This is a genomic window from Streptomyces sp. NPDC088246 (genome assembly GCF_044741025.1).
Taxonomy (GTDB): Bacteria; Actinomycetota; Actinomycetes; order Streptomycetales; family Streptomycetaceae; genus Streptomyces.
Genome location: NZ_JBIURV010000019.1, coordinates 57,672 through 169,380, shown reverse-complemented (window position 1 = coordinate 169,380; position 111,709 = coordinate 57,672). Strand labels below are relative to the sequence as shown.

The following is a 111,709-nucleotide window of genomic DNA, read 5'->3' as shown; positions in this document are numbered from 1 at the left end:
CGCGATCCCACCCCGGACCACCCCACAGGTACGGTCGTCCGATTCCTGCGGATGGTGGGCAATCCGACATACGCCCGGTACAGTCCACTTCCATGACCGCACGGCTTGCCGATATCGCAACTCAGGCGGGGGTCAGCGAAGCGACGGTCAGCCGTGTACTGAACGGCAAGCCCGGTGTTGCAGCGGCCACCCGTGAATCCGTTCTCGCCGCGCTCGACGTTCTCGGCTACGAACGGCCCGTACGGCTGCGCAGGCGCAGCGCGGGACTGGTCGGGCTGATCACGCCCGAGCTGGAGAACCCCATCTTTCCGGCGCTGGCCCAGGTCATCGGCCAGGCTCTGACCCGGCAGGGCTACACCCCGGTGCTGGCGACCCAGACCCCCGGCGGCTCCACCGAGGACGAGCTGACCGAGATGCTGGTCGACCGCGGTGTCTCGGGCATCATCTTCGTCTCCGGGCTGCACGCCGACACCTCGGCCGATATGCAGCGCTACGAGCAACTGCGCGCCCAGGGCGTCCCGTTCGTCCTGGTCAACGGCTTCTCGCCCAAGGTGCAGGCGCCGTTCATCTCGCCGGACGACCGGGCCGCGATGCGGCTCGCGGTGACGCATCTCGTATCGCTGGGCCATCAGCGGATCGGCCTGGCGGTAGGACCCAAACGGTTCGTGCCGGTCCTGCGCAAGATCGAGGGTTTCCGTTCCACCGTGCAGGAGCAGTTGGGCCTCGCCCCTGACGAGGTGGAGGAGCTGATCCAGCACTCGCTGTTCACCCTGGAGGGCGGGCAGGCCGCCGCGTCGGCGCTGATGGAGCGGGGTTGCACGGCGGTGGTGTGCGCGAGCGACATGATGGCGCTCGGCGCGATCAGGGCCGCCCGCCGGCTGTCGCTGGAGGTGCCGCGCGATCTGTCGGTGGTCGGTTTCGACGACTCGCCGCTCATAGCGTTCACCGATCCGCCGTTGACCACGATCCGTCAGCCGGTCACGGCAATGGGACAGGCCGCCGTGCGCACCCTCCTGGAGGAGATCGGCGGCACACCGGCTCCGCACAGCGAGTTCGTCTTCATGCCCGAACTGGTCGTTCGCGGCTCAACGGCCGCAGGCCCCGGGCCCGCTCCGGCCTCCGCCTCCGGAGCTGTTCCAGGATCGCACGCCCGCTCCTAGGGGGGTGCAGTACCAGCAGTCAGATGTGCAGCCCCGAACCGATCGGAGGATGATCGGGCGGGGAAACATTTCTGGCAGACTCTGTGCCTATGGGTGAATTGAGCGTGACGTCACAGGAAGGCCGGCCGGAGGCCACCCCGTCACCCATCGTGGACGAGGCGGCCCTCACGACGAACGCCGGGCAGAACGCCTGGTGGCAGGGCGGCGGCCCGGCGGGACTGCGCTCCCTGCGATCCCCTCGCCGGCCGCGCATCTGGTTCGAAATCCTGCTGATTGCAGCCAGTTACTGGGTGTACTCGCTGGTGCGCAACGCCGTCCCCGAGCAGAAGGCCGAGGCCCTGCACAACGCCGACTGGATCTGGTCGGTCGAGACCTACCTGGGCATCGCCGTGGAGCAGACGGTCAACCATGCGGTGAATTCCGTGACATGGCTGATCGTGTCGATGAACTACTACTACGCGACACTGCACTTCATCGTCACCATCTGTGTGCTGGTGTGGCTGTTCCACCGTCACCCCGGCCGTTACGCGGCGGCCCGTCTGGCCCTGTTCGCGACCACGGCCGTGGCACTGCTCGGCTACTACTTGTATCCACTGGCACCGCCCCGCCTGATGAACGGCGGCCACTTCATCGACACCGTCCTGGTCCATCAGACCTGGGGATCGATGGCCTCGGGCAACTTCAAGAACATGTCGAACCAGTACGCGGCGATGCCCTCGATGCACATCGGCTGGTCGCTCTGGTGCGGCCTGACCATCTTCGCGCTGGCCTCCGCGCCCTGGGCGCGCATCCTGGGCCTGCTCTACCCGGCGGTCACCCTGCTGGTGATCGTGTCGACCGCCAACCACTTCTGGCTGGACGCGCTGGGGGGCATGACGTGTCTGGCCTTCGGTTACGCGATCTCGTACGCCTGGTACGGCTCGCTGCCGCACCACCTCCCGAAGCGGGTTCCGCTACCGCGGGGGAGGTCGCGGCCGGCCGGCCTGTCCGCGGGCACGCCGAACCGGACGCGACGCCCGGCGACGGACGCGGCAGCGGGCAATTCAAGCCCGTCCGGCGTTTGAGGACATCTTCCAGCCTGTCCGGCGATTGGGTACCGGGGTCCGGGGCGGAGCCGCATATCGATGCTGCCGGGAAGGGGCGGGCAGGGGAACAGGCCCGCCACAGGCGCCCACTCCCTCCACGCCGCCCCGCCCCTCACCCCCTGTGCACCACACGCCCCCCGCACACCGTGCCCCTCACCGGTGCCTCCCCCACCTCGTCCGCCGGGGCAAGCACCGGGTCCGCCCCGAGCGCCGTCAGATCGGCCCGGTTGTCCTCGATGAGGGCCCGGTCGACGGGCCGGCCGCCGAATGCGTTGTGGTCCAGGCCCTGGGCGATGACCCAGCCCTCGGCCCGTTCGGCCCCGGCGAGTGCGGCGCGCAGCTGGTCGAGGTCGCGGACGGCGGTGAGGTCCGTGCCGGTGGCCATCTCCAGGCCCCAGACGGGGTCGCTGTACGCATCGACCAGGCCGGGCGTGAGGGTGGCCCCGGCCAGGTCGACTCTCTCCGTGCCGGTCCCGTGCCACTCGCGCAGTTCGGCCTCGTCGCCGACGGCGGTGATCAACCCGTCCTTGACCGCCACGGCGGTGGCTTCGGGCCGGGCCGGGTCGGGCCGGGGATGCGGACACGGGCTCCGGTGAGGAGGAGACCGGCTGCGGGCACGGTGGGACTCCTCGGACGGTGGTGGTGGGTGTGGCGGGGCCGGGGACGGTCACGGCCCCGCGCCGCGGCGCGGGGCCGGATGGCGGCACCGTGGCGGGCGCCGGCGGCTCCCGCCACACCCCGCGCCGCAGCGGCCACCCCTCACGCCCCGTAGAACCGTTCCTCCACCACTGCCCGCGCCCGCCGCGTAATCCGCCGGTAGTCGTCCAGCATGTCCCCGACATGCCCCGGCTCGTACCCCAAGTACCGGCCCACCGCCGTGAGTTCACGCGGCCCCGACGGAAACGTGTCGCCCGGCCGCCCCCGCACCAGCATCACCGCATTGCGGACCCGCGTCGCCAGCACCCACGCCTCGTCCAGCGTCTGCGCGTCCTCGCCCGAGATCAGCTCCGCCGCGCACGCCGCGGCCAGCGCCTCGCGGGTACCGGTCGTCCGCAGCCCCGGTTCCACCCAGCCGTGCTGCATCTGCGTCAGCTGGACCGTCCACTCGACATCGCTCAGCCCGCCGCGCCCCAGCTTGGTGTGGAGGGTCGGGTCAGCTCCGCGCGGCAGCCGTTCGGACTCCATCCGGGCCTTCAGACGGCGGATCTCGCGGACCGCGTCCTCCCCGAGGCCCTCCATCGGGTAGCGCAGCGGATCGATCAACTCGATGAAGTCACGGCCGAGTTCCTCGTCACCGGCCATCAGCTCGGCGCGCAGCAACGCCTGGCTCTCCCAGACCAGCGACCACCGCCGGTAGTAGGCCTCGTACGACCTCAGCGTACGCACCAGCGGCCCGCTCTTGCCCTCCGGCCGCAGATCCGCGTCGATGATCAACGGCGGGTCGGCGGTGGGCAGTTGCAGCAGTCTCCGCATCTCGGACACCACCTGGTTCGCGGCCCGGCCCGCCTCCTGCTCGTCGACGCCCTCGCGCGGTGAGTGGACGAACAGCACATCGGCGTCGGAGCCGTATCCGAGCTCGTGTCCGCCGAACCGGCCCATGCCGATCACCGCGAACCGGGTAGGGAGGGTCTCCCCCCACTGCTCGCGTACGGCGGCGCGCAAGGCTCCCGCGATCGTGACGGCGTTGAGATCGGTGACAGCCTTGCCGACCCGGTCGACGAGAGCCCCGGGGTCCTCCTCGGCGGGGCTCTCCTCCGTACCGTACGAGCCGATGAGGTCCGCGGCCGTGGTCCGGAACAGCTCGCGCCGACGCACCCCGCGGACCACGGCGACGGCGGATTCGGCACCCTCCGCGCGCCCGACCGCGGCCAGCACCTCCTGCTCCAGATGCTCCCGGCTGCGCGGCTTCAGCCCCTGCGGATCGCCGAGGATCGCCACCGCCTCGGGCGCACGGAGCAGCAGGTCGGGGGCGAGCCGGCCGGCCGAGAGCACCCGGGCGAGGTTCTCCGCGGCCGCGCCCTCGTCCCTCAGCAGCCGCAGGTACCAGGGGGTCTTGCCGAGTGCGTCGGACACCTTGCGGAAGCCGAGCAGCCCGGCGTCCGGATCGGCGGAGTCCGCGAACCAGCCGAGCAGCACCGGCAGCAGGGTGCGCTGGATGGCGGCCTTGCGGGACACCCCGGACGACAGCGCCTCCAGGTGCCGCAGCGCGGCGGCCGGATCGGCGTATCCGAGCGCTTCGAGCCGGTGCTCGGCCGCCTTCGCACTGAGCCTGGACTCGCCGGGCGCGAGCTGGGCGACGGCGTCGAGCAGCGGCCGGTAGAACAGTTTCTCGTGCAGCCGCCGTACCACGGAGGCGTGCCGCTTCCACGCCTGGTTGAGCTCGGTGATCGGGTCCGTACGCATCCCGAGGGAGCGCCCGAGCCGCCGCAGATCCGCCTCGCCCTCCGGGACCAGATGGGTGCGGCGCAGCCGGTAGAGCTGGATCCGGTGCTCCATGGCACGCAGGAAGCGGTACGCGTCGTCCAGCTGCACGGCGTCCACCCGCCCCACATAACCGCCCGCGGCGAGCGCCCGAAGGGCCTCCAGGGTGGTGCCGCTGTGCAGGGTGGCGTCGCTGCGGCCGTGCACCAGCTGGAGCAGCTGTACGGCGAATTCGACGTCCCGCAGCCCGCCGGGACCGAGCTTGATCTCGCGGTCGACGCGGTCGGCGGGGATGTTGTCGACGACTCGGCGGCGCATCTTCTGTACGTCGGCGACGAAGTTCTCGCGGTCCGCGGCCTGCCATACGAGCGGCGAGACGGCCTCGACGTACTCCGCGCCCAGTTCGGGGTCGCCTGCCACCGGCCGGGCCTTGAGGAGCGCCTGGAACTCCCAGGTCTTGGCCCAGCGCTGGTAGTACGCGAGGTGTGAGGACAGCGTCCGTACGAGGGGCCCGTTGCGGCCCTCGGGACGGAGGTTGGCGTCGACGGGCCAGATGGTGCCCTCGACGGTCGTGTCGGAGCAGATCCGCATCATGTGCGCGGCCAGCCGGGTGGCGGCCTGCACGGCTGCGCTCTCCTCGTAGCCGTCGACCGGTTCCGCGACGAAGATGACGTCGACGTCGGAGACATAGTTCAGCTCGTGCCCACCGCACTTGCCCATCGCGATGACGGCGAGCCGGCACTGGGCGGCGTCGGAGGGTGCGGCCGTACGGGCGATGGCGAGTGCCGCCCGCAGGGTCGCCGTGGCCAGATCGGCCAGTTCGGCGGCAGCCTCGGCGACGTCCGTCGTACCGCACACGTCACGGGCCACTATGGCCAGCAGGCACCGGCGGTAGGCGACGCGCAGCGAGTCGGGGTCGTCGGCCCCGGCGAGCCCCTGCTCGAATTCGGCCACCCCGGGGTGCAGATCGGTGGCCTCGTAGGTGACGAGCGCATGCCAGTCGCGGGGATGGCGGGCGAGATGGTCACCGAGCGCCTCGGACGCCCCGAGCACCCCGAGCAGCCGGTCCCGCAGCGGTTTGGCGGTGACGAGCGTGTCCAGGAGGACCTGCCGCTCGTCCGGCTCCTCGGCCTCCACCAGCCGGACGACGCCGCGCAGTGCCAGATCGGGATCGGCGGTGGCCCCGAGGGCGTCGAGCAGCACCGGATCGGAGCGTACGGACGACAGCTCGGGCAGGTCGAGGAGCCGCTCGGCTGCGGAGGGGTCGGTGAAACCGTGCCGCAGCAGTCGGGTGAATGTACTGCTCCTGCGCCCCGGCACCGTCGTCATTCCGTGCTCTCCCGCTCGCCGTCCACACACATTCCAGCGTTCCGAGCCTAGCCCCGCACCGATGAATTGGTAGCGGGTGCGCCGTCCGCACGTCGGGGGCACGATCGCTTCAAGGACCCGACCGGGAGGCCCGCATGTCCGGATTCGAACCCTATGCCGAGCTGGATACCCGTTACAGCCACGAGAGCGCGACGGCCAGCACCTGGTCGGCGGCGAAGGAGCTTCTGACCAGGGCGGAGATGTACTGGCTGAGCACGGTCCGTCCGGACGGCCGCCCGCATGTCACCCCACTGATCGGGGTGTGGTCAAAGGGCGCGCTGTACTTCAGCACGGGCGCGTCGGAACGCAAGGGCCGGAATCTCGCCGCCAACCCGGAAGTGGTACTGACCACCGGTGACAACACCCTGTCGGAGGGGATCGACGTGGTGGTCGAGGGCCGGGCGGAGCGTGTGACGGACGGAGACCGGCTGAACCGGCTGGCCGCGGCCTGGGAGTCGAAGTACGGCCCCGAATGGCACTTCGACGTCCAGGACGGCACGTTCCGGCACGCGGGCCATGTGGCGTTGGTGTTCGAGGTGTCACCGCGTACGGTCTTCGGCTTCGGCAAGGGCACCACGTACAGCCAGACGCGGTGGCGGTTCAGCTGATCGGCGGGGCCTCGCGGCCCCGGCTCGCCGTACGGCAACGGGAACGGCGGCCCGGCGCCTGGCTTTGAGACGGGCATGGTGATGATGTCGAGCCTCTAGTGATGGCCGTGCTGGTGATGGTGCCGTTCCTGCTGGCCTCAGCCCGCTGCGCCGTCGTCCGTACTGGCCGGCCCGACTGGTTGCGACGTGTCCTCGCGGCCCGCACGCCTCGTCATGGGCTGGGCGTGGGGGCCTCGGTCGCCGATGAGCTGCACGCGTTCCTCAACTCGGCGAAGCGCGTGGAGATCGAGCACCGGGTGGAGGAACAGGTCCTGAAGGACGATGCGCTGGACGGCGCGCCGCCCCGCATGGGGGTGGACCTGGACGCCGGGACGGCGGTGGTCCGGCGGAAGCCGGAATCCTGAGCCGGACCGGACCGGGCCGCCTCTGCGCCCGTCCGCGCTCAGTTCCCGGACGGCTCCGGCCGGGTCGCGATGATGACGGTCGCGTACAGCTCGTCAGAGGTGACGACACGCGGGATCAGGCCGCTGCGGGCGACGGTCTCCTCGGCCCGTGCCGCCTGCCGTTCGCTCGTCTCGACCAGCAGATGCCCGCCCGGTGCCAGCCATCTCAGGGCCTCGGCGGTGACCCGCCGCAGGACGTCGAGGCCGTCCCGGCCGCCGTCGAGTGCGACGCGTGGCTCATGGATACGGGCCTCCGGGGGAAGTAGCTCGACGTCCTGCGTCGGTACGTACGGCACATTGGCGAGCAGAATCTCCACCCGGTCGCGCAATGAGCCGGGGAGCGGCTCGAAGAGGTCGCCCTCGTACACCCGGCCCGCGTCGCCGATGTTGCGGCGGGCGCACCGTACGGCTGCGGGTTCGACGTCGGCGGCGTGCAGTTCGATCCGGTCGAGCGTTGCGGCGAGCGCGGTGCCGAGGGCTCCCGAACCGCAGCAGAGGTCGACGACGACCGCTCCGGGCCCGGCGAGTGCGGCGGCCTGCCGGACCAGGAACTCGGTGCGGCGACGGGGTACGAAGACGCCGGGGTCCACGGCGATCCGAAGACCGCTGAACTCGGCCCAGCCGAGGACGTGTTCGAGGGGCAGTCCGGCGGCCCGCCGTTCGACCATGGCCGCGAGCTCGGCGTGGTCGGCGGCCGTGGAGACGATCAACTCCGCCTCGTCCTCGGCGAATACGCAGCCGGCGGCGCGGAGTGTGGTGACGATGGAGGAAACGGCGAGCGGTGAAGCGGAAACCGACATGAAGCGGAGCCTTTCGGGAAAGCCGATGGGCGCTCCGCGATCGATTATGTCGGGTCGACCACGCGATCGTGAGGGGTGAGCACCCAGCCTGATACAGCGGTAATGGGTCTCACCTCCTTGGTCGGTCCCCGTGTTGGGAGGGGTCACATTACCTCAGTCGCGGCCTCGGACGGCGTCCCCGGCCGGGGAGGCCACCTGACGGAGATGTCCCTGGAGGCGGCGGTACTGCCGGTCGCGTTCCGCCGCCGTGGCTCGGGTGAAGCACTGGCCGAGGAGGACCACGCCTGTCGCCACGCCGACCGCAAGGCTCCTCTCTACGCACACAAGTGGCACGCCCCGGGCGCTGCCGGCGATCCTCTCGATACGAACTTCAGGCGGAACGATTGCTGCAGTTCGCTTGGCCGGTCAGTCGGGTGTCTGAAGTTGGTGACGGGCCGCCCGGCAGCCTCGACATTGTCGAGTTCAATGAGTCCTGGGCTCGATGGGCCGAGGACGGCGGCCATGACGCGTGGGAGCCTTACCGTCTGTATCCGGCTCGGGGCGGGTTGCTGCAGTGGGCGAGCACCGAACAACGGACGTTGCTCTACTGGCTCACAGAGGGCTCTGCCCCTGACCGGTGGCCCACCGTCGTCACGGACGACGCCCGTACCAAATGGGACCGGTTCGACGGTTCGACCGCGGAGTTCATCTACCGCATGCTCACGGACCCGCTGCACCCCCACTCGACCGCTCGCCACTTCGACCGCCACTGGTTCATGAGCTACAAGAGCCCGAACCGGGAGGACTGTCAGTAGCGTTGCCCGGCACCGCTCGGCCGCCCGTACCTCGTTCGGGTGCGTATCTCGTGCAGGCTTCAGCCCTGATGTCCAGGATTGACCTCGCGATCTGTTTCCTCGTGAAGGTGAAAGAACATGCTGACGTACGTCGCATTGCTGAACTGGACCGATCAAGGGATCCAGGATTACAAGGACACCGCGCAACGTGCCGAGGCCTTCGGCGCGGAGGTACAGAAGCTCGGGGCGAAGCTGCTGAATATCTACTGGACCGTCGGTCCATACGACCTCGTGGCCGTCGTCGAGGCGCCCGACGACGAAACCGCTACCGCAGCACTCCTACAGCTCGGCGGGGCGGGCAACGTCCGTACGACGACTCTGCGGGCCTTCGATCGAGAAGAGATGGATCGCATCATCGGCAAAGCCGCTGGCTGACGACTTCCACTCACTGCAAGCGAAGACGTCTGGCGAGCCGGCCTTCTGCCGGTGAGCAGCGGGCGTTGCGGCAGGTGGAGGGACCATCGGCAGGTGATCAACGGGGTTTCGCACCGGGTGCGGACCGGTGTGCGGCGGCGTGAGCTGCCCGAGCGGTTCGGCCCGTGGAAGACCGTGTACAAGAGGCATCTGCAGTGGTCGGCCGACGGGACCTGGGAACGGCTTCTCCAGGAGGTCCAGGCCGTCGCGGACGCCGAGGGTGCCATCGACTGGGACGCCTCGGGCGCCTCCACCAGCGAGGGGCGCACCCGGAAGGCCGCGGACAGCATGTACGACGCCACCGCTTCCGCGCCTGACGGCCCACGGACGGCCCAGGGCGATTGAACGGACTCAGGGCCAGAGACACAACGCCTCTGGCCCGGATCGTCACTGCGTCGCCGCAATGCGGCTGACCTGCGGTTACAGCACCGGCAGCAGTGCCTTCAGCTCGAAGGCCGTGACCTCGCTGCGGTACTCCTCCCACTCCTGCTTCTTGTTGCGCAGGAAGAAGTCGAAGACGTGCTCGCCGAGCGTCTCGGCGACCAGTTCGCTCTTCTCCATCAGCGAGATCGCCTCGCCGAGGTTCTGTGGCAGGGGTTCGATACCCATCGCGCGGCGCTCGGCGTCGGACAGGGCCCAGACGTCGTCGTCGGCGCCGGCCGGGAGTTCGTAGCCCTCCTCTATGCCCTTGAGGCCCGCGGCGAGCAGCACCGCGTACGTCAGGTAGGGGTTGGCGCCGGAGTCGATGGAGCGGACCTCGACGCGGGCGGAGCCGGTCTTGCCGGGCTTGTACATCGGGACACGGATGAGCGCGGAGCGGTTGTTGTGGCCCCAGCAGATGTACGAGGGGGCCTCGCCGCCGGCGCCCGCGGCGCGGGAGGAGCCGCCCCAGATGCGCTTGTAGGAGTTGACCCACTGGTTCGTCACGGCGGAGATCTCCGCGGCGTGGGTGAGCAGACCGGCGATGAACGAGCGGCCGACCTTGGACAGCTGGTACTCGGCGCCCGACTCGTAGAAGGCGTTGCGGTCGCCCTCGAAGAGGGAGAGGTGGGTGTGCATGCCCGAGCCGGGGTACTCGGAGAACGGCTTCGGCATGAACGTCGCCTGCACGCCCTGCTCCAGCGCGACCTGCTTCATCACCAGGCGGAAGGTCATGATGTTGTCGGCGGTGGAGAGCGCGTCCGCGTACCGCAGGTCGATCTCCTGCTGGCCGGGGGCGCCCTCGTGGTGGCTGAACTCGACCGAGATGCCCATCGATTCGAGCATGGTGATCGCCTGGCGGCGGAAGTCCATGCCGACGTTCTGCGGGGTGTGGTCGAAGTATCCGGAGCTGTCGGCAGGGGTGGGGCGGCTGCCGTCGACCGGCTTGTCCTTCAGCAGGAAGAACTCGATCTCCGGATGCGTGTAGAAGGTGAAGCCCAGGTCGGAGGTCCTGGCGAGGATGCGCTTGAGGACATAGCGCGGGTCCGCGAAGGACGGCGAACCGTCGGGCATCAGGATGTCGCAGAACATCCGGGCCGTGCCGGGGGCCTCCGCGCGCCACGGCAGTATCTGGAACGTACCCGGGTCCGGCTTGGCGATCATGTCGGACTCGTACACCCGGGCGAAGCCCTCGATGGCCGAGCCGTCGAAGCCGATGCCCTCGTCAAACGCCTGTTCCAGCTCGGCGGGGGCCACGGCAACGGACTTGAGGTAGCCGAGCACATCGGTGAACCACAGCCGTACGAAGCGGATGTCGCGCTCCTCAAGCGTCCTGAGGACGAATTCCTGCTGCTTGTCCATAGCCACATCCTTGCAGTTCAGACGGTCCGTGCACCACCGCCCGGGATAGGGGGAAGTTCCAGTATCACGACCCGGGATTTCACCCAGATTACGCACACGACGTGAGATGGAGCACCCGGCCACCCACTACGATCGGCGCCCATGGTGCGCACGGGGCGGAGCGGCTTCGCAACTGCCCGGTACGCACCGGTTTTGCCGATCGCTTCTTGTCCCTCCCCGCCCCTTCGCAGAAGGACCTGACGACATGAGCTTCGACCGCAGGACCCGCATAGAGCAGATGCGCAACGCCGACCGTGTGCGGGAGCGCCGCAACCGTGTCCTGGCCATAAGCCTGAGCGTCCTCGTCGTCGTGGGCCTGGTCGGCTTCGGCTCGTACATGGTGCTGGACAAGTCCGAAGCGTCGGAGAAGAAGAAGGCCGTTCAGGCGGAGGACGCCAAGGCGTCCGCGGCGGAGCAGAAGAAGCCCGCCGCCGAGCCGATCGAGGGGCTGAAGACGTGGGACGCGAAGAAGCTGACCCGCAACCACGTCACCGAGACCGTCACGTACCCGATGAAGCCCCCGGTCGGCGGTGACCACAACCCCGTATGGATGAACTGCGACGGCGAGGTATACAGAAAGCCGATCCCCGACATGAACGCCGTGCACTCGCTGGAGCACGGTTCGGTGTGGGTGACGTACACGGACAAGGCCTCGGACGCCGATGTGGCGAAGCTGGCCGAGCGGGTCGGCAGGACGCCGTACTCGCTGATGAGCCCGTACGAGGGCCAGGCCGGGACGATCATGCTGAGCGCCTGGGGCAATCAGGTGACAGTGGACAGCGCCGATGACCGGCGGGTCGACCAGTTCTTCGCCAAGTTCGTCCAGGGGCCGCAGACGCCCGAGCCCGGTGCCGCGTGCACGGGCGGGCTGGGGGCCCGGTGACCGTGGTGAAACGCGACCGGCGCATCCAGTGGGTGGCGGGCTCCGCCGTCGGGCTCGCGCTGCTGTTCGCGGGGGTGGCGACGGTCGCCTCCGCGCGGGACGACGGCGCGGACCACGCCGCCGCGCCCGCCCCGCGCACGCCCGCGGTGGACTCGGCGGACGCCGGTTTCGCCCGCGACATGGCGGTTCACCATCAGCAGGCCGTCGAGATGTCCTTCATCGTGCGTGACCGTACGAAGGACGAGGAGGTACGCCGTCTCGCGTACGACATCGCCAATACGCAGGCCAACCAGCGGGGCATGATGCTCGGCTGGCTGGACCTGTGGGAGCTGCCGAAGGCGGCCGCCGGGCAGGAGCCGATGGCCTGGATGGCGGCGGGGCACGAGGGACACACGAGGGACGGCATGGAAGGAATGGACGGGATGGCGGGCACGGGGGCCGGTTACCGGGCCCATGACGGCTCCCTCATGCCCGGTATGGCCACCAGGACCGAGCTGGACCGGCTCCGCAGGGCGAACGGCAAGCAGGCCGAGATCCTGTACCTCCAGCTGATGACCGACCACCACAAGGGCGGCATCGACATGGCCCGCGGCTGCACCCGGCTGTGCACGGTGAATGTGGAGAAGCGGCTGGCCCGGGGAATGGTCGAGTCCCAGCAGTCCGAGCTGGACATGATGGCCCGGATGCTGGCGGCACGAGGTGCGAAGCCCCGGTCCTGAAAGATTCCCTCCGAGCCGCACATGCACCCGAACGGGTGATAGCGGTCGCGTACCCCGAACGGGCCCATGACGATGGGTTCGCTCGGGGTCGTACAGCATGCCCACCGGCACGCAGGAGGAATCCCTCATGACCACCGCCAAGGACATCATGCACACCGGGGCCACATGGATCCCCGCGCACGAGACACTCGACCGCGCCGCACAGCTGATGCGCGACCACAAAGTGGGCGCGCTGCCCATCTCGGCCGAAGGCGAACAGGACCGGATGATCGGCATACTCACGGACCGCGACATCGTGGTCGGCTGTGTGGCGATGGGGCACGATCCGTCGAAGATGACCGCGGGCGACCTCGCCCGGGGCACCCCTCGCTGGATCGACGCGGGGGCGGGTGTGGAAATGGTTCTGGAGGAGATGCAGACCCATCGGATCCGCCGGCTTCCCGTGGTCGAGAACAAGAAGCTGATCGGCATGATCAGCGAAGCCGATCTGGCGCATCACCTCTCCGACGAGCAGATCGCCCTCTGGGTGGAAAAGGTCTACGCCCCCGGCTGACCGGCTCGCGATCACCCAGCCCAATGGCCCGGTACCCCTTGCCCACGAGGGGTGCCGGGTCGCTGTGCGTCCTTGCCGCCGGGCCCTGTGTTGCTGCGGCGATACGTTTCCGCGCGCGATGCATACGGGGCGGGGGTAGGGTGCTCGACATGACCCTGAGCAGATGTGCGACATACGGACAGTTGTTGCTGTTCGTTGCGCTGCTCATCGGGATCGCTCACCTCCTCAGGGGCGTCGTGGCGCGGGTGTCGCCGGCCGCGGGGCCGGTTTCCCGGCCGGGCCGGACCCATCTCGCTTCGTTGTCGGTGCTGTGCATATAGGAGGGGTGTCTCCCCCTCCCCCAGCAGACCGAAATACCGACAACACCCCGAGGTGCTTCCGCCATGCGTACTCCACCCACCCGACGCGCCGTGCTCGGCGCCGCTGTCGCCACTGCCGGTACGGCGGTCCTGGCCGCCTGCTCCGTCGAATCCGACACGGCACGCAGCGGTACGAAGGCCGGCGGCGCGAACGCCGGCGGCACGAGCCACAGCGGTGCGAACCACGGGACCGCCCCCCACACGAAGCCCAGGGGCGAGTACGTCTCCCCCGACGGCGCGGAGGTCGCCGCGGCCGAGGCCAAGCGGGGCTCCGGCCCCGAACACAAGATCCACCTCACCGCCACCCCGTCCCGCCTCGATCTGGGCGGCGGGCTCGTCGTCAGCTCCTGGGCCTATGAAGGCCGGCTGCCCGGCAAGGAACTCCGGGTCGCGGTCGGCGACACCCTGGCGCTCACCCTCGCCAACCACCTTCCGGCGACGACCAGCCTGCACTGGCACGGGCTCAATGTGCGCAACAACATGGACGGCGTACCCGACCTGACCCAGCCGCCCATCAAGCAGGGCGCCGAGTACGCGTACCGCTTCAAGGTGCCGCACCCGGGAACGTACTGGTTCCATCCGCACACCGGCGTCCAGCAGGACCGCGGTCTGTACGCGCCACTGATCGTCGACGACCCCAAGGAGCCCCTCAAGTACGACAAGGAGTGGGTCGTCGTCCTCGACGACTGGGTCGACGGGGTGGACGGCTCCACGCCGGACGGGGTGCTCGACGAACTCAGCGGGGGCCGGGGCGGCATGGACCACGGGATGGGCCACGGGATGGGCCACGACGGCATGGGCGACAAGAGCGGCATGGATGACAAGAGCGATTCGGGCGGCGCCGGGCGCGGAGGTTCCCCCAAGTCCGCCAAGCGCCGCTCCGGCCCCTCTCGGATCATGAAGAACTCGTTCAGTGAACTGCTCGACAGCCACGGGGGCAATGTCGACTACCCGCACTACCTGATCAACGGGCGCATCCCGAAGGCCCCCACCTCCTTCGCCGCCAAGCCCGGCGACCGGATCCGGATTCGCATCATCAACGCGGGCGGCGACACCGCTTTCCGTGTCGCACTCGGCGGCCACCGGATGACGATCACCCACACCGACGGCTACCCGGTCCGGCACACCACGACGGACGCCCTGCTGCTGGGCATGGGTGAGCGGTACGACGTGGTGGTCACCGCCGGGGACGGGGTGTTCCCGCTGACCGCGCTCGCCGAAGGCAAGCGGGCGTCGGCGCTGGCCCTGCTCCGTACCGGACATGGCGCGGCGCCCACCGCCTCCGTACGGCCGAAGGAGCTGGACGGAAAACTGGTGGAGGCGGGCGAACTGTCGCCGGACGAATCCGTGGCGCTGTCCGTCCGCGAGCCCGACCGGACCCTCCGGTTCAAATTGACCGGCAACATGGCTGCCTACAACTGGGCCTTCAACCACAAGCCGTACAACCCCAGGCAGCGCCATCCGGTCAAGGCGGGCGAGCGGGTGAGGATGGAGTTCTACAACGTCACGGAGATGTGGCATCCCATCCATCTGCACGGACACTCGTTCGGGCTGGTGGGATCGGCGGGGCCGGAGCGCCGGGCCTCCCACCGGCGCGAGGCCGCATGGGCGCGCAAGGACACCGCGATCGTCCGGCCGCACACCTCGATCGCCGTGGAGTTCGACGCGGACAACCCGGGTCTCTGGATGCTCCACTGCCACAACATCTACCACTCGGACGTGGGCATGATGACGGTCCTCGGCTACCACCACTGAGCCGTTCCTGGCGGGTGGCTCCGCGATTGCGCGGCCCGCCAGGACATCGCGTCAGTCAGACGATTACACTGGGGCGCGTGCCTCAACTACGCCTCGCACTGAATCAGATCGACTCGACCGTCGGCGACCTCTCCGGCAACGCCGAGGCGATCGTCCACTGGACCCGGCACTCCGCCGAACAGGGCGCCCATCTGGTGGCGTTCCCCGAGATGATGCTGACCGGCTACCCCGTCGAGGATCTGGCCCTGCGGTCGTCCTTCGTCGAGGCCTCGCGTCAGGCGCTGCGCGCACTCGCCGCCCGTCTCGACGCGGAGGGCTTCGGGGAGCTGCCGGTCGTCCTCGGTTACCTCGACCGCTCCGAGACGGCCCAGCCGCGCTACGGGCAGCCCGCCGGCGCCCCGCAGAACGCCGCCGCGGTGCTGCACCGCGGGCAGGTCGCGCTGACCTTCGCCAAGCACCACCTCCCCAATTACGGTGTCTTCGACGAGTTCCGGTACTTCGTGCCGGGCGACTCGATGCCGGTCGTGCGGGTCCACGGCGTCGATGTGGCACTCGCGATCTGCGAGGACCTCTGGCAGGACGGCGGCCGGGTGCCGGCCGCGCGGGCCGCCGGCGCCGGGCTGCTGCTGTCGATCAACGCCTCGCCGTACGAGCGGGACAAGGACGACACCCGGCTGGAACTGGTCCGCAAGCGGGCCCAGGAGGCCGGCTGCACGACCGCGTATCTGGCGATGATCGGCGGCCAGGACGAGCTGGTCTTCGACGGCGACTCGATCGTCGTCGACCGGAACGGCGACGTGATCGCCCGCGCCCCGCAGTTCGCCGAGGGCAGCGTCGTCCTCGACCTGGACCTGCCGGCCGCCGCGGCCGAGGCGCCGTCCGGTGTCGTGAACGACGGGCTGCGGATCGATCGCGTGGTGCTCTCCGAGGAGCCCCTTCCGGCGTACGACACGGAGCTGACGGGCGGTTACGCGGAGCGGCTCGAGGACGACGAGGAGCTGTACTCGGCGCTGGTCGTGGGCCTGCGTGCGTACGCCGCCAAGAACGGCTTCAGCAGTGTGCTGATCGGGCTCTCCGGCGGGATCGACTCGGCGCTGGTCGCGGCCATCGCCTGCGACGCGCTGGGCGCACAGAACGTGTACGGCATCTCGATGCCGTCGAAGTACTCCTCGGACCACTCCAAGGGCGACGCGGCCGAGCTGGCCCGCCGTACCGGGCTGAACTTCCGCACCGTACCGATCGAGCCGATGTTCGACGCATACATGGGCTCGCTGGGGCTCACCGGCCTGGCCGAGGAGAACCTCCAGTCCCGGCTGCGCGGCACGATGCTGATGGCCGTCTCCAACCAGGAGGGCCAGATCGTCCTCGCGCCGGGCAACAAGTCCGAGCTGGCGGTCGGCTACTCGACGCTGTACGGCGACTCGGTCGGGGCGTACGGCCCGATCAAGGATGTCTACAAGACGTCGATCTTCCGCCTCGCGAAGTGGCGCAATCGTGCTGCCGAGGAGCGTGGGCAGACCCCTCCGATCCCGGAGGCGTCCATCACCAAGCCACCGAGCGCCGAGCTGCGCCCGGGCCAGGTCGACACGGACTCGCTGCCCGACTACGACGTACTGGACCGGATCCTGGAGCTGTACGTCGACCGGGACCAGGGCCTGGACGAAATCGTCGCGGCCGGGTTCGACAAGGCGCTGGTGGCGAAGACGCTGCGGATGGTGGACACGGCGGAGTACAAGCGGCGGCAGTACCCGCCGGGCACGAAGATCTCCCCGAAGGGCTTCGGCAAGGACCGGCGGCTGCCGATCACCAATCGGTGGCGCGAGTCGGGGTGACCGGGGCGGGGTGACCGGGGCGGGGTGACCGGGTCGGGGTGACCGGGGCCGGGTGACCGGGGCCGAGCACACGGAGCCGCCCGACCCCGCCGACGGACCTGCGCGTCGGCCGACTGCCTGCCCCGGTGAGCCGTGGTACGTCGCCGTGCCCGCGATGCTGGTGAGCTGCGGCCTCTCGCTGCCGGTCTTCAGCTGGCTGCGGCCGGCCTCCGGATCGGTGATACCGGCGGTGGTCTGCCATGCCTTCGTCAGCTCGGCCAGTGTGAGCATGGTCACGGAGTTCGCCGAACCGGACGCCCCGCTGGAGCCGCTGCACATGAGCCTCGCGGGCTGGCCCGGCTGGCCGGCCATGGCCCCCTTGGTTGTCGTCCTCGCCCGTACGGGCAGGCTCGCGCTTCCCGGCGCCCGGACCGACCGGAGGTGAGGCACTGAACGCCCCCGCGCCCGCTGGAACCGGACCGGCCGCCGGTCACAGCTCCACGCGCGCCGCGATCGGAAGGTGGTCGCTGTCCGTCGCCGGGAGTGTCCACGACGATGTCGGCTCGACTCCCTTCACCATGATCTGGTCGATCCGTGCCATCGGGAACGACGCCGGCCAGCTGAAGCCGAATCCGTCGCCGGCCGCGCCCTGGGTGGACCTCATCTGGGAGGTGACCTCGTTGAGCGAGCGGTCGTTCATCGTGCCGTTGAGGTCGCCGAGCAGGATCACCTTGTCCAGCCGTTCGTCGGCGATGGCCTCGCCCAGGGCGTCCGCGCTGCCGTCGCGCTGGTTGGCGGTGAATCCGGCGTGCAGCTTGACCCGTACGGACGGCATATGGGCCACGTAGACGGCGACCTCGCCCTTGGGCGTCGCCACCGTGGAACGCATCGCCCGGGTCCAGCCCATCTTGATGTCGACCGGCCGGGTCTCGCTCATCGGGTACTTGCTCCACAGGCCGACGGTCCCCTGCACCGAGTGGTACGGGAAGCGGTCGGCGAGCGCCGCCTCGTACGCCGACACCTTGCCGCTCGGCAGCTCCTCCAAGGCGATGAGGTCGGCGCCGGAGTCCGCGACCTGCCGGGCGGTGCCCGCGGGGTCGGGGTTGTCGGCGTTGACGTTGTGGGTGGCCACGGTGAGATCCCCGCCGCTGCCCGACTTGTCGGAGAGCATCAGCCCGCCGAAGAGATTGAGCCAGACCACGACCGGCAGCAGCAGGGCGATCAGCGCGGTCGCCGAGCGGCGCACGACGCCCAGGATCAGCAGCAGCGGGACGAAGACACCGATCCATGGCAGGAACGTCTCGGTGAGGCTGCCCAGGTTGCCGATGGTGTTCGGGATGTCGGCGTGGAAGACCATCACGAGGGCGAGGAGGACCGCACAGACGGCAAGGACGATTCCTCGCCGCCAGATGCCCTTGTCGCGGGTCCATCTGTCGCGCAGGTCCCGGAAACGGGATCCGGGCCCGGTGCGCCGCGGCTCCGCACGGTCGTTCCCGGTGTCCGCTCCGTACGCCTGCACCATCGCGCTGTCCTCACTGCCTTGCCGTGCTTGTCGCCGCGCCCTCGACCCTAGGCGATGGGCGGCATGTTTCCTGCCGTCCACGACGGCTGTACTGCCACGAGGACGAAAGACGGGGTCCGGCGGGTTCCGGCCAGGTGGGATCTGCGGGGGCTTGTGACAGAACGATCACACTCGGGCGGTCCGGGGGTGCCAGCCGTCGGCGGCGGGCCGGGGGGCGAGGCCCTCGGCCAGAACCCGGATGATGCTGTCGGCGAGATCCTCGGGCAGCGGCGCGTCGGGCCGGTGAATGGTGCGTACGAGCATGGGCCCCAGGAACAGGTCGTTCATCAGTTCCACGTCCAGGTCTCCGCGGAGCTCGCCGGCGTCGACCGCCCGCTGCACGGCGGCCAGCATGGCGGCGCGGCGCGGGGCTATGACGGTGCATTGGTATTCGGACCACAGCTTGGGGTGGCTCTTCATCTGCGCGAAGACGTTGTGGAGCAGAACGGAGGAGCGCTGGGCCAGGCCGCGTCTGCGCAGTGACTCCAGCAGCAGCCGCAGGTCGTCGAGTCCGGCGGTGCCGGAGACGGTGGGTTCCGGGGGCTCGATGTCTCGCAGGACATCGACGAAGAGCTCCTCCTTGCCGCTCCATCGCCGGTAGATGGTCGCCTTGCCGACCCCGGCGGTCCGGGCTATCCGCTCGATGGACAGGCCGGCGAGGGGCTCACCGGCCTCCAGCAGTTCGACGACGGCGTCCAGGATCGCCCGCTCGGCCGCCGCACTGCGCGGCCGGCCCCTTCGCGGTTCCGGATCCTCCCGCACCGGGCAGCCTTGGCCCTGTACCTGCGCCTCTGCCTGCACGTGAATCCACCTCTCGCCGCACCGTCCGCCGTTCCGATTCTCGCCGACGCCGGCGGTGCCTCGGTGAGCCGCCCCAGGGTTCCGGGGCCACCCGGAACCCTGGGGCGGCGATTTCAGCTCTCCGGGGCCGTGGCTGTCACCGGCCCGCCCCGGCATGCACCGACCGTTCGCCCTGTCCGGACTCCTGTCCGGCGGACGTCTTCCCCGGCAGGAACATCGCGACGACGAGAGCGCCCACCAGGGCAATGGTCGCCGAACCGATGGCGGTGACATGCATCGCCTTCAGGAACGCGTCGTTCGCCGCGGCGATCAGCGGGGCGCCCGCGGGGCCCAGCTTGTCCGCGATGCCGAGCGTCGCCTCGATCGACTCCCCCGCGGCCTCCCTGACACCGGCCGGGAGCGCACCGAGGTGCCCCTCGATGCCGCCGCGGTAGACGGTGGAGAGCACCGAGCCGAGCACTGCTATGCCGAGCGCCCCGCCGACCTGCCGGAACGTGTTGTTGACGGCCGATCCGGAACCGGCCTTCTCCCTGGGCAGTGCCTGCATCACCGAGACCGTGACCGGCGTCATCACATGCGCCATGCCCGTGCCCTGGACGAAGAAGAGCACGCACAGCACCCAGACCGGCGTGGTGGCGTCGAACAGTGCGAACGCCGCGAGGCCGAGCGCGACCAGCAGCATGCCGACGGTGCAGACCACGCGGGCGCCGAACCGGTCGACGACCAGCCGGGCCCGCGGCGCGAAGATCATCTGGGCGGCGGCCAGCGGCAGGATCAGCAGACCGGCCTGCAACGCGCTCCAGCCGCGCACGCTCTGCATGTAGAAGGCGGAGAAGAAGGTCACGCCCATCAGCGCGAAGAAGACGAGCGCTATGGCGGCGACGGCCGCGGAGAACGACGGCTCCTTGAAGTACGAGATGTCGATGGCCGGGTGACTGGTGCGCTTCTCGTGCCGGACGAATGCGGCCAGGACGACCAGACCGCCGATGACCGGGAGGAGCACGGTGGGGTCGGTGAAGTCGGCGAGCTGGCCGCCGCGGATGATGCCGTACACCAGCAGGATCAGACCGACGATGGACAGCACGACGCCGAGCGGGTCGGTCCGGCCCGGGTTCGGGTCCTTGGAGTCCGGCACCAGCACCGCCATCGCGATCAGCGCGACGATCACCACGGGCACATTGACCAGGAAGATCGAGCCCCACCAGAAGTGTTCGAGCAGCAGTCCGCCGGTGACCGGGCCGATGGCGATGGCGAGGCCGACGCTGCCGGCCCAGATGCCGATGGCCTTGGGCTGCTCGTCGCGTTCGAAGACGTTCATCAGGACGGCGAGCGTGGCCGGCATGACGAACGCCGCGCCGAAGCCCATCACGGCACGCCAGGTGATCAGTTCACCGGGCGAGCCGGACATGGCGGCGAGGGCGGAACCGACGCCGAAGAGAAGGATGCCGAAGAGCAGCACCTTCTTGCGGCCGATGCGGTCACCGAGCAGGCCCGCGGTGAAGAGGAGTCCGGCGAAGACGAGCGTGTAGGCGTTGATCGCCCACTCCAGCTCGCTCTGGGTGGCGCCGAGGCCGGTGGGTGCGGGGCTGGCGATGGTCTTGACCGCGACGTTCAGGATCGAGTTGTCCAGCACCACGATGAGCAGACTGAACATGAGAACGACGAGGATCGCCCAACGGCGGCGGTGGACCGCCTCGGGGACCTGGGGCAGGGCGGGGCGAGCGCCCGACGATATTGGCATGCCAGGAGCCTATATGATTTCGATACGATACCGTCTCGTATTGTAAAGTCTTTACCGGGTGGGCGCCTCCCGGGGGAGGTATGCGGGCCCACTTCCCGTGGACGGCCGCGGGATGCCACCATGGAACCGGTCCGGGGACGCCGTCAGGGCGCCTCGAGATGACGAAGGAGCCGTTGGCAATGTCGCTTCAGGCTGCGCAGAACAAGTCCGCCGCATCCCCCGCGGGTGCCCCCACCGACAGCAGCAAGGCGCTGTACGGGGGCAAGAGCACCCGCCGTATCTCCATCCATGACATCGCCGCCGCCACCGAGCGCGGTGAGAAGTGGCCCATGCTCACCGCCTACGACGCGATGACCGCGTCCGTCTTCGACGAGGCCGGTATCCCGGTCATGCTCGTCGGCGACTCCATGGGCAACTGCCATCTCGGTTACGAGACCACCGTGCCCGTCACGATGGACGAGATCGCCATCCTTTCCGCCGCTGTCGTACGGGGCACCAAGCGCGCCCTGATCGTCGCCGACCTGCCCTTCGGGGCGTACCAGGAAGGGCCCGTCCAGGCCCTGCGCAACGCAACCCGGCTGATCAAGGAGTCCGGTGTCGGTGCCGTCAAGCTGGAGGGCGGTGAGCGCAGCCACGAGCAGATCCGGCTGCTGGTCGACGCCGGTATCCCGGTCATGGCCCACATCGGTCTGACCCCGCAGTCCGTCAACGCGATGGGATACCGGGTGCAGGGCCGCGGCGAGGAGGCAGCCCAGCAGCTGCTGCGCGACGCCAAGGCCGTGCAGGACGCGGGCGCGTTCGCCGTCGTCCTGGAGCTCGTACCGGCCGAACTGGCCGCCGAGGTCACCCGCACCCTGCACATCCCGACCGTCGGCATCGGCGCCGGTCCCGACACGGACGCCCAGGTGCTGGTCTACACCGACATGGTCGGGCTGACCGGCGGCAAGGTGCCGCGCTTCACCAAGCAGTACGCGAACCTGCGCAAGGTGCTCGGTGACGCGGCGAAGGAGTTCGCCGAGGAGGTCGTGGGAGGCAGCTTCCCGGCCCCCGAGCACACCTTCCACTAGTTCCCCCCGGGCCTGACCAGCAGGAAAGCCCTTGGGCCGATCCTGCGGATCAGGCCCTGGGCAGAGCCACTGCCCGCACCACCGACAGCCCGCCGACATCCCCCATCGGCGGGCTGTCGGCCTGTTGTCGGTGGACTGTCGGTGGCGCCTGGTCCCATGGTGGACATGACGCGAATCGACAAGAACCCCAGGAGCGGCCCGAACGCCGTCGAGGTCCGGGGGCTGGTCAAGCACTACGGCTCGACCAAGGCTCTGGACGGCGTGGACCTCGATGTCCGCGAGGGCACCGTGCTCGGTGTGCTCGGCCCCAACGGTGCCGGTAAGACCACGCTCGTACGCTGCCTGTCCACCCTGATCATCCCCGATGCCGGACACGCCACCGTGGCGGGCTACGACGTGGTGAAGCAGCCCCGGCAGCTGCGCCGCACCATCGGTCTGACCGGGCAGTACGCCTCGGTCGACGAAAAGCTCTCCGGCTGGGAGAACCTCTACATGATCGGGCGGCTGCTCGACCTGCCGCGCAGGACCGCCCGGTCCCGGGCCGACGAGCTCCTGGAGCGGTTCTCCCTCACCGACGCGGCCAGGCGTGCCGCGATGGACTACTCCGGCGGCATGCGGCGCCGGCTCGACCTGGCCGCCTCGATGATCGGCAGCCCGGCAGTCCTCTATCTGGACGAGCCGACGACGGGGCTCGACCCCCGGACCCGTAACGAGGTCTGGGACGAAGTGCAGCGGATGGTCGCGGAGGGGGCGACCGTCCTGCTCACCACCCAGTACATGGAAGAGGCCGAGCAGCTCGCCAATGAGCTCACCGTCATCGACAAGGGCAAGATCATCGCCAGTGGCGGGGTGAACGAGCTGAAGGCGAAGGTCGGCGGCCGCACCCTGCAGATCCGGCCCTCGGACCCGGCGCAGCTGCCCGCGATGGCGCGCGCGCTCAGGGAAACCGGACTCGACGGGGTAGCGGGCGCGCAGGCCGTCCCGGACGAGGGACTGCTGTACGTACCGATCCTCAGCGACGAGCAGCTGACGGCCGTCATCGGCCTGCTCGGCACCCGGGGCTTCTCGCTGGCGCACGTCGCCACCGCCCTGCCCAGCCTGGACGAGGTCTTCCTGGCCATCACCGGCGAGAAGAGCTCCTCCGTCACCGACACGATCCCCGAGGAGGTCGCGGCATGAGTACGACGACTCTGAAGCCCGCCCCCGCCGCGCCCGCAGCGGTGAAGGCGCTCCACGACGAGGGCCGGATCGGGCTGCGCGGCAATCTGCGGCACATCGGGGCGCTGGCGCGGCGCAATCTGCTCCAGATCAAGAAGGATCCGGAGTCGATGTTCGACGTACTCCTGATGCCGGTCATCTTCATCCTGCTGTTCGTGTACGTGTTCGGCGGTTCGGTCGGCGGCAGCATGGGCGGCGGCCGACAGGAGTATCTGAACTATCTGGTCCCCGGGCTGATGGCGATGATGGGCATGAACATCGCCATGGCGGTCGGCACCGGTGTCAACGACGACTTCCGCAAGGGGGTCATGGACCGGTTCCGGACGATGCCGATCGCCCGCTCCTCGGTCCTCATCGCGAAGATCGTGGTCGAGCTCGGCCGGATGATGGTCGCCACCCTGATCCTGCTGGGCATGGGCTTCGCGCTCGGCATGGAGCTGCAGACCTCGGTGTTCGGACTGATCGAGGCGGTCGCGCTGTCGGCGGTGTTCGGCGCCGCCATCATGTGGATCTTCATCCTGCTCGGGCTGGCCATGAAGACGGCCCAGGCGGTTCAGGGAATGGGGGTGCTCGTGCTGATGCCGCTCCAGTTCGGCTCCTCGATCTTCGCCCCGACCAGGACGATGCCCGGCTGGCTCCAGACGTTCACCGACTACAACCCGCTGTCCAATCTGGCGGACGCGGCGCGCGGTCTGATGATGGGCGGACCGGTCGCCCACTCGGTGTGGGTGACGCTCGGCTGGGCCGCGGTGATCACCGCGGTGATGGCGCCGCTCGCCGTCGCCAGGTTCCGCAAGAAGTCCTGACCGGCGATCCGGCCGGGATCCGGCCGGCCTCAGTCCCGGTACGCGTCGACGAGGGCGGTGGCCTCCTCCAGGGAGAGGCCGCCGCCCTCGGCGTACGCGGCGTCGTAGGCGGCCCGGCCGAGGACGGCGACGGCCAGTTCCTCCGCCTTGGCGTAGTCGTGCCGCTCCATCGACGTCGGCACGTGGCCCTTGGACAGCAGCCCCTTGCCGGCCCCCAGCAGCCGGGCCGCGAGCGCGGCCCGGCGCTCGCCGCCGAGTCCGCCCAACGCCCGTGCGAGGGTGACGAGATGGATGACGGACATCTGGGGCGCCACCATCTGCGACAGCTGGTCCTGGGACCGCGTCAGCGCCTCCAGGCCCCGGGGCAGGGCCTGGGCGTACAGCCCGTCCTGGTTGTCCAGCCAGGCCATTGCGCCCAGCACGAACCCTTCGAAGATCGCCACCGTCTCGGAACGGAACTCCTCGCGCAGCGCCGCCAGTTGCTCGCGCGCCTCGCCCGTACGGCCGCTGCGGCCGAGCCACATGGCGAGATAGAGCCGGGCGGCGGGCATCGCCTCGTGACCCGCCTGACGCCCCTCGGCGAGCACCTGCCGCAGGATCGTCTCGCCCTCGTCACCGCGGCCCAGTTCGGTGAGCACGGACGCGTATCTGGCGCGCAGGATCGACACCTGGGACTGGGCGCCGAGCTTCTCCGCGAATCCGATGGCGGCCCGGAAGTCCTCGGCCGCGCGGGTGTACTCGCCCCGCTTCTCGTTGGCCTCGCCCCGGGAGGAGAGCGATTCGGCGGCGCCCCAGTCGTCGCCGAGCCGGGTGAAGATCTCCAGGCTCTCGTCGGCGTCCGCTTGTGCGTCGCCCGCCCACTCGAACCGGTTGGCCAGCATATTGGCCCGCATCTGGAGGGCCGCGGCCAGCTCCCACTCGTAGCCGAACTCCCGGCTTGCGCGCACCGTTTCGTCCAGCAGCTCGCGCAGATCGCGCATTTCCCCGGTGAGCAGGACCGCGAAGAACCAGAGCGATGCCGGAGTACGGCAGGTCTGCGGCTGGCCCACCCGGTAGGTACGCGCGATGACGCGCAGCCGGGCCATGCTCTTCTCGTCGGTCCACTCGTCCTTGGCGTGGTCCATGCTGACCAGCCGGATCAGGGCCACCTGGCGCCGGGCCTCCTGGAGCAGCTCGGGCCTCATGGGCGGCGGCGCGTCGGTGCAGCGTTCGTGGAGGGAGGGTGCGGGCTCGACGGGCGGGGCGAAGGGGTCGGGGCCCAGTGCGGCGGCCGCGGCGGCCCATTGCAGGGCGTCGGTGCGCAGATCGCGCATCTGCCAGTACCAGAACAGCGAGAGCACCATGCACAGCACCTCCTGCTCGTCGCGGGCGGCGACGGCGCGGCGCAGGGCGGTGCGGAGGTTCTCGTACTCGCGCTGGAGGAGGTCGATGACGGACCGCTGTCCGGCGCCGCGGAGTCCGGGCTCCGCGGCACGGGCCAGCTCCCGGAAGTACACCAGGTGGTGCCGTTCCACGGTGTCCCGCTCCCCGGCCCCGTCGAGCCGCTCGGCGGCGTACTCGCCGACGGTCTCCAGCAGCCGGTAGCGCATCTCGCCGTCGTCGGCGGGCGCGGCGACGACGAGGGACTTGTCGACGAGCGAGCCGAGCAGCCCGGCGACCTCGCGCGCGTCCTGCGGCCCGTCCGCGCAGACGACCTCGGCCGCGGCCAGGGTGCAGCCGCCGGCGAAGACCGACAGGCGGCGCAGGACGGCGCGTTCGGCGGCGTCGAGGAGGTCCCAGGACCAGTCGACGACGGCGCGCAGGGTCTGCTGACGGGGCAGTACGGTACGGGCCCCGCTGGTGAGCAGGCGGAACCGGTCGTCGAGCCGGTCGGCGATCTGGCGCGGGGTGAGCATCCGCAGCCGGGCCGCGGCGAGTTCGATGGCGAGCGGCAGTCCGTCGAGGCGGCGGCAGATCTCGGCGGCGGCAGCCGCGGTCTCCTCGTCCGCGTCGATCCGGAAGCCTGGCTTCGCGGCGGCGCCGCGGTCGGCGAGCAGCCGTAGCGCCATCGGGTCGGGCAGCGGGTCGACGGGTCGGACGAACTCGCCCGGTACCCCGAGGGGTTCACGGCTGGTCGCGAGCACGGTGACCTCCGGGCAGTGGGCGAGCAGATGGTCGGCGAGGGCGGCAGCGGCCCCGACGAGGTGCTCGCAGTTGTCCAGGAGCAGCAGCATGCGGCGCCGGGAGCAGTGCTCGGTGAGGCGTACGAGAGGGTCGCCCGCGTTCCCCTCGGCGACCCGGAGTTCCTCGGCGCCCGCTCCGCGCAGCACGGTCTCGCGGGCGCCGAGCGCGGTCAGCACGGCCTCCGGTACGGCCTCGGGGTCGTCGACGGGGGCGAGTTCGGCCAGCCAGACGCCGTCCGGCCAGGCGGGCCCGACGGATTCGGCGACCTCCTGGGAGAGCCGGGTCTTGCCCGCGCCACCGGGGCCCAGGAGGGTGACGAGCCGGGCGTGCGAGAGGTCCTCGCGCAGGGCCTCCATGTCGTCCTCGCGCCCGACGAAGCTGGTGAGTCTGGCCCGGAGGTTTCCCTGCGGGGCGGTGGGGGTCCGGGTACGGGAGGGCCGGTGCGGCTCGGCCGGCACTGCCGCCGCGACCGGTTGCACCGGGTCCTGGCGGAGCAACTCCGCGTGCAGAGAGCGCAGTTCGGCTCCGGGGTCGGCACCGAGGCGGTCGGCGAGTACGGTGCGCACCTCGTCGTACGCGGCCAGCGCCTGCGCCGTGCGCCCGGCATCGCGCAGGGCCCGCAGCCGCAGCGCCTGGAGGGGTTCGTCGATCGGGTGCTCGGCGCAGAGCGCGACCAGTTCGGGCAGGGCCTCGTCCGCGCGGCCGAGCGCGAGGGCCGCGGCGAGCCTGCTGCGGCGGGCGTCCAGACGCCGGGCCGCCCAGCGGGCCGCGACGGCGCCGCGGTCGGGCAGATCGGCCAGGGCAGGTCCGCGCCACAGGGCGAGCGCGTCGTCGAGCACGGCCTGGGCCTTCGCCGCGTCGCCCTCCTCCAGTGCCCGCGCCCCCTCCCCCGCGAGCCGCTCGAAGCGGTACAGGTCGACCGCGTCCGGCTCGGCGGCGAGCCGGTAGCCGCTCTCCGCGGAGGTGATCGCGGCATGGCCGAGGGCCCGCCGCAGCCGGCCGACGAGTGCCTGCAGGGCGCCCACCGCGTCGGCCGGCGGGTCGCCGTCCCACACCTCGTCGACGAGCACGGCGGCCGGAACGGTGCGGCCGGGACGCAGCGCGAGGACGGAGAGCAGGGCGCGCAGCCGCGCCCCGCCGATGGCGACGGCCGTGCCGTCGTCGCGGAGTGCCTGGGTCGTCCCGAGGATGCAGTAGCGCACGCGCCTATTCTCCGTGACCGGGACCGGGAAGTGGACACACGTACGACCGTGTCCGTGTTCGCTGTGTGCCGGGATCGCTCGTCATGCTCCCACCCTTCACGGAACCACCGCCCCGACGCGAGACGTTTGTGACGTGTCGCCTGTACGGTCGCTCTCGCCGACCGCCATCCCGCCCCCTTTCCGGCCAGCCACCAGGAGTTCGCCGATGACCACCGCAGCAGCCCGCAGCGACCGGCGGATCAGCCCGGTCTTCCTCGGGATCGTCGCCGTGATGGCGGTATCGGGCTGGGCGGTGTGGACGGACTTCGCGCAGCGGCCCGAATTCCCGCTCTTCCTCTTCGTGACGGCGGCCTGGGTGGTGTCGCTCTGTCTGCACGAGTACTCCCACGCCCGCACCGCACTGCACAGTGGCGACACGACAGTCACCGCCAAAGGCTATTTGACGCTCAATCCGTTCGCCTACACCCATGCACTGCTGAGCATCGTGCTGCCGGTGCTGTTCGTGATCATGGGCGGTATCGGCCTGCCCGGTGGTGCGGTCTTCATCGAGCGGGGCCGGATCAGCGGGCGCTGGAAGCACAGCCTCGTCTCGGCGGCCGGTCCGCTGACGAATGTGCTGTTCGCGTCTGTCTGCACGGCGCCGTTCTGGCTGCACGCGCTGGACGGCGTCCCGGTCGTCTTCCAGTACGCGCTGGGCTTCCTGGCACTGCTGCAGGTCACCGCGGCGATCCTCAACTTCGTCCCGGTCCCGGGGCTGGACGGTTACGGAGTGATCGAGCCCTGGCTCTCGTACCGGATCCGCCGGCAGGTCGAGCCGTTCGCCCCGTTCGGGCTGATCGCGGTCTTCGGCATCCTGTGGATCCCCGAGGTCAACCACGTGTTCTTCGACGCGATCCACGCCCTGCTGCGGGTACTGGGTATCAGTGAGTTCACGACGTACTGCGGTTTCGACGCCTACCGCTTCTGGCAAACGGCCGATCCGGTCTGCACGCTCAACCTCTGACCGGCGGTCTGTGCACGCTGCCGGCGCAGGTAGAACCACGCCATGTTGGACGAGAGCCCGGCCAGCAGCACCCAGACGATCCCGAGCCAGCTGCCCTGGACGAACGAGATCACGGCCGCGACGACGGCCAGGACGCAGACGGCGATGGCGTAGAGAGCGAGGCGGGGCATGGGGGGCGGCTCCTGTCCGGGGTGATGCACGGTCCCGTCCAGTGTCCCCCATGCCCCTTTCCGCTCGCCGCAGGGTGCGCCGGGAACGTGTCCGGCTCAGACGTCGGTGGTACGCAGACCCGCGTGCGCCTTGTAGCGGCGGTTGACCGAGATCAGGTTGGCGACCAGCGACTCGACCTGGTGGGCGTTGCGCAGCCGCCCGGCGAAGATGCCGCGCATGCCGGGAATCCGGCCCGCCAGCGCCTGTACCAGGTCGGTGTCGGCGCGGGCCTCGCCCAGTACCAGCACATCGGTGTCGACCTCCTCGATCGCCTCGTCCTGAAGAAGCACCGCCGAGAGGTGGTGGAAGGCGGCGGTGACCCGGGACTCCGGCAGCAGGGCGGCGGCCTGCTCGGCGGCGCTGCCCTCCTCGGGCTTCAGGGCGTAGGCGCCCTTCTTGTCGAAGCCGAGCGGGTTGACGCAGTCGATGACGAGCTTGCCCGCGAGCTCGTCGCGCAGCGTCTCCAGGGTCTTGGCGTGGCCGTCCCACGGCACGGCGACGATCACGATGTCGCTGCGCCGGGCGCACTCGGCGTTGTCCGCGCCCTCGACGCCGTGGCCCAGCTCGTCGGCGGCGGTCTGTGCGCGGTCGGCGGCACGGGAGCCGATGATCACTTTCTGCCCGGCGCGGGCGAACCGGTAGGCGAGCCCGCGACCCTGCGGTCCGGTGCCACCGAGCACGCCGACGGTCAGCCCGGACACATCGGGGAGGTCCCAGGGGTCCTTGGCGGGGGGCTTGGGCGCACTGCCATTGTCATTCGTAGTCATGGCTTCGACACTACTGCCCGCGTCGGAGGCGAACGCTCCGTCGTCGGCCGCGCGATCCGGATCGCTCCGCATGGCCCGTTCGGATGGTTCGGCCGTCGTTCACCGGTGGCGGGGCCAGGCCCTGGGGCATGATGCCGGGCCATGGATGCCGTACGCGTCGCCCTGCTGCGTGAAGTGCTCGCCGGGACCGAGTGGCCCGCGGCGGCCCGGCGGTTCGCCGGGGCGCTCAGGTCGTCCGTCGTCCCGCACCGCGGCGGGCTGCTGCTGGTGGGGACTGCGGTGTACGAGCCGTGGCATCTGGCGGCCCATCTGGTCGACGAGTCGACCTGGTCCGGGCTGCCCGAGCTGACACCCACCCTGGTACGCCACCGGGTGGAACCGGGCGATCCGGCGCATCTGGCCGTCGGTCTGTGCAGGATCGAGGCGGCCGGGCGGGGCGAGACGCTGCTCCTGGTGGCCCCGGAGCGGCCCGGCGCCGGGCTGCTGGAGCGGGTGCACGGAGCCCGCCGGGCCGGAGCGACGGTGCTCTCGCTGGACGACGGTGACCCGGAGGTGCGGGGGCTCGCCCACGAGACGCTCACGGTGACCGGCGGCGACGATGTCGATCTGGACACCGTGCAGCATCTGGTGAGCGCGGCGGCCGGGGAGAACAGCGCCCCCGCACCGCGCGGCCGCCGCTTCCGGGACCGGCTGTCCCGGCTCGCCGACCAGCTGACGGCGCCACCACCTGCCCGGTGGTGAGAGTCCGGGGTACCGCGGCGGGACCGGCCGGCCGCCCCGGCCGCCGCCAAAATCTGTTGCAGAGGGCACCTACGGCGCCGGACCATGAGCCCTCGTGACCTCAGCTCCCTCCCCGGCCGCCCGGCTCTCCGCTCTGCTGCCCGATCTCTCGCCCCTGCGCTCCTCGGCCGACTTCCGGCTGCTGTGGATCCAGGGCCTGGTGACCTACTTCGGCAGCTTCATGGCGCTGATCGCGCTGCCGCTCCAGATCAAGGAGCTGACGGGATCGCCGCTGGCCGTCGGTGCGATGGGGGCGGTCGAGCTGGTGCCGCTGGTCGTCTTCGGTCTGTACGGCGGAGCGCTCGCGGACTCCGCGGATCGCCGCAAGGTGATCCTGGGCACCGAGGCGGGGCTGGGGCTGCTCGCCCTCGTACTCCTGGTGAACGCCGCGCTGCCCGACCCGATGCTCTGGCCGCTCTATCTGGTCGCGGGCGGGGTCTCCGCGCTCGCCGGGCTCCAGCGGCCCGCGCTGGATTCGCTGATGGCCCGGATCGTGCCGCACGACCAGCTGACCGCGGCCGCCGCACTGAACTCGCTGCGCTGGCAGTTCGGCGAGATCACCGGCCCGGCGGTGGCAGGACTGGTGGTGGCCTACGCCGGGCACGCCACGGCATACACGGTCACGGTGGTCACGTTCGCCGTCTCCGTGCTGCTGTGTCTGCGGCTGGCGCCCGCGCCGGCCGCCCCGGGCAGCTTGAAGCCGTCGCTGCGCGGCATTGCCGAGGGGGCGAGGTATGCCTGGAGCCGCCCGGTGCTGCTGGGGACGTACGCGGTCGATCTGGCGGCGATGTTCTTCGCCTTCCCGAACACGATCTTCCCGTTCCTCGCGGACGAGCTGGATGCCGAGTGGTCGCTGGGCCTGATGTACGCGGCGGGGGCGGTCGGCTCGCTGGTCCTGGGCCTGACCAGCGGCTGGACGTCACGGGTACGGCGGCACGGGCTGTTCGTCGTGTTCGGGGCGGCGGCCTGGGGGCTGGCGATCGCGGCGGCCGGATGGTTCAGCGATGTGTGGCTGGTGCTGGTCTGCCTGGCGGTGGCGGGCGCGGGGGACATGCTCAGCGGTCTGGGCCGCTCCACGATCTGGAACCAGACCATCCCGGAGGAGCTGCGGGGCCGGCTGGCGGGCATCGAGGTGCTCTCGTACAGCGTCGGCCCGCAGCTGGGCCAGGTGCGGGCCGGCGCGATGGCGGGCTGGACGGGGACCCGCTCCGCGATCTGGAGCGGGGGTGTGGCGTGCGTCGCCTCGGTCGCGCTGCTCACCGCAGCGCTGCCGAAGCTGCTGACGTACGACTCCGGGACGGACGAGGACGCGGTACGCAGGCGCGCGGCCGGAGAGTCCAGCCCCTCCGGCGTCTGAGGAGCGGGGGTCCGGGGGCGGAGCCCCGGCCGGAGCCCCCGGTCACGCCTCCGGGTCGGGCGGCGTGGCCCGGTCGTGCCACTTGGGATCCGTCTCCCACTCAAGATTCCGCTCCTGCGCCGTCTGCATCGCGTGCTCCGCCTCCTCGCGGGAGCCATACGGCCCGAAACGGTCCTTGGCCGGGCACTCGGGGCCCTCCTCGACCTTCTGATGCTGCAGGCAGTAGTACCACTCGCCCGGCTTGCCGGCCGTGCGCTTCTTGAACAGGGCCATCATCGGCTCCTTCCCTCGGGGCCATGCTGCCCCAAGCACGCTGGTTAGACTCGCTGACATGTCTGGCCAGTCGCTGCTCGTACCCGGGGAGATCACTCCCATCCGTTCCGTACCCGGAAACATCCGGCGCCCCGAATACGTGGGCAAGCCGGCCCCTGCCCCGTACACCGGACCGGAGATCCAGGACGCCGACACCATCGAGCGCATGCGCATCGCGGGGCGGATCGCCGCGCAGGCGATGGCGGAGGCCGCGAAGCACATCGCTCCGGGCGTCACGACGGACGAACTCGACCGGGTCGCCCATGAGTTCATGTGCGACCACGGCGCGTATCCGTCGACGCTCGGCTACCGCGGATTTCCCAAGTCGCTCTGCTCCTCGCTCAACGAGGTGATCTGCCACGGCATCCCGGACTCCACGGTGCTGCGCGACGGCGACATCGTGAACCTCGACGTCACGGCGTACATCAACGGTGTGCACGGCGACAACAACGCCACATACCTCTGTGGCGACGTGGACGAGGAGTCGCGGCTGCTCGTGGAGCGCACCGAGGAGTCGCTGAACCGGGCCGTCAAGGCGGTCCGGCCGGGCCGGCAGGTCAATGTGATCGGGCGGGTCATCGAGTCGTACGCGAAGCGCTTCGGGTACGGGGTGGTGCGGGACTTCACCGGGCACGGGATCAATTCCTCGTTCCACTCCGGTCTGATCATTCCGCACTACGACAGCCCGCACGCGACCACCGTGATGCAGCCCGGGATGACGTTCACCATCGAGCCGATGCTGACGCTGGGCAGCCATGACTACGACATGTGGGACGACGGCTGGACCGTGGTGACGAAGGACCGCCAGCGCACCGCTCAGTTCGAGCACACGCTGGTGGTGACGGAGACGGGCGCCGAGATCCTGACGCTCCCGTAAACACGCAGACAGCTCCCTTTCGAAAGCGGCCGCCCCCGGGCGGCCGCTTTCGCGTGCTCCCCCGCTGCTCCCGCCGCGTCCGCTGCGCCCGCGCGGAAGCGGAGCCGGGCGTATCGTTTTTACCGACAGCCCGTCGGGAAGCTGTTGACTTAGGTAAGCCTAAGTAGCAAGATCGGAGATGTCGACAGCCGCTGCCCTACGCAGTCGCTGCCGATGTTTCTGTCTCTGTTCCTGCCCCTTTCCGGACTTCCCGTCCGCCCTCGGTCCCCGGAGGCCCGCCTTGGACGCAACCGCCGCCACGCCCTTCTCGACGCTCATCCGCACCGCGTCGCACGAGCAGCACACCGAGGCGGAGACCTCGGCCTTCATGAGCGACCTGCTGGGCGGACGCCTCGGAGTGGACGCGTACACGCGTTACACCGAGCAGCTGTGGTTCGTGTACCGGGCACTGGAAGAGGGGGCCCAGGTGCTGCGGAACGACCCGGTCGCCGGCCCGTTCATACAGCCCGAGCTGATGCGCACCACCGAGCTGGAGCGCGATCTGGCCCACCTGCGGGGTACCGGCTGGCGCGAGGGCCTGGCGCCGCTGCCCGCCACGGCCGCGTACGCCGCCCGGGTCGCCGAATGCGCCCGCACCTGGCCCGCCGGTTACATCGCGCACCACTACACCCGCTATCTCGGCGACCTCTCGGGCGGCCAGATCATCCGCGACAAGGCGGAGAAGACCTGGGGCTTCGCACGCAAGGGTGACGGGGTCCGGTTCTATGTCTTCGAGGAGATCTCCAACCCCGCCTCGTTCAAGCGGGGTTACCGCGAACTGCTGGACGCGGTGAACGCGGACGACCTGGAGAAGCAGCGCATCGTCGCCGAGTGCAAGCAGGCGTTCGCACTGAACACGGCGGTGTTCCGGGAGCTGGGCGAGGTGTTCCCGCTCAGCGCCTAGCGCGGTGGCGGTGCGGGAGGAGGGGGCGACGGGGGGCAGTCGGCCGGCCCGGTCCGCCGTGCCGCTCTGTCCTCAATCGCCGGAAGGGCTTGACTGAAACGCCAGCGTGACGCGGCCCCCGATCTCCACCGTGCCGTCCGGTGCGGGTGCGGTGAGGATCTGGGAGCCGCGTCCTTGTGCGATGTTGAGGGCACGGCCGAGCCGGTCGCTGAGCAGCAGGGCAGCCGCGCCCGTCGCCTCGTCCTCCACGATCCCATCGTCGCGCCGCGGGAACGCCCGCGCCCTGACCCGGCCCGCCGCCTCGTCCTCCCAGGCCCATACGTACAGCCAGCCCTCGCCCGGTGGCGGCCCGGTCAGCGCCTCGACCTCGGCGACGGATGCGTACCGCTCCAGCTTGCGCGGCGGCGCCCACTCGGGGCGGGCGCTGATCCAGGTGAACTCCCCGTCCTGACGGGCGAAGATCTCCCCGACCGGCAGCTCCAGGATCTCCAGATCGAGCAGCCATGCGGTGCCGACGAGCGGATGCCCAGCAAAGGGGAGGCGGAGTCCCGGGGTGTAGATGTCGACGTGCCCACGCTCGGGGTCGTCGACGAAAACGGTCTCGCTGAAGCCGAGCCGGCGGGCCAGTTCCTGCCGGGACGCCTCGTCGGGGTACGTACGCCCGTCGCGTACGACCCCGAGGGCGTTGCCGTGCCGGCCGTCGGGGCCGCAGAACACGCGCAGTACGTCGATGCCTGCGGGTACGTCGAAGTCGCTGTCGCTCACGTGGGCATTCAAACACCGCCCGGGTGACGGCCGTACAACTGGGCCGTCACCCGGGCGGTGTCGTCGGGCGGTCCGGACGGATCAGGCGTTACGGCGACGGCGGGCGGCGATCACTGCTCCGGCGCCGGTCGCCACGACGACCCCCGAGGCGGCGATCAGGGCGCCGGCCGGGACGTCGGAGCCGGTGGCGGCGAGGGAGCCCGAGCCGCCAACCGAGCCACCGACCGAGCCGCCGCCGGTGGCCGCGGAGCCTCCCGCCAGACCTGTGGAGCCGGTGCCGCCCGTGCCGCCCGGGAGAGCGGCGTCCCTGTCGAGGGCGACCGCGACGGTCAGCGCGTCGAGCTGCTCGCCCGTCCGGTACATGCCGCCGAAAGCCTTGGTTCCGTCGGCGGTGAGGGCCGCCGGGACGGCCGAGAGGGTCACCACGCCGTCCCTGGCCGCGAGTTCTCCCTTGGGCAGCTTCAGGTCGGCGACGGCCAGGCCGGTGTATGTGCTGACCTTCTTGGTCTCGCGGTCCTTGGTGGAGACGTCCGCGATCAGAGTGCCCTTCGTCCCGTTCACCTGGATCTCCATGCCGGTGAGGGAGAGGTCGAGGGTATAGGCGCCGTTCTCCTGGTGGCCCAGGAAGCGGACCTTGCCGTCGAAGTCCGCGTTGAGGGTCTGCTTGTCGGCGTCGAAGTGGCCGGTGGCGTCCGGGAATCGGTAGCCGTCGCCGGATGCGCCGGCGCCGGCCGTCGTCTCGACCTTGCCGTGGGCGATCGGGCCGGTGACGTACGTACGGAAGGACTTCTTGACGCCCCAGTCCAGGGTGCCGTCGACAATCGCGCCCTGCTCGGCGGCGGCCGGCTTGTCGGCGACCGTGGCCGAGGGGGACGGGGACGCGGTCGAGGTGGGCTTTCCGGTCGGCTCGGTGGTCGGCTTCCCGGTGGGCTTCGTGGTGGGCTTCCCGGTCGGCTCGGTGGTCGGCTTCCCGGTGGGCTCGGTGGTCGGGGCCGAGACCGCCTTCACCGAGAGCGTGGCCGGGTCCAGCGCGTCACCCTCCTTGTACTGGCCGTTGAACGCCTCGGAGCCCGCCTTCGTGAGCGTCGCCGGGATGTCCTTGAAGACCATCGCGCCGCCCGCACCCCGGCCCGGCTTCACCGCCGACAGGTCGAGAGCCGCGAACGCCACATCGTTCCGGGTGCCTTCCGGGGTCGCCACGTCGACGGTGATCGCGCCGCCGGTGCCGGTCGTGGCGAGCTTCACGTCCGAGAGCGTGATGTCGAGAACGCCCCCGTGGGCGTAGAAGTTGACGCCGCCCTCGAAGACGGTGTCGGTGCCGTGCGTGGCCGTGTCATAGGTGCCCTTGCCGTTGACGAAGGTGAACACACCGTTGTCGGGCGCCTGCGTGGCACCGTCCTTGACGGTGATCTTCCCGCCGGAGAACGACGAGGCGAGGTACTTGCGGAAGGACTCCTTGACGCCCCATTCCAGCGTGCCGTCCTTCAGCTCCAGCTTCGGCGCCGCGGCTGCCGCCCCGTCGGGGGCGGTGCTGTCGGCGGCGAGCGCCGGAAGGGCGAACACGGTCGCACCGAGGGCGGCTGCCGTGGCGACGGCGGCGGCGAGAGCTGTGGGACGGCGGGTTGCTGCCATGGTCGGTGGTCTCCTCAGGAATGAAACGGGGGGTTGGGGGTGGGCCAGGAGGGTGCTGAAGATCTCGGCCGGATCAGGGAGCGGCGTTCGGTGCGTGCAGCTGCAAGGCGCCGGAGCGTCCTCGAATGGGGCCTCCCCTGCTCGAACGAAGCTGAGAGCTCGGGGAAGGAGCCATCAGGGCGTTTCGGCAACGCCGCAGATGTGCGTGCCGAACGCCGCGAGCCCGGCCAGGATCTTCAGCACCTAGCTGTTGTTCTGCTGGGTGCTGCGGCGGCGGGCGAGGTACAGCGCGCCTGCCGCGGCGGCGAGCACGCCCGCGCCGCCGATGCCGAGATACAGCCCGGTGCGGGAACCGGCGCCGGAGTCGGACACCGATGCCGCGGTGATGGTCTTCTCCGCGGGCGGGTCGGACGGGTCAGGAGCACTGCCCAGGTCGGGCAGAGCGGGCAGTTCGGCCTTGGTGTCGACGGCGACGGCCAGCGAGAGCGGGTCCATTGCGGTGCCCGCCCTGTAGAGCGAGCCGAACGCCTCGGCGCCGTCGGCGGTGAGGGTGGCGGGGGCTTCGGTGAGGACGGCGAGACCGTCCTTCGCCGTGAAGTCCTTTGCGGTGAAGGTGACGAGCGGAACGGCCTTGCGCCGGTCGCCGTCGCTCAGGACGTCGGCCGAGAACGTGCCCTTGCCTGCCTTCACCCGGACCGCGACCGCCGACAGTTTCAGATCGAGTCCGTCGGCTCCCGTGAAGCGGACGCTGCCGGCGAAGTCGGCGTCCAGGGTCTGCTCCTTCGGGTCGTACGTGCCCTTGCCGCGCGGGAAGCGGAAGAGCGCCCCGCCGTCCTGGGCGCCGTCGGCGAGGGTCCACTTCCCCTTGCCGATGGAGCCCGTGACGTACTCGCGGAAGGTCCGGCGCACACCCCAGTCGACGGCGGCGTCCTCGAAGCGGCCCGCGGCCCGCTCGGTCTTCTTCGGCTCCGCCGGCTTCTCGGGGGACTTGGACATGGCCGGCTTCCCGGCCGGGGCGGAGGTGTCCACGGAGAGACTGACCGGGTCGAGCGGCGTGCCGGCCGTGTAGTAACCGGCGAACGCCTTCGCGCCCTGCGAAGTCAGTGTTGCCGGGATGTTGTTGAGGGCGATGGGGGTGGAACCGCCCTTCATGTCGATCCCGGACAGACCGAGTGCCGCGAGTGGCACCTGGGAGGCCGAGGTGACGCGTCCGCTCCCCCGGTCCTTGCTGACCATGTCGGCATGGACGGTGCCGGTGCCGCCCGTGATGCGGACGGTGGGGCGACTGATGGTGAGGTCCAGTTCGTAGCCGCCGTCGGACTTCTTGTGGCCGATGAAGCGGACGCCGCCCGAGAAGCCGGAGCCGAAGGCGCCGGTCGCCGGGTCGTAGGAACCGGCGGCGGAGTGGAAACGGAACTGACTGCCGCCGACCGTGGCGGCACCACCGGTCAGGCTCCAACTTCCGTTCGCGATGGGGCCCGTGACGTAGCTCTGGAAAGAGGACTTGATGCCCCAGTCCAGTCTGCCGCCCTGCACCGTGCGGCTCGCCGCTTGCGCGGCGGTTGCCGGGAGCAGAGCTCCCAGCAGCACCGCGAGAAGCGCGACGGTCAGTGCCTGTGCGGGTGCGCGGGCAGGTCTGGACGGCAGCATGAGGACCCCTCCGAGATCTAGAAAGTCAGGTAAGGCTAACCTAAGATATGTAGATCTTGTGGTGGTACCCCCCTTCCATCGCATTGCTCGCAAAACATTGCCAACTGCTCACCGCAGAACGACAGGACGGTGCCCCAGTGCGCTTCTCGCAGGACTTCGCCCCGTGGGGCCCGGGCGCCCGGCGGCCAGGGCGCGGGCCGGTCAGGACCCGTGGACCGCTGGGTGCACCGACCGCCGTCGTCGCCCTGGCCCTCGTTCTGACGGGCTGCGGCGGCGGTACGGATACGGGGACTCCTGCCGCCGGTTCCAGGAGCGCCGCGGCCGACCGCGTCGAGCCCCTGGCCACCGCTCCGAAGCCGCAGTTGCCGGTCACGGTGAAGTCGGCGGACGGCTCCGAGGTCACCGTCGCCTCGACGGACCGGATCGTTCCGCTGACCGGCAGCCTGAGCGAGATCGTCTTCACCCTCGGCCTCGGCAAGCAGGTCGTGGCCCGTGACATCACCGCCACCTTCGAACAGGCGGCGAGACTCCCGGTGGTGACCCGCGCCCATGACGTCTCGGCGGAGAGCGTGCTGTCGCTGAAGCCGACCGTCGTCCTCGCGGACACCACGACCGGCCCCGCCGAAGCCATCGGCCAGATCCGGGATGCCGGCATTCCGCTCGTCGTCGTCGAACCGGCCGAGGAACTCGCCGATGTCGGCCACCGGATCGACACCGTGGCGGCGGCCCTGGGCGTGCCGGACTCGGGCGCCGAACTGAAGTCGCGCACCCAGTCGCGTATCGACGCCGTACAGAAGTCCGCGCCCGCCCCGGCGGACGGGCAGAAGAAGCCTCGGGTCGCCTTCCTCTATCTGCGCGGCTCGGCCTCCGTATATCTGCTGGGCGGCCGGGAGTCCGGTGCCGGCTCGCTCCTCGAAGCGGCGGGAGCCGTCGACGCGGGCAAGGCGTCCGGGCTGAAGAAGGACTTCACCGCCATCACCAGCGAGGCCCTCGCCAAGGCCGCCCCCGACGCCATCCTGGTGATGAGCAAGGGACTCGAATCGGTGGGCGGCGTCGACGGTCTGGTGAAGATCCCGGGCGTCGCCGAGACCCCGGCCGGGATGGACCGGCGGATCATCTCCATCGACGACGGCGTGCTGCTGAACTACGGGCCGCGCACGGACCGGGCGCTGAGCGAACTCATCGCGCAGCTCCACCCGAAGGACGGGGCGGGCAAGTGACCACCTCGTACGAGGAACGCACCCGGCCGGGCGCTCCCATGGAACCGGAGCCTCAGCCGCCGACGGCATCCGAGCCCCGGCGCTCCGCCCCCTTCGCCCTGACCGCAGGGCTGCTCGCCGCTCTCGTGGTGTGCGCTCTGCTCTCCGCCGGGCTCGGCGCGTACAGCATTCCGCTCGGCGATGTCCTCGGCTCCGTCCAGCACCGGCTCGGGCTCGGCGGAGCCGCGCTGGACCGGGTCGGCGAGAGCGTGCTGTGGAACGTACGGCTGCCGAGGGTCGTCCTCGCCCTGCTCGTCGGGGCGTCGCTGGGCTGCGCGGGCGCCCTGATGCAGGGTGTGTTCGGCAATCCGCTCGCCGAGCCCGGGGTGATCGGGATCTCCTCCGGTGCGGCGGTGGGTGCGGTCGCCTCGATCGCGCTCGGGCTGAATTTCTTCGGCAACTGGACCATCACCGTCTGCGCGTTCGCCGCCGGGCTCGCGACCGTACTGCTGGTGTACGCACTGTCGCGGTCGGGCGGGCGGACCGAGGTCGTGACGCTCATCCTCACCGGGATCGCGGTCAACGCCTTCGCGGGTGCGCTGATCGGGCTGTTCGTCTTCTTGGCCGACAACGCGCAGATCTCGCAGATCACCTTCTGGCAGCTGGGTTCGCTGGCCCAGGCGACCTGGCCCAAGGTGCTCGCCGTGCTGCCTTGTGCGGTGCTCGGGCTGCTCGTCGCGCCGTTCTACGCCAGGAAGCTGGACCTCCTCGCGCTGGGCGAGCGGCCCGCCCGGCATCTGGGGGTCGATGTCGAGCGGCTCCGGATCACGCTCGTCCTCGTCGTGGCGCTGTTGACCGCGGCCGCGGTGGCGGTCGCCGGGATCATCTCGTTCGTGGGGCTGCTGGTTCCGCATCTGCTGCGGATGGCGAACGGTCCCGGGCACCGCTTTCTCGTCCCCGGCAGCGCGCTCGGCGGCGCCCTGGTGCTGGTGGCGGGCGATCTCGCGGCCCGTACCGTCGCCGATCCCGCCGAGTTGCCGCTCGGCGTGCTGACCGCGCTCTTCGGCAGCCCGTTCTTCTTCTGGCTGCTGCGCAGAACCCGTCGCAAGCAAGGTGGTTGGGCATGAGGGCCTTGAAGAACCCGTTCCGGGTACGGGGCCGTCAGCTGCCCGCTCCCGTCTCCCCCGGCTACCCCGTCGTCGAGGCGCGCGGGCTGCGGGTGCGGCTGGGGCAGCGGCCGGTACTCGACTCCATCGAACTGGCCGCGTACGCGGGCGAGGTGCTGGCGCTCGTCGGGCCCAACGGGGCCGGGAAATCGACCCTGCTGGCGGCGATGGCCGCCGATCTGCCCGCCGAGAGCGGTGAGATACGGATCGACGGACGCCCGGTCACCGACTGGTCGGCCCCCGAACTGGCCCTGCGCCGGGCGGTGCTGCCGCAGTCCGCCGCGCTGTCGTTCCCGTTCCCGGTGGAGGACGTCGTACGGATGGGGCGGGCACCGTGGGCCGGGACGGAGCGGGCGGACGAGGACGATCCGGCGGTCGCCGCGGCGATGGCGGCCACCGAGGTGACCGAGTTCGCCGGGCGCCCCTTCTCCGCGCTGTCCGGCGGTGAACGGGCCCGGGTCGCGCTGGCCAGGGTGCTGGCGCAGCGCGCCCCGCTGCTGCTGCTGGACGAGCCGACCGCCGCGCTCGATCTGCGTCACCAGGAACTGGTGCTGCGGATCTGCCGGGATCGGGCCGCCGCCGGTGACGCGGTCGTCGTCGTGCTGCACGATCTGGGGCTGGCCGCGGCGTACGCGGACCGGGCTGCCGTGCTGCACGACGGGCGGATCGCGGTGGCGGGCCCGCCCGCCGAGGTGTTCACGGGCGAACTGCTCGGCGAGGTCTACCGACAGCCGGTCGAGGTGTTCCCGCATCCGCGGACCGGGGCGCCCCTCGTCGTACCGACACGAGGGACTTGACTTCCGCTTGACCTTTCCGTGATGCCTTCATGAGGCAGTCGTGATCGACCCGTTCCCGTACCGCCGGGATGAGAGGTGAATCACTGCACGGGTGGGTACCGGCCAGGTAAGCCTCGGTTAAGTTAGGTCTGCCTCACCTATCTTTGTCCGACCGTCTTTGTCCAGTTCTCCTGCTTCTCCTTCATCTTCTGTGGAGCCCGTATGCGAGCCGTTCGTTTCTCCGTCGTCACCGCTGCCGCCACGGTGGCAGCCCTGACCGCCGTCACGGGCTGTGCGCAGAAGAGCGACGGCAAGGGCGAAGGGGCCCTGCAGGTCGTCGCGAAGGACGACTCCTGCGAGGTCTCGAAGAAGAAGCTGCCCGCCGGTCACGTCGAACTGGCCGTGCAGAACAAGGGCTCGAAGGTCACCGAGGTCTACGTCCTGTTCCCGGACGACCGCATCGTCGCCGAGCGCGAGAACATCGGGCCCGGCACCAAGGCCACCATCACGGCCGAGATCAAGGCCGGTTCGTACGAGATCGCCTGCAAGCCCGGCATGAAGGGCAACGGCATCCGACAGAAGATCGAGGTCACCGGCGGCAACGCGGCCAAGCGCAGCCCCGAGATGGACAAGGCCGTCGCCGAGTACCGCACCTACGTCCAGGCCCAGGCCGACGAGACGCTGCCGAAGGCCAAGAAGTTCACGGACGCCGTGGCGGCCGGGGACATCGAGGCCGCCAAGAAGATCTACGCGGACTCCCGGCTCGGCTGGGAGCGCACGGAGCCGGTCGCCGAGTCGTTCGGTGACATCGACCCGAAGGTCGACCTCCGCGAGGACGGCCTGGAGGCAGGCCAGAAGTGGACCGGCTGGCACCGTCTCGAAAAGGCGCTGTGGCACGACAAGAAGCTCGGCGCCGAGGAGAAGGCCCTCGCACCGCTCCTCTACAAGGACCTGCTCGACTGGCAGAAGCGGGTCGGCACGGCGGACATCACCCCGACGTCGATGGCCAACGGTGCCAAGGAACTCCTCGACGAGGTCGCGACCGGCAAGGTCACCGGCGAGGAGGAGCGCTACAGCCACACCGACCTGATCGACTTCAAGGGCAACGTCGAGGGCGCGCAGAAGTCCTACGAGCTGCTGAAGCCGGTCGCGTCGAAGAACGACCCGGCGCTGACGGCGTCCCTGGACAAGCAGTTCGCGGCGCTGAACACGCTGCTGGACAAGTACCGCAAGGACAAGAGCTCCTACGAGTTCACCTCGTACGAGAAGGTCGGCAAGGCCGACCGCAAGGAGCTGTCGGACGCCGTCAACGCCCTGGCCGAGCCGCTGTCCCGGCTCGCCGCCGCGGTGACGAAGTAACGGGCGGGGAGGAATTGGTCATGTCCGATCAGAAGCAGGACACCACCGGCCCCGCGGTGGCCTCCGGCGGCCCCGCCCCGTCCCGCCGGGCGCTGCTCGGCTGGGGTGGCGCCGGGCTGGCGCTCGGCGCCGTCGCGGCCGGAGGCGCTGTCGCCGCGGTGCGTCCGGAGAGCGACCCGGTGCCGGCCGCGGACAGCGGGGCGGCCGTGCCGTTCCACGGTGCGCACCAGGCCGGTATCGCCACCGCCGTACAGGACAGGCTGCACTTCGCCGCGTTCGACGTGACGACGAAGGACCGCGCCGAACTGATCTCGCTGCTCAAGGAGTGGACCCGGGCGGCCGAGCGGATGACGGCCGGTCACGCGGTCGGCGACGGCGCGTACGGCGGTCTCGCCGAGGCCCCGCCGGACGACACGGGCGAGGCGCTGGGGCTGAAGCCGTCGCGGCTCACGCTCACCATCGGCTTCGGCCCCTCGCTCTTCGCCAAGGGCCGCTTCGGCCTGGAGGACAAGCGGCCCGAGGCGCTCGTCGATCTGCCGAAGTTCCCCGGCGACAACCTCGACGCGGCCCGCAGCGGCGGCGACCTCTGCGTCCAGGCCTGCGCGGACGACCCGCAGGTCGCGGTGCACGCCATCCGCAACCTGGCCAGGATCGGCATGGGCCGCACCGCGATCCGCTGGTCCCAGCTGGGCTTCGGCAAGACGTCCTCGACGACGCCCGACGCCCAGACCCCGCGCAACATGTTCGGCTTCAAGGACGGCACCCGGAACATCTCCGGCACCGACACCGCCGCCCTGGACAAGCACGTGTGGGTGGGCGAGAAGGAGGACGCGGGCTGGATGACCGGGGGTTCGTACCTGGTGGCCCGGCGCATCCGGATGCACATCGAGACCTGGGACCGCACATCGCTCCAGGAGCAGGAGGACGTCTTCGGCCGCGACAAGGGCGAGGGAGCCGCGGTCGGCAAGTCCAAGGAGCACGACGAGCCGTTCCTGAAGGCGATGCTGCCGACCGCGCATGTGCGGCTCGCCCACCCGGACAGCAACGGCGGCGCGACGATCCTGCGCCGCGGTTACTCCTTCACCGACGGCACGGACGGCCTCGGCCGGCTCGACGCCGGGCTGTTCTTCCTCGCCTACCAGCGCGATTCCCGCAGGGCCTTCATCCCGTTGCAGCGGAGTCTCGCGGCGCACGACGCGCTCAACCAATACATCCAGCACGTGGGTTCGGCGCACTTCGCCGTCCCGCCGGGCGTCCGCGACAAGGACGACTGGTGGGGCCGGGCGCTGTTCTCGTAACGGGCCGAAGCAGAAAAGGAGAACCGAAACGTGTTCAGCAACTTCCTGATCGGCCTGCGCGAAGGCCTTGAGGCCAGCCTGGTCGTCTGCATCCTCATCGCCTATCTGGTGAAGACCGGCAACAAGAACAAACTGGTGCCGATCTGGATCGGCGTCGGTATCGCGATCGTCGTCAGCCTGGCGTTCGGTGCCGGCCTCGAATTCGGTTCGCAGGAGATGACGTTCAAGGCCCAGGAGGCGCTCGGCGGTTCGCTGTCGATCGTCTCGGTCGGTCTGGTCACCTGGATGGTCTTCTGGATGCGGCGCACCGCGCGGCATCTGAAGACGGAGCTGCACGGCAAGCTCGACGCGGCACTCGCGATGGGCACCGGCGCGCTGGTCGCCACGGCGCTCCTCGCGGTGGGCCGGGAGGGCCTGGAGACCTCGCTGTTCGTGTGGCGTGCGGTGCATGCGGCGGACGACGGCTGGCACCCGATGATCGGTGCGTTCCTCGGCATCGCGGCCGCCGTCGTGCTGGGCTGGCTGTTCTACCGCGGTGCGCTGAGGATCAACCTGTCGAAGTTCTTCACCTGGACCGGCGGCATGCTGGTGATCGTCGCCGCGGGCGTGCTCGCGTACGGCGTCCATGACCTGCAGGAAGCCGAGTTCCTGGGCGGTATCCACAACAGGGCGTTCGACATCAGCACCACGATTCCGCCGGACAGCTGGTACGGCACGCTGCTGAAGGGCACGTTCAACTTCCAGCCCGACCCGACCGTTCTTCAGATCACGGTGTGGGCGCTGTATCTGATCCCCACTCTCGCGCTGTTCCTCGCCCCGGTAGGGTTCGGACGGTCAGTGGGGGCGACGGATCAGAAGGCGCAGAAAGCAACGGATGAGAAGCCTGAGGCCGATTCGGCTGACGACGGGGCTCGCGGCGGCGACGGTGCTGTCCATGACGGCGAGCGGGTGCGTGACGGTGCACGGCGAGCTGGAAGTGGTGCCGGCGGCAACCAGGTCTGAGGCCGCACAGGCCCTGAAGGCCTTCACCACCGCGTACAACGCGGCGGACAAGGCCTACGACCCGGCTCTGGACGCGGACCGGGTCACGGGCCCGCTCGGCGCGATCAATCAGGCCGGGCTGAAGGCGCGGCAGAAGAACAATCCGGACGGCAACGCGAACCACACGCCGTTGGAGCTGACCGACGCCAGGTATCTCATCCCGAAGAAGGCCGGCTGGCCGCGGTGGTTCCTCGCGGACACCGACTCCAACCGCGATGAGGACAGCGGAAAACTGGACACCCGCTGGCTGGTCGTCTTCGTCAAGTCCGGGCCGGACGCGGGGTGGAAGGCCTCCTATCTGTCGGTCGTCACACCGTCCCAGCTGCCCGGCTTCACGAAGGACGGCGACGGCCTGGCCGAGCCGGTGGCCGCGGACAGCTCCGAACTGGCCGTGGCGCCGGAGGACTTGGGCACCCAGTACACGCAGTACCTGCAGAAGGGCACCCCGGACGTCTTCGCTCCAGGCACCGCCACTTCGGGCTGGCGGGACGCGCGCCGCACCACCCGTCGGGCAGGCTTCTCGTACCAGTACATCGACCAGCCGCTGGACAGCGGTACGTTCGCCCCGCTCGGCCTGAAGACGGACGACGGCGGGGCGCTGGTCTTCTTCAGCAGCAAGCACTTCGAACGGCAGACCGCGGCAAAGGGGCTGCGTCCGCCGCTCAACGCGGATGTGGAGGCGCTGCTGACCGGTGAGGTGAAGTCCACCCTCACCAAGGAGCGGGTCTCCAGCCAGCTGGTGTTCGTTCCGAAGAAGGGCGGCGGTGACGGCAAGGTGGTCATGCTGAACCGGCTGCCGGGCCTGACGGCGGCGAAGGGGTCGTGACCGGGGCAGGTTCAAGCCCGTCCGGCGATTGAGGACGTCGTTGAGCCCGTCCGGCGATTGAGGACGTCGTTGAGCCCGTCCGGCGATTGAGGACAAAGCGGCCCACCGGACGGCCCCGGTCATTGAGCTAGCGGCTCAGCGGCCACGCCACCGAGTCATGGTCCAGATCGCTCTGGTCCGCCGCGTCCGCGTACTGCGCACACGAATCGGTGAGCGTCTCCAGGAGCGTCAGCGGATCGGGCAGCGGGTTCTCCGGCCCCCGCACCCACTGCACATCCAGCTCACCGGGCAGCCTGGCCGGCGGCAGGAGTACGTAGCTGCCGCGGCAGTGCCACCGCAGTCCCGGATGCTCGTCCATGGTCTCGGGGTGGCAGTCCAGCTCGCACGGCCACCACTCGTCCTCGTCCTCGGGCGTACCGCGGGTGGCGGTGAAGAAGAGCATCCGGTCGTCGCCGGACCGGGCGACGGGGCCGACGTCGATGTCCGCGGCGAGGAGCCGTTCCAGTGCCTGGCTGCCCGCGGACAGCGGCACGTCGAGAACGTCGTGGATCATGCCGGTCGCGGTGATGAAGTTGGCCTGCGGCTGGCTGCGGGCCCAGCGCTCGATCTGGGCGCGGTCGGTGGTGGACTGCGTCTGCCAGGCGAAGGAGATGGGGTGCCGGGCGGGGGTGGGACAGCCGATGCGTTCGCACGAACATCGGTAGCCGACCGGATGGGCGGCCGGCGCGATCGGCATTCCGGCCTCGGCGACAGCCAGGAGCAGCGCCTCCCGGGCGGTGTCGTCGACCTCGCTCTGCTGCGGTTTGGGTCGGCGGCGAAGCCATTGGGAAAATTTGCTCTCTGAGCCGCGATAACGGCCGAAATCGGCGCCCATCTATCCCCTTACCTCAGCGTTGCTCCTGCCCCATGGTCCCACCATCCTGCGCCTCGGGTGGCCAGAGTCCCGAAGCGGGGTACGGGGGACGACGCCACGAGCTGGGCACTGTGCCACTTCTTGTCATGAAATGACGGGTGCGTCTCAGGGGTGCGCCAGCCCGCGCAGGGTGTAGTCGACGATCGTGTCCGCGTACTCGTGGGTGAGCGGGAGAGTGCGCAGCAGCCAACGGTGGGTGAGCGGGCCCACGAGAAGTTCCAGGGCGATCCGGGGGTCGATGTCGGCGCGCACCTGACCCGCCACCTGGGCGGCGCGCAGCCGTGCGACGTACAGCCGGAGTGATGGATCGAGCAGCTTCTGGACGAATTCGGCGCCGAGCTGCGGGTCGACGATCCCCTCGGCGGCCAGTGCCCTGGTCGGCGCCTCGAAGGCGGGGTCGGTCAGCTCGTCGACGGTGGCCCGCAGAACTGCTTTGAGGTCGGCCGCGAGATCCCCGGTGTCCGGAAGCCCCCGCACGTCACCCGCGCCGTTCTCCTCGGCGGCCCGGTCGCCGAGAGCGACGAAGGCCTCCAGGAGGACGGCCGCCTTGGAGGGCCACCACCGGTAGATCGTCTGCTTCCCGACGCCGGCCCGCGCGGCGATGGCCTCGACGGTGGTCCTGGGGTATCCCACCTCACCGACCAGGCCGAGCGCGGCGTCGTAGATCGCCCGGCGCGAGCGCTCGCTGCGGCGGCTGGAGTCGGGGGGCCGGTTCTCTACCATGCCGGTAAATCTAGCAGCGGCACGAGTCGATACGTTTCGTCTCATCACCGTGCGGAACCACCCGATCGGATCACTGCGCGCGGGCCCCGGAAAGCGGACCATGGGCTCACGCACATACCCGTGCGAAGTCCCCCGGCAGGTAACCCCTGCTTTTCGTGAGGAGCCTTCCTTGCCTCGTGAAGCCACACCCCGCCGTTACCTGATGTGCGCCCCGGCCCACTTCAGGGTGACGTACTCCATCAACCCGTGGATGGACCCCAGCAAGCCGGTGGATCTCCCCCTGGCCCAGACCCAGTGGGAGGACCTGCGCGACCGCTACCGCGCCCTCGGACACACCGTGGAGCTGCTCACCCCCCGCCCCGAGCTGCCCGACATGGTCTTCGCCGCCAACGGCGCCACCGTCATCGACGGCCGGGTGCTCGGCGCCCGGTTCGCGTACCAGGAGCGGTACGAGGAGGCCGGGGCCCATCGCGAGTGGTTCCGGGACAACGGCTTCACCGAGATCCATGAACCGGCCCACGTCAACGAGGGCGAAGGCGACTTCGCGGTCACCGCTTCGTACATCCTGGCCGGGCGGGGCTTCCGGTCCAGTCCCCTCTCGCACGACGAGGCGCAGGAGTTCTTCGGGCGCCCGGTGGTCGGGCTCGATCTGGTCGACCCGCGCTACTACCACCTGGACACGGCTCTGTCCGTGCTCGACGACGCGGGCGACGAGATCATGTACTACCCGGGCGCCTTCTCGCCGGGCAGCCGGTCGGTGCTGGCACGGCTCTTCCCCGACGCACTGATCGCCGAGGAGGCGGATGCGGCGGCGCTCGGCCTGAACGCGGTGAGCGACGGACTCCATGTGCTGCTGCCGCAGGCCGCCACGGGGCTCTTCGATCCGTTGCGGGCGCGCGGCTTCGAGCCGGTGCCGATGGATCTGGGCGAACTGCTGAAGGGCGGCGGCAGCGTGAAGTGCTGCACGCAGGAGCTGCGCGGGTAGCCGGGGGTCCGGCAGTCGCGGGCGTCTGCCGCGCTCAGAGCCTGTCGGGTGGCCTCCGACCGGGCGGCCACGTCCTGGCACGCACGCTTCCCGCGTTGTCGTCAGTCACCAACTCCCCCCATAGCTGAAGGCATGGGGGGACCCCCTTCGCGTCGACTCCCTCCTCCGCCTTGGAATCGCACGCACCAGACCGCGTCCGCTATCCGATCGGAGGTCACCCGACAGGCTCTCAGACGCCGGACCCACCCGCGTCGCGCGGCGGCCACTCGTCGCCCCACGCGATGTCCCGGGCGGCCCGGTACAGCTCGCCGTGCCGCTTGGTGACCGTGGAGCGCTGCAGGGCCTCGTCACGGGTGCACAGGTCCAGCAGCACCTGCCCCTTGCGGATCTGCGGCTTGCGAGTGACCCGCGCGCGGACGGGTTCCGTCCGGAAGCGGGTCGCCACGACATAGCTGAACTTCTCGTCCTCGTACGGCAGCGAGCCGCCCTTGACCTGCCGGTGCAGCGAGGAGCGGCTGACCCGGGCCGAGAAGTGGCACCAGTCCGTGCCCGGCTCGATGGGGCAGGCGTCGTCGTGCGGGCAGGGCGCGGCGACCTTCAGCCCGGCGGCGATCAGCCGGTCGCGGGCCTCGATGATCCGGGCGTAGCCGTCGGGGGTGCCCGGCTCGACGATCACGACCGCCTGTGCGGCGGCCGCCGCGGTGTCGACGAGGCCGGCGCGGGCGTCCGCCGTCAGCTCCTTGAGTACGTAGGAGACGGTGATCAGGTCCGTGGGGGCCAGTTCGAGGCCGGTGCCGATCCGGGCCCGGCGCCACTCGGCAGTGCGCAGGGCGGGGATACCGGAGATCGCGGCCAGCTCCCGGCCGAGGGCGAGTGCGGGCTCGGCCCAGTCCAGGACGGTCGTCCTCGGCCCCTCCCAGGCTCCCGCCACGGCCCAGCTCGCCGCTCCGGTGCCGCCGCCGATGTCGGTGTGCGTGACGGGCACCCAGTCCGGGGCGGCCTCCTGGAGTGCGGCGAGCGCGGATCGTACGGCTTCGAAGGTCGCGGGCATCCGGTACGCGGCGTACGCGGCGACGTCGGAGCGGTCGCGTAGCACCGGGGCGTCCGTGGGGGTGGTCCCGCGGTAGTTGGCGATGAGCCGGTCGACGGCCTGGGCGGCCTGCTTGGGCGGCAGCCCGTCGAGCAGTCCGGCCAGCGCCGCGCGCAGGGCTTCCGCGGTGGGGAGGGTGGCGTTCACCGACGAATTGTAGGCAAAGGCGGCGGACCCGCTTGCGACCCGGCACCCACAGCGAACAGCACCCCATGCGAACTGCCGCGACACCTACGCAAGTTGCTACGCTGACCGGCGCGAGGTCGGGATCGCCCATCGAGGGAAACCATGAGACAGAAGATCGTGCGCCTGGTTCTGGTCGGCGGAGTGCTCGTGCTCGCCATGCTTCTTCTACTGGCCACCTGCGGCAGCGGCGAGAAGAGCTCCGACAAGCCGAAGAAGCAGGTCAAGGCGAGCGCGGCCCCGGTGACACAGCTCACCGTCCCCTCCGTGTTCGCGACCGAGCACGGCTGGGAGCTCATAGGCACCTCGCCCGACTACGCGCTCTCCCGGACGACGGGCAGCCTCGCCTATCTCGTGCGGGTCTCGGACACCAAGTTCCAGCTGCGGACCATCGACTCGGAGACCGGGGAGGCCGGCTGGCACGGGGAGAGCTGGCGGCCCCCGTCCCCGCAGCACTTCCCGAAGCTCCTCCCGGTCACCGTGGACGACCACGAGTACTTCGTGACATGGGCGTACGGGAAGGTCGGCGAGAACGCGCTGACCCCCGCCGACGCGATCGTCTCGCTGGATGTCTACGACGTGGAGGACGGCTCCCGGCGGCGCATCGAGGTGCCGTGGAACTCCGTACCCACGGTCACCACCACCGGCCCCGGCATCCTCATCAGCGACGGCCGGACGAACAGCGCCGTGGTCGACCCGGTGACCGGCCGGGTTTCGGAGATCACCGCCCCCGCGCTCAAGTACCCGAAGGGCTGCACGACCTGCAAGCAGCTCACCGAGGTGCGCGGGCTGACGAAGAAGGGTCTGCTTGTCAGCGGGGCCAAGGAATTCTGGGTGCAGGGCGGCTGGTTCAGCCGCAATGTCGCCCCCAAGGGCACCGACCGGCTCAGCGGAATCCCGACATCGGTGATCCCGGGCCTGGTACTGGCGAAGTGGCAGCTCGCGAAGGGGGCGAAGCGGGCCACCACCCATGACCTGTGGACGGTGCAGGACATGGAGACGGGCAAGCCCCTCGCCTCGGTGGAGTGCAGCAAGCCCGCGATCAAGCCGGGCCAGTACCCGCAGCTGGTCGCCGCTCCCTCGGGCAACTTCCTGGTGGCCGGACCGCTCGCCTTCGACCTGTTGACGAAGCGGGGGTTCTGCTTCGAGGGGACGGACGGCACGAAGCCGCTGACGCTCGCGTCCGTGAACGACGAGGGCATCGCGTACGGCGCGGCGAACGCACGCAACGCGGCCGACGTGCTGGCCGGCGGCGGCACCCCCGTCGCGGTGGCGATCAGGAGCGGCACGACGGGCGCCCTGCCCTCGAACCAACGGATTCCGGGCGCGGTGACGTCGGACGGCGTCGGCCTGTTCCGCTGGACGGACGAGAAGGACCGCCCGCATCTGATCGGCTACCCGAGCGCGAACTAGGACCTGTCCGGCCGATCATGAGGGTTGCGGGGAAGCGCGTGGACGCGCGGCGCGGCAGGTGTCATGATCGCGCGGGCATCCGGCGCGGGTCCGGTGCGCAGGGAGAAACCGTGAAGCTCTACCTGGCCATACCCCTTGTTCTGCTGGCGTTGCTCATCGCCGCCTCCGGCGTAGCGGCGGTCACCCGTGGCTGGGTACTCCCCACGAACCGGCGACCGGTCCGCCGCCCCCGCCTCTATGGCTGGGGCCAGTTGATGGTTGCCTTCGCCCTGTGCTTGCAGGTGCTCTTCTTGCTGGTGCTCAGCGACCCCGGCACACGCCAGTGGGGGACCCTGACCGGCGGCGCGCTTCTGCTGACCGGCCTCGTCGTGATGTCGGCGTGCACCTGAACGTCCCCACCCGCGTACGGATGAGTGGGCTCTGTCGCTGATCGTGTGACGTGGTCCTGGGACGGTCGTCAGCGCTTGCGGAGGAGGGATGCCGCCGTGATGGTGCCGGCTCGGGGCCCGGCTCGGGGCCCGGCTCGGGGCCCGGCTCGGGGCCCGGCTCGGGGCCCGGCTCGGGGCCCGGCTCGGGGCCCGGCTCGGGGCCCGGCTCGGTAAGACCGACCGGCAAATGGGGGGGTGGGAGAAGGAGCGGGGCTGGGTGCGCGCAGCTGCAAGGCGGAGGATTGAGGCAACGCGAATGGGGTCTCCCCTGCTCGAGCGAAGCCGAGAGCTTGGGGAAGTTGGTGACCGACGACGACGCTGGAGGGGGTCCCCCCTGACCCTTAATGCCTTGGGGGAGTGCGTGCCCAGCCCCGCGACGCCGCCCCCCAGTTGCCGGTCGGTCTAAGTTGGTTGTCTTCGGGCGGCGCAAGCTCCCGGAGTCCCCGAAGGGCAAGCCTATGACGAACCCCGCCCAGGTGCCTGCACGCCTTCGTCTCGACGCCGCGCTGGACAGCCTTGCCGCTGTCTTTCGCGGGATGACCGCCCACCCCGACGAGCACAACTGCGAGTGCCACTGGGGCAGTGCGGAAGACCTCGCGCAGCTGAAGGTGCCGGACGCGGTGCTGGACCCCGACCTTCTCCGTCGCACCTGGCAGGCCACCGACTGGACTTACAAGGCATCCGTGCTCCGCCGGATCCTGCCCCAGTTCGCCGCGGCCCTCACCACCGGTCTCATCGACCCCCTCTTCGGCATGGAGGAGGCCGGACGCACCTTCCACCGCGCCGAGTGGCCGCAGTGGCCCGCCGAACAGGCCGCGGCAGTAAGAGAATTTCTGTATGCCTGGTGGGCTCACACTCTCACCGAGCCGGACCCCGCCGTGCCCGCGTACCAGGTCCTCGCACTGGCCGCCGAGGCATCCGCCACGCTCAGCCCCTGGCTCCACACCTGGGAGGAGCAGAATCACCCCACGGCCGACCAGCACCTGGCCGAAGCCGTGACCTCCTGGGAGTACGACCTTCGGGGAGATCGACTCCCCTGGGACACCTGGCACGACGAGGAAGACATGTGCGCCGAGCTGACAGCCTGGCTACTGCGTCATGCCCCCGCCCGACTCCGGGCCCACGGCGCCCCCGAAGAGCTGCTCCACCAGATACGACTGCTCAACCTCGCCGGCCCCGAACGCTGGGACGACTCGCATTTGCCCGGACACCACCGCTGAACGCCCGAACCGCACGGTGCCACCAGTCCGAGCACCGGCGCGCGTACGCCTGAACGTTGCCGCCCGATACGACAAGCGCGGCTACGGTGCGGACCTGCGTGGTCCACACCTTCAAGCACGCGCCGGAGGAAGGCGCGGTACCGGCGATCGTCTCCGTCGCCTCCCGCCACCTCGGACCGGACCTGATCAGCGGCGAGACCTGGGGCTGAACCCGGCCCCCGCTACGAAACCCGCTGCCAGGGCCGGCACAACCCCAGGAAGCAGGCCATCGCACCCACCGCGCACACCAGCTGCACGACAGCCATCGGAACGGCCGTCCCCTCGCCCGCGATCCCGACGAGCGGCGAGGCGACGGCGCCGATCAGGAACGACGACGTACCGAGCAGTGCGGAGGCGGACCCGGCGGCATGCTTCGTACGCATCAGGGCCTGTGCGTTCGTATTGGGCATCGCGAGCCCCATCGCCGACATCAGCACGAAGAGCCCGGCCGCGACCGGGACCAGGCCCACGTGCCCGAAGACCCCGGACGTCATCAGCAGCAGCGCGGCCGCGGCCAGCACGATGACCGAGAGCCCGAAGGCGAGCGCCTTGTCCAGGCTGATCCGGCCGACCAGCACCTTGCCGTTGATCTGGCCCACGACGATCAGGCCGACCGAGTTGATGCCGAAGAGCAGACTGAACGTCTGCGGCGAGGCCCCGTAGATCTCCTGCACGACGAACGGCGAGGCGCTCACGTACGAGAAGAGGGCGGCGAAGGCGAGGCTGCCCGCGATCATGTAGCCGGTGAAGACCCGGTCGGCGAGCAGTCCGCGCATGGTGCGCAGCGCGTCGCCGATGCCGCCGGTGTGCCGGTCCTGCGGCGGCAGGGTCTCGTGCAGCCACTTCCAGACGACCAGGGTGAGCACCACGCCGACGACGGTGAGGACGGCGAAGATCCCCCGCCAGTCGGTGAACCGCAGCACCTGTCCGCCGATCAGCGGCGCGACGATCGGTGCGACGCCGGAGATCAGCATCAGAGTGGAGAAGAACCTGGCCATCTCCACGCCGTCGTACATGTCGCGCACCACGGCACGGGCGATGACGATCCCCGCCGCACCGGCCAGGCCCTGCAGGAGGCGGAAGCCGATGAGGAGTTCCGTGGTGGGGGCGAAGACGCAGATCGCGGTGGCGACGACATAGATGATCATGCCGAGGAGCAGCGGCCGGCGTCTCCCCCACCGGTCGCTCATCGGTCCGACGACGACCTGGCCGAGCGCCATGCCGGTGAGGCAGGCGGTGAGGGTGAGCTGCACGGTCGCGGCGGGGGCGTGCAGGGACTCGGTGACCGCGGGCAGGGCCGGAAGGTACATGTCCATGGAGAGCGGCGGCAGTGCGGTGAGGCCGCCGAGGACCAGGGTGACGAGGAGTCCGGTGCGCCGGGCCGCGTCGGTGGCGGCCGGATTTCCGGGAGGTGTGCCGGTGGCCGCGGACTCCGCGGCCACGGCCTGGGTGGTCGATATGTGTGTACGTTCCTGCTGGGCCCGGCTTGCGCCGCTCTCCGGCATTCTCATCTCCATGTCGTTGAATCCGCCTCTATGCTCTCAGCTCAGCCGGACTGGTCGAGACCTTTTTGGGGAGCAGGCATGACAGGCATGAGCAGGGCTGTGCGTTGGGGCGTGCTGGCGACCGGCGGTATTGCCGCGACGTTCACCGAGGACCTGCGGTCGATGCCGGACGCGGAGGTGGTGGCCGTCGCATCCCGTACGGACGCCGCGGCGAAGGCGTTCGCGCAGCGGTTCGGGATACCCCGGGCGTACGGCAGCTGGGCCGATCTCGCCGCCGACGACGAGGTCGATGTGGTGTACGTCGCGACACCGCACTCGGCGCACCGGGAGGCGGCCGCGCTCTGTCTGGAGGCCGGAAAGCACGTGCTGTGCGAGAAGGCGTTCACGCTCAACGCGCGGGAGGCGGACGAGCTGGTGAAGCTCGCCCGGGACCGCGGCCTCTTCCTCATGGAGGCCATGTGGACGTACTGCAACCCGGTCATCCGGCGCATGACGGAGCTGGTGCGGGACGACGCCATCGGCGATATCCGTACCGTGCAGGCCGACTTCGGGCTCGCGGGTCCTTTCGGTCCCGAGCACCGGCTGCGCGACCCGGCGCTGGGCGGCGGCGCGCTGCTGGACCTCGGGGTCTATCCGGTGTCGTTCGCGCATCTGCTGCTGGGCGAGCCGGACCGGGTGCAGGCCGACGCGCTGCTCTCCCCCGAGGGCGTCGATCTGCACACCGCGATGCTGCTGGGCTGGTCGGAGGCGGGCGCCTCGGCGCTGCTGAACTGTTCGATCGTCGCGGACACGCCGCTGACCGCCTCGGTCACGGGCACGAAGGGGCGGATCGACTTCCCGCGCGGCTTCTTCTACCCGGAACGGTTCGTGCTGCACCGGGAGGGGCGCGAGCCGGAGGAGTTCACCGCGGGGGCGGCGGGCGAGGGGCTGCGCGGGATGCAGTTCGAGCAGGCCGAGGTGGCGCGGGCGCTGCGGGCGGGCGAGACGGAGTCGCCGCTGGTGCCGCTGGACGGTTCCCTTGCCGTGATGCGGACGCTCGACGCGGTACGTGACCGCATCGGCGTCAGCTACCCGGCCGACGGCCTCCTCTGACCGGGACCTGTCCGAGAAGGGCCTTGGACCGACCGGCACATGGAGGGCGGCGGCGCGGGGCCGGGCACGCGCCCGGCCCCGCTCCTTCTCCCCCCGATCTGCCGGTCGGTCCTACGCGGGCGTGAGGCCCTGGTTCCCCACCTCCGTGACGAACGATCCGGCCGTCGTCACGGGCGCACCGGGCGTGGTGACGGCCGGCACCGTGCGGTAGTCAGCGCGCGCCTGCTTCAGGCCCAGCGTGATGACCGCGTATCCGCGGCGGCCGTTGAAGAACTTCATGTGCGGGTTGGCCTGCATCTGGTTGTTCCAGCCGGCCGGCTTGTCCGTACCGTCCTTGCCGCTGGTGATGGATGTGGCGACGATCTCCGTGCCGACGGTGCGGGACGACGGGTCGTCGAAGTCCTTCTTCAGGTCGAAGCCGTAGCCGACGTGCACATCACCGGTCAGCACCATCAGATTGTCGATCCCGGCAGCCCCGGCCCCCTTCAGAATCCGGTCCCGGGAGGCGGGGTAGCCGTCCCAGGCGTCCATGGAGAGCAGATAGGCGTCGGTGGGGACATCGCGCCGCTGAGCAAAGGTCACCTGCTGCGGTACGACGTTCCAGGTGGCCCGTGAGGCGTGCCAGCCGTCGAGCAGCCAGCGCTCCTGGGTGGCGCCGGTCAGGGTGCGCGAGGGGTCCTCGGACTCCGGTCCGGGCTTGTGCCAGCCGTCGCTGTAGGCCTGGTCGCTGCGGTACTGACGGGTGTCGAGGATGTCGAACTGGGCGAGGCTTCCGAACTGCAGGCGCCGGTAGAGCTTCATGTCCGGGCCGGTCGGCTGCTGCGGGGTGCGCAGCGGCTGATTCTCCCAGTACGCCCGGTAGGCGGCGGCGCGCCGCAGCAGGAACTCCTCCGACGGTACGCCGTTCTCGGGGGTGTCGCCCGCGTAGTTGTTCTCGGTCTCGTGGTCGTCCCAGGTGACGACGAAGGGGTGCGCGGCGTGGGCGGCGCGCAGATCGGGGTCGGACTTGTAGAGGCCGTACCGCAGCCGGTAATCCTCCAGCGTGACCGTCTCCCGGTTGAAATGGGCGGGGAGCCTGCGGTCGGTGTAGTTACGGGCTCCGCCGGTCGCGTTGACGGCGTATTCGTAGAGGTAGTCGCCGAGGTGGAACACGACGTCGACGTCCTCCTGGGCGAGGTGCTTGTACGCGGTGAAGTAGCCGTCGTGGTAGGCCTGGCAGGAGACGGCGGCCAGGCTCAGCGCGCTGTTGCGGGCGCCGTGGGCGGGCGCGGTGCGGGTCCGGCCCGCAGGGCTGATCCACGTACCGGTGCGGAAGCGGTAGTAGAAGACGTGGGCCGCTTCGAGGCCCTTGACCTCGACATGGACGCTGTGGTTGAACTCCGGGTGGGCGGTGGCCGACCCTCGCTGGACGATGCGGGAGAAGCGCTCGTCGTGGGCGAGTTCCCAGCTCACCTCGACACGGGACCGGGGAAGTCCGCTGCCGGTCTCGTACGGGCGGGGTGCGAGTCTCGTCCACAGCAGGACCGAGTCGGGCCGCGGGTCGCCTGAGGCGACGCCGAGGGTGAACGGGTCCTCGCCGATTCTCCGGCCGTCCAGCTCGGCGGCGCTCGCGGTGCCCGCGGCCGGCAGATTGACCGAGAAGGCCAGCGCGGCAGCGGCACCGGTGGCGGTGAGGAAGCGGCGACGTCCGACATACCTGGCGGCGTCGCGCATCTCCTGCTGGTGCGATGAGTGCGTCATCTGTCCCTCCCCTGGCTGGTGGTGTACTCGGACAGCACCGGGCCGGCGCATCGAGCGGCTGTCGTGTTCGCGTCGCTCCGGCATCGTGCGGATGAGGAGTACGACGGGAATGGATGCCCACGACAAAGTGCGCATACGCGACGGAGACCATGATCATCGATACCCGCCCTCCGAGACGTGAACCCGCCGCCGCATACGCCGTCTTGACCTCGTGCGGCCCCGCGCGACCCGCAGAACGAGAAGGCGTACGCTGCGGCGTCATGAGCAACAAACTGTTGAAATCCGGCCCGAAGACGGCGGTCGTAACGGGCGCGGGATCCGGAATCGGCCGCGCGGTGGCTCTCGCCCTGGCCGGCGCCGGCTGGTCGGTGGCGCTCGCGGGCCGGCGCCCGCAACCCCTCACCGAGACCGCCGCGCTGGCCGGGGGGAACGCCCGGGTGATCACCGTCCCCACCGATGTGTCACGCCCCGAGGACGTGGATGCGCTCTTCTCCTCGGCACGGGAGTGCTTCGGCCGGATCGATCTGCTCTTCAACAACGCGGGCACGTTCGGCCCGCGTTCCGTCCCGGTCGAGGACCTGTCCGTGGAGGACTGGCGCTCGGTGATGGACGTGAATGTGACGGGCGCGTTCCTCTGCGCGCAGGCGGCGTACCGGCTGATGAAGGCGCAGGACCCGCAGGGCGGCCGGATCATCAACAACGGCTCGGTCTCCGCCCACGCACCACGCCCGCATTCGATCGCCTACACCGCGACCAAGCACGCCATGACGGGCCTGACGAAGTCGCTGTCCCTGGACGGCCGTCCGTACCGGATCGCCTGCGGGCAGATCGACATCGGCAACGCCGCCACGGACATGACGGAGCGGATGCGGACCGGCACCCTTCAGGCCAATGGCGAACTGGCGGTGGAGCCGGTGATGGCGGCGGCGGACGTGGCCCGGACGGTGCTCCATATGGCGGAGCTGCCCCTGGAGGCGAACATGCAGTTCGCGACGGTCCTGGCGACGGCGATGCCGTACATCGGGCGCGGCTGACGGGGCCGCCCGAACCGGCCGCCCGGCGTGGGCGGTTGCCACCTGGATGACCACACCCCGGCCGGAATATGCACTTCCCCCTCGGGTCGGTGCGCGCTGCCCTTATGATCACAGTTCTTTACCGGAACTCCACGTAAGGATCACCGCATGCACATACGTGCCGCCGCGCCGCTCGCCCTGGCCTCCGCCGCCGCCCTGGCCGGTTCACTGCTCGTCACGGCCCCGGCCTCGGCCGCCTCGCACCAGGGCGGGCTGCACCTCGGCAAGATCCAGTACGACAGCCCCGGCAAGGACACCCGTACCAACACGTCCCTCAACGCCGAGTGGGTGGACATCCACAACAACGGCAAGTCGAAGCTTCAGCTCAAGGGCTTCAAGCTGAAGGACAACACCGGGTACACGTACACCTTCGGCAGCTACACCATCGGCGCGGGCAGGACCGTCAAGGTCCACACGGGCAAGGGCAAGAACACCTCGGGCCACGTCTACTGGAACCGCGGTTCGTACGTCTGGAACAACACCGGCGACAAGGCCCGGCTGATCAAGCCGAACGGCAAGCTCCAGGACTCCTGCTCCTGGACGAAGTCGAGCAAGGGCACCAAGAACTGCCACTGAGCCGGGCAACCGCAGCTCGGGGCAATCCGGCCGGCCGGAGCGGGAATGCCCCGGGCCGCCGCAGGGTTGACCTGCGGCATGAAGCAGCATTCAAGTACCGAGATCCTGCACTACACCGCTTTCTCCGCCGACCCGGAGGGCGGCAATCCGGCAGGTGTCGTCCTTGACGCGTCCGGTCTCGACGACGCGGCGATGCTCGCCGTCGCGGCGGAGCTGGGTTACAGCGAATCGGCCTTTCTGACCGGGCGGGACGAGCCGGGCGACGAAGGGCCGTCGGCCGCCCGGGGATACACGATCCGCTACTTCAGCCCGAAGGCCGAAGTCCCGTTCTGCGGCCACGCCACCGTGGCGACGGCCCTCGCACTCGCCGAGCGCGACGGCCCCGGCGATCTGGTGTTCAGCACCCGCGCGGGTACGGTCCCGGTCACCGTCACCCGGGAGGGCGGCGAACTCCGCGCCACGCTCACCAGCGTCGAACCGGACGTCATGGACATCGCCCCGGACGACCTGGCGGAGGCGCTCGCCGCCCTGGACTGGCCGGCCGCCGATCTCGACCCCGCCCTGCCGCCCCGGATCGCCTTCGCGGGTGCCCGCCACCTGGTACTGGCCGCCGCGACCCGTGAGCGGCTTGCCGACCTCGGTTACGACTTCGCGCGCCTCGAAGCCCTGATGCAGCGGCTGGACCTGACGACCCTGCAGCTGGTGTGGCGGGCGGCGCCGGACATCTTCCACGTCCGCGACCCTTTCCCGGTCGGCGGCGTGGTGGAGGACCCCGCCACGGGCGCGGCGGCGGCCGCCTTCGGCGCCTATGCGCGCGCCCTGGACCTCGTCCCGGACACCGCCGTCCTCACCCTCCACCAGGGCGAGGACATGGGCCGCCCCGGCACGCTCACGGTCGAACTGCGGGCGGGCGACGCGCGGGTACGGGTGAGCGGTACGGGTACCCGGATCGAGGCCTGACGAGGGGGCGCCGCGGCGCCGTCAGCCGCTGAGGTGCCGGCGGTACCACGGCGCGTGCCGGGCGAACGCGGTCGCGAACCCTTCGCCCGGCTCCCAGTCGAAGTCCTGGCCGACCCGTTCGTCGGTGAACCAGTGGTCCACGGCGAGCATGCCGAGGTGGTGCAGCGCGTACGGGACGTCGGCGAGCCGCTCGCGGGCCGTGTCCACATCGATGCCGGTGGCTCCCCAGGGCAGCCGGAGCTCGTCGACGACCGTGGACAGCAGCTGCGAACAGCTCACCGGTTCGGGGTGGTTGACGTGGTAGACCCCGGCCGGCTCCTTCGGGGACAGCGCCGCACCCAGCAGCGCCCGCCCCAGCGTCTGTACGTCGATCATCGAGTGCCGTGCCTCGCACCCGGTCAGTCCGGCCGAGAGCTGCCGGACGAGCGCGACCAGGCCGGGCACGGCCCATCGGTCCCCGGCCCCGTACACGATGTGCGGGCGCACGACGACGCCGCCGGCCGCCAGGACGTGCTGTTCGGCGGCGGCGCGGGTCAGGCTGGTGGCCGAGGCCGGGGCCGGCTCGGCCTGTCCGGGCCGCAGCCGGGTGAACGGGCCCCGGCCGTAGACGGACGCCGTGCTCAGGTGGACGATCCGGGTGACTCCGCAGCGGGCCGCCTCTTCGGCCAGGGCACGGGTTCCTTGATCATTTACGGACCGGGCGGTCGGTTCGTCGCCGCCGATCCGTGAGGCGCAGTGGATCACCGCGTCGATGCCCTCGCAGCTGCCGCGCAGCGTTGCGGGGTCGGCGAGGTCCCCGTACACCGTCTCGATGCCGGGCCCGGCGCCTGCCGTTGCCGACGCGGTGAGGGCTGTCCGGTGGGTCATCAGCCGCAGCCGGACACCGGGGGTGGTCCGGGCCGCGGCCACCACATGGCTGCCGATGAAACCGGTCGCGCCGGTGATGAGTATGCGCAGTGTCATGACTGGTCATTCTGCCGGTCGTCCGGCCGGCTCCCCTGATTCCCCGCTGTACCGTGCAGGCCGCTCGGGGAGCCGAGGGTGCAGGTGAAGACCGGCTCGCCGTCCTGGATCGCCGAGACGTGCACCCCGGCCGTACTGCGGTCGCCGGCCGGGACGGGCCGGGCCTCGATCCAGCAGGGACGGTCGAGTTCCACGTACCGGAGGAAGTCGGTCTTCACCGATGCCGGGAGGAAGTCATGGCCGGGGGTGACGGCGACGGCCGCCTGACGGGCCGCCTCCAGCAGCAAAATGCCCGGCACATGGTCGTTGGGCCGGGCGAACAAGGTCGGGTGTGCGGTGTCGAGCCGCAGCTGCCAGACGTTCCGCTGCGGACCCGGCGCCAGCACGACATCACGTTCATCGGTCCTGCCCACCTCGGCCGGTGCGACGGCGGGCAGGAGGGGTATCGGGGCGCCGATCACGTCCTGCCGGTCGCCCCGCAGCCTGTCGTACACCTTGGCCGAGGTGCAGCTGATACGCCCTCCGCCTCTGGCGAGGACGGTGCCGAGCCGGTGCAGGAGCAACTCGACATGCATGGAGCCGATGCTCCGGCCGCGCCGCCGGATCCGGGAGCAGGACACATCCACCGTGATGTCCCAGGACGCCTCGCCCAGGAGCAGCCGATCGGGCTCGCAGACGTACGCAAGCTCCCACATCACGAACTGGTCCCCGACCGGGACGTCGAACGCCGCATGCCCCAGGAGCATCGTCGTCTGCCGCATGGTCTCCGCGATCAGCAGCGGGTCCTGGTAGCGGCCCGACACCGGGGCGAAGAAGCGGTGCGCATGCGGCCAACGGGCCGATACCGAGAACTGGGTGTCGGTCTGTGGGGTCCAGCCGGTGGGAAAGACATCCTCGGCATCGGACCGGTGGACCAGGTGTCTCGGGAAGTCCGCCTCCCCATGTCTGCCCCTGGACGCCGTCCCGCCCTCTTTGGGGGTTGCGGTGAATTCGGCGGCGCCTTTGCCCTCGACGGACACCGAAGTGCTGTGCGAGGTGAGCTGAACCATGAATTTTCCTCCCAGAGGATCCATACCGGGAGGGCGGGCCGCCCTCGCAGTAAGATACTGACAGTCCGGTTTTCCTATCCAGCCATATCCCAGTGGCGCTGACCACGCCACGACTGAGAGAGACTCGTAGCTGATGGCACAGCAGGCGCGCGCGATCCAGACTCGACGGTCAATCCTGGTGGCGGCCGCCGCCGTCTTCGACGAACGCGGTTACAGCAGCGCCACCATCAGTGAAATTCTTGCGCGGGCCGGAGTGACAAAGGGTGCGCTCTACTTCCATTTCACCTCGAAGGAAGACCTTGCACTCGGGGTGATGGACGTACAGCTGGACAGCGATCCGCTTCCCGCCCAGCTGACGAAGCTTCAGGAATTGGTCGATCAGGGCATGCTGCTCGCCCACCGGCTCCGGCATGAGCCACTGGTACGCGCCAGCGTCGGGCTGGCCATGGATCAGGCGGTGGAAGGCCTCGACCGGGGCACCCCGTTCCGTGCCTGGATAGACCGGCTCGAACATCTGCTGACCGCCGCGAAGAACCAGGGCGAACTCCTGCCGCACGTCGACGCCCGCGAGACCGCCGAAATGCTGGCGGGTTCCTTCTCCGGCATTCAGGTGATGTCTCAAGCCCTGTGCAAGCGCGAGGACTTGGGGCGGCGAATCTCGGTCCTTCTGCATTACGTACTGCCGAGCATCTCGACCCCTGCCGTGCTGGCCACGCTCGACATGGCCGAGGACCGCGGCGAGCGCCTGTTCGGCACCCTCGGATCAGTCCCCAGCCAGGCCGGCGCACCCGGCTGACGGGCGGAGCCTCCCCGACGAGGAGTCACGGGGCATGACACGGCAGCGACGACTGGCTGAACATCGGGCGACGATGAGTTGCGGCTACGATCGCGGGCACCCAGCGAGACCAGGAGTGCCGACCGTGTCCCAACCGCGCATCGCCGTATCCATCGTCACCATGGGCGATCGCCCGCAGCAGGTCGAGGCCCTGCTGGCCTCGGTGGCCGGACAGGACGTCCGGCCGGCCCGGCTCGTCGTCGTGGGCAACGGCTCACCGCTCCCGGACTTCTCCGCGTTTCCCGGTCTGTCCGACCTGTCCGGCGGTGTGACGGCGATCGAACTCGACGAGAACCTGGGCTGCCCCGGTGGCCGTAACGTCGCCCTGCGCAAGCTGGCGGAGTTCGGCGACGTGGATGTCGTCATCGAACTCGACGACGACGGGCTCCTGGTCGACGGCGGGGTGTTCCGCAAGGTCCAGGAGCTGTACGCCGCCGACCCGCGGCTCGGCATCGTCGGCTTCCGGATCGCCGACGAGCACGGCGAGACCCAGCGCCGCCACGTCCCGCGCCTGCGCGCCGCCGACCCGATGCGGCGCGGCCCGGTCACCGCGTTCCTGGGCGGCGGCCACGCCCTCTCCATGAAGATGCTCGCCCAGACGGGGCCCTGGCCCGCGGAGTTCTTCTTCACGCACGAGGAGACGGACCTGTCCTGGCGGGCGCTCGACGCGGGCTGGAAGATCCTGTATGAGCCCGACCTGCTGCTCCAGCACCCCAAGACCTCCCCGGCCAGGCACTCCGTCTACTACCGGATGACGGCCCGCAACCGGGTCTGGCTGGCCCGCCGCAATCTTCCCCTCCCCCTGGTCCCGGCCTACCTGGGCACCTGGACCCTCCTGACCGTGGCCCGCACCCGGTCGGCGACGGGGCTGCGCGCCTGGGCTGGCGGCTTCGCCGAGGGCGTCCGTACGCCGTGCGGGCGGCGGCAGCCCATGCGGTGGCGCACGGTGTGGCGGATGACGAAACTGGGACGGCCACCGGTCATCTGATCCACGACGGGGCCGGGTGGCACAGCGTCAATCCCGAGACAGGAGTTACCGATGTCCGTCCGCAGGATCATCCCCAACATCCGGACCGACACCGGCCCCGGTGTCGAATCGGACGCCAACGCCAACGCCACCACCAACGGCGCCGTTGCTGCCGCGATGAAGCGGAACGCGGAGTTCTACGGCTTGCTGGGCCTCCAGGAGGTCATGAACCACGGCTGGATCATGACGCTCGCCTCTCCCTCCCATCCCTCGGCCCAGATCAGCATCGTGGAGGCCGACGCAACCGCTCCGGTCACGCCGGACATGAGCATGGAGGTGGAGGACGTGGACGCGGCCTACACCGCCATGCGGGAGGGCGGCGCGGAGATCGTGTACCCGTTGCACGACGAGGAATGGGGCGTACGCCGCTTCTTCGTCCGCGACCCCAACGGCCGGGTGATCAACGTGCTGGGCCATCGCTGACCGGCCCCGGCCCGGTGACACCGTCGTCGTACGGGAGGATCCGCCGCAGGAGCCCCTTGGGGTGACCCCGCTTGCGCCATTCCCTTGGGTAACCGATGGAGACCTCCTCGAAGCGCACCCCGTCGTACCAGGTTGTACGGGGGATGTGCAGATGGCCGTAGACCATGGCCGCCACATTGAAGCGCCGGTGCCAGTCGGCGGTGAGCTCCGTGCCGCACCACTGGGCGAACTCGGGATACGTCAGGACGGCCATCGGTTCGCGGACCAGGGGCCAGTGACTGGCGATGACCAGCGGAATCTCCGGATCGTGCGCGACGAGACGCTTCTCGGTCTCCGCCACTCGCGCCCGGCACCAGGCGTCACGGCTCGGGTACGGGTCGGGGTGCAGCAGGAACTCGTCGGTGCACACCACCCCCGTCTCGTGCGCGTACGCCAGGGACTCCTCCTTGGTCGTCGTGCCCGGCGCCCGGAAGCTGTAGTCGTACAGCAGGAACACGGGCGCAACGGCCACCGGCCCTTCGGGGCCGGGCCACAGCGGATACGGGTCCTGTGGAGTGGACACCCCGAGGCTCCGGCACAGCTCGACCAGATGCTCGTAGCGTTCCCGGCCCCGCAGTTGGACCGAGTCGTGATTGGTCGTCCACAGTTCATGGTTCCCGGGGGTCCAGATCACCCGGGCGTACCGGCCCGCGAGCAGCCGCAGCGCCCACTCCACGTCCTCGACCTTCTCCGCAACATCACCGGCGACGATGACCCAGTCCTCGTCCGAATCCGGCCTCAGGGACTCGACGATGGGGCGATTGTCCGCCATCCCGACGTGAAGGTCGCTCACCGCGAGCAGAGAACCGCGGTTTCCGTAGGCGCGATCGGACATGGAGAACCTTTCCCGAGGACGGACCGAACGAGATCGTCTCCCATGATGCGGCCCGGCACCTCGCACCCCGTCCGGCTGTCACGTGTGTCACAGGGGGTTGTGAGCTGCTGTCGGTCTGCTGAGCTGAAGTGCCTTGTAGTGAGCGGTTGGGTTTCTGATGGCTGGTCAGAGTGGCCATCGCCCGGTCCCGGCACACTCATTCACATGCGGGTATGGGACGCCCAGCAACAAGGAGTCCCTCCGGAAGGTCAGTTCGGCGTCTCCTGAAAGACTGCGTCGACCGCCGATCGGTCAGCCGGATACTTCTCCCGTGGGAGCCAGAGCCATTTTCACCAGCTCTCCCGCCCTGCTGACCAGGAGATCGGGGACATCCTCCTCGTAGAAGCGGATCTGCCCGATGACCCCCTCGGTGCCGGAATTCCGCGCAAGCCGAACCGCCAGTGCGTCCAGCTCGAGCAGGGATTCGGCGTGCACCTCTTGACGTGCCGCCAGGAACCGTCCGTCGGCAGTCCGGGCCGGCTCACCGACAAGGACCCCGCCGATGCGCGCCGCGGGCCCGCGTGCCGCGAGCAGGGGGAACATGTCGCCGATCTCGCCTGTCATGCCATCCGCCGGGGCGTCCGCCGCGTCATCGATGCCGAGATGCCATCGCAGATCGGCGAGCACGGCGCTCGGCGCGGAGGCCCGGAGGTTCAGGGCGAGGTCCACGGCATACACGTCACTCATGCCCGCAGCCTAGCCAGTCTGCATGAGCATGACGGCAGACAGGGCGCCTGTGAAGCGGCAGACGAGTCGGGCTGTACGCCGGGTTCTGTCGCCCGGTCGCCTCGCGGCGGCCGGGGAGACGGCCATCCATCTAGGACCGGCATTGCTGCCGGCCTCGTGCGGTCTACCCGCGAACTCGGGCGGGCAGCCCTCGGACATTCGCGCAGGGCCGTCTTGCGACGGCCCCTCTTGACCTTGCTCCGGGTGGGGTTTACCTAGCCGCCTGAGTCACCTCAGGCGCTGGTGGTCTCTTACACCACCGTTTCACCCTTACCGAGGACCGAAGTCCCCGGCGGTCTGTTTTCTGTGGCACTGTCCCGCGGGTCACCCCGGGTGGCCGTTAGCCATCACCCTGCCCTGTGGAGCCCGGACGTTCCTCGGGGGGATCCGAGGATCCCCACGCGGCCGTCCGCCCGGCTCGTCTGCCGTGCCGACCATGCTACCCGCCTGGCGGGAGCCGTCGGACGGGGTGCTCAGATGAACGCCCCGGTCTCCAGGTCGAAGGCGAACGGAGCGGGAAGGGAAAGCGGCTTGCCTAACGGAATCGTGCAGTGCTGACGGTAGTCGTCCCCCTCCGGGTCGTTGAACAGCGTCACCGAAGACTGCTCACGGTCGACCAGGAGGTAGAGAGGGACGGGTCCGCGGGCGTAGCAGTGACGCTTGTCCGTGCGGTCGGCCCGGGGCTTGGACGAGGTGACCTCGACGACGAGGGCCACCCCCTCGCACGGCATCCAGGGGTCCGCTCCCCGGTACAGACGCAGTTCGGTGGGGGCGAAGGTGCCGTCGGGAATGACGTGGTTCCTGGGACAGCGGCCGCCGCTCTTCAGCTTCAGTCCCTTGTTCCCGGAAAACTGCATCTTGGTGCGAGAGCGGGTGATCACTTGCTCCGGAATCAGGCTGATGTAGTCCTCGTGGTCCCCGTCCGGCGGCGGCGTCACGACAATCTCCCCCTCGATCAGCTCGGCCCGGAAGCCCTCCGGCGTATCCAGCGCCAGGAAGCCCTCCAGCAGGACGTCCGCCTGCGTGAGCGGTTCGTGCGGCATGGCAGTCATGTCACGCCCCTTCCTCGGTCGCTCGCCAGATTGGGACATCAGTGGATCAGCCGTCCGTGAGATGGGAGTACTTCCTTCGATCGTGGCACAGGAGGGTGCGGAGTTGTCAGATGCGGACGGGCGCGGTGAGCGCTTGACCCTGCCGTTGCGTCAACGTTTCCACCGGACGCGCTCACGCGGGGGCGAAGAGGACCTTCGCCGAGCCAGGATCCGCCTGGGCGAGCCTGACCAGCAGCCGCTCCCCCAGCGGGAGCTTCGCCGTGCCGCCCTCGACCCGGGCGACGACTGCCGGGTCGTCGATGTGGACGGTGCCCGTGGTGGGCTCCTGCTCCTTCACGTCGACCACGTACGCCTCGAAGACCTCACCGATCCGGTCCTTGAGCAGCGCTGCCTCGACCACATCGACGCACTCGCGCTCCACCGTGTTGGCTCGCCTGGTTCCGTCCGCCATAGCCTTCGGCAGGCCGGGCAGCGCTGCGAGGACCCACTCGGGCGGGTCCTGTTCCGCGACGGCGGCGAGGCACAGCTCGGCCGCGTACCGGTCGACGAGGCGGCGCAGTGGGGCGGTGCAGTGCGTGTAGAGATCGGCGACGGCGGCGTGGACGGCAAGGGTGGGGAGTTCGCCGTGTTCGAAGACGGTGTAGCCGGCGCCGCGCAGCAGGGTGGTGCACTCCTGGAGGAACGCGGCGTGGTTGGCCCGCCTCGGGTCGAGGGAGCGGACGACCTGGGCGTACGGAACATGGTGCGGCCAGTCGATGTGCAGCGCCTCGGCCGAGCGCCGGAGCCGGGCCACGGCGCCGTCGGGTGCGACCGGCAGGGTCCGCAGGATGCCGGTACCGGTCTCCGCCATGAGGTGGGCGGCGGCCATGCCGGTCAGGAGGGAGATCTGGGCGTTCCAGCCGTCGGCGGGCAGCGGGGCACGGTATTCCAGGCCGTAGGTGCCGTCGCGCTCGACAATCTCCTGCTCGGGCACGTTGAGGGAGATGCCGCCTCGGGCGACCTCCTGCTCCTCGCGGAGCCGTCCGATGTCCCGGAGCAGGGCCAGGGGCTCTTCGGCGGTGCCGGTGTCGATCTGCCGCTGGACGCCCGCGTAGTCGAGCTTGGCTCGGCTGCGGACGAGGGCCCGGCGCACCGAGGTGGTGACGGCGCTGCCCTCGGAGTCCAGGTCGATCTGCCAGAGGAGGGCGGGACGGGTCTGTCCGGGGAGGAGGCTGGCGGCGCCCTCGGAGAGCAGGGTGGGGTGGAGCGGCACCTTGCCGTCGGGGAAGTAGAGGGTCGTCACCCGGCGATGGGCCTCGGTGTCGAGTGCACCACCGGGGCGTACGAAGGCGGCGACATCGGCGATGGCGTAGTGCACGCGGAAGCCGTGGCGGCGGCGTTCGAGGTGCATGGCCTGGTCGAGGTCGGTGGACGTGGGCGGGTCGATGGTGAAGAACGGCAGGTCCGTCGCGTCCTTGTGGGCCGGCACCGCCGGGGCCCCCGCCGCCTGCGCCGCCTCGGCGAGGACGTCGGGCGGGAAGCCGTCGGGCAGTTCGAGCTCGGTGCGCAGCTTGCACAGGGCCGCCCTCAGCGGGGTCTTGGCCGGCCCGGTCATATGGAGATGGCGGCGGGGCATGGACCGAGCGTATGGCGGGGCGGGCCTGGCGGCATCCCGGGTGGCGGCGAGTGCCTGTCCGGCTCTGATCCGCCGGACGGGCCCCGGTGCGGTACCGGGGTCCCCGTACGCTGGTGCCAGGTCCTGTCGTCGAACTGCCGTCTGCCGTCGTCGCACGGCAGACGGCAGTTCGACGACGGGACCCAGGGCTTTCTGAGCCCGTTTACCTGTGCGTACGTACGAAGGAGAACCGCCGTGCTCGTGCTGTTGCCGCCCTCCGAAGGAAAGGCCGCGTCGGGGCGCGGAGCACCCCTGAAGCCGGAGTCGCTGTCGCTGCCGGGCCTGGCTGCGGCGCGGGCCGCGGTCGTCGACGAGCTGGTCGAGCTGTGTGCGGCGGACGAGGAGAAGGCCCGTGAGGTGCTGGGGCTGAGCGAGGGGCTGCGCGGCGAGATCGCGAAGAACGTCGAGCTGCGGACGGCGGGGACGCGTCCGGCCGGGGAGATCTACACGGGGGTGCTGTACGACGCCCTGGATCTGGCCTCCTTGGACACGGCGGCCAAGCGGCGGGCCGGAAGGTCATTGCTGGTCTTCTCCGGGCTGTGGGGCGCCGTGCGGGTGGGCGACCGGATTCCTTCGTACCGCTGCTCGATGGGCGTGAAGCTGCCGGGGCTGGGCCCGCTCGGGGCGTACTGGCGTGACCCGATGGCGGAGGTCATGCCGGAGGCGGCCGGGGACGGGCTCGTCCTGGACCTGCGGTCCTCCGCGTACACCGCGGCCTGGAAGCCGAAGGGCGAGGTGGCCGGGCGTACGGCGAGCGTGCGGGTGCTGCACTCCCAGATGGTGAACGGGGTCGAGAAGCGCTCCGTGGTCAGCCACTTCAACAAGGCGACGAAGGGGCGGATGGTCCGCGATCTGCTGCTGGCGGGCGCACGGCCGAAGGGGCCCGCGGAGCTGGTGGAGACATTGCGGGAGCTCGGGTACGTGGTGGAGGCCGAGGCCCCCGCGCGGGCCGGTCGGACGTGGTCGCTCGATGTCGTGGTGACCGAGATTCACTGAACCGGGAAAGCTGTCATGTTGCATCATGTGCAACGCTCGTTGCGCAGTGCGCGGTGGGCGCGGCAGGATGTGCGCATGACCCCCTCTGTGCTGGACCTTGCCCCCGTCGTCCCGGTTGTCGTTCTGGAGGACGCCGCCGACGCGGTGCCGCTCGCCCGGGCCCTGGTCGCGGGCGGGCTCCCGGCCATCGAGGTGACGCTGCGCACCGCCGCGGCACTGGATGCGATCAAGGCCATCGCGGCCGAGGTGCCGGACGCGGTGGTCGGGGCCGGCACGGTGATCTCCGTACGGAACGTCTCCGACACCGTCGCCGCGGGGGCCCGGTTCCTGGTCAGCCCCGGCTGGACGGACACGCTGCTGGACGCGATGAAGGCGTCGGGGGTGCCGTTCCTGCCGGGCGTCTCGACGACGTCCGAGGTGGTCGCGCTGCTGGAGCGCGGGGTCACCGAGATGAAATTCTTCCCGGCCGAGGCAGCAGGCGGCACGGCATATCTGAAGGCGCTCTCCTCGCCGCTGCCGCAGGCCCGGTTCTGCCCCACGGGCGGCATCTCGCTCACCTCCGCGCCGTCCTATCTGGCGCTGCCCAATGTCGGCTGCGTGGGCGGCAGTTGGATGGTCCCGGCGGATGCGGTGGCGGCGAAGGACTGGGCGCGGGTGGAGCGGCTGGCGAGCGAGGCGGCGGCGCTGCGCGGCTGATTTCCCCTACCCGCCCCCTTCCCGGAACCGGGGCTCCGCCCCGGACCCCGGTGGGTGCCGACCGGGGTGCGGGCCACCCCGCCACCCGAGGAAGCGGCAGCTTCACGCCGCCGGGGAGTCGCTCCGCTGCCCCTCCCCGGGGCGCCGCACGCCCACGCGAGCCTCCCGTCCCCTACCGCAGGTGCGATGTGTCGTTCAGCAGCCTGAGTGACACGTTCCCGTCCGAGTAGTACGCCACCGCGGAGACCGAGGCCGCCGAGAGTTCCATACGGAACATCGCTTCCGGCGGGGCGCCCAGCGCCAGCCTGACCAGGGTCTTGATCGGCGTCACATGGGTGACCAGGAGGACCGTGCGGCCCGCGTAGCGGGCGGTGAGGCGGTCACGGGTGGCCGCGACGCGGCGGGCGACCTCGGCGAAGCTCTCGCCGCCCCCGGTGGGGGCCGCCTTCGCGGAGGTGAGCCAGGCGTCCAGGTCGGGGCCGTACCGCTCACGCACCTCGGCGAACGTCAGGCCCTCCCAGGCACCGAAGTCCGTCTCGCGCAGGCCGTCCTCGATCCGGACCTCCAGGCCGAGCCGGGCCGCCACCGCGGCCGCTGTTTCGCGGCAGCGGCGCAGCGGGGAGCTGACGATCTCCTCGATCGTGCCGCGGGCGGCCAGCGACTGGGCGATGCGTTCGGCCTGGTGGCGGCCGGTCGCCGAGAGTTCGGGATCGCTGCCGCCGCTGCCCGAGAACCGCTTCTCGGGGGTGAGGGCCGTCTCGCCGTGCCGGAGCAGTACGAAGGTGGCGGGCGCCCCGAGATCGGGCGCCGCGGCCCAGCCCACCTGGGGGGCGGTGGACGATGCCGTAGGCGTGGGGGCTGCTGCCGCGCCTGTCGCCGCTCCCGGCCTGGAGGACAGGGCCGCGCGGGCCCTGGCCGCACCCGCTGCCGCGTCACCGGGCGGGCCGGAGACGGGCGGCAGGCCGACGGTGGTGGAGGGCCGGGGGGTGTCGAGTGCGGCCGTCGACGACGACGGCTCCCACTGCTTGCCGCGCTTGCCCGCGTCCATCGCCTCGTTGGCAAGCCGGTCCGCGTGCTTGTTCTTCTCGCGCGGGATCCACTCGTACGTCACGGCGGAGGCCGGCAGAATCCTGGCGGCCTCCGCCGCGAGCGGCTTCATGTCGGGGTGCTTGATCTTCCAACGGCCCGACATCTGTTCCACGACCAGCTTGGAGTCCATCCGGACCCGCACCTGGAGCGCACCGTCCGCCGAGGCGTCCGGCACCAGCGCCTTCGCCGCCTTCAGACCCGCGATGAGGCCCTTGTACTCGGCGACGTTGTTCGTCGCGACGCCGATGTACTCGGCGGCCTCGGCAAGGGTCTCCCCCGTCACCGGGTCGATGACGACCGCACCGTAACCGGCGGGCCCGGGGTTGCCCCGGGAACCGCCGTCGGCCTCGATGACGAACTGGCGCGGCTGGGTCATTACAGGCCCGACTCCGACGTACGGACCAGGATGCGGCGGCAGTTCTCGCAGCGCAGGACGGTGTCCGGGGAGGCCGCCTTCACGTCGTTGACCTCGGTGATGTTCAGTTCGAGACGGCAGCCCTCGCAGCGGCGCTGGTAGAGGCGGGCGGCGCCGACCCCGCCCTGCTGGACGCGGAGCTTGTCGTACAGCTTCAGCAGGTCCGCGGGGACGGACCCGGCGACGAGCTCGCGCTCCTTGGTGACGGTCGCGGTCTCCTCGTCGAGCTCCTTGGTCGCGGCGTCACGGCGGGCGGTCGCGTCGTCGGCCTTGGCCTGGACGGCGGAGACCCGGTCGGACAGCTCGGTGACGCGCTCCTGGGCGGACTCGCGGCGCTCCATCACTTCGAGGACGACGTCCTCCAGGTCGCCCTGGCGCTTGGCCAGCGAGGTGATCTCACGCTGGAGGCTCTCCAGGTCCTTGGGCGAGGTGATCGCACCCGAGTCGAGGCGCTGCTGGTCGCGGGCGGCGCGCTGGCGCACCTGGTCGACGTCCTGCTCCGCCTTGGTCTGCTCGCGGGCGGTGTCGCTCTCCTCGGTCTGCGAGGCGACCAGCAGGTCACGCAGTTGCGCGAGGTCGCTGGTGAGCGACTCGATCTCGCTGTGCTCGGGCAGCGACTTGCGCCGGTGCGCAAGCTGCGACAGACGTACGTCGAGGGCCTGGACGTCGAGGAGTCGGATCTGGTCGGCGGGCGCGGCGTTCAGTTGGGGGCTCCAGAAGAGTGGTGGGTGGTGGTGGTCCAGGGGTCGGTGACCTGCTTCGAGACATGGACCCGCAGGTCCCATCCGTGGCGGTCGGAAATCGCGTCGAGCTGCGCTGCGGCCTGTTCGCACCAGGGCCATTCGGTGGCCCAGTGTGCGGCGTCGACCAGGCCGAGCGGGGAGTGCTGGATGGCTTCGGAGGCCGGGTGGTGGCGCAGGTCGGCGGTGAGGAAGGCGTCGACACCGGCAGCGCGTACCGCGTCGAAGAGGCTGTCGCCGGAGCCGCCGCTGACAGCGACGGAGCGCACCGCCGCCGCAGGGTCGCCCGCGAGCCGGATGCCCTGCGCGGTGGCGGGCAGTCGGGCTGCCGCGCGGGCGGCGAAGTCGGCCAGGCTCTCGGGGTGGTCGAGCACACAGATCCGGCCGAGGCCGCGACGGCCCTTGGGGTCGGCCGGGTCCGGTACGAGGGGCCCCTCGACGCGCAGGTCGAGCGCACCGGCGAGGGCGTCGGAGACGCCCGGGTCGGCGGTGTCGGCGTTGGTGTGGGCGACGTGCAGCGCGACGTCGTGCTTGATGAGGGTGTGCACGACCCGGCCCTTGAAGGTGTCGGCCGCGACCGTCGTCGTACCCCGCAGATAGAGCGGATGGTGGGTGACGATCAGCTGGGCGCCGAGCCTGAGCGCCTCGTCGACGATCTCCTGGACGGGGTCGACGGCGAAGAGCACACGGTCGACCTGCGATGCGGGGTCTCCGCAGACGGTGCCGACCGCGTCCCAACCTTCGGCCCGCTCGGGCGGCCAGAGAGCGTCGAGCTCGGCGAGGACTTCAGACAGACGGGGCACAAGGAAAGGCTACCTGCCCTCCGTGCCCCGTCGCCCATGGCTTCGGCGACCTGTACGGACGGGCCGCAGCCTGCTGGGTCCTGTCGTCGGACTGCCGTCGTCGCCCGGACGCCGCGCGGCAGGCGGCAGTCCGGCGACGGAACCCAGGGAATCGTTACTTCACGAGGTCGGCGCGGAGGTCGTCAAGGACCAGGTTCGCCGCCGTGACACCGAGGCCGAGGTACCAGGTCTCGTCGGAGACGTCCTTGGCCTGGCCGTCCTTGACCGCCTTGAGGTTCTTCCACAGCGGGTTGGACTGGGCGGTGTCGCGCTTGGTGGCCTTCACGTCGCCGTAGACGCCGGTGAAGATCCAGTCGGCGTCGGCCTCGTCGATCTTCTCCGGGCTGATCTCCGCGGCGAGGTCGTTGATCTGCTGGTTCTTGGGCCGCGGCAGACCGGCGTCGTCGAGGATGGTGCCGATGAAGGACGCCTTGGCGTAGAGACGGATCCGGTCCGGCAGGTAACGGACCATGGAGATGGTCGGCTTGTTCGGGCCGATGTCCTCGCCGAGCTTCTTCGCCTTCGCCTCGTAGGCACCGAGCTCGCTCTCGGCCTTGGCCGTCCTGTCCAGTGCCGCGGCGTTGAGGAGGTAGTTCTCCTTCCAGGTGAAGCCCGGGCGGATGGAGAACACGGTCGGCGCGATCTTGGAGAGCGCGTCGTACTTGTCGGCGGCGCGCAGCTGGCTGCCGAGGATCAGGTCGGGCTTCAGGCCGGCGATCGCCTCAAGGTTGAGGTTGTTGATCGTGCCGACGTTCTTCGGGTTGCCCGCTTCCTTCTTCAGGTACGAGGGGATGGCCGCGTCGCCCTCGGAGGGTGCGTAGCCGACCGGCTTCACACCCAGCGAGACGACGTTGTCGAACTCGCCGACGTCCAGCACGACGACGCGCTTGGGGGCGGACTTGATCTCCGTCCTGCCCATGGCGTGGGTGAGGGTCCGGGGGAACTGGCCGGCCTTGGCGTCGGTGCCGTACTCCGCCGTCTTCTTCGCGGCGTCGGCGAAGTCCTTGCCGCCCGTCGCGACGGCCGCCTTCTTGTCACCGCCGCCCTCGGACTCGGCCGAGCCGCCCGAGCCTCCGTCGTCGCTCCCGCAGGCCGAGAGGGAAAGGGCGGCAGCCACTGCCAGGCCGACTGCGGCAGTACCGCGGCGACGAAGGGACATCACTTGCTCCAGTTCACGGTCACACAGATATCACTTAGGGATGCCTTACCTTACTCACCAGTCTCGTGCCGAGCACAGGCACCCCCTCACCCTCAGGCGAATCCGGGCAGCACCACCCTTATGTGTGAAGTGGTGGGTCTCGTGTTGTTCGGCAGGAAGTGCGAAAACTAGCTTCGGTTGCCGGAGGTGACCAGTCCATGACTGCCTGTGCCATCGAGAACGAGACCGCGGGGGCGGCCGGCGCCGCCGGGGATGCGGCCCTGGGGAACGACGAGCCGGACACACCCGGGGAGCCGGCCGGGTTCGGCATGCCCGGCAAGGACGGGGCGGACGGCGGGGACGGCGGGGACGGCGTGCCCGAGCAGGCCGGTGCGCCGGGTGAATCGGGCGTGCCCGCCGGGGCAGCCGTCGCCCCGCCCGCGCTCACGATCGCCGCGGACGGTTCGTACGCGGCCCGGCTCGCCCTCCGCAACGTCGCCGCGGAGGCCGCCGACGAGGCCGCGCAGGCATGGTTCGTGGAGCGCTGGACGCTCGACGGGCACGAGCCGTACGCCGTGCCGCTCCCCCTCGATCAGCCGGAGGAGCCGGACTCCCAGGTGCTGCCGCTGGCCGACGGACGGGTGTTGATCCGGCGACGGGTCGCGGACCGGCATGCGTTCTCGCTGCTCTATCCGACCGGCCCCGGCACCGGTGAACTGCCGCTCGGCGCCGTCGGATGCGCGGATCCGACCCTGCTGCCGCCGTCACCGGACGGTACGAGCGCGTACGCCCTGTCGGTCAATGCGCACTCCACCGCCGTCTGGCTGGTGGCGGGCGGCGCCTTCGGGCCCGAGCTGGTCGCGGAGGTGCCGGGGCGCTGCTCCGGTGGGGTCTGGCTGGACCGGGCGGGGCGGATGCTGGCCCTGGACCGGGAGATGCCGGGCGGCGGGCCGGTCAAGGCGGTCGCCGTGGACCTGGAGCGGGGCGGCGAGGTGACACCGCTGCTGCAGATCGCACCGGAGAGCAACGACCGGCTGCTGCTCGCCGACGCGGACAGCGGGCTGCTGCTGATCCGCTCGGACGCGCCGGGGCACGACCGGCTCGGGTGGGGGGTGCTGGGCAGCTGTCTGCCGGTGCGTTTCCCGGAGTGCCTGCGCCCGGCGGATGTGGCGGTGACGCCGTTCGCCGTACAGCCGGGGCAGATGCTGATGCCGGAGAGCTGCGCGGTGGCCCTGCGGATCGACGGGGCGGCCGGCAGCTGGCTCGGTGTGTGGCGCCCGGCGGGGCGCCGGCTGCATCAACTCGCCGCCCCCGAGGGGTGGCAGGCCGGTCGCGGGGTGTGGACCCGGGACGGCGTACTCAGACTTCCGTACGCCGACGAGAACGTGGCGTGCGGGGTGGCACTGCTGGAGGCACCGGTGGACGGGGAACGCGGCACGGGACCGACGGCGGAGGCGGGCGCGGAAAGCGGTATGCAACCGTCCGCCGCCGCTGCGCCTCTTCCGATGTGCAAGCCGATTCCACTGGGGCAGGCGCCTCTCATGGGGCGCATGGTGCCTGGTTAGGACCGACCGGCAAATGGGGGGTGGGAGAAGGAGCGGGGCTGGGTGCGTGCAGCTGCAAGGCGGAGGATTGAGACATGGCGGAGCCATGGTGATTGACGACAACGCGGCAGATGTGCGTGCCCAGCCCCGCGACGCCGCCCCCCATTTGCCGGTCGGTCTAAGATCCTGGGCCTGGGCTACGCAGCCGTGTGCGACGGTCGCCGATGGTGACCGTGCCGTGTTGCGGTGGCGTGATCGGCCCTGGTGACACACACGTAAGCGATCACAACGGGGTGACTTCCCACATGTCTGAAGCCCGAACCGACACGACCCAGACGCGTCCGCCGGGGGCGGACGCGGAACGGGCCGAAGCCGGCGGCTCCGGAAAGCACCGAGGGGGTGTGTCGGTGAACGACGCGTCGGCACAGCCGCACGGCCGCCACCGCCGCCCCTCCGAGGGGGACAGCAGGGCGGCCTGACCGCGCGGAACATCAACGAGGGACGGGTGGGCCCCGGCAGCCGATCGGCTGCCGGGGCCCACCCGTTTCCGTTGCGGTCAGCCCCGTTTGAGACCGAGCACCTCCGCCGCGGCGAAGGTCTCGCCCGTCGGGCGGTCCTCGTAGTACGGGGAGATCAGCTCGTCCAGCTCGTCGAAGGAGAACGTCTCCTTCGACGAGTCGAACTTCGCCGCCACCCTGGGGCGTTCGACGATCGCGACCATCCCGCCGTGCACGACGAGCAGTTGCCCGTTGACCTTGGCGGCCGCCGGGGAGGCCAGGTAGCCGACCAGCGGAGAGACGTGCTCGGGGGCGAGCGCGTCGAGCCGGCCGTCCGTCGGTTCCTGGAAGCCCGCGAAGACATCCTCGGTCATCCGGGTGCGGGCCCGCGGGCAGATGGCGTTGGCGGTGACGCCGTACTTGGACAGGGCCAGGGCCGTGGAGGTGGTGAGGCCGACGATGCCGCCCTTGGCCGCCGCGTAGTTCGGCTGGCCCGCCGAACCGGCCAGGAACGCCTCCGACGAGGTGTTGACGATCCGGCCGTAGACCGGCCCGCCGGACTCCTTGGAGCGGGCACGCCAGTGGGACGCGGCGAAGTGCGTGGTGTTGAAGTGACCCTTGAGGTGAACCCTGATGACGGAGTCCCACTCGTCCTCGGTCATCGAGAAGACCATCCGGTCGCGCAGGATGCCCGCGTTGTTGACCAGGATGTCGAGCTTTCCGTATGTGTCGACGGCCAGCTCCACCAGGGCGCGGGCCTGCTCGTGGTCGGAGACGTCGCCGAGGTGCGCGACCGCCCGGCCGCCCGCCGCCCGGATCTCCTCGGCGACCTCCTCGGCCGGGGCCGCGGACGCCTCGCCGGAGCCGTCGCGGCCCGGCTGCCCGTAGTCGTTGACGACGACAAACGCGCCGAGCCGCGCCAGTTCCAGTGCTTCGGCGCGTCCGAGGCCGCGGCCCGCGCCCGTGACGATCGCGGACATGCCTTCCAGGGGAAGTGACATCGGAATCTCGGAGTCCTCTCAGGTGGGAGCAGGGCGGGAGCAGGGTGTGGTTCAGAGTTCGATGCAGGTGCGCAGTGACTCGCCGGTCCTCATCTGGTCGAGGGCGTCGTTGATGCCGTCGAGCCGCACCCGGTGGGTGATCATCGATTCGAGGTCGATCCGGCCGGCCCGCCAGAGCGCGATGGCCCGTTCGTACGAGCGGAGCACATCGCCTCCGCCGTACATGGAGGGCAGGATCCGCTTCTCGTCGAAGAACAGCTCGAACATGTTGACCTGGAAGTTGTCGTCCATCGCGCCCGCGCCGACGATGCAGAGGGTGCCGCCGCGCCGGGTGTTCTCGTACGCCGTGCGGGCGGTGGCCGACTTGCCGACCACTTCGAAGACGTAGTCGAAACCCTCGCCCGCGGTGATCCGCTGCTTGGCGTCGGCGAGTTCGTCCGGGGACACCGCCTCGGTCGCGCCGAACCGCAGTGCCGCCTCGCGCCGCGATGCGACCGGGTCCACGGCCACGATCTGCGCGGCGCCCTGCACCCTGGCGCCCTGGATGGTGGAGATGCCGACCCCGCCGCAGCCGATCACGGCGACCGAAGAACCGGCCTCCACCTGTGCGGTGTTGATGGCCGCGCCCAGCCCGGTGGTCACCCCGCAGCCGATCAGCGCTGCGATCTCGAACGGTACGTCGTCGGGGATCGGCACCGCGCAGCCCGCGTCGACGACGACCTCCTCGGTGAAGGTGCCGGTGCCCGCGAAGCCGAAGACGTCTCCCCCGGGGCGCTTGAAGTTGGGGGTGCCGGCGTTCATGAAGCCGGCCAGGCAGAGCTGGGTCTGGCCGCGTCTGCAGGACGGACACGCCCCGCAGGCGGGCAGCCAGCAGACCAGCACCCTGTCCCCCGCGCTCAGCCCGGTGACGCCGTCGCCGATGTCGACGACCTCGCCCGCGCCCTCGTGGCCCGGGATGAAGGGGGCGGGCTGCGGCAGCACCCCGTTCATCGCGGAGACGTCGGAGTGGCACAGTCCGGTGGCCCGGATACGGAGCCTGACCTTGCCGGGGCCGAAGCCCACCGCCTCGACGTCGTCGAGGACCTCCAGTTTGTCCTGACCGATCTCGTGCAGTACGGCTGCGCGCATGGTGCGGCTCCCCTCATGGGTCCGTGGACCTCTTGGAGTTGGTTCAGGAGTGTTCGACGAAGGTGTCGCCGAGGACCGGGGCGTCGTCCCGTTCGACGGCCCGCACCTCGACCCGGACGTGGTCCTTGCCGGTCCACATCCGGATGCGGAGGGTCTCGCCGGGGAAGACGACCCCGACGAAACGGGTGCGGTAGGAGCGGATACGGGTCACATCGCCGCCGAGCACCGTGTCGGTGACGGCCTTGAGCGTCATGCCGTAGGTGCACAGCCCGTGCAGGATCGGCCGGTCGAAGCCGGCGAGCTCGGCGAACTCGGGGTCGGCGTGGAGCGGGTTCCAGTCCCCGGAGAGGCGGTACAGCAGCGCCTGGTCCGGGCGGATCGGCCGCTCCACCACGCGATCGGGGGCGACGGCGGGATACGCGACCCGCTCGGACGGGCCGCGTTCGCCACCGAAGCCCCCCTCGCCCCGGACGAAGATCTGGGCGTCGTTGGTCCACAGCGGGCCCTCGTCGTCGGCGGCCTCGGTGCGCAGCACCAGCACGGCCGCCTTGCCCTTGTCGTACACCGCGGCAACCTTCGAGGTCTGTACGGCGCTGCCCTTCACGGGGATCGGCCGGTGCACCCGCACGCTCTGTCCGCCGTGCAGGACGGCGGCCAGGTCGACGTCGATGCCGGGCGAGGAGAGTCCGCCGACGACGCCCATGCCCGCCCCCGCGACGGTGGCGAAGGAGGGCAGCACCTGGAGCCGTGACTCCAGGGTGTAGCGCAGTTCGCCGGGGTCGGTGGCCGGGTCGGCCCGGTCGGGGTCGGCTCCGGCGCCGATCCCCAGGTGGTAGAGCTGCACGTCCTTGTGGTCCCAGCTGATCCGGGTGGACCGCGGTTCGGCGGCGACAGCCTTTTCGGCATCAATGGGCATGGCGAAGCTGCTCCTTGATGGTGGGAAGACCTCGGCGCGGCCGTCCGCACCGTCGGCCGCACCGAGGTCGTGCGGGACCGGCCTCCACGCCCCGTTCTAGAACGCGTTCTAGCCGATGACCCCATGTATAACGCAGCACCCAGCAGTTGGGAAGACCACTGCTGACGTGGCGTCAGATACGTTGCCGGGCCCGTCGCTCGCCCATGACAAATGTCATCGCGAAGTCCGTACGCACACCCCTGCCGGGCCTCGGGCCCCTTTCCGTACCGTCGTGGCCATGAAGCAGACAACGGGGAATCCGGCCGCGGTGGACCTCACCGGGGCGGTCAAGACCTTCGGCCGGGCGGGCCGGACCGTACGGGCCGTGGACGGGATCGACCTGTCCATCGGCCGCGGCGAGACCGTCGCCCTGCTCGGCCGCAACGGCGCGGGCAAGTCCACCACCATCGCCCTCCTGCTGGGGCTGGACGAGCCGGAGTCCGGCAGCGTGCGGGTGCTGGGCCGGACCGCCGAGCAGGCGGTCCGGGCCGGTCTGGTCGGCGCCATGCTCCAGGACGGGCGGCCCATCCAGCGGGTCACCGTCCGCGAGCTGATCACCTTCGTCGCCTCGACCTACCCGCGGCCGATGCCGGTGGCCGAGGCGCTCTCCCTGGCGGGCGTCACCGGGTACGCGGACCGGCGCGTCGACAAGCTCTCCGGTGGCCAGACCCAGCGCGTCCGTTTCGCCGTCGCGCTGGCCGGCAACCCGGAGCTGATCGTCCTGGACGAGCCGACCGCCGCCCTGGACGTGGAGGCGCGCCGGACGTTCTGGGAGTCGATGCGGGCCTACGCCCGGCGCGGCAACACCGTCCTGTTCTCCACCCACTACCTGGAGGAGGCCGACGAGAACGCCGACCGGATCGTCGTCATCGACCGGGGCCGGATCGTCGCGGACGGGAGCGGCGACACGATCAGGGGCTCGGCCGGCAGCAGCCTCGTCTCCTTCGACCTGGCGGGCCGGCCGACCGAGGGCCTGGAACTGCTGCCCGGCGTCGTCACCGTCGAGGTGACCGGGGACCGGGCGCTGCTGCACACGGACGACTCGGACGCCACTGTCGTGGAGCTGGCGCGCCTCGGCGCGATCCGTGGCCTCCAGGTCTCCCGGACCACGCTGGAGGACGCCTTCCTCGCCCTCACCGCACCGGCCGCCGGGGCAGCCTCGACCGATACCGAGAAGGAGATCGCGTGATGTTCCGCTATATCGTGCTGGAGGTCCGCCGGACCCTGCGTGACGGCTTCTTCCTGATCTTCGGGACCGGGATGCCGGTGATGATGTACCTGCTCTTCACCAACATCGGCGGTGGCGCTGCCGACGGCTGGAAGACGGCCTCGATGGTCGGCATGGCCGCGTACGGAGCACTGGGTTCCGCCATGTCGATCGGTACGGGGGTCGCCTCCGACAGGACCCTCGGCTGGCTGCAGCAGCTGCGGGTCACCCCGCTCGCCCCTTCGCACGCGGTCGTGGGCCGGGCGATCAGCGGTTCGGTGACCGTACTGCCGACGATCCTGACGGTGCTGCTGGCCGGCGGACTGGTCAACGGGGTACGACTGGCCGCCTGGCAGTGGACCGCCCTGACGCTGCTGCTGTGGATCGGGGCGCTCCCGTTCACCCTGCTCGGCCTCGGCAACGGCTACCGGCTCACTCCGCAGGGCACCGGGGTCGTCAACATGGCCTGCCTGATGGGCTTCGCGATCGTCGGCGGGCTGTGGTTCCCGCTGGAACTGCTTCCCGGATGGCTGCGTTCGATCGGCCGGTTCACCCCCGCCAACCGGTTCGCCGACCTGGGCTGGGCGACCACCGACGGACACGCGCCCGGCAGCGGCACGATCGCCGTGCTCTGCGCGTGGCTCCTGCTGTTCGGTACGTACGCCGTGACCTCGTACCGTCGGTCCGCGAGGACCGTGTGACAGGAGTGGACATGGCCAGGAACCGGACGGACCGGTGGACGGGTACGCGTCGGGAACGGCGCGCACAGCGGTGTGAGAACCAGCGTCCGGGCCCGCCCGGACCGTACACCCTGCTGCCCTGGCTGCTGATGGGCATGGGCGCCTTCTCCAATCTCTTCCAGGGCGAGGCGCCCAACCCCTGGCTCGGCGGTGTCGGGCTGTTCGTCTTCAACTCGCTCTACATCTCCGTGGTGTTCCGCGGCTTCGACAAGAAGAAGCGCGAGAGCCCGGTGTCGTACTGGCTGCTCGCGGCGATGGCCGTCGTCACGTTCGGGCTCGCGATCGGCTACGGCGGAAGCTGGCTGCTGTTCTTCCCGCTGCTCTCGCTGGCCTGCGGCACCATCCTGCGCGACCGGCGGCTGGCCGCCGGTCTGCTCTCGCTCTCCGTGGTGGCCACGGTCATCGCCGTGTGGCGCGGGGACGGCGGCTCCGCCCCGTGGACCATCGGGTACGGCACCTTCATCTCGGGCGCCGTGACCGCCGCGATCCTCACCCTCGCGGAGACCGTGATGGAACTGCGCGCGACCCGGCAGGAACTGGCCCGCACCGCCGTCGAGAAGGAGCGGCTGCGGTTCTCCCGCGATCTGCACGATCTGCTGGGCCACACGCTCTCCGTGATCGTGGTCAAGTCGGAGGCTGCGCGCCGACTGGCACCGCGCGACATGGATGCGGCACTCCTCCAGGTCGCGGACATCGAGTCCGTCGGCCGCCAGGCCCTCACCGAGATCCGTGAGGCCGTCACCGGCTACCGCGAGGGGAGCCTCGCCACCGAACTGGACCGGGCCCGCTCGGCGCTGACCGCCGCCGGGATCGAACCGGTGCTCCGCCGCTCCGGACCGCCGCTCGCCCCGCAGGCGGAGGCGCTGCTGGGCTGGGCGGTGCGAGAGGCCGTCACCAATGTCGTGCGCCACTCCCGCGCCATCACCTGCACGTTCGTCGTCGACGGCACGCCCGGACGGGTCCGGCTGACGGTCACGGACGACGGCTACGGACCGGACCCCGACGCACCGGCCACACCCGGCGTCGGCGGCACCGGACTGACCGGCCTGGCCGAGCGCCTCGCCGCGGCGGGCGGCTCCCTGAAGGCGGGCCCGGGGCCGGAGCGCGGCTTCGTGCTCACCGCCGAACTGCCGGTGGACGGGCCGTACCCGACGGACGGGAACCCGGCCGCCGGGTACGCCCCGAGCCATACGCTGGGCCGGTGAACGAGATGCCGCAGGATCACCGTCCGACCAAGTCCGTACGCGTTCTGCTCGCCGAGGACCAGGGCATGATGCGGGGTGCGCTCGCCCTGCTGCTCGGCCTGGAACCGGACATCGAGGTCGTGGCACAGGTGGGCGCCGGGGACGAGATCGTTGATGCCGCGCTGCTGTCCCGCCCCGATGTGGCGCTCCTGGACATCGAACTCCCGGGCCGCAGCGGTCTGGACGCCGCCGCCGATCTGCGCGAGGAGGTGCCGGACTGCCGGGTGCTGATCCTCACCACGTTCGGCCGCCCCGGCTATCTGCGCCGGGCGATGGAGGCCGGGGCGGCGGGGTTCCTGGTCAAGGACGGCCCGGTCGAGGAGCTCGCCGCCGCGATCCGCCGGGTGCTGAGCGGTGAGACGGTCATCGACCCGGCGCTGGCCGCCGCCGCGCTCAGCGCCGGACCGAGCCCGCTGACCGCGCGGGAGCGGGACGCGCTGAACGCCTCGGTGGACGGGGCGACGGTCGCCGACATCGCGGCGAAGCTGCATCTGTCCGAGTCGACGGTGCGGAACTATCTGTCGTCGGCGATCGGCAAGACGGGTACGCGCAACCGGATGGAGGCGGTGCGCGCGGCGCGGCAACAGGGGTGGCTGTAGGCGAGGCCTCACGGCCTCCCAGGTCCTGTCGAGCGTGCGTGCCAGGTGTCACGCGGCAGAGTCGGTTCGACGGTCGGACCGGTCGCGCGGCAGCCAGAGCGCCATCAGCAGCAGTCCGCCCAGCAGTACCGTGCCGGCCGTCCGGAACGCCAGCGCGTACCCGGCCGTGAGCTCCTGAGGCCCGGTGCCGCCCGCGGTGCGTGCGGCGGCGACGGTGGAGAGCATGGCGAGACCGAGCGCACCGCCCATCGTGCGGGAGGTGTTGACGAGGCCGGAGACCAGACCGGCCTCGCCGTGGGCCGCCCCCGTGATGGCGAGGGAGGCGAGCGGGGTGGATGCCAGGCCCGCACCGGCCATCATCAGGACGCCGGGCAGACAGACCGAGGTGAGGTACGAGCCATCGGCACCCATCGTGGACTGCCAGCCGAAGCCCGCGGCGGCGATGGTCGTACCGATGAGCGCCAGGTTCTTCGCGCCGACCCCGGCCATGACGCGGGGCGCGCACTTCGAGCCGAGGACGACGGCCAACGACGAGGGCATCAGGGCGAGTCCGGCCTGCAGCGGGGTGTACCCCAGCACTGTCTGGGCGTACACGGTCATGAAGTACCACATCGAGAATGTCGCGGAACCGATCACGAACATCGCTGCGTTCGCCGAGGTCACCGCCCGCGCCCTGAGCACCCTGAGCGGCATCAGAGGCTCTGCGGTCCTGGCCTCCACCACCACGAAGGCGATGAGCACGGCCACCCCGCCGAGCAGCGGCATCAGGGTCACCGCCGCCGTCCAGCCCGACTCCTCGGTCTGCACGATGCCGTACGCGACGGAGGCGAGGCCCGCCGTGACGAGGACCGCGCCCAGGAAGTCGATCCGCCGCCGGTCGCCCGCCCGGCCCTCGGCGAGCCAGACCGCCGCGCCGGCCAGGACGAGCACGCCGACCGGCACATTGATCAGCAGGACCCAGCGCCAGGACAGCAGATCGATGAGCACCCCGCCGATCAGCCCGCCGGCCGCTCCGCCGCCCGCGCCGACGGCCATCCAGGTGCCGATCGCCTTCGTCCTGGCCGGGCCCTCGGGAACGGCGGTGGTGAGCAGGGTGAGGGTGGCGGGGGCGAGCACGGCGGCACCGAGCCCCTGCGCGGCGCGGGCGGCCAGCAGGTGCCAGCCCTCCTGGGCGAGCCCGCCGGCCAGGGAGGCCGCGGTGAACAGGCCGAGGCCAATGAGGAACATCCGCTTGCGGCCGTATATGTCGGCGGCGCGCCCGCCGAGCAGCATGAATCCGGCAAACGCGATCGAGTAGGCGTTGAGCACCCATTGCAGTCCGGCGGCGTTCATCCCGAGGTCGGAACGCATGGATGGCAGGGCGACATTGACGACGGATACATCGAGCACGACGAGGAACTGTCCGACACAGGCGACGAGCACCGCCGCCCAGGTGCGGGTCCTGTGCCGTTGTTGCAGGGGTGCGGGCGTCGTGACGTCAACCATGACCGTCATACTCGCAGCCGCCCTGCGCCCCGTACATCGGTATTCGGGCCGACCCGGGCTCGGTCCGGCGACGTAGCACGATGCGCGCTGATCACCCCGCTAACGCCGCAGCAACGTCACCACCGCCGCCCCGCCGAGCCCGATGTTGTGCGCCAGGCCGACCCGTGCGTCCTTCACCTGCCTGCCCTGCGCCTCCCCTCTGAGCTGCCAGGCGAGTTCGGCGGCCTGGGCGATTCCGGTGGCGCCGAGCGGGTGCCCCTTGGAGATCAGCCCGCCGGACGGGTTGACCACCCACCGGCCGCCGTACGTGGTGGCCCCGGACTCGACGAGCTTCCCGGACTCCCCCTCGCCGCACAGCCCGAGCGCCTCGTAGGTGAGGAGTTCGTTGATGGAGAAGCAGTCGTGCAGCTCGATGACGTCGAGGTCGGCGGCCGAGAGCCCGGAGGCCTCGTACACCTGCTGGGCGGCGGCCCGCGACATCGGCTGTCCGACGGCGTCGATGCAGGTCCCGGAGGCGAAGGAGTCGCCGGTGTCGGTGGTCATCGCCTGGGCGACGATCTCGACCGCCCGGTCGCCCAGACCGTGGCTCTCGACGAAGCGTTCCGATACGACGACGGCGGCGGCCGACCCGTCGGAGGTGGGTGAGCACTGGAGTTTGGTCAGCGGGCGGTGGACGGTCTTCGCGGCGAGGATCTCCTCGGCCGTGTACGGGTCCTGGAACTGGGCGTACGGGTTGTTCACCGAGTGCCGGTGGTTCTTGGCGCCGACCGCGGCGAGTTGTGCCTCGGTCGTCCCGTACCGCTCCATGTGCTCGCGGGCCGCGTTGCCGAATATCTGGGCGGTGGGCGGGCTCATCTCGAAGCCGTGGGCGGCGGCCATGATCCCGTAGTGCCGGGCGACGGGTGATGTCCTGAAGTCGGCAGCACCGCCGTCGGCGCCTTTGCCGCCGAGCGCGCCGCGCGCCATCTTCTCGAAGCCGAGCGCGAGGACGCAGTCGCTGCCGCCGCCCTCGACGAACTGCCGGGCCATCATCAGCGCGGTGGAGCCGGTGGCGCAGTTGTTGTTGACGTTGTAGACGGGCACTCCGGTCAGCCCGAGTCCGTACACGGCGCGCTGACCGGCGGTGGAGGCCTGGAAGCAGTAGCCGACGACGGCCTGCTGCACCTGCTCGTACGCGATGGAGGCATCGGCGAGCGCCGCCGTCCCGGCCTCCTTCGCCATGTCCCAGTACTGCCAGTCACGGGTCTCGGGCTTCTCGAACTTCGTCATGCCGACACCGACGATGTACGCCTTCATGAGCTTCATCGGCTTCATGGGCATGGGCTTCATGGGCTTCATGGGCAAGTCCCTTCAATCGCGCGGGAGGCCGAGGATGCGCTCGGCGACGACATTGAGCTGAACCTGGGTGGTGCCGCCCGCGATGGTCAGACAGCGGGACATCAGGAAGCCGTGCACGGCCCGCTCCCCCGCGCCTTCGTCGACCGCGCCGGTCGGGCCGAGGAGTTCGAGGGCCAGTTCGGCGACCTTCTGCTGATGGGTGGTCTGGACGAGTTTGCGGACGGAGGCCCCCGCGCCCGGTTCCAGGCCGGACACCTGCCGCAGGGTGGTCCGCAGTCCGATGCAGGCGAGTGCGTGGGCCTCGGCGGCGAGTGCTCCGATACGGGCCCGGTACGTGCCGTCGAGTTCGCCGGAGCGGGCGATCAGTGCTTCCAGGCCGGTGTCGAAGGTCATCTGGTCGGCCATGTGGACGCGTTCGTTGCCGAGGGTGTTGCGGGCGACCCGCCAGCCGTCGTCGATCTCGCCGACGACGGCGTCGGCGGGCAGCAGGACGTCGTCGAAGTACACCTCGTTGAAGAGACAGTCGCCGGTGATCTCCTTCAGCGGGCGGATGTCGATGCCCTCGGTGTTCTTCATGTCGACGAGGAAGTAGCTGAGTCCCCGGTGCTTGGGGGCGTCCGGGTCGGTCCTGGCCAGCAGAATTCCGTGGTCGGCCCATTGGGCGGCGCTCGTCCACACCTTCTGTCCGTTGATCCGCCAGCCCTCCTCGGTCCGCTCCGCCCTCGTGCGGAGCGAGGCGAGATCGGAGCCCGCGCCGGGTTCGGAGAACAGCTGGCACCAGAGGAGTTCGCCGCGCAGGGTGGGCAGCACATAGCGTTCCTGCTGCTGCGGTGTCCCGTGGGCGAGGAGCGAGGGCACCACCCAGGTGGCGATCCCGAGATCGCTCAGCTTCACTCCTTGATCCCTCAACTCCTGCTGCACGGCGAGCTGTTGGACGGGTCCGGCGCCCAGACCGTAGGGGGCGGGGAGGTACGGGGCGGCGTGGCCGGTGGGCGCGAGGGTGCGGCGGGCGGCCTTCGGGTCGAGGCCCCGGGCGGCGGCGACAGCCTCGCGCGCCCCGGCCCGGTGGACCGCGGCCTCGGCGGGGAGTTCGAGGGTGAGTTCGCGACGCGCCCCGCCCTCGGCCAGCCGCACGGCCCGCAGCCGGTGGGCGTCACCGGCCCCGAGCAGCTGCCGGGCCACCAGGGCCCGGCGCAGATACAGATGGGCGTCGTGTTCCCAGGTGAAGCCGATGCCGCCGAGGATCTGGATGCAGTCCTTGGCGCAGCCGTACGCGGCGTCGAGGGCGTCCGACGCGGCGAGGGCGGCGACCATGGACCGTACGTCCGGGTCCTCCTCGTCGGCGGCGCGGGCCGCGTCCCACACCAGCGCACGGGCCCGCTCGACCCGTACGAGCATGTCGGCACAGAGGTGCTTGATGCCCTGGAACTGCCCGATGGGGCGGCCGAACTGTTCGCGGACCTTGGCGTACTCGGCCGCGGTGTGCAGCGCCCTGGCCGCGGTTCCGCACGCCTCGGCGGAGAAGAGGACGGCGGCGAGGTCACGGACGTGCGCGGTGTCGGTCCGTACGACGCGTTGCGCGGGGACGAGGACACCCTCGGCGCGGATCTCGGCCGTGGGACGGGTCGGGTCGGCGCTTCGGTGCGGGCGGGCGGTGAGCCCTCGGGTGGCGGCATCGACGGCGAACCAGAGAGTGCCGGTGGCCGATTCGGCGGAGAGCAGGAGGAGGTCGGCGTCGGCGCCGGAGAGGACCGGCGGGGCCGTACCGTCGAGGAGATGGCCGTCCCCGTGCTCCACGGCGGTGAGGGTGCCGGGGCCGAGCGCGACGGCGCCGATGCGCGTACCGGCCGCGAGGTCGCGTACCTGCTCGTCCGCGCCCGCCGCGTGCAGCATGGCGGAGGCGAGGGCGCTCGCGAGGTACGGACCGGGGAGCGCGGCCCGGCCCGCCTCCTCCAGGACCACGGCCAGATCGAGGAGTTGACCACCTCCCCCGCCGCACGCCTCGGGCAGATGGATGGAGAGGAGGCCCTGCTCGGCGAGCCCGTCCCAGTATCCCGGGCGCACGCCGGGGGTGCCGGGGGCGTCGGCGTCGAGGAGCTTGCGGATCTCCTCCGGCGGTACGGCGCGCGCCAGCCAGCCCCGTACGGCCTGCGCCAACTCCCTCTGTTCTTCGGTGATTCCGATGCCCATGCGGATCCTCGCCGGTCGCAGCCACTGGAACGGCGCAAGAGTAGAACACGTTTCATTCTGACGGAAGGTCAGCGCAGCGCCTGATGACGGCCGGAGGGAGGGCCGGGGAACGTCCGGTAAACGGCCAGGGGCGAGCAATGGAGCGGTTCGGGGCGCCCGGATCGGCGCACGCTCCGGGCCGAGTGCGCGGCCGCGCCTCGTTCGCGCCGTCGTGCCCCGTTCGCTCCTCGTTCACCGGAATACCCCGGCGACAAGGAAGGTTTCACCCTGCACACACTTGGCGGTCGGCGCTGCCCGCGCCGGACCAGCACCCCGCCCCACACCCTCGATCACGCTGCCCGGAGGCCGCACGGATGCCACAGACGACGAACGAACAGCACAGCGGGGAACTCCCCGATCCGCGGCCGCGCAGGGCGGGCGGCGGGGTCGTCCCCGTACTCGCCTTCGCGGGTATCACCGTCGCGGTGATGCAGACCCTGCTCGTCCCCGTCATCAAGGATCTGCCCGCCCTTCTTCACACCGATCCGTCCAACGCCACCTGGGTGATGACCGCGACCCTGCTCGCGGGGGCCGTCGCGACCCCGATCATGGGGCGGCTCGGCGACCTCTACGGCAAGCGGAAGATGCTGCTCGCCAGTCTCACCGTGATGGTGATCGGTTCACTGATATGCGCCTTCACCGACGATCTCGTGATCATGATCACGGGGCGCGCGCTCCAGGGTTTCGCCATGGGTGCCATCCCGCTGGGCATCGGCATCATGCGCGACGAGCTGCCGCGCGAGAAGCTCGGCTCGGCGATGGCGCTGATGAGCTCCTCGATCGGGGTGGGCGGTGGACTCGCGCTGCCCGCCGCCGCGCTGGTCGCCCAGCACGCCGACTGGCACACCCTGTTCTTCGGCGCGGCCGGTCTCGGCGTGCTCTCGATGGCGCTCACCGTCCTCGTCGTACCGGAGACCACGCTGCGCGCTCCCGGACGGTTCGACATCGTCGGCGCGCTCGGGCTCTCGCTCGGCCTGGTCTGTCTGCTGCTGCCCGTCACCAAGGGCAGTGACTGGGGCTGGACCTCGGGCAGCACGCTCGGACTGATCGCCGCCGCCGTGGTGATCCTCGTCCTGTGGGGCCTCTTCGAGCTGCGCAGCCCGGCCCCGCTGGTCGATCTGCGGACCACGGCCCGGCGCGAGGTGCTGCTCACCAACCTCGCCTCGATCATGGTCGGGGTCGCGTTCTACGCCGTCTCGCTCGTCCTGCCGCAGCTGCTCCAGCTGCCGGAGTCGACGGGGTACGGGCTCGGCCGGTCGATGGTGGTCGCCGGGCTGTGCGTGGCGCCGCTGGGCCTGACGATGATGTTCGTCGCCCCGCTGTACGCCCGGCTGTCCGCCCGCCGCGGCCCCAAGGTCTCACTGATGCTCGGCATGCTGATCATCGCGATCGGTTACGGGGCGGGGCTCGGGCTGATGAGCGCCGCCTGGCAGACCGTCGTGATCGCGGTGGTGCTCGGCGCCGGTATCGGACTCGCGTACTCCTCGCTGCCCGCACTGATCACCGGGGCCGTCGATCCGTCCGAGACAAGTGCGGCCAACGGTCTGAACACCCTGATGCGGTCGATCGGTACGTCGGTGTCGAGCGCCGTGATCGGCATGGTGCTGGCGAACACCTCGGTGCGTACGGGCGGGGTGTCGTTGCCCTCGATGGAGGGGTTCCACATCTCGTTCCTGATCGCGACGGGCGCGGTGGTGGTAGGGCTGGTACTGGCCGCGTTCCTGCCGTCGCAGCGCGATGCGATGCGCCCGGCGCTGCTGGCGAGCAGCGACGACGACGCGCCGGTCACCGCGCGCTCCGTCTCCCGCCCGGTCACCGGCTCGGGCGGCTTCCGCGGCCGGGTGCTGGACGCGGACGGTGCGCCGGTGGCCCGCGCCAATGTCACGCTGATAGACCACCGGGGCCGGCAGGCCGGTCTCATCGTGGCGGACGAGGACGGCCACTACATGCTGGCCGCCCCGTCCGGCGGCAGCTACGTGCTGGCCGGATCGGCCACCGGATACGCGCCGCGCGCCTACCCGGCGGTCTACCCGGGCAACGGGCTGCCGGTCGATGCCGATCTGGTGCTGACGGCCGGGGCCCCTCCTCTGGATCACGCCGGGCTCGCGGGCCCCGGCACCGCACCCTGATCCGGCCTGATCCGCCCTGATCCGGCCCGATCCCCTCTGATCCGAACGAAGGGCCTCAGCGCACCGGGGCGTCGAACCGCGGTGTCGTCGTGAGCAGATGAGAGACGTCCGACCCCGCCGGAAGCTCCTGCGGCCGCGCGCCGCGGGTGAACAGCCGGGCGGGGTGGGCGCCCTGCACCCGGGCCTGGCGCCCGTTGACCCGCAGCCAGGACCCCTCACGCAGCCCGAGCACCGGTACGTCGTTCTCCTCCAGGAACTCGGTGAGCCGCTCCTCGCGGGTCTCGCCCTTGTGGGTGCTCTCCGGGTCCGGGTCCAGGTAGTGCGGGTTGATCTGGAAGGGGACGAGGCCGAGGGTCTCGAAGGACGGCGGCTGCACGATGGGCATGTCGTTGGTCGTACGGAGGGTGGGCGCCGCCATGTTCGTCCCCGCGCTGGCTCCCATGTACGGCAGCCCGCCGCGCACCGCTTCGGTCACGGCGTCCCGCAGACCGGTCCGGTACAGGGCGCTCAGCAGCCGGAAGGAGTTGCCGCCGCCGATGAACACGGCGTCGGACGCGGCGAGTTCGGCGACCGGGTCGGCGTTCTCGTGGACCCCTCGGACACTGATGCCGGACGGCGCGAGGGCGTCGCGGACGCGTATGGTGTACGCGGTGTAGTCGGCGAGCGCGTAGGGGACGAAGGCCAGCCGGGCGCCGGAGGGCAGGAACGCGGTGACCGTGTCGAGGGCGTGTTCCAGATAACCGCGCCCGTACTGGGTGGAGTTGGAGAGCAGCAGCAGATTCACGGGGTTCCTCTTGGTTCTGTTCTGGTTCTTGGTTCTGTTCTGGTTCTTGGTTCTGTTCTGGTTCTTGGTTCTGTTCTGGTTCATCGGTCGGTACGAGGGCGGCGGGCACGGGGCTTCGGCCGCTGCGGGGGCTGGGTCAGCCGCCTCTCCAGCAGCTGGGCCGCGTGGCGCAGGGCGTCGAGCCGGTCCTCCGGCGCCCCGCGGAAGAGTTCCTCGGCGCCGCCGAGGCTGAGGCTCCCGTACGGCTCGCGCCCGAGGAAGACCGGCACGGCGACGGTCGCGATGCCGGTGTCGTACTCGCCGACCGTCCAGGCGTACCCCTGGGCGCGGACCTTGAGGAACTCCTCCTCCAGCCGGTCCGGGTCGGTGACCGTCCGGTCGGTGAAGCGGGCCATCGGGCGGCCCCGGAAGAGCCGGTGGCGCTGCTCGTCGGGCAGATACGCGTAGTACGACTTGCTGGTCGCCCCGGCGTGCGCCGGGTAGAGCTCGCCGACCAGCGGGTAGTAGCGCAGCGGCCCGGCCTCCCCTTCCTCCGCGGCGACGCACCGCATGTGGAAGCTGTCCGGCAGACAGAACAGGACCGTGTCGCCGGTGACCCGGCGCAGCTCCTCCAGGACCGGCCCGGCCAGCAGCTCCAGCGATCCCGAACGCTCCCAGAGCCTGCCCAGGCGCAGCACGGCGGGGCCGATGCGGTAGCGGCGGGTGGCAGGGTCGGAGACCAGGAAGCCGCGCCCGGCGAGGGTGGCGAGCAGTCGCTGGGCCACCGAGGTGTCCCAGCCGAACTCCTCGGCGACCTCGGTGACACCCCAGTCGGGCCGGGTCCGTTCGAAGGCGAGCAGCACCAGGAGCGCCCGGTCGACGGTTTGCAGCGCCCCGGCGGGAGTACGCCGGTCCAGATCGAAGTCCGCCATCGTCATCTCACCATTCAGACCTGAATTGCAAATAACGGGAAACAGTTGCGTTCAACGCTATCCGATCCCGAATGTTGCCTCAGCACCCCGCCCCGCGCTTCCCCCCGTCGAGCGCCTCGGCCCGGGTGCCCGGATGAGCGAGAAAGTAGGGCCCCCATGTTGAAGTACGTGCTGGACATCGTCGATCTGCTGGACGATCCCCAGGTCAATGGCAAGACGGTCGCCGAGTACCTCGACTCCGTCAGCGGGGCCGAGGGTTCGTCCGCGCAGGTCACCACGGTCGTCGGCGAGCGGGGCTCGACGGACTTCGTGATGGTCCGCGTCCCCGGCTCCCAAGGACGTACGTCCGGGGGCAGTGCCCGCACGCTGGGCGTGGTGGGCCGGCTCGGCGGCATCGGCGCCCGGCCCGAGGTGACCGGCATGGTCTCCGACGCCGACGGCGCGGTCTCCGCGATCGCCACCGCCGCCAAGCTGCTCGACATGCGCCGCCGCGGCGATGTGCTGCCCGGCGACGTGATCGTCGCCACCCACATCTGCCCGAACGCGCCGACGGAGCCGCACGACCCGGTGCCGTTCATGGGCTCGCCCGTGGACATCGCCACCATGAACCGCCACGAGGTGACCGGCGAGATGGAGGCCGTGCTCTCCATCGACACCACCAAGGGCAACCGGATCATCAACCACAAGGGCCTCGCCCTGTCGCCCACCGTCAAGGAGGGCTGGGTGCTCCGGGTCGGCGAGCAGCTCGGCGAGCTGCTCGCCGTGGTGACCGGTGAGCCGTTGGTCACGTACCCGGTGACCACGCAGGACATCACCCCGTACGGTAATGGTGCACACCACATCAATTCGATCCTGCAGCCCTCCACCGCGACGGCCGCCCCGGTCGTCGGCCTGGCCATCACCTCGGCCGCCGCGGTACCGGGCTGCGGTACGGGTGCGAGCCACGAGAGCGACATCGCGTCCGCCGCCCGCTACGCCGTGGAGGTCGCCAAGGCCTACGGCAGTGGCCACCTGGACTTCCACGACGCGGTGGAGTTCGACAACCTCGTCAACCGCTACGGGTCGCTGGCTCACCTGCAGACCTTCGGCCGTACACCCCAGGAGTCCTGATGGCAGCCGTCCCGCAGGCCGAGGCCGTGGCCCCCGAGGCCAAGAGCATCGGCAGCGACGACTACGCGCTCTCCCGTGTCCCGCGTGACAAGCGGTTCGGTTTCTGGTCCATGCTGCTGCAGTGGCTGGCCCAGTCCGGCTCGATCTCGCAGTTCACCCTCGGCGCCACCATCGGTGTCGGCATGACCTTCGGGGACGCCTTCCTCGCCTTCACGCTCGGCGCGGTGATCCTGGAGATCGTGATCTTCGCGATCGGTCTGGCCGGTATGCGCGAGGGTCTGGCGACCCCGATGCTGACCCGCTGGGTCGGCTTCGGCCGCAACGGCTCGGCGCTGGTCAGCTTTGTCATCGCGGTCAGCCTGGTCGGCTGGTTCGGCGTCCAGAACACGATCTTCGGCAACAGCGTCTCGGCGCTGGTCGGCGGCCCGTCCTGGATGTGGTGCGTACTGGCGGGCATCGCCATCACCGCACTGGTGATCTTCGGCTTCACGTACATGGCCGCCTTCGCCAAGATCGTCACGCCGCTGTTCTTCGCGATGGTCGCCTGGTCGGTCATCTCGACGCTGAAGGACCACTCGTTCAGCGAGCTGATCCACTCACCGCCGCCCGGCCGGACGATCCCGCTCGCCGTCGCCGCCACCGCCATCGCGGGCGGCTACATGACCGGCGCCATCGTGTCCCCGGAGATGACCCGGTACAACCGGAAGGGCTCGCACGTCTTCCTGCAGAGCGCCTCGTCGATGATCCTCTCCGAGTACATCGTCGGCCTGACCGGTGTGCTCCTGGGCCACCTGGTGAAGAGCAACGAGGTCTCGCACATCGTGCTCTCCACCTCCGGCGCCTTCGGCGTCATCGTGGTCCTGATGTCCACCGCCAAGATCAACGACTGGAACCTGTACGGCTCCTCCCTCGGCGTCGTCAACTTCTTCCAGGTCGTCTTCGGCAAGCGGCTGCACCGCGGCGCGGTCACGATCGTCCTCGGCATCGCGGGCACGGCCCTGTCCGCGGTCGGGATCATGACCCACTTCACCGAGTTCCTCTCGGTCCTCGGCGTCGCCATCCCGCCGATCGGCGGCATCATCGTGGCCGAGTACTGGGTCGTCAAGCGGATGCGCAAGCCGCTGGACGAGACCCGGGAGTCGGAGACCCTGCCGAAGTCCTCGCCGACCTGGGTGCCGATGTCCATCGCCATCTGGATCGCGGCGTTCTGCGTCGGCAAGTTCTACGACGGCGGCATACCGGCCCTGAACTCGCTGGCCACCGCCTTCATCCTGTACAGCGTCCTCGGCCTGCTGGGCTGGGTGAAGCCGTACGGCACCTCCACCCTGGACGACGAGGACGACGCCGCCCCCGCCGCCCGCGCTACAACCTCTGTGGGAGCAGCATGAGCACCGCCGACCCCATCTCCGCTCTCGTCCCGGCCTCCGACGAGGCCCAGGACGAGGTCATCGATCTCTGCGCCGAACTGATCAGGTTCGACACCTCCAACCCCACCAGCAACGAGCGCGCGAGCGCCGACTGGGTGGTGGGCCGCCTCGCCGAGGTGGGCATCGAGTCCGAGCTGGTCGAGTCCGCCCCGGGCCGCGCCAGTGTCATCGCCCGGATCGCGGGCGCCGACCCGGGGCGCGGCGCCCTCCTGGTCCACGGCCACCTGGACGTGGTCCCGGCCGACGCCTCCGAGTGGCAGGTCCCGCCGTTCTCCGGCGAGATCCGCGACGGCTACCTCTGGGGCCGCGGCGCGATCGACATGAAGGACACGGTGGCCGTCATGCTGGCCACCGCCCGCCACTTCGCCCGCACCGGCACCAGGCCCTCGCGCGACCTGGTCCTCGCCTTCCTCGCCGACGAGGAGGCCGGCGGCAAGTTCGGCGCCCACTGGCTGGTCGAGCACCGCCCGGAGCTGTTCGCCGGGGTCACCGAGGCGATCGGCGAGGGCGGCGGCTTCTCCTTCGCCATCGACGACACCCGCCGCCTCTACCCGATCGAGAACGCCCAGCGCGGCATGGCCTGGATGGAGCTGACCGCGACCGGCCGGGCCGGCCACGGCTCGTCCCCCAACGACGAGAACGCGGTCACCGACCTCGCCGAGTCCCTCACCCGGATCGGCCGCGAGACCTTCCCCATCCGGCTGATCGAACCGGTCCGCGCCCTGCTCGAAGAGGCCGCCCGCCTCTACGGTGTCGAGTTCGACGAGCACGACATCGAGGGCAGCCTCGCCAGGCTGGGCCCGGTCTCCGACTTCATGCAGGTGGTGCTCCGCAACTCCGCGAACCCCACCATGTTCGACGCCGGCTACCAGACCAACGTCATCCCCGGAAAGGCGACCGCCCGGGTGGACGGCCGCTTCCTCCCCGGCCACGAGCAGGAGCTGATCGACACCATCGACAAGCTCCTCCTCCCCTCGGTCACCCGCGAGTGGGTCAACCACGACATCGCGCTGGAGACGACGTTCGACGGCCCGCTGGTCGACGCCATGTGCGAAGCCGTACGCGCCGAGGACCCGGACGGCCACCCTGTCCCGTACTGCAATCCCGGCGGCACCGACGCCAAGGCCTTCACGCACCTCGGCATCCGCTGCTTCGGCTTCAAGGGCCTCAAGCTCCCGCACGACCTGGACTACGGCCGTCTCTTCCACGGCGTGGACGAACGCGTCCCGCTGGAGGGCCTGCGCTTCGGCGTCCGCGTCATGACCCGGCTCTGGCAGAGCTGCTGACCTCCATATCGCAGCCCTGCCAGCGGCGCCCCGACCCGGGCTCACCCCTCGTACGCCCCCGCCGATGCCTTCGGCGGGGGCGTACGGCACGATGGGGCGCCGTCGAACGCGTACCCCCCTCAGAACCGTCCCCACCAGGAGGAACCAGTGCCCGCCGAGTCCGTCGCCGAGCCCAAGCCCGAGATTCTCGCCGCCTTCCAGGCCGCCAAGGGCTTCATGCCGGTGGTCGAAGGACTCGCGCTGTACGGGGCCGCCGCCGAGGCCGCCGCGCTGGGGCTGCCGATCCTTGAGGTCGGGACCTACTGCGGGCGCTCCACCATCCTGCTCGCCGATGTCGCCCGGGCGGCCGGCGTGACGGCTCTCACCGTCGACCACCACCGCGGCAGCGAGGAGCAGCAGCCCGGCTGGGAGTACCACGACCCGACCGTCGTGGACCCGGAGGTCGGCCGGATGGACACGCTGCCGACGTTCCGCCGGACCCTGCACGCGGCAGGTCTCGAAGACCATGTCGTGGCACTGGTAGGACGGTCTGTGCAGGTCGCGGCCGTCTGGGGCGGGAAGCTCGGCTTCGTCTTCATCGACGGCGGTCACACCGACGAGCATGCGAACGGTGACTACGAGGGCTGGGCGCCGCATGTCGCCGATGGCGGGCTGCTCGTGATCCACGATGTGTTCCCGGACCCCGCGCACGGCGGCCAGGCTCCGTACCGCGTCCATCTGCGGGCGCTGGCCTCCGGAGCGTTCACCGAGGTCTCGGTGACGGATTCGCTGCGGGTGCTGCGGCGCACGGGACCGGGAATCTGAGGGCAGCCGGATACGGCTCCGGTCGGGTGCGGGTCTCCGGGTACCGGTGTTCGGACCGGCCGGTCCGAGGCGCCCCGATAGCATCGCGGAGTGCCGTACGACGAGAGCGTTCCCCCCACCCCGCGCCGCCGGCCCCTGCTCGCCGCCGCCATGCTCGCAGCCGTGTGCCTGAGTGCCGCGGGCTGCGGCGCGGACGGTGCCGGCGGCGGGGCGCAGGCCCTGCCGGGCAGCAGTGGTAGCACCGCCGCGTCGCCGTCGGCCCCGCCGTCGACGAGCGCTCCGGTGCCGGAGAAGACGTCCGCCTCCCCCACCCCGTCCGCGAAGCCGTCGAAGTCCGCGCCCGGCCGGGTGTCCAAGCCGCTGTCCGGCAAGACCGTCGTCATCGACCCCGGCCACAACCCGAACAACCATCTGCACACCCGCGAGATCAACCGCCAGGTGGACATCGGCACCACGCACAAGGAGTGCGACACCACCGGAACCTCGACCAACTCCGGCTACGCGGAAGCCCGGTTCACCCTTGACGTGTCGCACCGGCTGCGTGCGCTCCTGCAGGCACAGGGCGCGAAGGTGGTGCTGACGTACGACAACGACCGCGCGTACGGGCCCTGTGTGGACGAGCGGGCCCGGATCGGCAACGACGCCAAGGCCGATGCGGTGGTCTCGGTGCACGCGGACGGTTCCGCGGTCGGCAATCGCGGCTTCCATGTGATCCTTCCCGCGCTGGTACGGGGTGGAGCGGCGGACACCTCGAAGATCGTCGAGCCGTCGCGCGATCTCGGCACCCGGATCGCCGGTCTCTTCGTCCGCGATACCGGAAGTGCGCCTTCCAATTACGTGGGCGGCAATACCGGGTTGGACATCCGCAAGGATCTGGGCGGACTGAATTTGTCGACCGTGCCCAAAGTGTTCATCGAATGCGGCAATATGCGTGACCCGAAGGACGCTGCCCTGCTCACCAGTGCGAGCTGGCGCCAGAAGGCGGCGCAGGGCATCGCCGATGGCATCAGCAGCTATCTGAACGGGTAGCAAGAGGTAGTTCTGAGGCGAAATTGGGGGGAAGTGCGTCCACCGTCCGGGCAGGGACACAACCCGACCGGGCAGACGATAGATTCATCCGTACGATGGGGAGCCGCCCCCGAGCTTCGCGCCGTGCCCGCCCTACCGGTGGCAGCGACGACCGCCCCGACGAGACGATCGACTAAGGACCTTTACGTGAATATCCGCTCCCTCACTCGAGGCGACGGCGTGGTGATCGGAGCAGCGGTGGTGCTGTTCATCGCCTCTTTCCTCGACCTCTTCGGCTTCGATTGCCCTGCGGGCCTCAACTGCTCCAGTTACAAAGCCCCGAACGCCTGGGACGCGCTCGGGATCCTCATGAGCGTCTTCCTGGCCGGAATCATCAGTGCGGCACTGATCGTTGTGGGCCGCACCATGCCGGCCCGCAAGGTGCTCGGCTTCGACCTCGGCCAATTCGGCGCCGCCTTCAGTGTCTTCGCCCTGTGGACCGCGCTCTGGACGACCATCGACGCCAGCGACGCGGGCGCGGGCATGATCCTCGGCCTGCTCGCGACCATCGTGCTCGCGGGCGGCGCGGTCGCCACTCCGCTGGTCCCCGCGCTCAAGGCCCCGCTGGCAAGCGCCCCGCGTCCGCAGGCCGTGCAGTCGCCGTACGGCGGCCAGCCGCAGCCCGGCCAGGGATACGGCTACCCCGGCGCCCAGCAGCAGCCGTACGGCGCACAGCCGGGGCAGCCGCAGCCGTACGGTGCGCAGCCGCAGGCCGGTCAGCCGCAGGCCGGCCAGCCGGAGCCGCAGCAGGCCCAGCCGGCTCCGGCGGCCGGTGCCCCGGCCGGTGACTTCACGCCGTTCTGGTTCGCGGTGCCGGTGGCCCGCCCGCTGTACGGGGAGGACGGTTCGCCGTCGCCGATCGCCGAGTTGGCGCCCGGCACCTGGTACCTCGCGGTGGAGCAGCGCGGTCCGGGCCTCATCGCCCAGACCCAGGACGGCCGTCGTGGTGTGCTCCAGGACACCACGGGCATCCAGCGCGGCTGAGTCACGCTTCCGTAGTACGACAGCGGCCTCCCGCCCCTTCCGGGCGGGAGGCCGCTGTCGTACTCTCCGTCCGTGCGTCAATGATCTGACGTTGCATCAGAAACGGTGGGAGGCGGCGGAATGCGGCTCGGACTCGCGCTCGGTTACTGGGGCCGCGGCCCGAACCCCGCCCATCTGGAGCTCGCCCGGGAGGCGGAGGAGCTGGGGTACGGCTCGGTGTGGACGGCGGAGGCCTGGGGCTCCGACGCGTTCACGCCGCTGACCTGGATCGCCGCGCACACCTCCCGCATCCGGCTGGGCACCGGTATCGCGCAGATGGCGGCGCGCACCCCGACAGCGACCGCCATGCACGCCCTGACCCTCGACCATCTCTCCGGCGGCCGGATGATGCTCGGCCTGGGGCTGTCCGGGCCGCAGGTGGTGGAGGGCTGGTACGGGCGGCCGTTCCCGAAGAGCCCGCTGACCGCGACCCGCGAGTACGTCGACGTCATCCGCCAAGTACTCATCCGTGAGGCCCCCGTTGAGCTGGACGGACGCTTCCACTCCCACCCGTACAACGGTCCGGACGCCACCGGTCTGGGCAAGCCGCTGAAGTCGATCACCCATCCCCTGCGGTCCCGGCTGCCCGTACTGCTCGGGGCGGAGGGGCCGAAGAACATCGCGCAGACGACGAGAATCGCCGACGGCTGGCTGCCGCTGTACTGGTCGCCGATGCGCACCGATGTGTACGAGGCGTCGCTCACGGACCTGCCCGACGGATTCATGATCGCGCCGATGGCCCGCGCGCACGTCTGTGACGATGCCGCGGAGGGGCTGCTGCCGGTGAAGGCGATGCTCGGCTTCTACATCGGGGGGATGGGGCACGCGGCCCGTAACTTCCATGCCGATCTGATGGCGCGGATGGGATTCGAGGTGGAGGCGCGGCGGATCCAGCAGCTGTTCCTCGAAGGGCGCAAGGAGGAGGCGGTGCTGGCCGTGCCGGACGCGTTCGCCGATGAGATCTCGCTCGTCGGACCCCGTCAACGGATCGCGGAGCGGCTTGAGTTGTGGCGCAAGGGGCCGGTGACCGATCTGCTGGTGACGGCACCGGACCCGCACACCCTGCGGGTGCTCGCTGAGCTCAACTAGGCCGAGCCGGGTCCGTCGGCCAGCCCCCGGTGCCGACCGGCGCGGGCCGCACCCGCCGTCGTGGCGCGGTGCGCTCCCAGGGCTGGGGGTCGGGGTACGTCAGGAGTACCAGCGTGCTGCCCCACGGTGTGCGCAGATACGCGAACCGGTTGCGCTCCCCCGCTTCGGGGCCCGGCAGCGGCTGCGCCTCCGCCAGCAGCGTGGCTCCTGCGGCCACGCAGTCCCGCACGGCCGCGTCCAGATCGTCGGCGTAGAGCGCCACGTGCTGCCAGCCGAAGTCGCAGGGCCGCACCGGTGGTTCGCGGCGGGGGCCCTGGAACTCGAACAGCTCGATGCCCGGGCCGTCGCCGGGAAGGGCCAGCATCCGGATCGCCAACTGCTGTGTGCCCGCCGGGACTCCGAGCCGCCGCTCGACGTCCGGCCCGCCCTGCGGGCGGTCCTGGCGGCGCAGGGTGTCGTACAGCACCTCGGCGCCGAACGCCCTGGCAAGAAAGAGGGTGGCAGTCTCCAGGTCGGGGACCGTGACCCCGATGTGGTCGATGCCTCGCACGCTTGTGGCCGTCATGGGTTCACCGCTCCTGTCCCGGGGCTGCGCAGACCGCCCCGTCCGCCCCGGAGCGGGCCCGCTCCAGGGTCGTGCCCCCGCGCGACCAGGCCAGCAGTTCGTCGGCCGACCATGTGGTGATGACGCGTTCCGCCGGGACGCGGCACTCCTCGGCGCGGGCACAGCCGTGGATCTGCCAGTCCAGCTGTCCGGGCGCGTGTGCGTCGGTGTCGACGGAGAACAGGGTGCCTGCGGCGACCGCGCGGCGCAGCAGCCGGCGGGGCGGGTCGAGCCGTTCGGGCCGGCTGTTGATCTCCACCGCCGTGCGCTCCTCCGCGCACGCGGCGAAGACCTCGTCCGCGTCGAAGCGGGACTCCGGGCGGCCCCGGCCGGTGATCAGCCGTCCGGTGCAGTGCCCGAGGACGTTCGCCCGCGGATGGCGGACGGCCGCGAGCAGGCGTCTGGTCATCGGGGCAGTGTCCATCCGCAGTTCGGAGTGTACGGAGACCACCACGACGTCCAGCTGCTCCAGCAGCTCCTCCTCCTGGTCGAGGGAGCCGTCGGGAAGGATGTCGCACTCGATGCCGGTGAGCAGCCGGAACGGCACCCAGCCCGCGTTGAGCCCGGCGATCACATCCAGCTGCCGGCGCAGCCGCTCCGGGGAGAGCCCGTTCGCCACGGTCAGCCGGGGCGAGTGGTCGGTGAGGACCGCCCACTCATGGCCCAGCTCCGCCGCCGTGCGGCCCATCTCCTCGATCGGGCTGCCGCCGTCCGACCAGTCGGAGTGCAGATGGCAGTCGCCGCGCAGCAGGGCCAGGAGGCTCCGGCCGCCGTCGGGGAGCGGGGCGGCAGCGGCCTCCTCCTCCAGCCGCTCCAGGTAGCCGGGCACTTCCCCGGCCACCGCCTCTCGGATCACCCACGCGGTCTTCGGCCCGATGCCCCTGACCGACTCCAGCGAGCCGTCCGCGACCCGCTGTGCGGCCTCGCCGTCCGTCATCGCCGCCACCGCGTCGGCGGCCGTACGGAATGCCTGCACGCGGTAGGTGCCGGCCCTGCCGCGTTCCAGCAGGAAGGCGATCCGTTTCAGGGCGTGGACGGGCTCCATCGGCACCTCCACAGGGGCCGCCGGACACAACGGTCTGTCCTCTCCAGCTTGGCTCAGCACCGCCGCGCCCGCACAGCGGACGGGGACCGCACAGCGGGCAGCGGCCGGTGGGGGCTCAGCCGAACGCCGAGCGCTCCAGCCAGAAGTCCAGCAGTTCCGCGTCCCCCAGCACCTCGACCCGGTCACTGTCCGGAGCGAGGCGCCGGTTGAAGACCAGCATGACGTCGGTGAGCGGACCCCGCAGCGCCACGGTCGCCTTCTCGTGGGCGCGCCGCCAGGTGAAGCCGTCCTCAGCGAACTCGATCAGCCACTCGGCGCCGGGCACGTCCGTGGCGTGCAGATGGATCGAGCGCCCGGTGCCGGCTGGTCCGGCGACCTCCTTGATGCCCGCTGCCTGCATGAAGGCGACGATCTCCAGCCACTCCTCGATCGTGTCGGCGGCCAGCTCGGGGGCCACCTCGTAGCCGGTCTTCGCGGTGAGTGCCGCGTCGGCCTGGTGGACGATCGTCTCGTGCGCCATGCGGCGCGCCCAGAAGCCCGCGCTCCGCTCCCACCCCCAGGACCAGACCTCCTGGTCGGGGCCGGCCGCCCGCAGCGCCTCGACGGTCTTCGCCGCGCCGTCCGCCAGCCAGGCGTCGAGCGCGGCAGGGTCGTCGCCCTCGGGTGTGGAATCCGGTACTCGTTCGTGCGGGACCGCTTCGGTGGCCCGGGTGCGTACGATCTCGCCCGCCCAACGGTGCGCTCGGCCGACGTGGACGGCGAGATCGCGCAGGGTCCAGTCGGGGCAGGTCGGTACCGTCGCGCCGAGGTCGGCGCCGTTGATCGCCGCCCTCAACGCGTCGGTGCGGCCGATGATTTCGTCACAGTAGAGGTCGTGCCGGAGTGCGCTCATGACACGCACCCTAGTTCGATCAAGGGCCGCAACCGCATCGATTATCCGCCGAGTTGCGAGGTGGTGGGCACCTTGTCCTTGACCTCGGCGCCCGCGCTCTTGCCCGCGTCCTTGATGCCGCCGATCACGCTCTCGAAGGCGCCGATGTCGCCCGCGCCGGCCTCACCCTTGCGGAGCTTGCTGCCGAGGCCCTTGAGCGATTCGATGCCCGCCGTCAGCGGCGCGACCGCCTTCGACAGCAGCGGGTCGCCCTTGGCGTTGTCCACTGCGGCCTTCAGCCGGTTGTAGGCGAAGCCGCCCGCGAGCCCGGCCTTGACCAGAGCGAACGTCCGTCCGTCCGCGCCCTTCTTGAACTTTCCCGCACGGTACGGCTTCACGATCCACTGGTACGTCGCACCGGCCGCGAGCCCCGCATTGGCGACGAACCGCGTCTTGGCGAACTTCTGCGCCTCGGCCGAGGACGTGCCGCTCGGGGACGCGGAGCTGCTCGCGGTCTTGCCCTCGTTGCCGCCGCCGCACGCGGTGGCGCCCACCAGCACGGCGCAGGACAGCAGCAGCGAGACGAGCAGACGGCGAAGCGGTACGGGACGCTTCACGGCGGAACTGGTCACAGCGGGCCTCCCTGGCCGGGCGCATCACGGCGATCTTTACGGTGAGTGACGCCTCTCGGCACTCTCCACCAGGCTCGCCCGGCCCCGGGCAGCGTGCCACCCGGAGCCGCCGTCCGGGTTTCTCCCGCCGGGGAACGGCAACCCGGAACCCATGTCTCCTCCAACAGGAACGAGAGGCACCACCGCAGCACGTGTCATAGCCGTCGTGGCCGACATCATCCAGACGCCGCACGGCAGACGGCAGTTTGACGACAGGACCTAGCCGCAGCAGTCCGGTTCCAGCCCGCGCGGCAGGTGCTCGCCGCTGAAGACCTCGGTGGTCGCCTCGTCGCCGCCGAGTGCGGCCACCGCGAGCAGCAGCGAACCGGCGGTCCAGGTGGTGAGTTCCTCCGGCCAGAACGCCCGGTTGCCCTCGAAGACGTACCCCGTCCAGTACATGCCGCCGTCGGCACGCAGATGCCGGATGGACTGGAGGATCTCCAGCGCCCGGTCGGACTCGCCCATCACCCAGAGCGCCAGGGCGAGTTCACAGCTCTCGCCACCGGTCACCCACGGATTGGGCAGCACACAGCGCACCCCGAGGCCGGGGACCACGAAGCGGTCCCAGCCCTCCTCCATCCGCTCCTTGGCGGCCGCTCCGGTGAGCGCGCCGCCGAGGACCGGGTAGTACCAGTCCATCGAGTAGCGGCTCTTGTCCAGGAAGCGTTCCGGGTGGTTGCGGATCGCGTGGGCCAGCGCACCGGTCGCCAGCTCCCAGTCGGGCTGCGGCTCTTCGCGCCGTTCGGCGATGGCGAGTGCGCAGCGCAGCGCCTGGTGGATGGAGGAGCAGCCGGTCAGCAGCGCGTCCTCGACGGGGGTTCCGTCGGCTTCGCGCTTCCAGCCGATCTGGCCGCCGGGCTGCTGGAGCCGGAGCACGAATTCCACGGCGGCGTAGACCGTCGGCCACATCCGGTCGACGAACGCGTCGTCGCCGGTGGCGAGGTAGTGATGCCAGACACCGACGGCCACGTACGCGCAGAAGTTGGTCTCCAGACCGCGGTCGGTCGGCTGCTCCGGGTCTCCGTCGTGGTACGCGGCGTACCAGGAGCCGTCCTCGTTCTGATGCCGGGCCAGCCAGTCGTACGCGCGTTCCGCGGCGGCGTGCTCGCCGGCCGCGTCGAGGGCCATGGCGGCCTCGGTGTGGTCCCACGGGTCGAGGTGGTGGCCGCGGAACCAGGGCAGCGCGCCGTCCTCGCACTGCGCGGCAAGGAGGGCTGCGACGGTCTCGGCGGCCTGCTCGGCGGTGAGGACTCCGGGCAGTACGAGGTGTTCGGTCTGCTCGGGAGTGGTCACGCCTCGGCCTTGGAGAGGTCCTCGGCGGCGGCCACGGGCAGGTGCGGCTTGGTCGCGTACGCCACGAAGCTCTTGCCGACGACCGGGTTGAGCAGCTGCTCGGCGACCCGGGTGACGGCCGGCTTCTTCATGATGTCCCAGACCAGCAGCTTGTGGTACGCGCGGACCGGCAGCGCTGCGTCCTTGCCGTCGCGGCCCACCCCGAACGCGCACTTCAGCCACCAGTACGGCGAGTGCAGGGCGTGGGCGTGGTGGGTGCCGTACGGCTTGAGGCCGGCGCCGCGGATCTTGCCCAGGAGTTCGTCGGCCCGGTAGATGCGGATGTGGCCGCCCTCGACCTCGTGGTACGCGTCGGAGAGCGTCCAGCAGACCTTCTCGGGGCCGTAGCGCGGCACGGTGATCGCGATCCGGCCGCCGGGCTTGAGGACCCGGACCATCTCGGCGAGCACACCTTTGTCGTCGGGGATGTGCTCCATCACCTCGGAGATGATCACGACGTCGAAGGACTCGTCGGGGAACGGCAGATTGAGCGCGTCACCCTCCATAGCGGTGGCGGTGGCGCCCTCGGGGGCCTCCCCGGCCTCCTTCATCGCGGCGAACCACTTCGCGACCTCGCGGATCTCCTCGCCGTTCCGGTCGAGGGCCACGACCTGGGCGCCGCGCCGATAGCACTCGAAGGCGTGGCGTCCTGCGCCGCAGCCCAGGTCGAGCACTCGGTCACCTGCGGCGAGCGGGAAGCGGGTGAAGTCCACGGTCAGCACGAATGCCTGCTTTCGCGGTCGAGGGGGTCAGGGGGCGGGGGCGACGGGAACGGGCGGCGGGGTCAACGTCGGCCGCCGGGGCGCGTGGCGCCGGACCGGGCGGCGATCGCCTCGCGGTAGAGGGCGGCGGTGCCGATGGCGGCCTGCTTCCAGGTGAACCGGGAGAGCACCCGGTCGCGGCCCGCGGCACCGAGCCGGGCGCGCAGCTCCGGGTCGCCGAGCAGCCGGGCGAGCGCGTCGGCCAGTGCCCCGGCGTCGGCGGGCGGGACGGCCAGGCAGGTCTCGCCGTCCGGGCCCGCGACCTCGGGGATCGCCCCGCCGGTGGTGGCGACGAGGGGGGTACCGGTGGCCATGGCCTCGGCGGCGGGCAGCGAGAAGCCCTCGTACAGCGAGGGGACGCAGGCTATCTGGGCGCCGCGCACCAGGTCGACGAGTTCGGCGTCGCTGATGCCCTTGACGAACTCGACGGCGTCCTGGAGTCCGTGCCGCTCTATGGCCTGGGCGACGGGCCCGTCCTCGGCCCGCTTCCCGACGACCACGAGGTGCGCCTCCGGGTTCCCGGCACGGAGCTCGGCGAGCGCCTCGACGAGGTGGACGAGGCCCTTCAGGGGGACGTCGGCGCTGGAGGTGGTGACGATCCGGCCGGGAACCTCGGCAACCGACGGGTCGGGCGACCACAGGTCGGTGTCCGCGCCGATGTGCACGACGTGGATACGGTCCCCCCGCACCCCGAGATGGTCGACGATCTCCTGCTTGGAGGAGCCGGAGACGGTGAGCACCGAGGGCAGCCGGCGCGCGACCCGCTTCTGCATGCGGGTGAAGGCGTACCAGCGGCGGACAGAGGCGCGCCGACGACGGGTCTCGGCGGCGTCCAGGTCCAACTGCCGGTCGACCGTGATGGGGTGGTGGATCGTGGTGACGAGCGGGGCACCGAGGTCCGCCAACAGCCCGTATCCGAGGGTCTGGTTGTCATGGATGACGTCGAACTCGCCGCGGCGGGCGGCGAGATGGCGTCGGGCGCGCAGGCTGAAGGTGAGGGGTTCCGGGAAGCCGCCGGTCCACATGGTGGCGACCTCGGCGGCGTCGATCCAGTCCCGGTACTCGCCGCGCTTCGGGGTACGGAAGGGGTCGGGCTGGCGGTAGAGGTCCAGGCTCGGCAGTTCGGTGAGCGGGACGCCCTCGTCGAGCACCGGATAGGGCTGGGCGCCGATCACTTCGACGCTGTGGCCGAGGCGGGCGAGCTCGCGGCCGAGGTGGCGTACGTAGACGCCCTGGCCGCCGCAGAACGGGTTGCCCTTGTAGGTGAGGAGTGCGATGCGCAACGGACGGGCGCCGGCGGTGCCCGGCGTGTCGCTGCCCGTGCGGGGGCCTGTCTCCACGGCCTCAGCGGTCACACTCGGCCCCCTTCTCACTGCGTGTTCGCCGGAGCGTAACCGCTCACGCTAATCTAGAACAAGTTTCAGACTGGATCGTTCAATGAGCTACGAATCTACCGGCAGGTAGCGTCGGCGCAACGGCCGGATCAGGTGATTCGCGCCACGACCGGCCGCCCTGGCATGCTGTGCGCCGCCGGGAGACCGAGCGCCTCCCTGCGGTTGCGGACAGAAGCCATGGATGGGGACACATGACAGCGGAAGCCAAGCCGGCATCGCCGCCCCTGACGGAGCGGCAGGAGGCCCGCCGCCGCCGCATCCTGCACGCCAGCGCCCAGCTCGCCAGCAGGGGCGGATTCGAGGCGGTGCAGATGCGTGAGGTCGCGGAGGCCGCCGAGGTCGCCCTGGGCACGCTGTACCGCTACTTCCCGTCCAAGATCCACCTGCTGGTCGCCACCATGCAGGACCAGCTCCAGCACATGCACACGACGCTGCACAAGCGCCCCCCGGCCGGGGACGACGCGGCGCAGCGGGTCGCCGGCACCCTGATGCGGGCGTTCCGCGCATTGCAGCGTGAACCGCATCTGGCGGATGCGATGGTGCGGGCTCTGACCTTCGCGGACCGCAGCGTCAGCCCGGAGGTGGACACCGTCTCGCGGATCACGACGGCGATCATCCTGGACGCGATGGGCCTGGAGCATCCGACGCCGGAGCAGCTGTCCGCGGTCCGGGTCATCGAGCACACCTGGCACTCGGCGCTGATCACCTGGCTGTCGGGGCGGGCGTCGATCGCCCAGGTGAAGATAGACATCGAGACGGTGTGCCGGCTGATCGACGTGACGAAGCCCACGGAAGCCCCCTAGCACACACGGACTCCGTTTCGCAGCGTTTTCATCACACTCCTCTCACCGTTCTGACCGAAAGGGCCACAGTCAGCTTCTTACCATGGTCATGACCAGCACCGATGGAGAGGAAGACATGGCTGACCAGTCAGGCAGTGCAGGCGGCGCGGCGGGGACGCAGGCCCCGGGCGGACCGGGATACGGCGCTCAGCCGCCGGTCGGCTACGGGTACCCCGGTGGTGCCGCGCTGCCCAGCGGCAAGGCGACCGCCTCGATGGTTCTCGGCATCCTCGGCCTGGTACTCATCCCGATCATCCTGCCGATCATCGCGCTGTGCCTCGGCATCTCGGCCAAGCGCATGGCCGACCGCGGCGAGGGCGGCGGCCGCGGCCAGGCGGTCGCCGGCATCGTGATGGGCAGCGTCGGCATCGCGCTCGCCGCGCTCGGCATCATCGTGGCCACGGTCCAGGGCATCAGCGCGATGTGACGGGCCACCGCCCAGGACCCGCGCACCGCGTACCGGCCGCGCCGGGGAACCGTACGATCCGGTTCCCCGGCGCGGCTTTCGCTTTCCGGTCCCATGTGCGGCCCCCACATGTGCACCGCGTCAGGTGGGGCGCTCTGCACCATGTCGACGGCGGCACGGTGTTCATACGGTTCGGCGACATCACATGAATACGCCGAGGAGCCGGTCACCATGCGTCGCAGAGCCACAGGCACCGTCCGTCACCGCAGATCCCTCTACGCCGCCGTCGCGCTGACCTCCGCCGGTCTCGTGCTCGCCGGGTGCACCGCCGCCGGGAAGGCCGGCGAGAGCGACTCCGGCGGGGGCTCGAAGGACAAAGCCGTCAAGGTGGGTCTGGTGTACTCCCGGACCGGGCTCCTCGCGGACTACGGGAAGCAGTACCGCGACGGGTTCATGGCGGGCCTGGACTACGCGACGAAGGGCACCGGCAAGGTCGCCGGGCACCGTATCGAGGTCACCGAGCAGGACGACGCGGGCGACCCGGGCAAGGCGGTCTCCGCGGCCAAGAACCTGATCGGCAAGGGCTACAAGGTACTGGCCGGCACCACCGATTCCGGGGTGGCCCTCCAGATGGCGCCGCTCGCCGCCCAGAACAAGGTGCTGTACATCAGCGGCCCCGCCGCCACCGACGCCGTGACCGGCATCAACGACTACACCTTCCGCTCGGGCCGGCAGTCCTACCAGGACATCCTCACGGCCGGGACGATGCTCGGCGAGGCCAAGGGCAAGAAGGTCACGGTGCTGGCCCAGGACTCCACCTTCGGCCAGGCCAATGTCGCCGCCGTGAAGGCCGTCCTCGGCTCCAAGGGCGCGAAGGTGGGCTCCGTACTGGCTCCGCCCAGCGCCACCGACCTGACCCCGTTCGCCCGGCAGGTCAAGGCGGGCGGGCCCGATCTGGTCTTCGTCGCCTGGGCCGGCTCCACCGCACCGGCGCTGTGGACCGCACTGGACCAGCAGGGCGTGCTGGGGGCGGCCAAGGTCGTCACGGGTCTCGCCGGAACGGCCTCGTATCCGATCTTCGGGAACGCCGGTTCCAAGGTGTCGTTCCTGGCGCACTACTTCCCCGGCGCGGGCGGCGGCAACGCCGTGGAGAAGTCCATGCTCGACTCGGTCACCAAGGCCGGCGGCACCCCGGACCTGTTCACCCCCGACGGCTTCACCGCGGCGCAGATGGTCGTGCGTGCCGTCGAGGAGGGCGGCGCCACCGATTCCGCCGCCATGGTCAAGGCCCTCGAGGGCTGGAGCTTCGACGGGGTGAAGGGCAAGGAGCAGGTCCGTGCCGAGGACCACGCACTGGTGCAGCCGATGTTCGTCGCGAAGCTCAAGGGGAACGGCGCCGGTGCCCGGCCGGAGCTGGTGAGCACCGAGCCGATGGACAGGGTGGCGCCGCCCGCCAAGCCCTCGGCGGGCTGACCGATGGCCGTACCGGACACCACCGCGCAGCGCCCGGGCGGGGCGCGGAACACCGCCCCGGTGCTTCAACTGGCCGGGCTCGGCTGGGGCGTCGGAGGGGCGACGATCGTCGAGGACGTCACGCTGAGCGTCCACGAGGGCGAGTTCCTCGCCTTCATCGGTCCCAACGGGGCCGGCAAGACCTCTCTGTTCAACCTGATCAGCGGGCTGACCATGGCCACATCGGGCACGATCGCGCTGGACGGTACGGACATCACGGACCGCCCCGCGCACGTACGGGCGAGGCGCGGCATCGGCCGCACGTTCCAGACGTCCAGCCTCTGGCCCGGGATGAGCGTGGCCGACCACGTCCGGCTGGCCGCCCAGGCGGCCCGGGGCGGCTCGTACCGGCTGTGGCGGCGCGCTTGCCCGTACACCTCCGAGGTGAACGGCGTACTGGAACGCACCGGCCTCGGCCACCGGGCACAGGCGATGGCGTCCGAACTGTCGCACGGCGAGAAGCGGAAGCTGGAGCTGGCGGTGCTGCTGGTGGGCGAGCCGCGGCTGATGCTGCTCGACGAGCCGATGGCCGGGGTGAGCGCGGAGGAGGTCCCCGCACTGACCGAACTGATCCGCACCCTGCACCGGGACGAGGGCCGCACCGTCCTGATGGTCGAGCACCACATGGACGTCCTGCTGGGCCTGGCCGACCGGCTCGCCGTGATGCACCACGGAAGGCTGCTGGCGCTGGACACCCCAAAGACGGTGACCGCCGACCCGACCGTTCAACAGGCCTATCTCGGGGAGGGGTTGTGACGACAGGGGACCTGCTCGCCGTACGGGACCTGCGGGTCCTGATCGGCGGCCGGCACATCCTGCACGGCGTGGACCTGGACGTCGCCCGGCACGGGGTGACCGCGCTCCTGGGCCGCAACGGCGCCGGGAAGACCACGACCGTACGCGGCGTCCTCGGCCTCGTCCCGCGCACCGGCAGCGTGCGACTGGACGGCGAGGAGACCGTCTCGATGCCCACCCACACCGTGGTGCGGCTGGGCATCGGTTACGCCCCCGAGGACCGGGGCATCTTCGCCGGGCTGACCGTCGCGGAGAATCTGCGCCTGGCCGAGCGGCGCGGCGCGGGCGAGCCCGCGTACCCGCTCGTCCATGAGCTCTTCCCCGAACTGAGGCGTCGGGAACGGCAGTTGGCGGGCACATTGTCCGGCGGGCAGCAGCAGATGGTGGCCATCGGCCGCACGCTGCTCAACGGCAACCGGCTGATCATCGCCGACGAACCCACCAAGGGCCTGGCGCCGAAGGGTGCTGGAGCGGGCCGCCGAGGCGGTGCCGGTGCTGCTCGTGGAGCAGAACCTCGCCGTCGTGCGGCGCCTGGCCGAACACTGTGCGGTGCTCGCCGACGGCCGGACCGCCCATCAGGGACCGGCCGCCGAGCTGCTGGGCGATGCGGAAGCGGCACGTCGCCTGCTGGGCGTGGGACACGGCCCGGCCATCGAAGCACCTTCCGTGGAGGCGGATTCCTGATGTCCACCGTCGTTCTGCTCACCATGACCGGACTCGGTCTGGGGGCGCTCTACTTCCTGATCGCATCGGGACTCTCACTGATCTTCGGCCTGATGGACGTGCTCAACTTCGCGCACGGGGCGCTGCTCTCCATCGGCGCGTACGGCACCTGGTGGGCGGCGTCCGGCAATCTGCCCGGCGCCGGCCCGGGCGGAGCGGGCTTCGTCCTCGCGGTCCTGTTCGGTACGGCGGTGGGCACCGCGGCCGCCGTACTGCTGGAACTCGCCGTCGTCCGCCCGCTCTACACCCGGCCGCGCGAGCAGGTGCTCGCCACGGTCGGGGTGGGGCTCGCCGTCCCGGCGCTGCTGTCGGGCATCTGGGGCTCGGACGCCCGGACCTTCCCGGGGCCGAAGGCGCTGTCCGGCACCTTCGGGCTGCTCGGCGCCCAGGTCCCGGTCAACCGGCTGGTACTGGTCGCGGCGGCGGTCGTGGTCCTTGTCGCACTGCGGCTCTTCCTCGGCCGTACCCGGCACGGTCTGGTCGTACGGGCCGGAGTCGAGGACCGGGCGATGGTCACCGCCCTGGGTATCGATGTGCGCAAGGCGTTCACGCTCGTCTTCGCGATCGGCGGCTCGGCCGCCGCGCTCGGCGGGGCGCTCGGCGGCCTGTACTTCGGCTCGGTCGACCCCCGCCAGGGCACCTCGCTGCTGATCTTCGCGTTCGTCGTGGTGGTCACCGGGGGCATGGGCTCGGTGACCGGCGCCGCAGTGGCATCCGCCGTCATCGGCCTGGTCCAGCAGTTCGCCAACTACTACACCGCAGCGGGCCTCGGCGACCTGGCCGTCGTCGTCCTGCTCGCCGCGCTGCTGCTTCTGCGGCCGCGCGGACTGACCGGGAGGCTCGCGTGAGCACCGTCACCGAGACACACGACCGCACCGGCGAAAAACACACGGCCGCACCGGTCCCCGGGAACACCGCCCGGCTGCTGCGCCGTTGGTGGCCCGCCGCCGCACTGCTGATCCTCGCCGTCGCGCCGTACAGCGCACTGCCGCTGCCCGGACTCCTGGACGGCCCGCTCGGCAGCCCCGGCAGTCTCCAACTGCTCGCCACCTGCCTCCTGTTCGGCGCGCTGGCAACCGGATACGACCTGCTGCTCGGCCGCGC

At 70.6% G+C, this 111,709-nt stretch carries 105 protein-coding genes, 1 other RNA gene and 2 pseudogenes (1 of these 108 running past the window's edge); 62 read left to right on the top strand and 46 right to left on the bottom strand.

Going from position 1 to position 111,709, the window contains the following annotated elements; translation table 11 throughout:
• Positions 1–92 precede the first annotated feature (92 nt).
• Entirely contained in the window at positions 93–1,160 is a 1,068-nt protein-coding gene (locus tag ACIPEK_RS25715) for a LacI family DNA-binding transcriptional regulator (RefSeq protein WP_402000291.1), read from the top strand.
• Positions 1,161–1,309: 149 nt separating this feature from the next.
• Entirely contained in the window at positions 1,310–2,224 is a 915-nt protein-coding gene (locus tag ACIPEK_RS25710; RefSeq protein WP_402000351.1) for a phosphatase PAP2 family protein, read from the top strand.
• 250 nt (positions 2,225–2,474) lie between these two features.
• Here the strand turns inward: ACIPEK_RS25710 and ACIPEK_RS25705 are convergent.
• Together ACIPEK_RS25705 and ACIPEK_RS25700 are read right to left on the bottom strand one after the other, a co-directional pair.
• Positions 2,475–2,863 (bottom strand): annotated as a pseudogene (locus ACIPEK_RS25705) (amidohydrolase); the annotation flags it as partial.
• A gap of 141 nt (positions 2,864–3,004) precedes the next feature.
• A complete protein-coding gene (locus ACIPEK_RS25700) occupies positions 3,005–5,995 on the bottom strand; it encodes a bifunctional [glutamine synthetase] adenylyltransferase/[glutamine synthetase]-adenylyl-L-tyrosine phosphorylase (protein WP_402000288.1) in 2,991 nt (996 codons plus the stop codon).
• 134 nt (positions 5,996–6,129) lie between these two features.
• Between ACIPEK_RS25700 and ACIPEK_RS25695 the strand changes: the two genes are divergently transcribed.
• Positions 6,130–6,642, top strand: coding sequence for a pyridoxamine 5'-phosphate oxidase family protein (locus ACIPEK_RS25695; RefSeq protein WP_402000285.1), 513 nt, complete (start codon positions 6,130–6,132; stop codon positions 6,640–6,642).
• A 101-nt stretch (positions 6,643–6,743) separates the two neighbouring features.
• Positions 6,744–7,046 (top strand): DUF6191 domain-containing protein, encoded by a 303-nt coding sequence (locus ACIPEK_RS25690; RefSeq protein WP_402000282.1) that lies wholly within the window; start codon positions 6,744–6,746, stop codon positions 7,044–7,046.
• A gap of 38 nt (positions 7,047–7,084) precedes the next feature.
• Here the strand turns inward: ACIPEK_RS25690 and ACIPEK_RS25685 are convergent, their stop codons facing one another.
• Both ACIPEK_RS25685 and ACIPEK_RS25680 read right to left on the bottom strand, forming a co-directional pair.
• Positions 7,085–7,885 carry a putative protein N(5)-glutamine methyltransferase gene (locus tag ACIPEK_RS25685; RefSeq protein WP_402000279.1) on the bottom strand — a complete coding sequence of 267 codons (801 nt, stop codon included), beginning with the start codon at positions 7,883–7,885 and terminating at the stop codon, positions 7,085–7,087.
• A gap of 153 nt (positions 7,886–8,038) precedes the next feature.
• Positions 8,039–8,179, bottom strand: a complete 141-nt coding sequence (locus ACIPEK_RS25680) for a hypothetical protein (RefSeq protein WP_402000276.1) — start codon at positions 8,177–8,179, stop codon at positions 8,039–8,041.
• Positions 8,180–8,298: 119 nt separating this feature from the next.
• Between ACIPEK_RS25680 and ACIPEK_RS25675 the strand changes: the two genes are divergently transcribed.
• The 3 genes from ACIPEK_RS25675 (at position 8,299) to ACIPEK_RS25665 (ending at position 9,477) form a co-directional block, all read left to right on the top strand.
• Positions 8,299–8,679 carry a hypothetical protein gene (locus tag ACIPEK_RS25675; protein ID WP_402000273.1) on the top strand — a complete coding sequence of 127 codons (381 nt, stop codon included), beginning with the start codon at positions 8,299–8,301 and terminating at the stop codon, positions 8,677–8,679.
• A gap of 117 nt (positions 8,680–8,796) precedes the next feature.
• Positions 8,797–9,093: a GYD domain-containing protein gene (locus ACIPEK_RS25670; RefSeq protein WP_402000271.1), complete on the top strand. Its 297-nt coding sequence runs from the start codon at positions 8,797–8,799 to the stop codon at positions 9,091–9,093.
• Between the two features lie 51 nt (positions 9,094–9,144).
• Complete coding sequence (locus ACIPEK_RS25665) at positions 9,145–9,477, top strand: transposase (RefSeq protein WP_402000268.1); 333 nt, start codon at positions 9,145–9,147, stop codon at positions 9,475–9,477.
• Between the two features lie 75 nt (positions 9,478–9,552).
• Here ACIPEK_RS25665 and glnA read toward each other — a convergent pair whose 3' ends face one another.
• Complete coding sequence (gene glnA / locus ACIPEK_RS25660) at positions 9,553–10,914, bottom strand: type I glutamate--ammonia ligase (protein ID WP_383069414.1); 1,362 nt, start codon at positions 10,912–10,914, stop codon at positions 9,553–9,555.
• Between the two features lie 244 nt (positions 10,915–11,158).
• Here glnA and ACIPEK_RS25655 point away from each other — a divergent pair, with 244 nt between their 5' ends.
• The 6 genes from ACIPEK_RS25655 (at position 11,159) to ACIPEK_RS25630 (ending at position 17,478) form a co-directional block, all read left to right on the top strand.
• Entirely contained in the window at positions 11,159–11,836 is a 678-nt protein-coding gene (locus ACIPEK_RS25655) for a DUF3105 domain-containing protein (RefSeq protein ID WP_402000265.1), read from the top strand.
• 2 nt (positions 11,837–11,838) lie between these two features.
• Positions 11,839–12,555, top strand: a complete 717-nt coding sequence (locus ACIPEK_RS25650) for a DUF305 domain-containing protein (protein WP_402000348.1) — start codon at positions 11,839–11,841, stop codon at positions 12,553–12,555.
• 127 nt (positions 12,556–12,682) lie between these two features.
• Positions 12,683–13,108: a CBS domain-containing protein gene (locus ACIPEK_RS25645; RefSeq protein WP_114244212.1), complete on the top strand. Its 426-nt coding sequence runs from the start codon at positions 12,683–12,685 to the stop codon at positions 13,106–13,108.
• Between the two features lie 383 nt (positions 13,109–13,491).
• On the top strand, positions 13,492–15,222 hold the full coding sequence (locus ACIPEK_RS25640) for a multicopper oxidase family protein (RefSeq protein WP_402000262.1): 1,731 nt from the start codon (positions 13,492–13,494) through the stop codon (positions 15,220–15,222).
• 77 nt (positions 15,223–15,299) lie between these two features.
• Positions 15,300–17,054 carry an NAD+ synthase gene (locus tag ACIPEK_RS25635; RefSeq protein ID WP_402000259.1) on the top strand — a complete coding sequence of 585 codons (1,755 nt, stop codon included), beginning with the start codon at positions 15,300–15,302 and terminating at the stop codon, positions 17,052–17,054.
• A 52-nt stretch (positions 17,055–17,106) separates the two neighbouring features.
• The gene (locus ACIPEK_RS25630) at positions 17,107–17,478 is read left to right on the top strand and encodes a hypothetical protein (protein ID WP_402000256.1); all 372 of its coding nucleotides are present in this window, start codon (positions 17,107–17,109) and stop codon (positions 17,476–17,478) included.
• A 45-nt stretch (positions 17,479–17,523) separates the two neighbouring features.
• Here ACIPEK_RS25630 and ACIPEK_RS25625 read toward each other — a convergent pair whose 3' ends face one another.
• From ACIPEK_RS25625 to ACIPEK_RS25615, 3 genes are all read right to left on the bottom strand, one after another.
• Complete coding sequence (locus ACIPEK_RS25625; RefSeq protein ID WP_402000253.1) at positions 17,524–18,555, bottom strand: endonuclease/exonuclease/phosphatase family protein; 1,032 nt, start codon at positions 18,553–18,555, stop codon at positions 17,524–17,526.
• 165 nt (positions 18,556–18,720) lie between these two features.
• On the bottom strand, positions 18,721–19,395 hold the full coding sequence (locus ACIPEK_RS25620) for a TetR/AcrR family transcriptional regulator (RefSeq protein ID WP_402000250.1): 675 nt from the start codon (positions 19,393–19,395) through the stop codon (positions 18,721–18,723).
• Between the two features lie 136 nt (positions 19,396–19,531).
• Positions 19,532–21,136 carry a DHA2 family efflux MFS transporter permease subunit gene (locus tag ACIPEK_RS25615; protein WP_402000247.1) on the bottom strand — a complete coding sequence of 535 codons (1,605 nt, stop codon included), beginning with the start codon at positions 21,134–21,136 and terminating at the stop codon, positions 19,532–19,534.
• Between the two features lie 179 nt (positions 21,137–21,315).
• Here ACIPEK_RS25615 and panB point away from each other — a divergent pair, with 179 nt between their 5' ends.
• The 3 genes from panB to ACIPEK_RS25600 all read left to right on the top strand — a co-directional run bounded on the left by panB (position 21,316) and on the right by ACIPEK_RS25600 (position 24,227).
• Positions 21,316–22,203 (top strand): 3-methyl-2-oxobutanoate hydroxymethyltransferase, encoded by an 888-nt coding sequence (panB, locus tag ACIPEK_RS25610; protein WP_327275579.1) that lies wholly within the window; start codon positions 21,316–21,318, stop codon positions 22,201–22,203.
• A gap of 156 nt (positions 22,204–22,359) precedes the next feature.
• Complete coding sequence (locus ACIPEK_RS25605; protein WP_402000244.1) at positions 22,360–23,382, top strand: ATP-binding cassette domain-containing protein; 1,023 nt, start codon at positions 22,360–22,362, stop codon at positions 23,380–23,382.
• Positions 23,379–24,227, top strand: a complete 849-nt coding sequence (locus tag ACIPEK_RS25600; protein ID WP_402000241.1) for an ABC transporter permease — start codon at positions 23,379–23,381, stop codon at positions 24,225–24,227. The genes ACIPEK_RS25605 and ACIPEK_RS25600 overlap by 4 nt, the downstream gene beginning before the upstream one ends.
• Before the next feature lie 29 nt (positions 24,228–24,256).
• Here the strand turns inward: ACIPEK_RS25600 and ACIPEK_RS25595 are convergent, their stop codons facing one another.
• Positions 24,257–27,592 (bottom strand): BTAD domain-containing putative transcriptional regulator, encoded by a 3,336-nt coding sequence (locus ACIPEK_RS25595; protein ID WP_402000238.1) that lies wholly within the window; start codon positions 27,590–27,592, stop codon positions 24,257–24,259.
• Between the two features lie 205 nt (positions 27,593–27,797).
• Between ACIPEK_RS25595 and ACIPEK_RS25590 the strand changes: the two genes are divergently transcribed.
• On the top strand, positions 27,798–28,595 hold the full coding sequence (locus ACIPEK_RS25590) for a site-2 protease family protein (protein WP_402000236.1): 798 nt from the start codon (positions 27,798–27,800) through the stop codon (positions 28,593–28,595).
• Here ACIPEK_RS25590 and ACIPEK_RS25585 read toward each other — a convergent pair.
• Together ACIPEK_RS25585 and npdG are read right to left on the bottom strand one after the other, a co-directional pair.
• Positions 28,547–28,765 (bottom strand): hypothetical protein, encoded by a 219-nt coding sequence (locus ACIPEK_RS25585; RefSeq protein ID WP_383069442.1) that lies wholly within the window; start codon positions 28,763–28,765, stop codon positions 28,547–28,549. The genes ACIPEK_RS25590 and ACIPEK_RS25585 overlap by 49 nt on opposite strands.
• A 96-nt stretch (positions 28,766–28,861) precedes the next feature.
• Complete coding sequence (gene npdG, locus ACIPEK_RS25580) at positions 28,862–29,572, bottom strand: NADPH-dependent F420 reductase (protein ID WP_402000233.1); 711 nt, start codon at positions 29,570–29,572, stop codon at positions 28,862–28,864.
• A 141-nt stretch (positions 29,573–29,713) separates the two neighbouring features.
• Between npdG and ACIPEK_RS25575 the strand changes: the two genes are divergently transcribed.
• Complete coding sequence (locus ACIPEK_RS25575; RefSeq protein WP_402000231.1) at positions 29,714–30,313, top strand: hypothetical protein; 600 nt, start codon at positions 29,714–29,716, stop codon at positions 30,311–30,313.
• 94 nt (positions 30,314–30,407) lie between these two features.
• Positions 30,408–31,709, top strand: coding sequence for an MFS transporter (locus ACIPEK_RS25570; protein ID WP_402000228.1), 1,302 nt, complete (start codon positions 30,408–30,410; stop codon positions 31,707–31,709).
• Between the two features lie 42 nt (positions 31,710–31,751).
• On the opposite strand, the gene ACIPEK_RS25565 is transcribed toward ACIPEK_RS25570, so the two are convergent.
• The gene (locus ACIPEK_RS25565) at positions 31,752–31,982 is read right to left on the bottom strand and encodes a hypothetical protein (protein WP_402000225.1); all 231 of its coding nucleotides are present in this window, start codon (positions 31,980–31,982) and stop codon (positions 31,752–31,754) included.
• 58 nt (positions 31,983–32,040) lie between these two features.
• Between ACIPEK_RS25565 and map the strand changes: the two genes are divergently transcribed.
• Together map and ACIPEK_RS25555 are read left to right on the top strand one after the other, a co-directional pair.
• Positions 32,041–32,898, top strand: coding sequence for a type I methionyl aminopeptidase (gene map / locus ACIPEK_RS25560; protein ID WP_402000222.1), 858 nt, complete (start codon positions 32,041–32,043; stop codon positions 32,896–32,898).
• 280 nt (positions 32,899–33,178) lie between these two features.
• Positions 33,179–33,841, top strand: a complete 663-nt coding sequence (locus tag ACIPEK_RS25555; RefSeq protein WP_402000219.1) for a heme oxygenase (biliverdin-producing) — start codon at positions 33,179–33,181, stop codon at positions 33,839–33,841.
• 72 nt (positions 33,842–33,913) lie between these two features.
• On the opposite strand, the gene ACIPEK_RS25550 is transcribed toward ACIPEK_RS25555, so the two are convergent.
• The 3 genes from ACIPEK_RS25550 to ACIPEK_RS25540 form a co-directional block, all read right to left on the bottom strand.
• Positions 33,914–34,606: a PhzF family phenazine biosynthesis protein gene (locus ACIPEK_RS25550; protein WP_402000216.1), complete on the bottom strand. Its 693-nt coding sequence runs from the start codon at positions 34,604–34,606 to the stop codon at positions 33,914–33,916.
• A gap of 81 nt (positions 34,607–34,687) precedes the next feature.
• A complete protein-coding gene (locus tag ACIPEK_RS25545; protein ID WP_402000213.1) occupies positions 34,688–36,238 on the bottom strand; it encodes an HtaA domain-containing protein in 1,551 nt (516 codons plus the stop codon).
• 243 nt (positions 36,239–36,481) lie between these two features.
• On the bottom strand, positions 36,482–37,888 hold the full coding sequence (locus ACIPEK_RS25540; RefSeq protein ID WP_402000210.1) for an HtaA domain-containing protein: 1,407 nt from the start codon (positions 37,886–37,888) through the stop codon (positions 36,482–36,484).
• Positions 37,889–38,025: 137 nt separating this feature from the next.
• Here ACIPEK_RS25540 and ACIPEK_RS25535 point away from each other — a divergent pair, with 137 nt between their 5' ends.
• The 7 genes from ACIPEK_RS25535 to ACIPEK_RS25505 all read left to right on the top strand — a co-directional run bounded on the left by ACIPEK_RS25535 (position 38,026) and on the right by ACIPEK_RS25505 (position 45,553).
• Entirely contained in the window at positions 38,026–39,108 is a 1,083-nt protein-coding gene (locus ACIPEK_RS25535) for a hemin ABC transporter substrate-binding protein (RefSeq protein ID WP_402000207.1), read from the top strand.
• Between the two features lie 38 nt (positions 39,109–39,146).
• On the top strand, positions 39,147–40,214 hold the full coding sequence (locus ACIPEK_RS25530) for a FecCD family ABC transporter permease (RefSeq protein ID WP_402000345.1): 1,068 nt from the start codon (positions 39,147–39,149) through the stop codon (positions 40,212–40,214).
• Complete coding sequence (locus tag ACIPEK_RS25525) at positions 40,211–41,050, top strand: heme ABC transporter ATP-binding protein (protein ID WP_402000204.1); 840 nt, start codon at positions 40,211–40,213, stop codon at positions 41,048–41,050. Before ACIPEK_RS25530 ends, ACIPEK_RS25525 begins: the two co-directional genes overlap by 4 nt.
• 201 nt (positions 41,051–41,251) lie before the next feature.
• Positions 41,252–42,388: an iron uptake system protein EfeO gene (efeO, locus tag ACIPEK_RS25520; protein WP_402000201.1), complete on the top strand. Its 1,137-nt coding sequence runs from the start codon at positions 41,252–41,254 to the stop codon at positions 42,386–42,388.
• A gap of 20 nt (positions 42,389–42,408) precedes the next feature.
• A complete protein-coding gene (gene efeB / locus ACIPEK_RS25515) occupies positions 42,409–43,686 on the top strand; it encodes an iron uptake transporter deferrochelatase/peroxidase subunit (RefSeq protein ID WP_402000199.1) in 1,278 nt (425 codons plus the stop codon).
• 30 nt (positions 43,687–43,716) lie between these two features.
• On the top strand, positions 43,717–44,688 hold the full coding sequence (gene efeU, locus ACIPEK_RS25510) for an iron uptake transporter permease EfeU (protein ID WP_402000197.1): 972 nt from the start codon (positions 43,717–43,719) through the stop codon (positions 44,686–44,688).
• A complete protein-coding gene (locus ACIPEK_RS25505) occupies positions 44,621–45,553 on the top strand; it encodes a hypothetical protein (RefSeq protein ID WP_402000195.1) in 933 nt (310 codons plus the stop codon). The genes efeU and ACIPEK_RS25505 overlap by 68 nt, the downstream gene beginning before the upstream one ends.
• 127 nt (positions 45,554–45,680) lie before the next feature.
• Here the strand turns inward: ACIPEK_RS25505 and ACIPEK_RS25500 are convergent, their stop codons facing one another.
• Positions 45,681–46,427 carry a bifunctional DNA primase/polymerase gene (locus ACIPEK_RS25500; RefSeq protein ID WP_402000193.1) on the bottom strand — a complete coding sequence of 249 codons (747 nt, stop codon included), beginning with the start codon at positions 46,425–46,427 and terminating at the stop codon, positions 45,681–45,683.
• Between the two features lie 144 nt (positions 46,428–46,571).
• Entirely contained in the window at positions 46,572–47,189 is a 618-nt protein-coding gene (locus ACIPEK_RS25495) for a TetR/AcrR family transcriptional regulator (protein ID WP_402000191.1), read from the bottom strand.
• A gap of 169 nt (positions 47,190–47,358) precedes the next feature.
• On the opposite strand from ACIPEK_RS25495, the gene ddaH reads away from it, so the two are divergent.
• A complete protein-coding gene (gene ddaH / locus ACIPEK_RS25490; protein ID WP_383973721.1) occupies positions 47,359–48,174 on the top strand; it encodes a dimethylargininase in 816 nt (271 codons plus the stop codon).
• 229 nt (positions 48,175–48,403) lie between these two features.
• Here ddaH and ACIPEK_RS25485 read toward each other — a convergent pair whose 3' ends face one another.
• Positions 48,404–49,411, bottom strand: coding sequence for a small ribosomal subunit Rsm22 family protein (locus tag ACIPEK_RS25485; RefSeq protein WP_402000188.1), 1,008 nt, complete (start codon positions 49,409–49,411; stop codon positions 48,404–48,406).
• 141 nt (positions 49,412–49,552) lie between these two features.
• On the opposite strand from ACIPEK_RS25485, the gene ACIPEK_RS25480 reads away from it, so the two are divergent.
• The 3 genes from ACIPEK_RS25480 (at position 49,553) to ACIPEK_RS25470 (ending at position 52,508) form a co-directional block, all read left to right on the top strand.
• On the top strand, positions 49,553–50,860 hold the full coding sequence (locus ACIPEK_RS25480; protein WP_402000185.1) for a hypothetical protein: 1,308 nt from the start codon (positions 49,553–49,555) through the stop codon (positions 50,858–50,860).
• 110 nt (positions 50,861–50,970) lie between these two features.
• On the top strand, positions 50,971–51,249 hold the full coding sequence (locus ACIPEK_RS25475) for a hypothetical protein (protein ID WP_383069482.1): 279 nt from the start codon (positions 50,971–50,973) through the stop codon (positions 51,247–51,249).
• A 497-nt stretch (positions 51,250–51,746) separates the two neighbouring features.
• Positions 51,747–52,508 (top strand): hypothetical protein, encoded by a 762-nt coding sequence (locus ACIPEK_RS25470; RefSeq protein WP_402000182.1) that lies wholly within the window; start codon positions 51,747–51,749, stop codon positions 52,506–52,508.
• Positions 52,509–52,729: 221 nt separating this feature from the next.
• On the opposite strand, the gene ACIPEK_RS25465 is transcribed toward ACIPEK_RS25470, so the two are convergent.
• Complete coding sequence (locus ACIPEK_RS25465; protein ID WP_402000179.1) at positions 52,730–54,052, bottom strand: multidrug effflux MFS transporter; 1,323 nt, start codon at positions 54,050–54,052, stop codon at positions 52,730–52,732.
• 87 nt (positions 54,053–54,139) lie between these two features.
• Between ACIPEK_RS25465 and ACIPEK_RS25460 the strand changes: the two genes are divergently transcribed.
• Positions 54,140–55,144, top strand: coding sequence for a Gfo/Idh/MocA family protein (locus tag ACIPEK_RS25460; protein ID WP_402000176.1), 1,005 nt, complete (start codon positions 54,140–54,142; stop codon positions 55,142–55,144).
• 111 nt (positions 55,145–55,255) lie between these two features.
• Here ACIPEK_RS25460 and ACIPEK_RS25455 read toward each other — a convergent pair whose 3' ends face one another.
• The gene (locus ACIPEK_RS25455) at positions 55,256–56,884 is read right to left on the bottom strand and encodes an alkaline phosphatase D family protein (RefSeq protein WP_402000173.1); all 1,629 of its coding nucleotides are present in this window, start codon (positions 56,882–56,884) and stop codon (positions 55,256–55,258) included.
• A gap of 260 nt (positions 56,885–57,144) precedes the next feature.
• On the opposite strand from ACIPEK_RS25455, the gene ACIPEK_RS25450 reads away from it, so the two are divergent.
• The 3 genes from ACIPEK_RS25450 (at position 57,145) to ACIPEK_RS25440 (ending at position 59,493) form a co-directional block, all read left to right on the top strand.
• Positions 57,145–57,918, top strand: coding sequence for an SDR family oxidoreductase (locus tag ACIPEK_RS25450; RefSeq protein WP_402000170.1), 774 nt, complete (start codon positions 57,145–57,147; stop codon positions 57,916–57,918).
• A 147-nt stretch (positions 57,919–58,065) separates the two neighbouring features.
• Positions 58,066–58,533 carry a lamin tail domain-containing protein gene (locus tag ACIPEK_RS25445; protein ID WP_383069490.1) on the top strand — a complete coding sequence of 156 codons (468 nt, stop codon included), beginning with the start codon at positions 58,066–58,068 and terminating at the stop codon, positions 58,531–58,533.
• Between the two features lie 78 nt (positions 58,534–58,611).
• Entirely contained in the window at positions 58,612–59,493 is an 882-nt protein-coding gene (locus ACIPEK_RS25440) for a PhzF family phenazine biosynthesis protein (protein WP_402000167.1), read from the top strand.
• Positions 59,494–59,514: 21 nt separating this feature from the next.
• Here ACIPEK_RS25440 and ACIPEK_RS25435 read toward each other — a convergent pair whose 3' ends face one another.
• The gene (locus ACIPEK_RS25435) at positions 59,515–60,456 is read right to left on the bottom strand and encodes an NAD-dependent epimerase/dehydratase family protein (protein ID WP_402000164.1); all 942 of its coding nucleotides are present in this window, start codon (positions 60,454–60,456) and stop codon (positions 59,515–59,517) included.
• Positions 60,453–61,505 (bottom strand): ScbA/BarX family gamma-butyrolactone biosynthesis protein, encoded by a 1,053-nt coding sequence (locus tag ACIPEK_RS25430; protein ID WP_402000161.1) that lies wholly within the window; start codon positions 61,503–61,505, stop codon positions 60,453–60,455. The genes ACIPEK_RS25435 and ACIPEK_RS25430 overlap by 4 nt, the downstream gene beginning before the upstream one ends.
• Before the next feature lie 133 nt (positions 61,506–61,638).
• Between ACIPEK_RS25430 and ACIPEK_RS25425 the strand changes: the two genes are divergently transcribed.
• The 3 genes from ACIPEK_RS25425 to ACIPEK_RS25415 all read left to right on the top strand — a co-directional run bounded on the left by ACIPEK_RS25425 (position 61,639) and on the right by ACIPEK_RS25415 (position 63,790).
• A complete protein-coding gene (locus ACIPEK_RS25425) occupies positions 61,639–62,301 on the top strand; it encodes a ScbR family autoregulator-binding transcription factor (protein WP_266361780.1) in 663 nt (220 codons plus the stop codon).
• A gap of 124 nt (positions 62,302–62,425) precedes the next feature.
• Positions 62,426–63,328: a glycosyltransferase family 2 protein gene (locus ACIPEK_RS25420; protein WP_383069500.1), complete on the top strand. Its 903-nt coding sequence runs from the start codon at positions 62,426–62,428 to the stop codon at positions 63,326–63,328.
• 156 nt (positions 63,329–63,484) lie between these two features.
• On the top strand, positions 63,485–63,790 hold the full coding sequence (locus tag ACIPEK_RS25415) for a VOC family protein (protein WP_383069694.1): 306 nt from the start codon (positions 63,485–63,487) through the stop codon (positions 63,788–63,790).
• Here the strand turns inward: ACIPEK_RS25415 and ACIPEK_RS25410 are convergent.
• From ACIPEK_RS25410 to ACIPEK_RS25390, 5 genes are all read right to left on the bottom strand, one after another.
• On the bottom strand, positions 63,768–64,664 hold the full coding sequence (locus ACIPEK_RS25410) for a metallophosphoesterase family protein (RefSeq protein ID WP_402000156.1): 897 nt from the start codon (positions 64,662–64,664) through the stop codon (positions 63,768–63,770). The genes ACIPEK_RS25415 and ACIPEK_RS25410 overlap by 23 nt on opposite strands.
• Before the next feature lie 291 nt (positions 64,665–64,955).
• Entirely contained in the window at positions 64,956–65,390 is a 435-nt protein-coding gene (locus tag ACIPEK_RS25405; RefSeq protein ID WP_402000153.1) for a hypothetical protein, read from the bottom strand.
• A 58-nt stretch (positions 65,391–65,448) separates the two neighbouring features.
• An RNA gene (rnpB, locus tag ACIPEK_RS25400) (RNase P RNA component class A) lies at positions 65,449–65,850 on the bottom strand.
• A gap of 52 nt (positions 65,851–65,902) precedes the next feature.
• Positions 65,903–66,472 (bottom strand): Uma2 family endonuclease, encoded by a 570-nt coding sequence (locus tag ACIPEK_RS25395; protein WP_402000342.1) that lies wholly within the window; start codon positions 66,470–66,472, stop codon positions 65,903–65,905.
• A gap of 181 nt (positions 66,473–66,653) precedes the next feature.
• The gene (locus ACIPEK_RS25390; RefSeq protein ID WP_402000150.1) at positions 66,654–68,096 is read right to left on the bottom strand and encodes an RNB domain-containing ribonuclease; all 1,443 of its coding nucleotides are present in this window, start codon (positions 68,094–68,096) and stop codon (positions 66,654–66,656) included.
• Positions 68,097–68,330: 234 nt separating this feature from the next.
• Between ACIPEK_RS25390 and yaaA the strand changes: the two genes are divergently transcribed.
• Both yaaA and eda read left to right on the top strand, forming a co-directional pair.
• Entirely contained in the window at positions 68,331–69,131 is an 801-nt protein-coding gene (gene yaaA / locus ACIPEK_RS25385) for a peroxide stress protein YaaA (protein WP_383069510.1), read from the top strand.
• A gap of 75 nt (positions 69,132–69,206) precedes the next feature.
• Positions 69,207–69,827 carry a bifunctional 4-hydroxy-2-oxoglutarate aldolase/2-dehydro-3-deoxy-phosphogluconate aldolase gene (eda, locus tag ACIPEK_RS25380; protein WP_402000147.1) on the top strand — a complete coding sequence of 207 codons (621 nt, stop codon included), beginning with the start codon at positions 69,207–69,209 and terminating at the stop codon, positions 69,825–69,827.
• Between the two features lie 172 nt (positions 69,828–69,999).
• Here eda and ACIPEK_RS25375 read toward each other — a convergent pair whose 3' ends face one another.
• The 4 genes from ACIPEK_RS25375 to ACIPEK_RS25360 all read right to left on the bottom strand — a co-directional run bounded on the left by ACIPEK_RS25375 (position 70,000) and on the right by ACIPEK_RS25360 (position 74,072).
• Positions 70,000–71,292, bottom strand: coding sequence for a bifunctional RNase H/acid phosphatase (locus ACIPEK_RS25375; protein ID WP_402000144.1), 1,293 nt, complete (start codon positions 71,290–71,292; stop codon positions 70,000–70,002).
• On the bottom strand, positions 71,292–72,035 hold the full coding sequence (locus ACIPEK_RS25370) for a zinc ribbon domain-containing protein (protein WP_402000339.1): 744 nt from the start codon (positions 72,033–72,035) through the stop codon (positions 71,292–71,294). Before ACIPEK_RS25370 ends, ACIPEK_RS25375 begins: the two co-directional genes overlap by 1 nt.
• Positions 72,032–72,874: a Nif3-like dinuclear metal center hexameric protein gene (locus tag ACIPEK_RS25365; protein WP_402000141.1), complete on the bottom strand. Its 843-nt coding sequence runs from the start codon at positions 72,872–72,874 to the stop codon at positions 72,032–72,034. Before ACIPEK_RS25365 ends, ACIPEK_RS25370 begins: the two co-directional genes overlap by 4 nt.
• Positions 72,875–73,028: 154 nt before the next feature.
• Positions 73,029–74,072 carry an ABC transporter substrate-binding protein gene (locus tag ACIPEK_RS25360; RefSeq protein WP_402000138.1) on the bottom strand — a complete coding sequence of 348 codons (1,044 nt, stop codon included), beginning with the start codon at positions 74,070–74,072 and terminating at the stop codon, positions 73,029–73,031.
• A 197-nt stretch (positions 74,073–74,269) separates the two neighbouring features.
• Here ACIPEK_RS25360 and ACIPEK_RS25355 point away from each other — a divergent pair, with 197 nt between their 5' ends.
• Together ACIPEK_RS25355 and ACIPEK_RS25350 are read left to right on the top strand one after the other, a co-directional pair.
• On the top strand, positions 74,270–75,616 hold the full coding sequence (locus tag ACIPEK_RS25355; protein WP_402000135.1) for a hypothetical protein: 1,347 nt from the start codon (positions 74,270–74,272) through the stop codon (positions 75,614–75,616).
• A 284-nt stretch (positions 75,617–75,900) separates the two neighbouring features.
• On the top strand, positions 75,901–76,074 hold the full coding sequence (locus ACIPEK_RS25350) for a hypothetical protein (protein WP_402000132.1): 174 nt from the start codon (positions 75,901–75,903) through the stop codon (positions 76,072–76,074).
• 77 nt (positions 76,075–76,151) lie between these two features.
• Here ACIPEK_RS25350 and ACIPEK_RS25345 read toward each other — a convergent pair whose 3' ends face one another.
• Genes ACIPEK_RS25345 through ACIPEK_RS25335 form a run of 3 tightly spaced genes read right to left on the bottom strand, consistent with a single transcriptional unit; the run spans position 76,152 to position 79,137 of the window.
• Positions 76,152–77,093 (bottom strand): 3-oxoacyl-ACP reductase, encoded by a 942-nt coding sequence (locus ACIPEK_RS25345; protein WP_383069522.1) that lies wholly within the window; start codon positions 77,091–77,093, stop codon positions 76,152–76,154.
• Positions 77,094–77,144: 51 nt separating this feature from the next.
• Positions 77,145–78,221, bottom strand: a complete 1,077-nt coding sequence (locus ACIPEK_RS25340) for a Zn-dependent alcohol dehydrogenase (protein WP_402000129.1) — start codon at positions 78,219–78,221, stop codon at positions 77,145–77,147.
• 43 nt (positions 78,222–78,264) lie between these two features.
• Complete coding sequence (locus tag ACIPEK_RS25335) at positions 78,265–79,137, bottom strand: MaoC/PaaZ C-terminal domain-containing protein (RefSeq protein ID WP_383069526.1); 873 nt, start codon at positions 79,135–79,137, stop codon at positions 78,265–78,267.
• Positions 79,138–79,414: 277 nt separating this feature from the next.
• On the opposite strand from ACIPEK_RS25335, the gene ACIPEK_RS25330 reads away from it, so the two are divergent.
• From ACIPEK_RS25330 to ACIPEK_RS25315, 4 genes are read left to right on the top strand one after another with little or no spacing between them, the layout of a single operon-like run.
• On the top strand, positions 79,415–80,365 hold the full coding sequence (locus ACIPEK_RS25330; protein ID WP_402000126.1) for an ABC transporter ATP-binding protein: 951 nt from the start codon (positions 79,415–79,417) through the stop codon (positions 80,363–80,365).
• The gene (locus ACIPEK_RS25325) at positions 80,365–81,084 is read left to right on the top strand and encodes an ABC transporter permease (RefSeq protein WP_402000123.1); all 720 of its coding nucleotides are present in this window, start codon (positions 80,365–80,367) and stop codon (positions 81,082–81,084) included. Before ACIPEK_RS25330 ends, ACIPEK_RS25325 begins: the two co-directional genes overlap by 1 nt.
• A gap of 11 nt (positions 81,085–81,095) precedes the next feature.
• Entirely contained in the window at positions 81,096–82,328 is a 1,233-nt protein-coding gene (locus tag ACIPEK_RS25320; RefSeq protein ID WP_402000120.1) for a sensor histidine kinase, read from the top strand.
• Between the two features lie 5 nt (positions 82,329–82,333).
• On the top strand, positions 82,334–82,966 hold the full coding sequence (locus tag ACIPEK_RS25315) for a response regulator transcription factor (RefSeq protein ID WP_327278217.1): 633 nt from the start codon (positions 82,334–82,336) through the stop codon (positions 82,964–82,966).
• A 48-nt stretch (positions 82,967–83,014) separates the two neighbouring features.
• Here ACIPEK_RS25315 and ACIPEK_RS25310 read toward each other — a convergent pair whose 3' ends face one another.
• The 3 genes from ACIPEK_RS25310 to ACIPEK_RS25300 form a co-directional block, all read right to left on the bottom strand.
• The gene (locus ACIPEK_RS25310; RefSeq protein ID WP_402000117.1) at positions 83,015–84,460 is read right to left on the bottom strand and encodes an MFS transporter; all 1,446 of its coding nucleotides are present in this window, start codon (positions 84,458–84,460) and stop codon (positions 83,015–83,017) included.
• 90 nt (positions 84,461–84,550) lie between these two features.
• On the bottom strand, positions 84,551–85,747 hold the full coding sequence (locus ACIPEK_RS25305) for a lipid-transfer protein (RefSeq protein ID WP_402000335.1): 1,197 nt from the start codon (positions 85,745–85,747) through the stop codon (positions 84,551–84,553).
• A 54-nt stretch (positions 85,748–85,801) separates the two neighbouring features.
• Positions 85,802–87,979: an acyl-CoA dehydrogenase gene (locus ACIPEK_RS25300; protein WP_402000114.1), complete on the bottom strand. Its 2,178-nt coding sequence runs from the start codon at positions 87,977–87,979 to the stop codon at positions 85,802–85,804.
• 353 nt (positions 87,980–88,332) lie between these two features.
• On the opposite strand from ACIPEK_RS25300, the gene ACIPEK_RS25295 reads away from it, so the two are divergent.
• Positions 88,333–90,147 (top strand): MFS transporter, encoded by a 1,815-nt coding sequence (locus ACIPEK_RS25295; RefSeq protein ID WP_402000111.1) that lies wholly within the window; start codon positions 88,333–88,335, stop codon positions 90,145–90,147.
• Positions 90,148–90,202: 55 nt separating this feature from the next.
• On the opposite strand, the gene pepE is transcribed toward ACIPEK_RS25295, so the two are convergent.
• Positions 90,203–90,931, bottom strand: a complete 729-nt coding sequence (gene pepE / locus ACIPEK_RS25290; RefSeq protein WP_383069702.1) for a dipeptidase PepE — start codon at positions 90,929–90,931, stop codon at positions 90,203–90,205.
• 80 nt (positions 90,932–91,011) lie between these two features.
• Positions 91,012–91,842 carry an IclR family transcriptional regulator gene (locus ACIPEK_RS25285; protein WP_361445032.1) on the bottom strand — a complete coding sequence of 277 codons (831 nt, stop codon included), beginning with the start codon at positions 91,840–91,842 and terminating at the stop codon, positions 91,012–91,014.
• Positions 91,843–91,998: 156 nt separating this feature from the next.
• Between ACIPEK_RS25285 and ACIPEK_RS25280 the strand changes: the two genes are divergently transcribed.
• The 7 genes from ACIPEK_RS25280 (at position 91,999) to ACIPEK_RS25250 (ending at position 99,649) form a co-directional block, all read left to right on the top strand.
• Complete coding sequence (locus tag ACIPEK_RS25280; RefSeq protein WP_402000108.1) at positions 91,999–92,952, top strand: DUF1177 domain-containing protein; 954 nt, start codon at positions 91,999–92,001, stop codon at positions 92,950–92,952.
• Positions 92,952–94,340 (top strand): cytosine permease, encoded by a 1,389-nt coding sequence (locus tag ACIPEK_RS25275; protein WP_402000105.1) that lies wholly within the window; start codon positions 92,952–92,954, stop codon positions 94,338–94,340. The genes ACIPEK_RS25280 and ACIPEK_RS25275 overlap by 1 nt, the downstream gene beginning before the upstream one ends.
• Positions 94,337–95,665, top strand: a complete 1,329-nt coding sequence (locus tag ACIPEK_RS25270) for a M20/M25/M40 family metallo-hydrolase (RefSeq protein ID WP_402000102.1) — start codon at positions 94,337–94,339, stop codon at positions 95,663–95,665. Before ACIPEK_RS25275 ends, ACIPEK_RS25270 begins: the two co-directional genes overlap by 4 nt.
• 147 nt (positions 95,666–95,812) lie before the next feature.
• Complete coding sequence (locus tag ACIPEK_RS25265; RefSeq protein ID WP_402000099.1) at positions 95,813–96,469, top strand: class I SAM-dependent methyltransferase; 657 nt, start codon at positions 95,813–95,815, stop codon at positions 96,467–96,469.
• 90 nt (positions 96,470–96,559) lie between these two features.
• The gene (locus ACIPEK_RS25260; RefSeq protein ID WP_402000096.1) at positions 96,560–97,498 is read left to right on the top strand and encodes an N-acetylmuramoyl-L-alanine amidase; all 939 of its coding nucleotides are present in this window, start codon (positions 96,560–96,562) and stop codon (positions 97,496–97,498) included.
• 186 nt (positions 97,499–97,684) lie between these two features.
• A complete protein-coding gene (locus ACIPEK_RS25255; protein ID WP_402000093.1) occupies positions 97,685–98,521 on the top strand; it encodes a hypothetical protein in 837 nt (278 codons plus the stop codon).
• A gap of 120 nt (positions 98,522–98,641) precedes the next feature.
• A complete protein-coding gene (locus ACIPEK_RS25250; protein WP_402000090.1) occupies positions 98,642–99,649 on the top strand; it encodes an LLM class F420-dependent oxidoreductase in 1,008 nt (335 codons plus the stop codon).
• On the opposite strand, the gene ACIPEK_RS25245 is transcribed toward ACIPEK_RS25250, so the two are convergent.
• The 7 genes from ACIPEK_RS25245 to ACIPEK_RS25215 all read right to left on the bottom strand — a co-directional run bounded on the left by ACIPEK_RS25245 (position 99,642) and on the right by ACIPEK_RS25215 (position 106,288).
• The gene (locus ACIPEK_RS25245; RefSeq protein WP_402000087.1) at positions 99,642–100,214 is read right to left on the bottom strand and encodes a VOC family protein; all 573 of its coding nucleotides are present in this window, start codon (positions 100,212–100,214) and stop codon (positions 99,642–99,644) included. The two genes, ACIPEK_RS25250 and ACIPEK_RS25245, sit on opposite strands and share 8 nt — an antisense overlap.
• 4 nt (positions 100,215–100,218) lie before the next feature.
• On the bottom strand, positions 100,219–101,298 hold the full coding sequence (locus ACIPEK_RS25240; RefSeq protein WP_402000084.1) for a PHP domain-containing protein: 1,080 nt from the start codon (positions 101,296–101,298) through the stop codon (positions 100,219–100,221).
• 115 nt (positions 101,299–101,413) lie between these two features.
• Entirely contained in the window at positions 101,414–102,190 is a 777-nt protein-coding gene (locus tag ACIPEK_RS25235; protein ID WP_402000081.1) for a maleylpyruvate isomerase family mycothiol-dependent enzyme, read from the bottom strand.
• Positions 102,191–102,231: 41 nt separating this feature from the next.
• A complete protein-coding gene (locus tag ACIPEK_RS25230) occupies positions 102,232–102,786 on the bottom strand; it encodes a hypothetical protein (RefSeq protein ID WP_402000332.1) in 555 nt (184 codons plus the stop codon).
• 273 nt (positions 102,787–103,059) lie between these two features.
• Entirely contained in the window at positions 103,060–104,133 is a 1,074-nt protein-coding gene (locus tag ACIPEK_RS25225) for a prenyltransferase (RefSeq protein ID WP_402000078.1), read from the bottom strand.
• On the bottom strand, positions 104,130–104,894 hold the full coding sequence (locus ACIPEK_RS25220; protein WP_402000075.1) for a class I SAM-dependent methyltransferase: 765 nt from the start codon (positions 104,892–104,894) through the stop codon (positions 104,130–104,132). The genes ACIPEK_RS25225 and ACIPEK_RS25220 overlap by 4 nt, the downstream gene beginning before the upstream one ends.
• Before the next feature lie 62 nt (positions 104,895–104,956).
• Positions 104,957–106,288: a glycosyltransferase family 4 protein gene (locus tag ACIPEK_RS25215; protein WP_402000072.1), complete on the bottom strand. Its 1,332-nt coding sequence runs from the start codon at positions 106,286–106,288 to the stop codon at positions 104,957–104,959.
• A gap of 230 nt (positions 106,289–106,518) precedes the next feature.
• Between ACIPEK_RS25215 and ACIPEK_RS25210 the strand changes: the two genes are divergently transcribed.
• The 7 genes and pseudogenes from ACIPEK_RS25210 to ACIPEK_RS25180 form a co-directional block, all read left to right on the top strand.
• Positions 106,519–107,130, top strand: a complete 612-nt coding sequence (locus ACIPEK_RS25210; RefSeq protein ID WP_402000069.1) for a TetR family transcriptional regulator — start codon at positions 106,519–106,521, stop codon at positions 107,128–107,130.
• 115 nt (positions 107,131–107,245) lie between these two features.
• Positions 107,246–107,596 (top strand): DUF4190 domain-containing protein, encoded by a 351-nt coding sequence (locus ACIPEK_RS25205; RefSeq protein ID WP_402000066.1) that lies wholly within the window; start codon positions 107,246–107,248, stop codon positions 107,594–107,596.
• A gap of 210 nt (positions 107,597–107,806) precedes the next feature.
• Entirely contained in the window at positions 107,807–109,048 is a 1,242-nt protein-coding gene (locus ACIPEK_RS25200) for a substrate-binding domain-containing protein (RefSeq protein ID WP_402000063.1), read from the top strand.
• Between the two features lie 3 nt (positions 109,049–109,051).
• On the top strand, positions 109,052–109,843 hold the full coding sequence (locus ACIPEK_RS25195) for an ABC transporter ATP-binding protein (protein WP_402000060.1): 792 nt from the start codon (positions 109,052–109,054) through the stop codon (positions 109,841–109,843).
• A pseudogene (locus ACIPEK_RS25190) lies at positions 109,840–110,566 on the top strand (ABC transporter ATP-binding protein). Before ACIPEK_RS25195 ends, ACIPEK_RS25190 begins: the two are co-directional and overlap by 4 nt.
• Entirely contained in the window at positions 110,566–111,453 is an 888-nt protein-coding gene (locus ACIPEK_RS25185; RefSeq protein ID WP_383069576.1) for a branched-chain amino acid ABC transporter permease, read from the top strand. Before ACIPEK_RS25190 ends, ACIPEK_RS25185 begins: the two are co-directional and overlap by 1 nt.
• Positions 111,450–111,709, top strand: partial view of a branched-chain amino acid ABC transporter permease gene (locus ACIPEK_RS25180; RefSeq protein ID WP_402000057.1) — the start only. Its footprint extends 898 nt past the window's final position; the window shows 260 of its 1,158 coding nt (coding positions 1–260); it begins with the start codon at positions 111,450–111,452; its stop codon lies beyond the right edge, outside the window. Before ACIPEK_RS25185 ends, ACIPEK_RS25180 begins: the two co-directional genes overlap by 4 nt.

Coding starts and splice junctions, on each gene's coding strand:
- ACIPEK_RS25285 (WP_361445032.1), bottom strand. CDS start 91,842: ATGGCGGACTTCGATCTGGACCGGCGTACTCCCGCCGGGGCGCTGCAA.
- ACIPEK_RS25440 (WP_402000167.1), top strand. CDS start 58,612: ATGAAGCAGCATTCAAGTACCGAGATCCTGCACTACACCGCTTTCTCC.
- ACIPEK_RS25250 (WP_402000090.1), top strand. CDS start 98,642: ATGCGGCTCGGACTCGCGCTCGGTTACTGGGGCCGCGGCCCGAACCCC.
- ACIPEK_RS25315 (WP_327278217.1), top strand. CDS start 82,334: ATGCCGCAGGATCACCGTCCGACCAAGTCCGTACGCGTTCTGCTCGCC.
- efeB (WP_402000199.1), top strand. CDS start 42,409: ATGTCCGATCAGAAGCAGGACACCACCGGCCCCGCGGTGGCCTCCGGC.
- ACIPEK_RS25395 (WP_402000342.1), bottom strand. CDS start 66,472: ATGCCGCACGAACCGCTCACGCAGGCGGACGTCCTGCTGGAGGGCTTC.
- ACIPEK_RS25505 (WP_402000195.1), top strand. CDS start 44,621: ATGACGGCGAGCGGGTGCGTGACGGTGCACGGCGAGCTGGAAGTGGTG.
- ACIPEK_RS25470 (WP_402000182.1), top strand. CDS start 51,747: ATGACGAACCCCGCCCAGGTGCCTGCACGCCTTCGTCTCGACGCCGCG.
- ACIPEK_RS25530 (WP_402000345.1), top strand. CDS start 39,147: ATGGAACCGGAGCCTCAGCCGCCGACGGCATCCGAGCCCCGGCGCTCC.
- npdG (WP_402000233.1), bottom strand. CDS start 29,572: ATGACTACGAATGACAATGGCAGTGCGCCCAAGCCCCCCGCCAAGGAC.
- ACIPEK_RS25590 (WP_402000236.1), top strand. CDS start 27,798: ATGACCACCGCAGCAGCCCGCAGCGACCGGCGGATCAGCCCGGTCTTC.
- ACIPEK_RS25615 (WP_402000247.1), bottom strand. CDS start 21,136: ATGCCAATATCGTCGGGCGCTCGCCCCGCCCTGCCCCAGGTCCCCGAG.
- ACIPEK_RS25455 (WP_402000173.1), bottom strand. CDS start 56,884: ATGACGCACTCATCGCACCAGCAGGAGATGCGCGACGCCGCCAGGTAT.
- ACIPEK_RS25375 (WP_402000144.1), bottom strand. CDS start 71,292: ATGACCCAGCCGCGCCAGTTCGTCATCGAGGCCGACGGCGGTTCCCGG.
- ACIPEK_RS25425 (WP_266361780.1), top strand. CDS start 61,639: ATGGCACAGCAGGCGCGCGCGATCCAGACTCGACGGTCAATCCTGGTG.
- ACIPEK_RS25245 (WP_402000087.1), bottom strand. CDS start 100,214: ATGACGGCCACAAGCGTGCGAGGCATCGACCACATCGGGGTCACGGTC.
- ACIPEK_RS25605 (WP_402000244.1), top strand. CDS start 22,360: ATGGTGGACATGACGCGAATCGACAAGAACCCCAGGAGCGGCCCGAAC.
- ACIPEK_RS25525 (WP_402000204.1), top strand. CDS start 40,211: ATGAGGGCCTTGAAGAACCCGTTCCGGGTACGGGGCCGTCAGCTGCCC.
- ACIPEK_RS25210 (WP_402000069.1), top strand. CDS start 106,519: ATGACAGCGGAAGCCAAGCCGGCATCGCCGCCCCTGACGGAGCGGCAG.
- ACIPEK_RS25185 (WP_383069576.1), top strand. CDS start 110,566: ATGTCCACCGTCGTTCTGCTCACCATGACCGGACTCGGTCTGGGGGCG.
- ACIPEK_RS25600 (WP_402000241.1), top strand. CDS start 23,379: ATGAGTACGACGACTCTGAAGCCCGCCCCCGCCGCGCCCGCAGCGGTG.
- ACIPEK_RS25410 (WP_402000156.1), bottom strand. CDS start 64,664: ATGTCCGATCGCGCCTACGGAAACCGCGGTTCTCTGCTCGCGGTGAGC.
- ACIPEK_RS25405 (WP_402000153.1), bottom strand. CDS start 65,390: ATGAGTGACGTGTATGCCGTGGACCTCGCCCTGAACCTCCGGGCCTCC.
- ACIPEK_RS25495 (WP_402000191.1), bottom strand. CDS start 47,189: ATGGTAGAGAACCGGCCCCCCGACTCCAGCCGCCGCAGCGAGCGCTCG.
- ACIPEK_RS25360 (WP_402000138.1), bottom strand. CDS start 74,072: ATGTCCCTTCGTCGCCGCGGTACTGCCGCAGTCGGCCTGGCAGTGGCT.
- panB (WP_327275579.1), top strand. CDS start 21,316: ATGTCGCTTCAGGCTGCGCAGAACAAGTCCGCCGCATCCCCCGCGGGT.
- ACIPEK_RS25585 (WP_383069442.1), bottom strand. CDS start 28,765: ATGCCCCGCCTCGCTCTCTACGCCATCGCCGTCTGCGTCCTGGCCGTC.
- ACIPEK_RS25645 (WP_114244212.1), top strand. CDS start 12,683: ATGACCACCGCCAAGGACATCATGCACACCGGGGCCACATGGATCCCC.
- ACIPEK_RS25715 (WP_402000291.1), top strand. CDS start 93: ATGACCGCACGGCTTGCCGATATCGCAACTCAGGCGGGGGTCAGCGAA.
- ACIPEK_RS25390 (WP_402000150.1), bottom strand. CDS start 68,096: ATGCCCCGCCGCCATCTCCATATGACCGGGCCGGCCAAGACCCCGCTG.
- ACIPEK_RS25335 (WP_383069526.1), bottom strand. CDS start 79,137: ATGCCCATTGATGCCGAAAAGGCTGTCGCCGCCGAACCGCGGTCCACC.
- map (WP_402000222.1), top strand. CDS start 32,041: ATGTCTGGCCAGTCGCTGCTCGTACCCGGGGAGATCACTCCCATCCGT.
- ACIPEK_RS25435 (WP_402000164.1), bottom strand. CDS start 60,456: ATGACACTGCGCATACTCATCACCGGCGCGACCGGTTTCATCGGCAGC.
- efeO (WP_402000201.1), top strand. CDS start 41,252: ATGCGAGCCGTTCGTTTCTCCGTCGTCACCGCTGCCGCCACGGTGGCA.
- ACIPEK_RS25415 (WP_383069694.1), top strand. CDS start 63,485: ATGAAGCGGAACGCGGAGTTCTACGGCTTGCTGGGCCTCCAGGAGGTC.
- ACIPEK_RS25500 (WP_402000193.1), bottom strand. CDS start 46,427: ATGGGCGCCGATTTCGGCCGTTATCGCGGCTCAGAGAGCAAATTTTCC.
- ACIPEK_RS25280 (WP_402000108.1), top strand. CDS start 91,999: ATGTTGAAGTACGTGCTGGACATCGTCGATCTGCTGGACGATCCCCAG.
- ACIPEK_RS25195 (WP_402000060.1), top strand. CDS start 109,052: ATGGCCGTACCGGACACCACCGCGCAGCGCCCGGGCGGGGCGCGGAAC.
- ACIPEK_RS25565 (WP_402000225.1), bottom strand. CDS start 31,982: ATGGCCCTGTTCAAGAAGCGCACGGCCGGCAAGCCGGGCGAGTGGTAC.
- ACIPEK_RS25575 (WP_402000231.1), top strand. CDS start 29,714: ATGGATGCCGTACGCGTCGCCCTGCTGCGTGAAGTGCTCGCCGGGACC.
- ACIPEK_RS25295 (WP_402000111.1), top strand. CDS start 88,333: ATGCCACAGACGACGAACGAACAGCACAGCGGGGAACTCCCCGATCCG.
- ACIPEK_RS25330 (WP_402000126.1), top strand. CDS start 79,415: ATGAAGCAGACAACGGGGAATCCGGCCGCGGTGGACCTCACCGGGGCG.
- ACIPEK_RS25355 (WP_402000135.1), top strand. CDS start 74,270: ATGACTGCCTGTGCCATCGAGAACGAGACCGCGGGGGCGGCCGGCGCC.
- eda (WP_402000147.1), top strand. CDS start 69,207: ATGACCCCCTCTGTGCTGGACCTTGCCCCCGTCGTCCCGGTTGTCGTT.
- ACIPEK_RS25465 (WP_402000179.1), bottom strand. CDS start 54,052: ATGCCGGAGAGCGGCGCAAGCCGGGCCCAGCAGGAACGTACACACATA.
- ACIPEK_RS25325 (WP_402000123.1), top strand. CDS start 80,365: ATGTTCCGCTATATCGTGCTGGAGGTCCGCCGGACCCTGCGTGACGGC.
- ACIPEK_RS25320 (WP_402000120.1), top strand. CDS start 81,096: ATGGCCAGGAACCGGACGGACCGGTGGACGGGTACGCGTCGGGAACGG.
- ACIPEK_RS25205 (WP_402000066.1), top strand. CDS start 107,246: ATGGCTGACCAGTCAGGCAGTGCAGGCGGCGCGGCGGGGACGCAGGCC.
- ACIPEK_RS25340 (WP_402000129.1), bottom strand. CDS start 78,221: ATGCGCGCAGCCGTACTGCACGAGATCGGTCAGGACAAACTGGAGGTC.
- ACIPEK_RS25305 (WP_402000335.1), bottom strand. CDS start 85,747: ATGAAGGCGTACATCGTCGGTGTCGGCATGACGAAGTTCGAGAAGCCC.
- ACIPEK_RS25700 (WP_402000288.1), bottom strand. CDS start 5,995: ATGACGACGGTGCCGGGGCGCAGGAGCAGTACATTCACCCGACTGCTG.
- ACIPEK_RS25625 (WP_402000253.1), bottom strand. CDS start 18,555: ATGGTGCAGGCGTACGGAGCGGACACCGGGAACGACCGTGCGGAGCCG.
- ACIPEK_RS25445 (WP_383069490.1), top strand. CDS start 58,066: ATGCACATACGTGCCGCCGCGCCGCTCGCCCTGGCCTCCGCCGCCGCC.
- ACIPEK_RS25300 (WP_402000114.1), bottom strand. CDS start 87,979: ATGGGCATCGGAATCACCGAAGAACAGAGGGAGTTGGCGCAGGCCGTA.
- ACIPEK_RS25685 (WP_402000279.1), bottom strand. CDS start 7,885: ATGTCGGTTTCCGCTTCACCGCTCGCCGTTTCCTCCATCGTCACCACA.
- glnA (WP_383069414.1), bottom strand. CDS start 10,914: ATGGACAAGCAGCAGGAATTCGTCCTCAGGACGCTTGAGGAGCGCGAC.
- ACIPEK_RS25450 (WP_402000170.1), top strand. CDS start 57,145: ATGAGCAACAAACTGTTGAAATCCGGCCCGAAGACGGCGGTCGTAACG.
- ACIPEK_RS25480 (WP_402000185.1), top strand. CDS start 49,553: ATGAGACAGAAGATCGTGCGCCTGGTTCTGGTCGGCGGAGTGCTCGTG.
- ACIPEK_RS25310 (WP_402000117.1), bottom strand. CDS start 84,460: ATGACGGTCATGGTTGACGTCACGACGCCCGCACCCCTGCAACAACGG.
- ACIPEK_RS25690 (WP_402000282.1), top strand. CDS start 6,744: ATGGCCGTGCTGGTGATGGTGCCGTTCCTGCTGGCCTCAGCCCGCTGC.
- ACIPEK_RS25200 (WP_402000063.1), top strand. CDS start 107,807: ATGCGTCGCAGAGCCACAGGCACCGTCCGTCACCGCAGATCCCTCTAC.
- ACIPEK_RS25350 (WP_402000132.1), top strand. CDS start 75,901: ATGTCTGAAGCCCGAACCGACACGACCCAGACGCGTCCGCCGGGGGCG.
- ACIPEK_RS25655 (WP_402000265.1), top strand. CDS start 11,159: ATGAGCTTCGACCGCAGGACCCGCATAGAGCAGATGCGCAACGCCGAC.
- ACIPEK_RS25235 (WP_402000081.1), bottom strand. CDS start 102,190: ATGAGCGCACTCCGGCACGACCTCTACTGTGACGAAATCATCGGCCGC.
- ACIPEK_RS25270 (WP_402000102.1), top strand. CDS start 94,337: ATGAGCACCGCCGACCCCATCTCCGCTCTCGTCCCGGCCTCCGACGAG.
- ACIPEK_RS25275 (WP_402000105.1), top strand. CDS start 92,952: ATGGCAGCCGTCCCGCAGGCCGAGGCCGTGGCCCCCGAGGCCAAGAGC.
- ACIPEK_RS25670 (WP_402000271.1), top strand. CDS start 8,797: ATGCTGACGTACGTCGCATTGCTGAACTGGACCGATCAAGGGATCCAG.
- ACIPEK_RS25345 (WP_383069522.1), bottom strand. CDS start 77,093: ATGTCACTTCCCCTGGAAGGCATGTCCGCGATCGTCACGGGCGCGGGC.
- ACIPEK_RS25545 (WP_402000213.1), bottom strand. CDS start 36,238: ATGGCAGCAACCCGCCGTCCCACAGCTCTCGCCGCCGCCGTCGCCACG.
- ACIPEK_RS25430 (WP_402000161.1), bottom strand. CDS start 61,505: ATGGTTCAGCTCACCTCGCACAGCACTTCGGTGTCCGTCGAGGGCAAA.
- ACIPEK_RS25640 (WP_402000262.1), top strand. CDS start 13,492: ATGCGTACTCCACCCACCCGACGCGCCGTGCTCGGCGCCGCTGTCGCC.
- ACIPEK_RS25540 (WP_402000210.1), bottom strand. CDS start 37,888: ATGCTGCCGTCCAGACCTGCCCGCGCACCCGCACAGGCACTGACCGTC.
- ACIPEK_RS25695 (WP_402000285.1), top strand. CDS start 6,130: ATGTCCGGATTCGAACCCTATGCCGAGCTGGATACCCGTTACAGCCAC.
- ACIPEK_RS25240 (WP_402000084.1), bottom strand. CDS start 101,298: ATGGAGCCCGTCCACGCCCTGAAACGGATCGCCTTCCTGCTGGAACGC.
- ACIPEK_RS25460 (WP_402000176.1), top strand. CDS start 54,140: ATGAGCAGGGCTGTGCGTTGGGGCGTGCTGGCGACCGGCGGTATTGCC.